This window comes from Streptomyces natalensis ATCC 27448 (genome assembly GCF_000935125.1).
Taxonomy (GTDB): Bacteria; Actinomycetota; Actinomycetes; order Streptomycetales; family Streptomycetaceae; genus Streptomyces; species Streptomyces natalensis.
In genome coordinates this window covers 685852-800156 of record NZ_JRKI01000061.1, presented here as the reverse complement: position 1 = coordinate 800156, position 114305 = coordinate 685852, and the positions used below count along the sequence as shown (strand labels likewise).

Annotated in this window: 103 protein-coding genes and 2 pseudogenes (2 of these 105 only partly in view); 60 read left to right on the top strand and 45 right to left on the bottom strand. The window is 70.7% G+C overall.

Features of this window, described 5'->3' with window-relative positions; translation table 11 throughout:
- Positions 1-464: the 5' portion of a two-component system response regulator AfsQ1 gene (gene afsQ1, locus SNA_RS34260; protein ID WP_030066851.1), read on the bottom strand. It extends 214 nt beyond the left edge of the window; the window shows 464 of its 678 coding nt (coding positions 1-464); its start codon is at positions 462-464; its stop codon lies beyond the left edge, outside the window.
- Positions 465-691: 227 nt separating this feature from the next.
- On the opposite strand from afsQ1, the gene SNA_RS34255 reads away from it, so the two are divergent.
- The gene (locus SNA_RS34255; protein ID WP_030066852.1) at positions 692-1507 is read left to right on the top strand and encodes a SigE family RNA polymerase sigma factor; all 816 of its coding nucleotides are present in this window, start codon (positions 692-694) and stop codon (positions 1505-1507) included.
- Positions 1508-1744: 237 nt separating this feature from the next.
- Here the strand turns inward: SNA_RS34255 and SNA_RS34250 are convergent, their stop codons facing one another.
- Positions 1745-2389 (bottom strand): uridine kinase family protein, encoded by a 645-nt coding sequence (locus SNA_RS34250; protein WP_044368170.1) that lies wholly within the window; start codon positions 2387-2389, stop codon positions 1745-1747.
- A 156-nt stretch (positions 2390-2545) separates the two neighbouring features.
- On the opposite strand from SNA_RS34250, the gene SNA_RS44890 reads away from it, so the two are divergent.
- Positions 2546-3256: a hypothetical protein gene (locus SNA_RS44890; RefSeq protein WP_051877339.1), complete on the top strand. Its 711-nt coding sequence runs from the start codon at positions 2546-2548 to the stop codon at positions 3254-3256.
- A gap of 80 nt (positions 3257-3336) precedes the next feature.
- Here SNA_RS44890 and SNA_RS34240 read toward each other — a convergent pair whose 3' ends face one another.
- The 3 genes from SNA_RS34240 to deoC are packed head-to-tail and all read right to left on the bottom strand — an operon-like array spanning position 3337 to position 6623.
- Complete coding sequence (locus SNA_RS34240) at positions 3337-4197, bottom strand: aldehyde dehydrogenase family protein (protein WP_030066855.1); 861 nt, start codon at positions 4195-4197, stop codon at positions 3337-3339.
- The gene (locus tag SNA_RS34235) at positions 4190-5620 is read right to left on the bottom strand and encodes an aldehyde dehydrogenase family protein (RefSeq protein WP_030066856.1); all 1431 of its coding nucleotides are present in this window, start codon (positions 5618-5620) and stop codon (positions 4190-4192) included. Before SNA_RS34235 ends, SNA_RS34240 begins: the two co-directional genes overlap by 8 nt.
- 7 nt (positions 5621-5627) lie before the next feature.
- On the bottom strand, positions 5628-6623 hold the full coding sequence (deoC, locus tag SNA_RS34230) for a deoxyribose-phosphate aldolase (protein WP_030066857.1): 996 nt from the start codon (positions 6621-6623) through the stop codon (positions 5628-5630).
- 119 nt (positions 6624-6742) lie between these two features.
- Between deoC and SNA_RS34225 the strand changes: the two genes are divergently transcribed.
- A complete protein-coding gene (locus tag SNA_RS34225) occupies positions 6743-7363 on the top strand; it encodes a PH domain-containing protein (RefSeq protein ID WP_030066858.1) in 621 nt (206 codons plus the stop codon).
- A gap of 74 nt (positions 7364-7437) precedes the next feature.
- Here the strand turns inward: SNA_RS34225 and SNA_RS34220 are convergent, their stop codons facing one another.
- Together SNA_RS34220 and SNA_RS34215 are read right to left on the bottom strand one after the other, a co-directional pair.
- Positions 7438-7800 carry a hypothetical protein gene (locus SNA_RS34220; RefSeq protein ID WP_030066859.1) on the bottom strand — a complete coding sequence of 121 codons (363 nt, stop codon included), beginning with the start codon at positions 7798-7800 and terminating at the stop codon, positions 7438-7440.
- A gap of 291 nt (positions 7801-8091) precedes the next feature.
- Complete coding sequence (locus SNA_RS34215) at positions 8092-8499, bottom strand: hypothetical protein (RefSeq protein WP_078970382.1); 408 nt, start codon at positions 8497-8499, stop codon at positions 8092-8094.
- 413 nt (positions 8500-8912) lie between these two features.
- Here SNA_RS34215 and SNA_RS34210 point away from each other — a divergent pair, with 413 nt between their 5' ends.
- Positions 8913-9671, top strand: a complete 759-nt coding sequence (locus SNA_RS34210) for a GntR family transcriptional regulator (RefSeq protein ID WP_030066861.1) — start codon at positions 8913-8915, stop codon at positions 9669-9671.
- A 156-nt stretch (positions 9672-9827) separates the two neighbouring features.
- On the opposite strand, the gene SNA_RS34205 is transcribed toward SNA_RS34210, so the two are convergent.
- From SNA_RS34205 to SNA_RS34195, 3 genes are all read right to left on the bottom strand, one after another.
- A complete protein-coding gene (locus SNA_RS34205) occupies positions 9828-11501 on the bottom strand; it encodes a phospho-sugar mutase (protein ID WP_044368166.1) in 1674 nt (557 codons plus the stop codon).
- Positions 11502-11744: 243 nt separating this feature from the next.
- A complete protein-coding gene (locus tag SNA_RS34200) occupies positions 11745-12566 on the bottom strand; it encodes a purine-nucleoside phosphorylase (RefSeq protein WP_030066864.1) in 822 nt (273 codons plus the stop codon).
- A 156-nt stretch (positions 12567-12722) separates the two neighbouring features.
- Entirely contained in the window at positions 12723-13160 is a 438-nt protein-coding gene (locus SNA_RS34195) for a gamma-glutamylcyclotransferase family protein (RefSeq protein WP_030066865.1), read from the bottom strand.
- A gap of 150 nt (positions 13161-13310) precedes the next feature.
- On the opposite strand from SNA_RS34195, the gene SNA_RS34190 reads away from it, so the two are divergent.
- On the top strand, positions 13311-14756 hold the full coding sequence (locus SNA_RS34190; protein ID WP_030066866.1) for an NAD(P)H-quinone dehydrogenase: 1446 nt from the start codon (positions 13311-13313) through the stop codon (positions 14754-14756).
- Between the two features lie 243 nt (positions 14757-14999).
- Entirely contained in the window at positions 15000-15947 is a 948-nt protein-coding gene (locus SNA_RS34185) for a DeoR/GlpR family DNA-binding transcription regulator (protein WP_030066867.1), read from the top strand.
- Between the two features lie 214 nt (positions 15948-16161).
- Here SNA_RS34185 and SNA_RS34180 read toward each other — a convergent pair whose 3' ends face one another.
- The gene (locus SNA_RS34180) at positions 16162-16743 is read right to left on the bottom strand and encodes a TetR/AcrR family transcriptional regulator (protein WP_030066868.1); all 582 of its coding nucleotides are present in this window, start codon (positions 16741-16743) and stop codon (positions 16162-16164) included.
- Positions 16744-17094: 351 nt separating this feature from the next.
- Here SNA_RS34180 and SNA_RS34175 point away from each other — a divergent pair, with 351 nt between their 5' ends.
- Positions 17095-18279, top strand: a complete 1185-nt coding sequence (locus tag SNA_RS34175; protein ID WP_030066869.1) for an alpha/beta hydrolase — start codon at positions 17095-17097, stop codon at positions 18277-18279.
- A gap of 76 nt (positions 18280-18355) precedes the next feature.
- Here SNA_RS34175 and SNA_RS34170 read toward each other — a convergent pair whose 3' ends face one another.
- The gene (locus SNA_RS34170) at positions 18356-20125 is read right to left on the bottom strand and encodes an acetyl/propionyl/methylcrotonyl-CoA carboxylase subunit alpha (protein ID WP_030066870.1); all 1770 of its coding nucleotides are present in this window, start codon (positions 20123-20125) and stop codon (positions 18356-18358) included.
- A gap of 426 nt (positions 20126-20551) precedes the next feature.
- Between SNA_RS34170 and SNA_RS34165 the strand changes: the two genes are divergently transcribed.
- Positions 20552-21019, top strand: coding sequence for a hypothetical protein (locus tag SNA_RS34165; RefSeq protein WP_241779941.1), 468 nt, complete (start codon positions 20552-20554; stop codon positions 21017-21019).
- Between the two features lie 61 nt (positions 21020-21080).
- Here SNA_RS34165 and SNA_RS34160 read toward each other — a convergent pair whose 3' ends face one another.
- The 6 genes from SNA_RS34160 to SNA_RS34140 form a co-directional block, all read right to left on the bottom strand.
- On the bottom strand, positions 21081-21647 hold the full coding sequence (locus SNA_RS34160) for a DJ-1/PfpI family protein (protein ID WP_030066872.1): 567 nt from the start codon (positions 21645-21647) through the stop codon (positions 21081-21083).
- Positions 21648-21772: 125 nt separating this feature from the next.
- Entirely contained in the window at positions 21773-22414 is a 642-nt protein-coding gene (locus SNA_RS34155; RefSeq protein ID WP_044368400.1) for a Maf family protein, read from the bottom strand.
- Positions 22415-22539: 125 nt separating this feature from the next.
- Entirely contained in the window at positions 22540-24024 is a 1485-nt protein-coding gene (locus SNA_RS34150; RefSeq protein ID WP_030066874.1) for a peptidoglycan D,D-transpeptidase FtsI family protein, read from the bottom strand.
- 147 nt (positions 24025-24171) lie between these two features.
- Positions 24172-24300 carry a morphogenic membrane protein MmpB gene (mmpB, locus tag SNA_RS44885; RefSeq protein ID WP_275042039.1) on the bottom strand — a complete coding sequence of 43 codons (129 nt, stop codon included), beginning with the start codon at positions 24298-24300 and terminating at the stop codon, positions 24172-24174.
- A gap of 172 nt (positions 24301-24472) precedes the next feature.
- Complete coding sequence (locus tag SNA_RS34145; protein ID WP_044368163.1) at positions 24473-24682, bottom strand: acyl-CoA carboxylase subunit epsilon; 210 nt, start codon at positions 24680-24682, stop codon at positions 24473-24475.
- Positions 24683-24711: 29 nt separating this feature from the next.
- On the bottom strand, positions 24712-26319 hold the full coding sequence (locus SNA_RS34140) for an acyl-CoA carboxylase subunit beta (protein ID WP_030066875.1): 1608 nt from the start codon (positions 26317-26319) through the stop codon (positions 24712-24714).
- Between the two features lie 165 nt (positions 26320-26484).
- Between SNA_RS34140 and SNA_RS34135 the strand changes: the two genes are divergently transcribed.
- The 5 genes from SNA_RS34135 (at position 26485) to hutH (ending at position 32589) form a co-directional block, all read left to right on the top strand.
- Positions 26485-27378 carry a biotin--[acetyl-CoA-carboxylase] ligase gene (locus SNA_RS34135; protein ID WP_044368161.1) on the top strand — a complete coding sequence of 298 codons (894 nt, stop codon included), beginning with the start codon at positions 26485-26487 and terminating at the stop codon, positions 27376-27378.
- Positions 27379-27562: 184 nt separating this feature from the next.
- Complete coding sequence (locus SNA_RS34130; RefSeq protein ID WP_044368159.1) at positions 27563-28687, top strand: adenylate/guanylate cyclase domain-containing protein; 1125 nt, start codon at positions 27563-27565, stop codon at positions 28685-28687.
- A gap of 108 nt (positions 28688-28795) precedes the next feature.
- Complete coding sequence (locus tag SNA_RS34125; protein ID WP_030066879.1) at positions 28796-29590, top strand: enoyl-CoA hydratase/isomerase family protein; 795 nt, start codon at positions 28796-28798, stop codon at positions 29588-29590.
- A 213-nt stretch (positions 29591-29803) separates the two neighbouring features.
- Complete coding sequence (locus SNA_RS34120; protein WP_044368398.1) at positions 29804-30931, top strand: GGDEF domain-containing protein; 1128 nt, start codon at positions 29804-29806, stop codon at positions 30929-30931.
- Between the two features lie 113 nt (positions 30932-31044).
- Positions 31045-32589, top strand: a complete 1545-nt coding sequence (gene hutH, locus SNA_RS34115) for a histidine ammonia-lyase (protein WP_037790573.1) — start codon at positions 31045-31047, stop codon at positions 32587-32589.
- Positions 32590-32744: 155 nt separating this feature from the next.
- On the opposite strand, the gene SNA_RS34110 is transcribed toward hutH, so the two are convergent.
- Complete coding sequence (locus SNA_RS34110; RefSeq protein WP_030066883.1) at positions 32745-33062, bottom strand: hypothetical protein; 318 nt, start codon at positions 33060-33062, stop codon at positions 32745-32747.
- 151 nt (positions 33063-33213) lie between these two features.
- Between SNA_RS34110 and SNA_RS34105 the strand changes: the two genes are divergently transcribed.
- From SNA_RS34105 to SNA_RS34090, 4 genes are all read left to right on the top strand, one after another.
- On the top strand, positions 33214-33552 hold the full coding sequence (locus SNA_RS34105) for a hypothetical protein (RefSeq protein WP_030066884.1): 339 nt from the start codon (positions 33214-33216) through the stop codon (positions 33550-33552).
- 278 nt (positions 33553-33830) lie between these two features.
- A complete protein-coding gene (locus tag SNA_RS34100; RefSeq protein WP_037790664.1) occupies positions 33831-35135 on the top strand; it encodes a L,D-transpeptidase in 1305 nt (434 codons plus the stop codon).
- A gap of 145 nt (positions 35136-35280) precedes the next feature.
- Positions 35281-36756: a DUF2786 domain-containing protein gene (locus SNA_RS34095; RefSeq protein WP_078970379.1), complete on the top strand. Its 1476-nt coding sequence runs from the start codon at positions 35281-35283 to the stop codon at positions 36754-36756.
- Between the two features lie 371 nt (positions 36757-37127).
- Positions 37128-37781 (top strand): maleylpyruvate isomerase N-terminal domain-containing protein, encoded by a 654-nt coding sequence (locus tag SNA_RS34090; RefSeq protein WP_030066888.1) that lies wholly within the window; start codon positions 37128-37130, stop codon positions 37779-37781.
- A gap of 16 nt (positions 37782-37797) precedes the next feature.
- On the opposite strand, the pseudogene SNA_RS40790 reads toward SNA_RS34090, so the two are convergent.
- Positions 37798-38081 (bottom strand): annotated as a pseudogene (locus SNA_RS40790) (hypothetical protein); the annotation flags it as partial.
- A 70-nt stretch (positions 38082-38151) separates the two neighbouring features.
- On the bottom strand, positions 38152-38568 hold the full coding sequence (locus SNA_RS34085; RefSeq protein WP_030066890.1) for a hypothetical protein: 417 nt from the start codon (positions 38566-38568) through the stop codon (positions 38152-38154).
- A gap of 1116 nt (positions 38569-39684) precedes the next feature.
- Between SNA_RS34085 and SNA_RS34080 the strand changes: the two genes are divergently transcribed.
- From SNA_RS34080 to SNA_RS42935, 3 genes are read left to right on the top strand one after another with little or no spacing between them, the layout of a single operon-like run.
- Positions 39685-40905: a putative T7SS-secreted protein gene (locus tag SNA_RS34080; RefSeq protein ID WP_157880168.1), complete on the top strand. Its 1221-nt coding sequence runs from the start codon at positions 39685-39687 to the stop codon at positions 40903-40905.
- Between the two features lie 9 nt (positions 40906-40914).
- Positions 40915-41544 (top strand): hypothetical protein, encoded by a 630-nt coding sequence (locus tag SNA_RS42940; protein ID WP_157880167.1) that lies wholly within the window; start codon positions 40915-40917, stop codon positions 41542-41544.
- Between the two features lie 2 nt (positions 41545-41546).
- Complete coding sequence (locus SNA_RS42935; RefSeq protein ID WP_157880166.1) at positions 41547-42266, top strand: hypothetical protein; 720 nt, start codon at positions 41547-41549, stop codon at positions 42264-42266.
- 633 nt (positions 42267-42899) lie between these two features.
- Here the strand turns inward: SNA_RS42935 and mgt are convergent.
- From mgt to SNA_RS34055, 6 genes are all read right to left on the bottom strand, one after another.
- Positions 42900-44111, bottom strand: coding sequence for a macrolide-inactivating glycosyltransferase (gene mgt / locus SNA_RS34075; RefSeq protein ID WP_044368156.1), 1212 nt, complete (start codon positions 44109-44111; stop codon positions 42900-42902).
- 193 nt (positions 44112-44304) lie between these two features.
- The gene (locus tag SNA_RS34070) at positions 44305-44577 is read right to left on the bottom strand and encodes a hypothetical protein (protein WP_030062779.1); all 273 of its coding nucleotides are present in this window, start codon (positions 44575-44577) and stop codon (positions 44305-44307) included.
- Positions 44574-44927 carry a DUF6247 family protein gene (locus SNA_RS34065; RefSeq protein ID WP_030062778.1) on the bottom strand — a complete coding sequence of 118 codons (354 nt, stop codon included), beginning with the start codon at positions 44925-44927 and terminating at the stop codon, positions 44574-44576. Before SNA_RS34065 ends, SNA_RS34070 begins: the two co-directional genes overlap by 4 nt.
- Before the next feature lie 226 nt (positions 44928-45153).
- A complete protein-coding gene (locus SNA_RS42930) occupies positions 45154-45792 on the bottom strand; it encodes a hypothetical protein (protein ID WP_157880165.1) in 639 nt (212 codons plus the stop codon).
- A 35-nt stretch (positions 45793-45827) separates the two neighbouring features.
- The gene (gene msrA / locus SNA_RS34060) at positions 45828-46493 is read right to left on the bottom strand and encodes a peptide-methionine (S)-S-oxide reductase MsrA (protein WP_030062777.1); all 666 of its coding nucleotides are present in this window, start codon (positions 46491-46493) and stop codon (positions 45828-45830) included.
- 231 nt (positions 46494-46724) lie between these two features.
- Positions 46725-47876: a hypothetical protein gene (locus SNA_RS34055; protein WP_044368154.1), complete on the bottom strand. Its 1152-nt coding sequence runs from the start codon at positions 47874-47876 to the stop codon at positions 46725-46727.
- Between the two features lie 189 nt (positions 47877-48065).
- Between SNA_RS34055 and SNA_RS34050 the strand changes: the two genes are divergently transcribed.
- The gene (locus SNA_RS34050) at positions 48066-49226 is read left to right on the top strand and encodes a cystathionine gamma-synthase (protein WP_030073189.1); all 1161 of its coding nucleotides are present in this window, start codon (positions 48066-48068) and stop codon (positions 49224-49226) included.
- A 327-nt stretch (positions 49227-49553) separates the two neighbouring features.
- Here the strand turns inward: SNA_RS34050 and SNA_RS34045 are convergent, their stop codons facing one another.
- On the bottom strand, positions 49554-50054 hold the full coding sequence (locus tag SNA_RS34045) for a MarR family winged helix-turn-helix transcriptional regulator (RefSeq protein WP_030073187.1): 501 nt from the start codon (positions 50052-50054) through the stop codon (positions 49554-49556).
- A 294-nt stretch (positions 50055-50348) separates the two neighbouring features.
- Here SNA_RS34045 and ilvA point away from each other — a divergent pair, with 294 nt between their 5' ends.
- The 3 genes from ilvA to SNA_RS34030 all read left to right on the top strand — a co-directional run bounded on the left by ilvA (position 50349) and on the right by SNA_RS34030 (position 54270).
- A complete protein-coding gene (gene ilvA / locus SNA_RS34040) occupies positions 50349-51686 on the top strand; it encodes a threonine ammonia-lyase (RefSeq protein WP_078970378.1) in 1338 nt (445 codons plus the stop codon).
- A gap of 384 nt (positions 51687-52070) precedes the next feature.
- Positions 52071-53225, top strand: coding sequence for an ATP-binding cassette domain-containing protein (locus SNA_RS34035; RefSeq protein ID WP_078970377.1), 1155 nt, complete (start codon positions 52071-52073; stop codon positions 53223-53225).
- 235 nt (positions 53226-53460) lie between these two features.
- Positions 53461-54270, top strand: coding sequence for an ABC transporter permease (locus SNA_RS34030; RefSeq protein ID WP_044368153.1), 810 nt, complete (start codon positions 53461-53463; stop codon positions 54268-54270).
- A 62-nt stretch (positions 54271-54332) separates the two neighbouring features.
- Here the strand turns inward: SNA_RS34030 and SNA_RS34025 are convergent, their stop codons facing one another.
- Positions 54333-54839 (bottom strand): hypothetical protein, encoded by a 507-nt coding sequence (locus SNA_RS34025; RefSeq protein ID WP_044368151.1) that lies wholly within the window; start codon positions 54837-54839, stop codon positions 54333-54335.
- A gap of 236 nt (positions 54840-55075) precedes the next feature.
- Between SNA_RS34025 and SNA_RS40785 the strand changes: the two genes are divergently transcribed.
- The 3 genes and pseudogenes from SNA_RS40785 to SNA_RS34015 all read left to right on the top strand — a co-directional run bounded on the left by SNA_RS40785 (position 55076) and on the right by SNA_RS34015 (position 58640).
- Positions 55076-55705 (top strand): DNA polymerase, encoded by a 630-nt coding sequence (locus tag SNA_RS40785; RefSeq protein ID WP_078970376.1) that lies wholly within the window; start codon positions 55076-55078, stop codon positions 55703-55705.
- Positions 55706-55813: 108 nt separating this feature from the next.
- The gene (locus SNA_RS34020; RefSeq protein WP_157880164.1) at positions 55814-57904 is read left to right on the top strand and encodes a recombinase family protein; all 2091 of its coding nucleotides are present in this window, start codon (positions 55814-55816) and stop codon (positions 57902-57904) included.
- Positions 57841-58640, top strand: a pseudogene (locus tag SNA_RS34015) (ABC transporter permease). The gene SNA_RS34020 and the pseudogene SNA_RS34015 overlap by 64 nt, the downstream one beginning before the upstream one ends.
- 171 nt (positions 58641-58811) lie before the next feature.
- On the opposite strand, the gene greA reads toward SNA_RS34015, so the two are convergent.
- Entirely contained in the window at positions 58812-59309 is a 498-nt protein-coding gene (greA, locus tag SNA_RS34010; protein ID WP_030073803.1) for a transcription elongation factor GreA, read from the bottom strand.
- Positions 59310-59770: 461 nt separating this feature from the next.
- The gene (locus tag SNA_RS34005) at positions 59771-60181 is read right to left on the bottom strand and encodes a DUF4307 domain-containing protein (protein WP_030073802.1); all 411 of its coding nucleotides are present in this window, start codon (positions 60179-60181) and stop codon (positions 59771-59773) included.
- A 144-nt stretch (positions 60182-60325) separates the two neighbouring features.
- Here SNA_RS34005 and mca point away from each other — a divergent pair, with 144 nt between their 5' ends.
- Together mca and SNA_RS33995 are read left to right on the top strand one after the other, a co-directional pair.
- On the top strand, positions 60326-61198 hold the full coding sequence (gene mca, locus SNA_RS34000; RefSeq protein WP_030073801.1) for a mycothiol conjugate amidase Mca: 873 nt from the start codon (positions 60326-60328) through the stop codon (positions 61196-61198).
- A 4-nt stretch (positions 61199-61202) separates the two neighbouring features.
- A complete protein-coding gene (locus tag SNA_RS33995; RefSeq protein ID WP_044368149.1) occupies positions 61203-61448 on the top strand; it encodes a hypothetical protein in 246 nt (81 codons plus the stop codon).
- Between the two features lie 176 nt (positions 61449-61624).
- On the opposite strand, the gene SNA_RS33990 is transcribed toward SNA_RS33995, so the two are convergent.
- Positions 61625-64897 carry a tetratricopeptide repeat protein gene (locus SNA_RS33990; RefSeq protein WP_044368389.1) on the bottom strand — a complete coding sequence of 1091 codons (3273 nt, stop codon included), beginning with the start codon at positions 64895-64897 and terminating at the stop codon, positions 61625-61627.
- Positions 64898-66441: 1544 nt separating this feature from the next.
- Here SNA_RS33990 and SNA_RS33985 point away from each other — a divergent pair.
- The 16 genes from SNA_RS33985 to SNA_RS33910 all read left to right on the top strand — a co-directional run bounded on the left by SNA_RS33985 (position 66442) and on the right by SNA_RS33910 (position 81328).
- The gene (locus tag SNA_RS33985) at positions 66442-67695 is read left to right on the top strand and encodes an aspartate kinase (protein WP_030073793.1); all 1254 of its coding nucleotides are present in this window, start codon (positions 66442-66444) and stop codon (positions 67693-67695) included.
- A gap of 2 nt (positions 67696-67697) precedes the next feature.
- Positions 67698-69020 carry an APC family permease gene (locus SNA_RS33980; protein ID WP_044368147.1) on the top strand — a complete coding sequence of 441 codons (1323 nt, stop codon included), beginning with the start codon at positions 67698-67700 and terminating at the stop codon, positions 69018-69020.
- Complete coding sequence (locus SNA_RS33975; protein WP_030070725.1) at positions 69017-70333, top strand: homoserine dehydrogenase; 1317 nt, start codon at positions 69017-69019, stop codon at positions 70331-70333. The genes SNA_RS33980 and SNA_RS33975 overlap by 4 nt, the downstream gene beginning before the upstream one ends.
- Before the next feature lie 94 nt (positions 70334-70427).
- Positions 70428-70862, top strand: a complete 435-nt coding sequence (locus SNA_RS33970; RefSeq protein ID WP_157880163.1) for a hypothetical protein — start codon at positions 70428-70430, stop codon at positions 70860-70862.
- 347 nt (positions 70863-71209) lie between these two features.
- Positions 71210-71611, top strand: coding sequence for a hypothetical protein (locus SNA_RS33965; protein WP_338059841.1), 402 nt, complete (start codon positions 71210-71212; stop codon positions 71609-71611).
- Between the two features lie 2 nt (positions 71612-71613).
- Positions 71614-72171 (top strand): thiamine pyrophosphate-dependent enzyme, encoded by a 558-nt coding sequence (locus tag SNA_RS33960; RefSeq protein ID WP_030070730.1) that lies wholly within the window; start codon positions 71614-71616, stop codon positions 72169-72171.
- An 11-nt stretch (positions 72172-72182) separates the two neighbouring features.
- Positions 72183-73190, top strand: a complete 1008-nt coding sequence (locus SNA_RS33955) for a beta/alpha barrel domain-containing protein (RefSeq protein WP_030070732.1) — start codon at positions 72183-72185, stop codon at positions 73188-73190.
- On the top strand, positions 73187-74104 hold the full coding sequence (locus tag SNA_RS33950) for an isocitrate lyase/phosphoenolpyruvate mutase family protein (RefSeq protein WP_044368145.1): 918 nt from the start codon (positions 73187-73189) through the stop codon (positions 74102-74104). The genes SNA_RS33955 and SNA_RS33950 overlap by 4 nt, the downstream gene beginning before the upstream one ends.
- Entirely contained in the window at positions 74101-75216 is a 1116-nt protein-coding gene (locus tag SNA_RS38750) for a hypothetical protein (protein ID WP_051877489.1), read from the top strand. Before SNA_RS33950 ends, SNA_RS38750 begins: the two co-directional genes overlap by 4 nt.
- Positions 75213-75641 (top strand): YjbQ family protein, encoded by a 429-nt coding sequence (locus SNA_RS33940; protein WP_030070738.1) that lies wholly within the window; start codon positions 75213-75215, stop codon positions 75639-75641. Before SNA_RS38750 ends, SNA_RS33940 begins: the two co-directional genes overlap by 4 nt.
- Positions 75638-76789 carry a pyridoxal-phosphate-dependent aminotransferase family protein gene (locus tag SNA_RS33935; RefSeq protein WP_030070740.1) on the top strand — a complete coding sequence of 384 codons (1152 nt, stop codon included), beginning with the start codon at positions 75638-75640 and terminating at the stop codon, positions 76787-76789. The genes SNA_RS33940 and SNA_RS33935 overlap by 4 nt, the downstream gene beginning before the upstream one ends.
- A complete protein-coding gene (locus SNA_RS33930) occupies positions 76789-77079 on the top strand; it encodes a glutaredoxin domain-containing protein (RefSeq protein ID WP_044368143.1) in 291 nt (96 codons plus the stop codon). Before SNA_RS33935 ends, SNA_RS33930 begins: the two co-directional genes overlap by 1 nt.
- Complete coding sequence (locus SNA_RS33925; RefSeq protein ID WP_044368142.1) at positions 77076-78299, top strand: ATP-grasp domain-containing protein; 1224 nt, start codon at positions 77076-77078, stop codon at positions 78297-78299. The genes SNA_RS33930 and SNA_RS33925 overlap by 4 nt, the downstream gene beginning before the upstream one ends.
- 4 nt (positions 78300-78303) lie before the next feature.
- Positions 78304-78957 (top strand): metallophosphoesterase family protein, encoded by a 654-nt coding sequence (locus SNA_RS38745; protein ID WP_030068714.1) that lies wholly within the window; start codon positions 78304-78306, stop codon positions 78955-78957.
- On the top strand, positions 78954-80105 hold the full coding sequence (locus SNA_RS33915) for an ATP-grasp domain-containing protein (RefSeq protein ID WP_052809022.1): 1152 nt from the start codon (positions 78954-78956) through the stop codon (positions 80103-80105). Before SNA_RS38745 ends, SNA_RS33915 begins: the two co-directional genes overlap by 4 nt.
- Positions 80102-81328, top strand: coding sequence for an MFS transporter (locus tag SNA_RS33910; RefSeq protein ID WP_052809021.1), 1227 nt, complete (start codon positions 80102-80104; stop codon positions 81326-81328). The genes SNA_RS33915 and SNA_RS33910 overlap by 4 nt, the downstream gene beginning before the upstream one ends.
- Positions 81329-81362: 34 nt before the next feature.
- Here the strand turns inward: SNA_RS33910 and SNA_RS33905 are convergent, their stop codons facing one another.
- From SNA_RS33905 to SNA_RS40780, 3 genes are all read right to left on the bottom strand, one after another.
- A complete protein-coding gene (locus tag SNA_RS33905; RefSeq protein WP_030068719.1) occupies positions 81363-82382 on the bottom strand; it encodes a hypothetical protein in 1020 nt (339 codons plus the stop codon).
- Positions 82383-82524: 142 nt separating this feature from the next.
- Complete coding sequence (locus SNA_RS33900; RefSeq protein WP_030068720.1) at positions 82525-82875, bottom strand: hypothetical protein; 351 nt, start codon at positions 82873-82875, stop codon at positions 82525-82527.
- Positions 82869-83177 carry a class I tRNA ligase family protein gene (locus tag SNA_RS40780; RefSeq protein ID WP_157880162.1) on the bottom strand — a complete coding sequence of 103 codons (309 nt, stop codon included), beginning with the start codon at positions 83175-83177 and terminating at the stop codon, positions 82869-82871. The genes SNA_RS33900 and SNA_RS40780 overlap by 7 nt, the downstream gene beginning before the upstream one ends.
- A gap of 53 nt (positions 83178-83230) precedes the next feature.
- On the opposite strand from SNA_RS40780, the gene SNA_RS33890 reads away from it, so the two are divergent.
- The 4 genes from SNA_RS33890 (at position 83231) to SNA_RS33875 (ending at position 88334) form a co-directional block, all read left to right on the top strand.
- Entirely contained in the window at positions 83231-85285 is a 2055-nt protein-coding gene (locus tag SNA_RS33890; RefSeq protein ID WP_044368141.1) for a thioredoxin domain-containing protein, read from the top strand.
- A gap of 136 nt (positions 85286-85421) precedes the next feature.
- On the top strand, positions 85422-86426 hold the full coding sequence (locus tag SNA_RS33885; protein WP_030068724.1) for an MDR family NADP-dependent oxidoreductase: 1005 nt from the start codon (positions 85422-85424) through the stop codon (positions 86424-86426).
- A gap of 74 nt (positions 86427-86500) precedes the next feature.
- On the top strand, positions 86501-87841 hold the full coding sequence (locus SNA_RS33880; protein WP_044368139.1) for an amidase: 1341 nt from the start codon (positions 86501-86503) through the stop codon (positions 87839-87841).
- Positions 87828-88334, top strand: a complete 507-nt coding sequence (locus tag SNA_RS33875) for a MerR family transcriptional regulator (protein ID WP_044368137.1) — start codon at positions 87828-87830, stop codon at positions 88332-88334. Before SNA_RS33880 ends, SNA_RS33875 begins: the two co-directional genes overlap by 14 nt.
- A 164-nt stretch (positions 88335-88498) precedes the next feature.
- On the opposite strand, the gene SNA_RS33870 is transcribed toward SNA_RS33875, so the two are convergent.
- The 3 genes from SNA_RS33870 to trhA form a co-directional block, all read right to left on the bottom strand.
- A complete protein-coding gene (locus SNA_RS33870) occupies positions 88499-89131 on the bottom strand; it encodes a TetR/AcrR family transcriptional regulator (protein WP_030068727.1) in 633 nt (210 codons plus the stop codon).
- Between the two features lie 5 nt (positions 89132-89136).
- Positions 89137-90723: a DHA2 family efflux MFS transporter permease subunit gene (locus SNA_RS33865; protein WP_044368136.1), complete on the bottom strand. Its 1587-nt coding sequence runs from the start codon at positions 90721-90723 to the stop codon at positions 89137-89139.
- 190 nt (positions 90724-90913) lie between these two features.
- On the bottom strand, positions 90914-91639 hold the full coding sequence (trhA, locus tag SNA_RS33860) for a PAQR family membrane homeostasis protein TrhA (RefSeq protein WP_030068730.1): 726 nt from the start codon (positions 91637-91639) through the stop codon (positions 90914-90916).
- Positions 91640-91907: 268 nt separating this feature from the next.
- Here trhA and SNA_RS33855 point away from each other — a divergent pair, with 268 nt between their 5' ends.
- Positions 91908-93788, top strand: coding sequence for a phosphoenolpyruvate carboxykinase (GTP) (locus tag SNA_RS33855; RefSeq protein WP_420823534.1), 1881 nt, complete (start codon positions 91908-91910; stop codon positions 93786-93788).
- Between the two features lie 70 nt (positions 93789-93858).
- On the opposite strand, the gene SNA_RS33850 is transcribed toward SNA_RS33855, so the two are convergent.
- Together SNA_RS33850 and SNA_RS33845 are read right to left on the bottom strand one after the other, a co-directional pair.
- A complete protein-coding gene (locus SNA_RS33850; protein ID WP_044368134.1) occupies positions 93859-94296 on the bottom strand; it encodes an SCO4983 family protein in 438 nt (145 codons plus the stop codon).
- A 138-nt stretch (positions 94297-94434) separates the two neighbouring features.
- Entirely contained in the window at positions 94435-95646 is a 1212-nt protein-coding gene (locus tag SNA_RS33845) for a pyridoxal phosphate-dependent aminotransferase (protein ID WP_030068733.1), read from the bottom strand.
- Between the two features lie 159 nt (positions 95647-95805).
- On the opposite strand from SNA_RS33845, the gene SNA_RS40775 reads away from it, so the two are divergent.
- The gene (locus tag SNA_RS40775) at positions 95806-97950 is read left to right on the top strand and encodes a P-loop NTPase fold protein (RefSeq protein ID WP_078970373.1); all 2145 of its coding nucleotides are present in this window, start codon (positions 95806-95808) and stop codon (positions 97948-97950) included.
- Between the two features lie 25 nt (positions 97951-97975).
- On the opposite strand, the gene SNA_RS33835 is transcribed toward SNA_RS40775, so the two are convergent.
- On the bottom strand, positions 97976-99589 hold the full coding sequence (locus SNA_RS33835) for an N-acyl-D-amino-acid deacylase family protein (protein WP_030068736.1): 1614 nt from the start codon (positions 99587-99589) through the stop codon (positions 97976-97978).
- 137 nt (positions 99590-99726) lie between these two features.
- Positions 99727-101016 (bottom strand): amino acid deaminase, encoded by a 1290-nt coding sequence (locus SNA_RS33830; protein WP_044368382.1) that lies wholly within the window; start codon positions 101014-101016, stop codon positions 99727-99729.
- Positions 101017-101292: 276 nt separating this feature from the next.
- Here SNA_RS33830 and SNA_RS33825 point away from each other — a divergent pair, with 276 nt between their 5' ends.
- The 4 genes from SNA_RS33825 to SNA_RS33810 all read left to right on the top strand — a co-directional run bounded on the left by SNA_RS33825 (position 101293) and on the right by SNA_RS33810 (position 105072).
- Entirely contained in the window at positions 101293-102282 is a 990-nt protein-coding gene (locus SNA_RS33825) for a sugar kinase (RefSeq protein ID WP_104532139.1), read from the top strand.
- Between the two features lie 120 nt (positions 102283-102402).
- Entirely contained in the window at positions 102403-103161 is a 759-nt protein-coding gene (locus SNA_RS33820) for an IclR family transcriptional regulator (protein WP_030068740.1), read from the top strand.
- A gap of 2 nt (positions 103162-103163) precedes the next feature.
- On the top strand, positions 103164-103574 hold the full coding sequence (locus SNA_RS33815; RefSeq protein ID WP_030068741.1) for a RidA family protein: 411 nt from the start codon (positions 103164-103166) through the stop codon (positions 103572-103574).
- A gap of 25 nt (positions 103575-103599) precedes the next feature.
- Positions 103600-105072 carry a GntP family permease gene (locus SNA_RS33810; RefSeq protein WP_030068742.1) on the top strand — a complete coding sequence of 491 codons (1473 nt, stop codon included), beginning with the start codon at positions 103600-103602 and terminating at the stop codon, positions 105070-105072.
- 71 nt (positions 105073-105143) lie between these two features.
- On the opposite strand, the gene SNA_RS40770 is transcribed toward SNA_RS33810, so the two are convergent.
- Positions 105144-106442 carry an RNA-guided endonuclease InsQ/TnpB family protein gene (locus SNA_RS40770; protein ID WP_078970372.1) on the bottom strand — a complete coding sequence of 433 codons (1299 nt, stop codon included), beginning with the start codon at positions 106440-106442 and terminating at the stop codon, positions 105144-105146.
- Positions 106443-106556: 114 nt separating this feature from the next.
- Positions 106557-107900 carry a M14 family metallopeptidase gene (locus SNA_RS33805; protein WP_030068743.1) on the bottom strand — a complete coding sequence of 448 codons (1344 nt, stop codon included), beginning with the start codon at positions 107898-107900 and terminating at the stop codon, positions 106557-106559.
- 308 nt (positions 107901-108208) lie between these two features.
- On the opposite strand from SNA_RS33805, the gene SNA_RS33800 reads away from it, so the two are divergent.
- Positions 108209-109093, top strand: a complete 885-nt coding sequence (locus SNA_RS33800; RefSeq protein WP_044368132.1) for a S1 family peptidase — start codon at positions 108209-108211, stop codon at positions 109091-109093.
- Between the two features lie 109 nt (positions 109094-109202).
- Here the strand turns inward: SNA_RS33800 and SNA_RS33795 are convergent, their stop codons facing one another.
- Complete coding sequence (locus SNA_RS33795; protein ID WP_030068745.1) at positions 109203-110243, bottom strand: chitinase; 1041 nt, start codon at positions 110241-110243, stop codon at positions 109203-109205.
- A gap of 313 nt (positions 110244-110556) precedes the next feature.
- Here SNA_RS33795 and SNA_RS33790 point away from each other — a divergent pair, with 313 nt between their 5' ends.
- The 4 genes from SNA_RS33790 to SNA_RS42925 all read left to right on the top strand — a co-directional run.
- Positions 110557-111705, top strand: a complete 1149-nt coding sequence (locus SNA_RS33790; protein WP_338059840.1) for a hypothetical protein — start codon at positions 110557-110559, stop codon at positions 111703-111705.
- Positions 111706-111775: 70 nt separating this feature from the next.
- On the top strand, positions 111776-112495 hold the full coding sequence (gene cpaB / locus SNA_RS33785; protein WP_030072579.1) for a Flp pilus assembly protein CpaB: 720 nt from the start codon (positions 111776-111778) through the stop codon (positions 112493-112495).
- Between the two features lie 13 nt (positions 112496-112508).
- Positions 112509-113993: a CpaE/TadZ family protein gene (locus SNA_RS33780; RefSeq protein WP_044368130.1), complete on the top strand. Its 1485-nt coding sequence runs from the start codon at positions 112509-112511 to the stop codon at positions 113991-113993.
- Between the two features lie 3 nt (positions 113994-113996).
- Positions 113997-114305, top strand: the 5' portion of a protein-coding gene (locus tag SNA_RS42925) for a TadE family protein (RefSeq protein WP_030072574.1). The gene runs 75 nt beyond the window's last position; 309 of the gene's 384 nt are visible here — the first part of the coding sequence; it begins with the start codon at positions 113997-113999; its stop codon lies beyond the right edge, outside the window.

The window sequence follows — 114305 nt, the reverse complement described above, 5'->3', positions numbered from 1 at the left end:
AGCTCGGTCGGCGTCAGTTGCAGATCCTCGCCGTTCTTGGTGACCGTCATCGCCGACCGGTCGATCACCAGCGAACCGAACGTCGCCGAATCGCTCGACTCCCGCTCGCCGCGCCGCAGTACGGCCCGGATCCGGGCGTCCAGCACCCGCCCCTGGACCGGCTTGACGACATAGTCGTCCGCTCCGGACTCCAGCCCCACCACGACGTCGATGTCGTCGTTGCGCGCGGTGAGCAGAATGATGGGCAACTGGTCCGTACGCCTGATCCGCCGGCACACCTCGAAACCGTCGATGCCCGGCAGCATCACATCCAGCACGATCAGGTCCGGCCGCTGCTCGCGCAGCAGCTTCAGGCCGTCCTCGCCCGACGCCGCGGTCACCACACGGTGACCTTGGCGCGACAACGAGAGTTCGAGGGCCGTGCGGATGGCGTCGTCGTCCTCGATCAGCAACAGGAAAGGCACGTCAGACATTCTGGCCCATGGGACGGCGGCACATCGACCGGCGGCCCCCTCTCACAGGCGGGGCGGTCGGGTGGGGCTCCCGCGCCGGGGCGCTCGAACCCCTGTGACAGGGCTGTGACAGTCGGCGGACAACGTCATGAAACTGGGTTGGCAGTCTTTTGGGCACCGGGGAGAGATCAACACCCGGGACACACCGAACGAGCTGGCTCTTTGACGGGGGGCGCACGATGAACACGCTGCACGGCACCACTTCCAGCGCAGTGATCACGCGACTCCACGACGTCGTACGGGCCGGGGAGAAGTCCGGTGCCGTGAGCGGGCGGGGGTGCGCTCGCGGCACCGGGCGTCAGCGGCCGCCGTACATGGTGGCCATTGACGCGACATCGGTGGGACTCCCCGCGGCCAACGGGGGAAACGAGGGCCGCGGGGCAGTCAACGGGGGAACGCACGGGGGAAACCACGGGGGAACGGAGTACAGGGAGGGCACGGGGGAACGGCGCTCCGCGTCGGAGGCGGCCGAGGCCGAAGCGGCCTTCACCGCCTACGTCCAGGAGCGCCGCGCCTCCCTGTACGCCACCGCGTACCACCTGACCGGTGACCGCTACGAGGCCGAGGACCTGCTCCAGAGCGCGCTGTTCTCGACCTACCGGGCCTGGGACCGGATCAGCGACAAGGCCGCGCTCGGCGGCTACCTGCGGCGCACCATGACCAATCTGCACATCAGCGCCTGGCGCCGCCGCAAGCTCAACGAATACCCGACCGAGGAACTGCCCGAGACGGCCGCCGACGCGGACGCGATGCGCGGCACCGAACTGCGCGCCGTCCTGTGGCAGGCGCTGGTCCGGCTGCCCGAGGCGCAGCGCACCATGCTGGTGCTGCGCTACTACGAGGGCCGTACGGACCCGGAGATCGCGGACATCCTCGGCATCAGCGTCGGCACGGTGAAGTCGAGCATCTGGCGCTCCCTGCGCCGGCTGCGCGAGGACGAGGTCCTCAGCTTCGGCCGTGACGAGGAGGAGTCCTTCGGCGAACTGGTCGCCTGAGGACGGGGGAAACCAGGGGGGACACGGGGGAACACGGGGGGACGTGCCCGAGGGGTAACGGGGTACGGGGGAAACCGGCCGAACGCGGCGGAGCGATCCGCCGGGCCGGACGTATCGGGGGATACGGGGGAGACGGGGGAAGGGAAGCGGGTTCGGACGGCCGGGGGGGGCTGTCCGAGCCCGCTTCCCGCGTTTCGCGTTGGGGCCGTGAGCGGTGAGCCGCGGGCCCGTACGGCCTCAGGAACGGACGACGCCCGCCCCGACCGCGTCCCCCACCCGCGCCGCCGCGATACGGGCCAGCGCCTCCGGCTGCGCGCACGGGTGGGCGCCCAGCGCGCAGTGCCGGGCGACGACCGAGCGTTCCCGGCGCAGCAGCCGCAGTCCCCGCCGCACCAGATACACCGGCGGTTTACGGCCCTCGCGCAGATCCCTGGCCAGCCGCCGGCGAAAGGTGGTGGTGGGCCGGCCGCGCAGACACAGTGCATCGGCCAGCAGCCCCGCGTCGCGGCACTGCGCTATGACGTCGGCGGCGAAGATGCCCTCCGCGAGGAACAGCGGCGCACCGCCGAGCTCCAGCCGCGAGGCGCCGACCCGGGCGCTGGCCGCGATGTCGTACACCGGCACGGCCGTCGTCCCCGTACGGCACAGCGCCTCGATCGCGGCGACCGCGGCCGCGGCGTCCCAGGACAGCGGCGAATCCCAGTCGGCGCCGCCGCCGTTGGGCAGCTGCGGCAGCGTCGGGTCCGTCCCCTCCTTGTAGAAGTCGTCGAGATTGAGGACGGGCAGACCGGTCAGCGCGGCGAGCGAGGTCTTGCCGGAGCCGGAGGGACCGGTCAGCAGGACGACGCGGGCGGGTGGCCGGGACGGGGACTGGGAGCTCACGGGCACCCATTGTCCGGCATTGGGCCGTTGGGAGTACCCCGGCATGCGAGACGGATCCTCAGCTGGATCCGTCGGCGCACCCTCGCCTACCCTACGTAGCCGATTGACTACTCCGAGGCGCCATCCGCAGGATCGCGCAGTCAGGTGGCACCGCATATGGCCTCTCACGCACGCCCCACGCCCCGCCGCATCCCCCGCAGCCTGCTGCGTACCGCGCTCGCCGTCTCCGCGGCCGGTGCCGCCCTCGCGGCCGGCAGCTCGGCGGTGGCGAGCGCGGCACCCTCGCCCGAGCGCGGCCCCGGACATCCCGCGACCGGGTCCGAACATCCCGCGACCAGGTCAGAACATCCCGCGACCGGGTCCGGACACCCAGCGACCGGGTCCGAACATCCCGCGACCGCCTCCGAACACCTCGCAACCGGCTCCGGACACCCCGCGACCGGCTCCGGACACCCCGCGACCGGGTCCGAACACCCCGCAACCAGGTCAGAACACCCCGCAACCGGCTCCGAACACGCCGCGGCCCGCGCCGACCGCCCCGTGGGCATGCCCGTCCACAACCCGGACCGCAGCCCCGACCGCCCCGTATCCCGCCCCCACCGCCCCGCGAGCAGTACCGACGCGACCGCCAAGGGCGCGACCTCCGGCGTGCGGAATTCGGTCGTCGGCGCCACCGGCACGCTCAAGAACCTCCAGCTCAACCCCATGGCCAACACCGGGGTCGACCCGCTGGACAACTCGGTCGACACGAAGATCGCCGACTTCAGGCCCGTGAGCACCAAGATCGTGACCGGCCCCCTCTCAAGCGGCGCCGCCCCCAAGGACCTGCCGCTGGTGGGCAGGGCGACGCGGCTCCTGCCGGGCTGAGCACCCGCCGGGCCGAGCAGCGGAAACGGCGCGGGGCCCCGTCCGTGTGGACGAGGCCCCGCGCCGCCAGCTCCCGGTCGTCAGACACCCATCGGGTGCCACACCGTCTTCGTCTCCAGGAAGGCGAGCAGCCGCTCCGTGCCCGGATCGGCGCTCCAGTCGGCCGCCCCCGGGCGCACCACGCGCTTGAGGTTGTCGGCCGCCGCCGTCTCCAGCTCCTTGGCCAGACCGGCGTCCGCGCCCGCGAGATCGAGGGCGTTGACGTCCTGGTGGGCGGCGAGCGGGGCCGCGATCTCCGCCGTACGGCCGGAGAGCAGATTGACCACGCCGCCCGGCAGGTCGGAGGTGGCCAGCACCTCGGCCAGGGACAGCGCGGGCAGCGGGGCGTTCTGGGACGCCACCACGACCACCGTGCTGCCGCAGACGATCACCGGGGCGATCACCGACACCAGGCCCAGGAACGACGACTCCTGGGGCGCCAGGACCGCGACCACGCCCGTCGGCTCGGGGGAGGACAGGTTGAAGTACGGGCCCGCCACCGGGTTGGCGCCGCCGGCGATCTGGGCGATCTTGTCGGACCAGCCCGCGTACCAGACCCAGCGGTCGATCGCCGCGTCCACCTGGGCGGCGGCCTTGGCCTTCGACAGCCCCTCGGCGTCCGCCACCTCGGCGACGAACTGGTCGCGCCGGCCCTCCAGCATCTCCGCGATGCGGTAGAGGACCTGGCCGCGGTTGTAGGCCGTGGCCCCCGACCAGCCGCCGAACGCCTTACGGGCGGCGACCACCGCGTCCCTGGCGTCCTTGCGGGACGCCAGCGGGGCGTTGGCCAGCCAGTTGCCCTTCGAGTCCGTCACCTCGTACACCCGCCCGCTCTCGGACCGGGGGAACTTCCCCCCGACGTACAGCTTGTAGGTCTTCAGGACGCTGAGTCGGTCAGACATTGAGGTACGCCTCCAGACCGTGACGGCCGCCCTCGCGGCCGTAGCCCGACTCCTTGTAGCCGCCGAACGGCGAGGCGGGGTCGAACTTGTTGAACGTGTTGGACCAGATGACGCCCGCACGGAGCTTGTTCGCCATCCACAGGATGCGCGAGCCCTTCTCCGTCCAGATGCCCGCCGACAGCCCGTAGGGCGTGTTGTTGGCCTTGGCGACGGCCTCCTCCGGCGTGCGGAAGGTCAGCACGGACAGCACCGGGCCGAAGATCTCCTCGCGGGCGATGCGGTGCGCCTGGGTGACCCCGGTGAACAGGGTCGGGGCGAACCAGTAGCCGGAGGTGGGCAGTTCGCAGGCCGGGGCCCAGCGCTCGGCGCCCTCGGCCTCGCCCGCATCGACGAGCGCCGTGATCCGGGCCAGCTGCTCGGCGGAGTTGATCGCGCCGATGTCGGTGTTCTTGTCGAGGGGGTCGCCCACCCGCAGGGTCTGCATCCGGCGCTTGAGCGCGTCCAGCAGCTCGTCCTGGACCGACTCCTGGACCAGGAGGCGCGAACCCGCGCAGCACACATGTCCCTGGTTGAAGAAGATCCCGTTGACGATGCCCTCGACGGCCTGGTCGATCGGCGCGTCGTCGAAGACGATGTTCGCCGCCTTGCCGCCCAGCTCCAGGGTGACCTTCTTGTCGGTGCCGGCGACCGTCCGGGCGATGGCCTTGCCGACCCCGGTGGAGCCGGTGAAGGCCACCTTGTTGACGTCGGGGTGGGCCACCAGGGCGGCACCCGTGGAGCCGTCGCCCGTCAGGATGTTGACGACGCCCTTGGGCAGCCCCGCCTGACGGCAGATGTCCGCGAAGAACAGGGCGGAGAGCGGGGTGGTCTCGGCCGGCTTCAGCACGACCGTGTTGCCGGTCGCCAGCGCCGGGGCGATCTTCCAGGCCAGCATCAGCAGGGGGAAGTTCCACGGGATGACCTGGCCGGCGACGCCCAGGGGGCGCGGGTTGGGGCCGTAGCCCGCGTGGTCGAGCTTGTCGGCCCAGCCCGCGTAGTAGAAGAAGTGCGCGGCGACGAGGGGGAGGTCGGCGTCGCGGGACTCGCGGATCGGCTTGCCGTTGTCCAGCGACTCCAGGACGGCCAGCTCGCGCGAGCGCTCCTGGATGATCCGGGCGATCCGGAAGAGGTACTTGGCGCGCTCGGCGCCCGGCAGCGCCGACCACTTCTCGAACGCCTTGCGGGCGGCCTTCACGGCGCGGTCGACGTCGTCCCCGCTCGCCTGGGCGACCTCGGAGAGGACCTCCTCGGACGACGGGGAGACGGTCTTGAAGACCTTGCCGTCGGAGGCGGGGGCGAACTCGCCGTCGACGAACAGCCCGTAGGACGGCGCGATGTCGACGACCGCGCGGGACTCGGGTGCGGGTGCGTAATCGAAGGTCATGACTGCCTCAGTCCACCGTGACGTAGTCGGGGCCGGAGTACCGGCCGGTGCCGAGCTTCTGACGCTGCATCAGCAGGTCGTTGAGCAGGCTGGACGCGCCGAAGCGGAACCAGTCGGCGGTCAGCCAGGGCTCGCCCAGCGTCTCGTTGACCATCACCAGGTACTTGATGGCGTCCTTGGTCGTACGGATCCCGCCGGCGGGCTTGACGCCCACCTGGATGCCGGTGGCGGTGTGGAAGTCCCGTACGGCCTCCAGCATCAGCAGTGTGACCGGCGGGGTGGCGTTGACGGCCACCTTGCCGGTCGAGGTCTTGATGAAGTCGGCACCGGCCAGCATCGCCAGCCAGGAGACCCGGCGGACGTTGTCGTACGTCTCCAGCTCACCGGTCTCGAAGATCACCTTGAGGTGCGCGGCGCTGCCGTCGGGGCGGACGCACGCCTCCTTCACCTGCTTGATCTCCTCGAAGACCGACAGATAACGCCCGGAGAGGAAGGCCCCCCGGTCGATCACCATGTCGATCTCGTCGGCGCCGGCCGCGACCGCGTCACGGGTGTCGGCCAGCTTGACCGGCAGCGCGGCGCGCCCGGCCGGGAAGGCGGTGGCGACGGAGGCGACATGAATGCCGGAGCCGGCCAGCGCCTCCTTGGCGGTGGCCACCATGTCGGGGTAGACGCAGATCGCCGCGACCTTGGGGGCGGTGCGGTCCGTCGGATCGGGATGGACCCCCTTGGCGCACAGCGCCCGGACCTTGCCGGGGGTGTCCGCGCCTTCGAGGGTCGTCAGGTCGATCATGGAGATGGCGAGGTCGATGGCGTACGCCTTCGCCGTGGTCTTGATCGAGCGGGTGCCGAGAGTGGCGGCGCGGGCCTGGAGCCCCACCGCGTCGACGCCCGGGAGGCCGTGCAGAAAGCGGCGCAGCGCTCCGTCGTCGGCGGTGACATCCGCCATTGACGCCAGACGCCCCGCGGCTTCCTTGCCGTATGCGGGAACAGTGATGGGCATGGTCACGAGGGGAGCATATCTACGCGCGTAGCAACATGTCAGCCCCTGGGGCGGGGCCGAGGCGCGAATGATGCCGTAACGCAATGTCCGGCATCCGGACGGTCGGGCAGAATCGGCACATGACGAGCCCGCGCCCCGCCACCACGCCACAGCAGCAGTACGCCGACCGCAGCTATCGCTCCCCCGCGGCCCTGGCGGGCGGCGCCCTGCTCCTCCTGCTCGGCCTCTGGCTCGCCGGCGATGCGCTGCTGCGCGGCACCGGGCACACCCGGCTCACGGCCGCCTTCGCCCTGCTGCTCGGCGTTCCGCTGGTGTACGCCTTCACGCTGCGGCCCGTGGTGCGGGCGGGTGAGGACCGGCTGACGGTGCGCAATCCCTTCCGTACGATCACGCTGCCCTGGGGGGCCGTCGAGGACCTGCGGGCGACCTTCTCCGCCGAGGTGCTCACCGCCTCCGCGAAGTACCAGATGTGGGCCATCCCCGTCTCCCTGCGCCAGCGCAAGAAGTCCGACCGCCAGGCCACCCGCGCCGCCGCCGGCCTCCGCTCCGCCCGCACCGCCGACCCCGGCCCCGTCCCCCGCGCCACGGCCGACCGCACCCTCGCCGAACTCCGCGACCTCAAGGACCGCGCCACCACCCGCGCGACCGCCCAGGGCGAGGTGACGGTGCGGTGGGCGTATGAGGTCATCGGGCCGTGTGTGGTGGGGGTTGTGGGGCTGGGCGTGGTGGTGGGGCTTTAGGGGCGCCCCCGGGGACCGGTACGTCTACGGCCCGCACCTTCGAGGTGCGGGCCGTAGACGTGGGGGCTGGACGGTTACCGCGCCTTCTCGATCGCCTCGAAGATGTCCGTGTCGGTCGCCTTCTGCCAGTCCGAGAGGTCTGGCCAGTCCGCCACATACCCCGGTTTCGGGTCCTCGAAATGCTTGAACATCTGCGCTGTCCAGCACGTAGCGACGAACCGGCCCTTCTGTTCGGGTGTCAGCCGCGACGCGTGACCGGCGCTCAGGGCGAGCAACTGGCGCACCTGCTCGTACACCGCCCCCGCGGCCTCGCGCTCCCACTCCGGGGTGTCCTCCCACGGAGTCACGTAGCCGGGCTTGGGCTCGCCCGGGAAGTGCTGGCGAACGCCGGCAATCCACGCTTCCCTGAACAGCCGCGCGCCTTCCATCTGCGACATGCCACGCCCTCGCGTCACGTCGTGCACAATGCGTCGATCTCCGCGGTCAGCTCAGCCATACCGGCTTCCTTGGCCAGGGGGCCGAACTGGGCCCGTAGCCCGTGGAGTCTACGGGCGACGTACCCAGACGCCGACTCCCGAGCGAGCTGAACGGCCTGGCGGCCGAAGGCGCCGATCGTTGGTCAAGGCCCCTGTTCAGTGACGCCAGTTGGTCACAGACGATTGGTTGGACCGTCCCCTTAGCGGGTCGGTACCTATTCCCCTCGTCGCGCCGCGGTGGCGCGGCATCCCTCAGGGAAGCGCCCCAGAAGCTGGGACGGGCCGAGGGCTGAACCCGTCGGCACAGTCAGGCACTCCGGCCCCAGGCTGCGGCCCGTCACAGTCGTCCCCGCCGTCCATGTCTCGATCGTCGTCAAGCAGGCGCAAGCGGGCGCCCCGGCTCTGCGACACCCGGTGCACTTTGGTCAGGTGGTCGTTCAACTCGACGGCCAGCAGATGGAGTTCGCCCGGTGTCCACGTCCGGCCGGCGAGGATGCGGCAGGCTTCTTCGATGAGTTCGGCGGCCGAGCTCATCTGCTCCGCTTCCATTTCGTCGGCGAGGCGGGCGACGTAGCCGGTGCCGTCGCTCGCGAGGAGGTAGCAGGGTTTTCCGTCCGGGCTTGTCCAAGGCAGCAGTCGTGCATCGTCCAAGGGGCTCATCGAGCGGCCACCGCCGCCCCATGGAGTAGGCGCAGACCCTCGTCGATGCCGTGCACCGCCAGCCACAGCACGCGTCGCTGCCCAGGCTGCTGGGTGGGCACGTGGGGAGGTACGAGCCTCGGTGCCGCCTTGCGCGAGGTGACGGGACGAGGGCCGGCCGCGCGGTGGCGGCCTCGGCCAGGCAGTAACCGGCACAACAGCGCCACGAAGATCATTCCGATGGGGTGAATCAAGTCGTCAACCTCCGTGCGGTTGAGGGGTTCGTCCTGGACGCGGGTGCCGTCCGTGACGTGACCAAGTGAAGCGCGTCCTCTCTAGAGATGTCAATATTTCTCTAGAGATCTCACGGATGGGCAGGCGCTGCACGGGCGAACAAACGGACTAGGGTGTCTAGAGATCAGAGAGGAGGGCGGATGACCGCCAAGGGCAACGGCCGTCAGCCGAAGTACCAGCGCATTGCCGAGGCGCTGAAGGCGGCGATCAAGGCTGGCGAGTACGGCCCTGGTGATCGGCTGCCCGGTGAGAACGACCTCATGGCCACGTACCAGGTCGCCCGGATGACGGCCCGGCAAGCGCTGGGCGTTCTGCAGAACGAAGGGGTCGCTGAGGCACGCAAGGGCGCGGGCGTCTTCGTCCGCGACTTCCAGCCTTTGAGGCGGCGCGGTATTCAGCGACTCGCGCGGGAGCAGTGGGGAGAGGGCCGGTCCATCTGGTCGGCCGACATCGGCGACCGGGAATTGGTCGTCGATCAGGTCACCGTCACCGAAGCGCCGGCGCCCGCGGCCATCGCGGCCGTTCTCGGAATCGAGCCGGACGAGCGGGTGTGCGTGCGCAGCCGCCGTTTTGTCCTCGAAGGCAAGCCGGTGCTGCTGGCCACGAGCTTCCTTCGTGCTGACCTGGCGGCAGGCTCGGCGATCACTCAAGAGGGCACCGGCCCTGGCGGCATTTACGCACGCCTGGCCGAACTGGGCCATACACCCGTGCACTTCCGGGAGGAAATCCGCTGCCGGATGCCATCCCCGGATGAGGTAAACCGGCTCAGCCTCAGCACGGGCACACCCGTGATCATCATCGTCCGCACCGCCTTTGAGGACGGCGGCCGCCCTGTGGAAGTCAACGAGATGATCCTGGACTCGGCCGCGTACGTGCTCGAATACGACGTCGACGCATAGTCGATGCACAGCGGAGGCGGCGAGCGTCCGAGGGAACCGTTCGCCATCTGACTCACCTCCGGCTACAGCGGTACCGCCTCATTCCACTTCCGCAACACCAAGGGCCGGGCTCCGAAGAGCCCGGCCCTGGTGTATGCGGGTGCGTCCGACGTTCCGTCAGATCCCGGCCACCGCCGACAGATCCCGCTTGACGGCGGCCAGCGTCGCCGTGGCCTTGTCGCGGGCCGCCGGGAGGGCGGCGGCGTCGGGGGCCGGTACCACGACCTCCAGATAGCACTTCAGCTTCGGCTCGGTGCCGCTGGGGCGGACCACGATGCGGGCCGCTTCGATGCCGGCCTCCGGGGAGCCCGCCAGGTAGTAGCGCAGCCCGTCGGTCGGCGGGAGGGAGTCGGTTCCCTTGGTCAGGTCTTCCGAGGACGTCACCGTCAGGCCCGCCAGTGTGGTCGGCGGGGTCTCGCGGAGTCGGCGCATGGCGTCGGCGATCAGCGACAGGTCCTCGACGCGGACCGAGAGCTGGTCGGTGGCGTGCAGGCCGAACTCCAGGGCGAGGTCGTCCAGGAGGTCGCTGAGGGTGCGGCCCGCGTGCTTCAGTTCGGCGGCCAGTTCGGCGATCAGCAGGGCGGCGGTGATGCCGTCCTTGTCGCGTACGCCCTCCGGGTCGACGCAGTAGCCCAGCGCCTCCTCGAAGGCGTACCGCAGCCCGTCCACCCGCGCCAGCCACTTGAAGCCGGTCAGTGTCTCCTCGTAGGGGAGGGACGAGGCGGCGGCGATCCGGGACATGAGGGAGGACGAGACGATCGTGGTCGCGAAGGTGCCGGACGCCTGCTTGCTGACCAGGTGGGCGGCGAGCAGCGCGCCGACCTCGTCGCCGCGCAGCATCCGCCAGCCGTCCTGCGTGCCCGGGGCAGGTACGGCGACGGCGCAGCGGTCCGCGTCCGGGTCGTTGGCGATGACGATGTCCGGCCCGACGGACTGCGCGGTGGCGAAGGCGAGGTCCATCGCGCCGGGCTCTTCCGGGTTGGGGAAGGCGACGGTGGGGAAGTCGGGATCCGGCTCGGCCTGCTCGGCGACGACCGTCGGGGCGGGGAATCCGGCCCGCGCGAAGGCGGCGACGAGGGTGTCCCGCCCGACGCCGTGCAGGGGCGTGTAGACGACCTGGAGGTCGCGCGGGGAGCCGGGGGTCAGCACGGCGTCCGTACGCGCCAGATACGCCCGCAGAACCTCGTCGTCGAGGGTCTCCCAGCCGGACTCGGGCCGCGGTACGTCGGCCAGCGAGCGCACCGCGGCGATCTCGGCGGCGATCTCGCCGTCCGCGGGCGGCACGATCTGCGAGCCGTCGCCCAGATAGACCTTGTAGCCGTTGTCGCGCGGCGGGTTGTGGCTGGCGGTGACCTCGACGCCGGCCACCGCACCCAGGTGGCGGATCGCGAAGGCCAGCACGGGGGTGGGCAGCGGACGTGGCAGCAGCGCGGCGCGCAGGCCCGCACCGACCATCACCGCTGCCGTGTCACGGGCGAAGTCGGCGCTCTTGTGGCGCGCGTCGTAGCCGATGACGACCAGCCCCGAGCCCTCGCCCTTCGCCTTCAGGTACGCGGCAAGCCCGGCCGCGGCCCGGATGACCACCGAGCGGTTCATCCGCATCGGGCCCGCGCCCAGCTCACCGCGCAGTCCGGCCGTGCCGAACTGGAGCGTGCCGGCGAACCGGGCGGCCAGCTCGTCGGTGTCCCCGCCGGCGAGGAGCCCGGCCAGCTCGGTGCGCGTCTCGGGGTCGGGGTCCTCGGCCAGCCATGCCTCGGCCCGGGTGATCAGCTCCGTGCGATCGGAAGCCACGTGATGCTCCTGCCTGTGGGTGCGGGGTGGGTGGGTGCGGTGGGTTGCGTACGGGGCGGGCGTACGGGGTCGGCGGGCGCACGCCCCGATGCGTACTTCCGTGCCCCGCGCGCTCCCGGGACGGGCCGAGCCAACCGGCCACCGAACGGCCCTGCCCGCGGCCCGGCCCCCGGGTCGGACGGGACCCGGGGACCGCGCCTCGGGCAGGGCCTCGGCCTCGCCCGGTTCCGGCTTGCGCCGCGGCTAGATCTTGCTGAGGACCTGTCCGAGCAGGGCACCCATCCGGGTCGCCGAGTCGCGGCCCGCCTGGAGCACCTCCTCGTGGTTGAGCGGCTCGCCCGTCATGCCCGCGGCGAGGTTGGTCACCAGGGACAGCCCGAGGACCTCGGCGCCCGCCTCACGGGCGGCGATGGCCTCCAGGACCGTGGACATGCCGACCAGGTCCGCGCCCAGGGTGCGGATCATCCGGATCTCGGCGGGGGTCTCGTAGTGCGGGCCGGGGAACTGGGCGTAGACGCCCTCCTCCAGGCTCGGGTCGATCTCCTTGCACAGCGCGCGCAGCCGCGGCGAGTACAGGTCCGTCAGGTCGACGAAGTTCGCGCCGATGATCGGGGAGGTGGCGGTGAGGTTGAGGTGGTCGTTGATCAGGACCGGCTGGCCGGGGCGCATGCCGTCGCGCAGACCGCCGCACCCGTTGGTGAGCACCACGGTCTTGCAGCCGGCCGCGACGGCGGTACGGACACCGTGCGCGACCGCGGCAACGCCTCGGCCCTCGTAGTAATGGGTACGGCCCAGGAAGACCAGCGCGCGCTTCTCGCCGACGCGGTACGAGCGGACCTTGCCGCCGTGACCGGCCACGGCGGGCGGCGGGAAACCGGGCAGCTCGGTGACCGGGAACTCGTGCTCGGGCGCGCCCAGGGCCTCGGCGGCCGGGGCCCAGCCCGAGCCCATGACCAGGGCGACGTCGTGGGTCTCGGCGCCGGTGAGTTCGCGCAGTCGCGAGGCGGCGGCGTCGGCGGCGGCCTGCGGGTCGCGGGCGATGTCGGGAGTAACAGATGCGTTCACGCGGACGAGGGTAGCCGCAAATCTCCTACGCGCGTAGATGTCGCTGCCCACACGGCTGGGACCGATCGCTTGTGTCTTCCCACGAACCGGCGGGCCGGGCGTGGCGCGCGAGCCGCCCCGGGCCGGGCGAAACCCGCACCTCCCGGGCCGCCGCTCTCAGCAGGGCCGCTTGCGCAGCTCCATCACATAGTCGTGCGGGGCGCCCGCCGATTCCGCCGCGTCGGCGATCTCGCCCAGGTAGCGGGCGGAGGGGAGGCCGCCCTCGTAGCCGTTGAGGACATAGACCCAGGCCGGCTCGTCGCCGTCCAGCGTGTGCACCCGCACCCGCATCCGGCGGTAGATGTCCAGGCCCACGCCCTCCCACCGGTCCATGGACTCCTCGTCCATCGGGGCGATGTCGTAGAGCGCGACGAAGACCTGCGAGCGGGGGGCCTCGACGATCGTCGCCAGCGCGCCTTCCCAGCCCATCTGCTCGCCGCCGAAGGTCAGCCGCCAGCCGTTCAGCCAGCCCGTGCCGCGCAGCGGGGAGTGCGGTGCGCGGCGGGACATCAGCCGCGCGTCGAGGTTGCCGGCGTACGCGGCGTAGAGCGACATGGTTCTGAGGGTACGGGAGGTTGCCGGGTCGGCTCTTGATACCGGATTGCTACCGGAGATTCGTACAAAGCGGCGGGACCGCCCGCGCCGGGCCGGTCGCTACGCGCGCAGACCGCCCCCGAGGAGAGCGTCGGCGAGCCGTGCGGGACAATGGAGGGCGTGACTCGGATCGTGATCATCGGTGGCGGACCCGGCGGATACGAGGCGGCCCTGGTGGGCGCCTCTCTCGGCGCGGAGGTGACCGTCGTCGACTGCGACGGTCTGGGCGGGGCGTCGGTGCTCACCGACTGCGTACCGTCGAAGACTTTGATCGCGACGGCCGAGGTGATGACCACCTTCGACTCCTCCTACGAGGAGCTGGGCATCATCGTCGAGGACGACACGCCGCATATCGACCGCCCGGCGCGCGTCGTGGGCGTCGACCTCGGCAAGGTCAACCGCCGTGTCAAACGCCTCGCGCTCGCCCAGTCGCATGACATCACCGCCTCGGTGACCCGCGCCGGCGGCCGGGTGATGCGCGGCCGCGGCCGCCTGGAGCCGGGCCAGTCGCCCGACGGTGCGCGCCGGGTGACGGTGACCGCCGCCGACGGCACCGAGGAGACCCTGGTCGCCGATGCGGTGCTGGTCGCCACCGGCGCCCACCCCCGCGAGATCCCCGACGCGCTGCCCGACGGCGAGCGGATCCTGAACTGGACGCAGGTCTACGACCTGACCGAGCTCCCCGAGGAGCTCATCGTGGTCGGCTCCGGCGTCACCGGCGCCGAGTTCGCCGGCGCCTACCAGGCACTCGGCTCCCGCGTCACCCTCGTCTCCTCCCGCGACCGCGTCCTGCCCGGCGAGGACCCCGATGCCGCCGCCGTCCTGGAGGACGTCTTCCGCCGCCGCGGGATGAACGTCATGGCCCGCTCGCGCGCCGCCGCCGTCAAGCGTGTCGGCGACCGCGTCGAGGTCACCCTGGCCGACGGCCGGACCATCTCCGGTACGCACTGCCTGGTGGCCGTCGGCTCCATCCCCAACACCGCGGGCATCGGCCTGGAGGAGGCCGGCGTCAAGCTCAAGGACTCCGGCCACATCTGGACCGACAAGGTCTCGCGCACCAGCGCCCCCGGCGTCTATGCGGCCGGCGACTGCACCGGCGTCTTCGCGCTCGCCTCCGTCGCCGCCATGCAGGGCCGGATCGCGATGTACCACTTCCTGGGCGACGCGGTGACGCCGCTCAACCTCAAGACCGTCTCCGCGAACGTCTTCACCGACCCGGAGATCGCCACCGTCGGCTACTCCCAGGCCGATGTCGACAACGGCAGGATCGACGCCCGGGTGGTCAAGCTGCCGCTGCTGCGCAACCCGCGCGCCAAGATGCAGGGCATCCGCGACGGCTTCGTCAAGCTCTTCTGCCGCCCCGGTACGGGCATCGTGGTCGGCGGCGTGGTGGTCTCCCCACGCGCCAGCGAGCTGATCCACCCCATATCGCTCGCGGTCGACAACAATCTGACCGTCGAGCAGATCGCCAGCGCCTTCACGGTCTACCCGTCACTCTCCGGATCCCTCGCCGAGGTCGCGCGCCAGCTGCACACCCGTAAGGCGGCCAACGACTAGGTCGACCCGGCGCGCGCCCGGCGGGCCGTCGAGCGCGCGCCGTGCGCACGGGTTAATTACCTGACCAGCAGTCAAACCGTATTGCGCACCCATGAGTTCGCGCGCGGCGCACGCCGTATATCACGGCGGCGCATGCGCCGTGCGCAACTTCCGGTATTTGGTGCAACCTGCTGAAAACAGACGGTCGTTGGCGTTACTGTCAGTTTCGTGTTCGCTGCAGAACGTCGCCAATTGATCCTTGAAATGGTGCGTGCCAACGGAGCGGTGTCGCTCCGGGAGCTCGCCCGTGTCGTCCAGACCTCCGAAGTGACCGTACGGCGGGATGTGCGGGCGCTGGAGGCGGAAGGGCTGCTCGACCGCCGCCACGGCGGGGCGGTCCTGCCGGGAGGTTTTACCCGGGAGTCCGGATTCCCGCAGAAATCCCATCTAGCGACCGCCGAGAAGACGGCCATCGCCGATCTCGCCGCGGGTTTCGTCGACGAGGGCGAGGCCATCGTCGTCGGCGCCGGGACCACCACCCAGGAGCTGGCCCGCCGGCTGGCCCGGGTGCCCGGCCTGACCGTGGTCACCAACTCGCTGCTGGTCGCCCAGGCCCTGGCCCATGCCAACCGCGTCGAGGTCGTCATGACCGGAGGCACCCTGCGCGGTTCCAACTACGCGCTGGTCGGCAGCGGTGCCGAACAGTCCCTCCAGGGGCTGCGGGTCTCCCGCGCCTTCCTGTCGGGCAGCGGTCTGACCGCCGAGCGGGGCCTGTCCACCTCCAACATGCTCTCCGCCAGCGTCGACCGGGCGCTGGTGCAGGCGGCGGGGGAGGTGGTGGTGCTCGCCGACCACACCAAGCTCGGCTCCGACACGATGTTCCAGACCGTGCCCACGGACGTGATCACCCGGCTGGTCACCGACGAGCCGCCGGCCCACGACGACCGCGCCGCCACCGAACTCCAGGCCCTGGCCGATCAGGGCGTGCAGATCGCGGTCGCGAGCGGGCCGGGCGCCGGGCAGGGACCGGACCGTCCGGGCGCCGCGGACGGCGCGGTGGGGGAGCGCAGGGCCTCCCGGCGGGACGTGCCGCTGCCCGGCCAGCGCCGTAACCTCCCCCCGGGAAACGGCGGTTCCCCCCTGCGCCCGGCGCCGTCGCTGGCGGAGGGGCCGGGCGGCCGGGTGGCGGATCTGGCGCCGAGACGCCGCTGATAATCACGTGCGTCGTGGTGGGCCGGGGCCGGAGCCGTTGGTGGTTGCTGTTCACGTTGTGGTGGCGGTGGTGATCACGTGCGTCGTGGTGGGTCGGGGCCGGGGCCGTTGGTGGTTGCCGTTCACGTTGTGGTGGCGGTGGTTGTTCGGCGGATTTCCGGGGTGCCGGTGGCCGGGTACGGCGTGGTGAACAGCTCCGCCCTGGGACCGCCCCTCAGCGCCCCGCCGAGAGCCCGCTGAGGGTGAGCGTGAGCAGGCGGTCGGCCAGGCCCGGGTCGTCGGGGGACTCCTCGACGGCCAGGGCGATGCCGTTGGTCAGCTGGAGCAGGTCGCCGATGGCCACATCGGGGCGGACGGCGCCGGCCCGCTGCGCGCGGCCGAGCAGGGCCTCGCCGGCCTCGCGCATCGGTACGCTGCACCGCGCCATCGCCGAGCTGTCGTCCGCCGACGCCGCCATCAGGGCGCGGGACAGCCCGCGGTAGGTGCTGGCGTGGGTGATGACCGCGCGCAGCCAGTCGACCAGCGCGCGGCACGGCTGCGGCGCATCGGCCAGCTCCCTGGCGTAGGCCAGCAGGGCATCCACCTCGCCCTGGAAGACGGCGCCCATCAGGGCCGTACGGCTGGGGAAGTGGCGGTAGAGGGTGCCGATGCCGACGCCGGCACGGCGCGCGATGTCCTCCAGCGAGGTGTCCGTGCCATGCTCCGTGAAGGCCGTACGGGCCTGGGTCAGCAGCCGTTCGTAGTTACGGCGCGCATCCGCCCGCATCGGGCGCGCGCCCGCCGTCTCGGTCCCCATCGCCGTCCTCCCTCGCCCCGGCCGGTCCCGGCCCGGTGGGTCCAGGATGCCACTGCGGGTCCGCCGGGCGGTCCGGGCCGGGTGGCCGCGGTGGCTCCGGCCTGCGGAATGACTCCCCGGCAGACATCCGGTGAACCGGCGGCGTCCCCGCGCCGACGTCTGGCCGAACACCTCGCGTGTACGGCAACGCCGGCGGCCCGGTGGTCATCAAACCTGGCGCAATGAGGTTTTCCGGGGCATCCGGGGGCCTGCGGAAAGACGTCGTGCACGCCGGGCGTGCCCCTCATGTGGTGACACGGACACGAGGGCGCGCGACCGGGACACGGCAGGCGAAATCTGGGGACGAACGTCATGGGGCTGACCAGCCGGCCGCTGTTGTACGCCATGGGGGCACTCGCCGTGGCCTGTGTGGGGCTGACTCTGAGGCTGTGGCCCCGGTACGCCGGACGGGGGCCACGGGCGCTCCTGGGACGGTTCGGGGCCATCGCGGTCACCCAGCTGGCGATCGTGGCCACGCTCGGGCTCGCGGTCAACGCCAACTTCGAGTTCTACGCCTCCTGGCACGAGCTGCTCGGCCTCTACGACGGCGCCCCGGCCGCCGTCGGCAAATGGGGCAAGGGCGGGACGACCGGGCCCGTCGGCGACCCGTCCAAGGGCCTCGTCCAGCCCTCCGGGCCCGACGGGCTCGACAAGGTGCACGGCCTGCCGAAGGGGCGCCCGGACCGGGCCGGCCGGGTGGAGTCCGTACGGATCGTGGGGAAGCGGACCCGGGTGGTGGACGGGGCGTACGTGTATCTGCCGCCGCAGTACTTCCAGCGGCAGTACGCGCGCCAGCGCTTCCCCGTCGTCGTCGCGCTCAGCGGCTACCCGGGCGGCACCTTCCTGCTCGGCCAGCATCTGCGGCTGCCGCAGACCGCCGCCGGGCTGATTCGCTCCGGACGGATGCAGCCGACCGTCATCGTCATGATGCGGCCCACCATCGCCCCGCCGCGCGACACCCAGTGCATGGACGTGCCCGGTGGCCCGCAGGCCGAGACCTTCTTCGCCCGGGACGTCCCGGACGCGCTCAGATCCCACTACCGCGTCGGCCACGACCCGGGCGGCTGGGGCGTCCTCGGCTACTCCTCGGGCGGCAGCTGCGCCCTCCAGCTGGTCATGCGGCACGACCGGACCTACACCGCGGCGGCCGCCCTCTCGCCCGACTACAAGGTCAGCAACGACCCGACCACCGGCAATCTCTTCGGCGGCGGCAAGGACCGGATACGGCGCCGTCAGGAGCACGATCTGATGTGGCGGCTGGCTCATCTGCCCGCGCCCGGGGTCAACGTCCTGGTGGGCACGAGCCGTACGGGCGAGAAGAACTACCCGGCGGCCAAGGCGTTCCTGGACGCCGTGCGGCCCCCGATGACGGCGGACTCGATCGTCCTCGGCCACGGCAGCCACAACTTCGCCACCTGGCGCCGCGAACTGCCCGCCGCGCTCCAGTGGATGAGCAAGTCGCTGACGTTCCCGGAGGACCTGGTGGGGAACTCGTAGCGGCGCGCGCCACCGAACGCGAGGGGCTCCCGGTCGGGAAGACCGGGAGCCCCTCGCGTCGTGTGGCTGCGTCGCGTCAGTCCTTGATCTCGCAGATCACCGCGCCGGAGGTGAGGGCGGCGCCGACCTCGGCGGACAGGCCCTTGATGGTGCCGGAGCGGTGGGCGTTGAGGGGCTGTTCCATCTTCATGGCCTCTAGGACGACGACCAGTTCGCCCTCGACGACCTGCTGGCCCTCCTCGACGGCCACCTTGACGATGGTGCCCTGCATCGGGGAGGCCAGGGCGTCGCCCGAGGCGGCGCCGGCGGACTTCTTGGTGGCCTTGCGCTTGGGCTTGGCGCCGCCGGCGACCGCGGCGCGGGCCAGGGGCATGCCCAGCGACGAGGGCAGCGAGACCTCCAGGCGCTTGCCGCCGACCTCGACCACGACCGTCTCACGGCTGTCGGTCTCGGACTCGTCGGCGCCGGGAGCGGCGAACGGGGGGATCTCGTTGACGAACTCGGTCTCGATCCAGCGGGTGTGGACCGTGAACGGTTCGGCCGAACCGCCAAGTTCGGGCGCGAAGGCCGGGTCCTTGACGACCGCGCGGTGGAAGGGGATGGCGGTGGCCATGCCCTCGACGGTGAATTCGTTCAGGGCGCGGGCGGCGCGCTGGAGGGCCTGTTCGCGGGTGGCGCCGGTGATGATCAGCTTGGCCAGGAGGGAGTCCCAGGCCGGGCCGATGACCGAGCCGGACTCCACACCCGCGTCCAGGCGGACGCCGGGGCCGGCGGGCGCGTCGAACTTGGTGACCGTGCCGGGGGCGGGCAGGAAGTTGCGCCCCGGGTCCTCGCCGTTGATGCGGAACTCGAAGGAATGGCCGCGCACGGCGGGGTCGTCGTAGCCGAGCTCCTCGCCGTCGGCGATGCGGAACATCTCGCGGACGAGGTCGAGGCCGGTGACCTCTTCGGTGACCGGGTGCTCGACCTGGAGGCGGGTGTTGACCTCCAGGAAGGAGATGGTGCCGTCCTGGCCGACGAGGAACTCGCAGGTGCCGGCGCCTTCGTAGCCGGCCTCCTTGAGGATGGCCTTGGAGGCGCGGTAGAGCTCGGCGTTCTGCTCCGCGGAGAGGAACGGCGCCGGGGCCTCCTCGACCAGCTTCTGGTGACGGCGCTGGAGCGAGCAGTCACGGGTGGAGACGACCACGACGTTGCCGTGCTTGTCGGCCAGGCACTGGGTCTCGACGTGGCGGGGGCGGTCGAGGTAGCGCTCGACGAAGCATTCGCCGCGGCCGAAGGCGGCGACGGCCTCGCGCACGGCGGAGTCGTAGAGCTCGGGTACCTCTTCGAGGGTGCGGGCGACCTTCAGGCCGCGGCCGCCGCCGCCGAACGCCGCCTTGATGGCGATGGGCAGGCCGTGTTCCTCGGCGAACGCGACGACCTCGTCGGATCCGGAGACCGGGTCGGGGGTGCCGGCGACCAGCGGCGCACCGGCGCGCTGGGCGATGTGCCGGGCCGCGACCTTGTCACCGAGGTCGCGGATGGCGTGCGGGGGCGGGCCGATCCAGGTCAGCCCGGCGTCCAGGACGGCCTGGGCGAATTCGGCGTTCTCGGAGAGAAAGCCGTAGCCGGGGTGGATGGCGTCCGCGCCGGAGTCGGCGGCGGCCTGGAGCACCTTGGTGATGTCGAGGTAGCTGGTGGCCGGGGTGTCACCGCCCAGGGCGTAGGCCTCGTCTGCCGCACGGACATGCAGGGCGTCGCGGTCGGGGTCGGCGTAGACCGCTACGCTCCCGATCCCGGCATCCCGGCAGGCACGGGCAACCCGAACAGCGATCTCGCCACGGTTCGCGATGAGCACCTTGCGCACGATGGGTCCTTCCTTGGCGCTACTCCGCAACTAATTAACGTCGCGAGTTTAGGGACTGGCGACACCGCGTGCCGAGTCGCTCCCAGGGGTGAGCTTGCCCACACGGAGCGTGCCGGGGGCGCCAGTAGGGGTCCGAACTCCCCTGATAGCCCAGGGTAGGACGGGAATCGGCGCTCGGTCATCCACCCTTGGTGTGGTCTAGGTCTCTGGCGGGCTGTGTTCGGCGGGTCGTCAATTCTTTGTGGAGTCCCTACGAATGGGCGAAGGAAACTTTGCGCCCCGCTCGCCCGGCGGGAGGGTGAACGCCCGTCGGCCCGCAGACCACCCGTGCAGACCCCTTGCCCCAGCTATTACCCGGCAGTAGCGTGCGCGATGTCTCGATACTCGCGGTAACGGCGATGACGGCGGAAGTGGGTGGGCGGGGTGGTGGCGCGCAGACCGGTGGCACTGGTGGCGGCGGTGGTGCTGATCCTGGAGGCGCTCGGGTTCGTGCTCCTCAACTGGATCCTGAGCATTGTGGTGGATCATCAGCAGATGTCGCTGGCGGGGCTGAAGCCCGGCGCGATGTCCGTGGGGGCGTGGGCCGGCGGCATCTTCTTCGGGCTCTATCTCGCCTTCTGCGCCGTCCTCCTGGCCCGCACCGCACTGCGCGACCGCGCACCCGGCGGTTTCACCCGGATCGTCCTGATCACCTGCGCGGTGGTGCACGGACTGCTCGGCGCCTTCGCCGTCGGACTGGTGGGCTGGCCCGCGTTCGCCCTGATGATGGTGGTGCTGGCGATGATCGTGCTGACCCTGGTGGCGTACGGGGAGCCGAAGGACGCGGCGGCGGACGGGCCGACGGGCGGCGGGCCCGGCGGCGAGGCGATCGGCACGGCGGCCGGACCGGCCTGACCGCCGGAACGCCCCACCGGGCCATCGGGCCCGGTGCGGCTGTCCCCGGGCCCGTGGGTGCTCAGCCCTTCACCGGCGCATGCTCCCGCAGCACCGCCACGAAGGCCCGCATCCACTCCGGCTGGTCGGGCCAGGCGCGGGCCGAGACCATCTTGCCGTCCACGACCGCGGGGCCGTCGACGAAGTCGGCTCCGGCCAGCTCCACGTCCGGGGCACAGGCGGGATAGGCGGAGGTGCGGCGGCCCTTGAGGACGCCGAGGGGGCCCAGGGCGATGGCGGCGTGGCAGATGTGCGCGACGGGCTTGTCGGCGTCGAAGAAGTGGGTGACGACGCGGCGGAAGTCGGGGTCGCCCCGCAGGTACTCGGGCGCCCGGCCGCCGGGCAGCACCAGGGCGGCGTACCCGGCCGGGTCGACCTCGGACAGTGCGAGGTCGGCGGGCCAGGAGTGGCCCTGGCGCTCGGTGTAGGTGTCGTAGCCCTCGATGAAGTCATGGGTGACGAACGACAGTTTCTTGCGGGACGGCGCCGCGACCCGGACGTCGTAGCCCTCCTCCAGCAGCCGCTGGTAGGGGTAGAAGAACTCGAGGTCCTCGGTGGCGTCGCCGGCGACGAGCAGGATCTTGGGCATGGACGGACTCCTCGGGATCGTGGCGGAACCGGTGTGGTGCTCCGGTTCCGCCACGATGCGCACAGCCGCCCGCCGACGGGGAGTGGCCGGGGCCGGATTCCGGCCATCGGGTGAATCCGGCGGGACTACGTCCACAGGTCGGTGATGGCGATGCCCAGATCGGCGAGCAGGCGGCGCAGCAGCGGGAGGGAGAGGCCGATGACGTTGCCGGGGTCGCCGTCGATGCCGTCGATGAAGGGGGCCGAGCGGCCGTCGAGGGTGAAGGCGCCGGCGACGAAGAGGGGTTCGCCGCTGGCGACGTAGGCGGCGATCTCGGTGTCGGTGGGGTCGCCGAAGCGGACGGTGGTGGCGGCGGTGGCGGAGGTCTCGCGGCCGGTGGCCGTGTCGATGACGCAGTGGCCGGTCTGGAGGATGCCGGAGCGGCCGCGCATGGACTTCCAGCGGGCGGCGGCGTCCTCCGCGTCGGCGGGCTTGCCCAGGGCGCGGCCGTCCAGCTCCAGGACCGAATCGCAGCCGATGACCAGGGCGCCCGCGGCCTCCGGCCGGGCGGCGACCGCGGCGGCCTTCGCCTCGGCCAGCACGCGGGCCAGCTCGCCCGGCGTGGCGGCGGTCAGCGCGTCCTCGTCGACCCCGCTGACGATGACCTCGGGCGCCAGACCCGCCTGCTGGAGCAGCCCCAGACGGGCCGGGGACTGGGAGGCGAGCACGAGGCGGCGGGCGCCGGGGGCGGGCTCGGGGAGGTGGTGGGCACGGTGCGCTGCGGTCATGCCCGTCATCGTACGGAGGCCGCGGCGGGCGGTGCGCGGGGCTCCGCCCGGCACCCGGCACCGGCCCGCGGCCACCCGGCCCGCGGCCACCCGGCCCGCGCCCGCCCCGCCCGCGCCCCTCCCGGCTACTTCCGCAGCACCGCCTCCATCACCGACTTGGCGATCGGGCCGCCCAGCTTGCCGCCGGCGATCTCCGAACGGGGGATGTCCATGTCCTTGGGATCGACGAAGACGGCCACCGCGACCGGGGAGGAGCCGTCGGCCTGCTTGGCGTAGGAGACGAACCAGGCATAGGGCCGCTCGTCGTTGACGTTGGCGCCGTGCTGGGCGGTGCCGGTCTTGCCGCCGACCGTCACCCCGTCGATCGCCGCCTTGTCCGCGGTGCCGTCCGAGACGGTGTACTCCATCATCTCCTGCACCTTCTTGGCGGTGTCCGCGGAGACGGCCTGCGGGTCGTCGGGGTGCAGCGGCGCCGGCTTGGCCTTCTCGATGGTGGTCATCCCCGGGCCCTGGAGCTCGTCGACCAGATACGGCTTCATCACCTTGCCGTTGTTGGCGATCCCGGCGACGACCATGGCCATCTGGAGCGGCGTGCTGGTCACACTGCCCTGACCCATACCGGTCAGCGCGGTCTGCGGCTGGTCGAGCTTGGCGGGATAGCCGCCGGCGTTCGCCCGCACGGGGATGAACTGCTCCTTGTTGAAGCCGAACTTCTCGGCCGTCTCGCGCATCTTGTCCGTCCCCAGCCTGTGGGCCGCGTCCAGGAAGACGTTGTTGCACGACCACTGCATCCCGGTCTTCAGCGACGCCTTGTCGCAGGGCGCGCCGGCCACGTCGTTGCCGACCTGGGTGCGGGTCTGGGGAAGGGTGTACGGGGCGGGGGCGCCGGAGGAGGCGTTGATGTCGGTGACCGTGCCGTGCTCCAGGGCCGCGGCCGCGGTGAGGATCTTGAAGGTGGAGCCGGGCGGGTAGATCTCGCGCAGCGCCCGGTTGTTCATCGGCTTGCTCTTGTCGGCGTCCAGCGCCTGGTACTTGCGGCTCTCGGCCAGGCTCAGCCCGGCGAAGGACGACGGATCGTAGGACGGCGTGCTGGCCAGCGCGAGGATCTTGCCGCTGCGCGGGTCGAGGGCGACCACCGCGCCGCGGGCGTGCAGATCGGTCAGGCCCTTGTAGGCGGCCTTCTGCGCCTTCTCGTCGATGGTGGTGATCACATCGCCGCCGCGCGGCTTCTCCCCGGTCAGCACGGCCTTGGCGCGGTTGAAGAAGAGCCGGTCGTCCTTGCCGCTGAGGATCTTCTTGTAGACGCCCTCCAGCATGCTCTCGCCCTGCGCCTGCGAGGCGTAGCCGGTGATCGGCGCGTACATCGGACCGTTCTTGTAGGTCCGCTTGTACTTGAAGTCGCCGTCGGTGGCCGCCGATCCGGTGACCGGTCTGCCGCCGACGATGATGTTGCCGCGGGGATAGGAGTACGCCTCGATCTTGACCCGGCGGTTGTTCGGGTCATTGGCGAGCTTGTCGCCGGTGACGAACTGGACCCAGGTCACCCGCACCAGCAGCGCGAGGACCAGCACCCCGCAGAAGACGGCTATGTGCCGCAGCGGTCGGTTCATCGCGTCGCACTCCCACTCCCCAGGGGTGCCACGGATCGAAATACCACCCGCCCACCCGAATTGCGCTCTTCGGGAGGTAAAGATGCGACGAGAGGGACAAAGGTTGCGTTTAGCGCCGGAAGGCCGCGTGTGCCGCCGGGCGGCGCCTCACCGCCAGACGAGGAGGAACGTCAGCACCACGGTGGCCGTGGCCAGCACGACGCCCATCCGGCGGAGCTTGTTCTGCGCTTCGCGCAGCTCCTCGGGCGGCTCATCGGGCGGATCGGACCACAGCATGCGACCGATGCTGCGCCCGTCGTGGCGGTGGCGCCTGAGTACGCGTACTCAGGCGCCACCGTCCGAAGGACTAGTCAGTGCACGATGCACCGATCCGTCGGGGGCCGGCGGGGGTGCGAGATGCGTCACACCCCGTGAACGGCAACCGGCAACGGCTCCTGCCCCGGCTCGCCTAGTGCGGCCAGAAACTGGTCCGCCACGCCCGCGGCCCCGGGTGCGGCACCCGGCGGGCCGGGACCGTGGAGGCCGGGTCCGACCATTCGTTGCCGCGTTCCGGTCCTCCCGGCACGACGGCAGCGGCGGCCGCCGCTCGGGCCTGTACCACCGCCAGTGCGGCGGCCAGCTCCTCCGGGGTCGGGTTGCCCCGTACGACCTTGATCATCAGCGAACGACCTCCTCGGGGGCTGTGGGTCAGAGCGGAATGTTGCCGTGCTTCTTCGGCGGCAGCGCCTCGCGCTTGTTGCGCAGCGTGCGCAGCCCGCGGACGATGTGGCGCCGCGTCTCGGACGGCATGATCACCGCGTCGACATAGCCGCGCTCGGCCGCGATGTACGGGTTGAGCAGCGTGTTCTCGTACTCCTGGATCAGCTCCTGGCGCCGGGCCTCCTGCTCCGCCGGGTCCTCGATCGCGGCGAGGGTGCGGCGGTGCAGGATGTTGACCGCACCCTGCGCGCCCATGACGGCGATCTGCGCGGTCGGCCAGGCCAGGTTGAGGTCGGCGCCCAGGTGCTTGGAGCCCATGACGTCGTACGCGCCGCCGAACGCCTTGCGGGTGATGACCGTGATCAGCGGGACGGTCGCCTCGGCGTAGGCGTAGATCAGCTTGGCGCCGCGCCGGATGATGCCGTCGTACTCCTGGTCCGTGCCCGGCAGGAAGCCCGGGACGTCCACGAAGGTGACGACCGGGATGTTGTACGCGTCGCAGGTGCGCACGAAGCGGGCGGCCTTCTCGGACGCCTTGATGTCGAGGATGCCGGCGAACTGCATCGGCTGGTTGGCGACGATGCCCACCGAGTGGCCCTCGACCCGTCCGTAGCCGGTGAGGATGTTCGGCGCGAACAGCGCCTGGGTCTCCAGGAACTCGCCGTCGTCCAGCACATGCTCGATCGCGGTGTGCATGTCGTAGGGCTGGTTCGCGGAGTCCGGGATCAGAACGTCCAGCTCGCGGTCGTGGTCCGAGGTCTCCAGGTCCGCCTCCTCGGGGAAGGACGGCGGCTCGGAGAGATTGTTGGACGGCAGGTAGGACAGCAGCGCCTTGACGTACTCGACGGCGTCCTTCTCGTCGCCCGCCATGTGGTGGGCCACACCGGAGGTGGTGTTGTGCGTCCGCGCGCCGCCCAGCTCCTCGAAGCCGACGTCCTCGCCGGTGACGGTCTTGATGACGTCGGGTCCGGTGATGAACATGTGCGAGGTCTGGTCGACCATGACCGTGAAGTCCGTGATGGCGGGGGAGTAGACCGCGCCGCCCGCACACGGACCGACGATCAGCGAGATCTGCGGGATCACGCCGGAGGCATGGGTGTTACGGCGGAAGATCTCGCCGTACGCGCCGAGCGAGACCACGCCCTCCTGGATACGGGCGCCGCCGGAGTCGTTGATGCCGATCACCGGGCAGCCGTTCTTCAGCGCGAAGTCCATGACCTTGACGATCTTCTCGCCGAAGACACCGCCGAGCGCACCGCCGAAGACCGTGAAGTCCTGGGAGAAGACCGCCACCGGGCGGCCGTCGACCGTGCCGTAGCCCGTGACCACACCGTCGCCGTACGGCCGGTTCTGCTCCATGCCGAAGTCGGTGGAGCGGTGCCGCGCGAACTCGTCGAGCTCGACGAACGAGCCCTCGTCCAGCAGCAGACCGATGCGCTCACGCGCCGTCAGCTTCCCCTTCGCATGCTGCTTTTCCACCGCGCGGGCGGAACCGGCATGCGTGGCCTCTTCGACCCGTCGCTGAAGATCCGCCAGTTTGCCCGCGGTGGTGTTGCTGCCTGAAGTGTTCAAAGCGGTTGCTTCCGGTTCGGACATCGGGATGCGGCTCCTGCTCGTCCTGGACTGGTGCTCGTACTGAGGGGTGGTACGGGTCCCGTACGCATGCGGTCCGCGTGTCGTACGGGTGTGGCTACCGACTCGTAGCGTATCGGCGGGACTGCTCTGCGGCACTGCGTCGTTGACCACACCTAGGCTGGCCCCATGACGCCTCAACCACCGGGAAACCAGGACAAAGACGCAGGCCGCTGGTCCGATCTGGACCGCCCGCCGCTGAGCGGACCGGCGCTGCGCCGGGCCCTGGTGCACCCCGGGTCGCTGTGGACCTCCCTCGACGTCGTCGCCGCCACCGGCTCCACCAACAGCGACCTCGCCGCCCGCGCCGCGAAGGGCGAGGTCACCGAGGGTGCCGTCCTGGTCGCCGAGGAACAGTCGGCCGGCCGCGGCCGCCTCGACCGCCGCTGGTCGGCGCCGCCCCGCTCCGGGCTCTTCTTCTCCGTCTATCTCACCCCCCGCGTCCCGATGGCGCGCTGGGGCTGGCTGCCGCTGCTGACCGGAGTGGCCACCGCCGCCGCCCTGGCCCGCAGCGCCGGCGTCGACACCCTCCTCAAGTGGCCCAACGACCTCCTGGTCACGGTCGACGGCGAGGAACGCAAAACCGGCGGCATCCTCGCCGAACGCGCAGGTGACGGCGTCGTCATCGGCATCGGCCTGAACGTCTCCCTGCGCGCCGACGAACTCCCCGTCCCCACCGCCGGCTCCCTCGCGCTGGCCGGCGCCCGCGGCACCGACCGCGACCCCCTGCTGCGCGCCGTCCTGCGCTCCCTGGAGGACTGGTACGCCAGGTGGCAGGACGCCATCGGTGACCCCGCCGCCAGCCGCCTCCAGGAGACCTATGCGGCCGGCTGCGCCACCCTGGGCCGCACCGTCCGCGCCGAACTCCCCGGCGACGCCGAACTGCTCGGCGAGGCCGTGGCCATCGACGGCGAGGGCCGCCTGATCGTGGCCACCGAGGGCGGCGGCCGGCAGCCGGTGGCGGCCGGCGACATCGTGCATCTGCGGGCGGCGGGAGGGGGGTACTCGGGGAAGACGGGGTGAGGTGCGCCGCCCCCGGAGCACCCCGGCGCGCCGGGGCACCACCACTTCTTCCATGGTCAGCGGTGACATATGAGAGTGAGCCAGAGCACACCTGCCGTATCGTTGGGGCGGTCCGCCGGGGAGCGGGCCTCGGGCGAGAAGTGATCGGAAGGGCAGTGCGCAGGGACCGGACAGGGAGCAGGCGGTGACCGCGGACGACCCGGGCGCCGCCCCGGCGAGGGACGAGGACACCGGCCCGGACGACGAGGCGGCCGCCGCACCGGACGGGCCCCTCGCCATCCGCCTCGAACAACTCATCCTCGGCGCCGACCGCCGCTACACGCCGTTCCAGGCGGCCCGCGCCGCCGGTGTGTCGATGGATCTCGCGGCCCGCTTCTGGCGCGCCATGGGCTTCGCCGACATCGGCCAGGTCAAGGCGCTGACCGAGGCCGACGTCCTGGCGCTGCGGCGGCTGGCGGGTCTGGTCGAGGCGGGTCTGCTGAGCGAGGCGATGGCCGTACAGGTCGCCCGGTCCACCGGCCAGACCACCGCCCGCCTCGCCGACTGGCAGATCGACTCCTTCCTGGAGGGCCTGACCGAACCGGCCGACACCGGCCTGACCCGCACGGAGATCACCTACCCCCTGGTCGAGCTGCTCCTGCCCGAGCTGGAGGAGTTCCTGGTCTACGTCTGGCGGCGCCAGCTGGCCGCGGCCACCGGCCGGGTCGTGCAGGCCCAGGACGACGCGGAGATGGTCGACCGCCGCCTGGCCGTGGGCTTCGCCGACCTGGTGGGCTTCACCCGGCTGACCCGCCGCCTGGAGGAGGAGGAACTGGGCGAGCTGGTGGAGGCGTTCGAGACCACCTGCGCCGACCTGGTGGCGGCCCACGGCGGCCGGCTGATCAAGACGCTCGGCGACGAGGTCCTCTTCTCCGCCGATGACGCGGGTATCGCCGCCGAGATCGGACTGCGGCTGATCGAGACCATGACGCACGACGAGACGATGCCGGAGTTGCGGGTCGGCATCGCCTTCGGCACGGTCACGACCCGGATGGGCGACGTCTTCGGCACCACCGTCAATCTGGCCAGCCGGCTGACCTCGATAGCGCCCAAGGACACCGTTCTGGTGGACGAGGCGTTCGCCGAGGAACTGGGCCGTACCGGCGAGGCGCCGGTCTCCGAGGCCGACGCCGCGGCCGCCCAGAAGGCCGCCGACGAAGGGACCGGCGAGCCGCCGCCCTCCTACCGCTTCGCCCTCCAGCCGATGTGGCAGCGCCCGGTCCGCGGCCTGGGCGTCATCGAACCGTGGCTGCTCAGCCGCCGCGGCTGACGGGGACGCCGGAGAGCCGGCCCTGAGCCCCCTCCTGTTCGCCGCGCCCGGTACCTGAAATGATCCTGCCGGATCACTGAGGTCAACGGTCGTTAACCGGGAGGGCGCATGCAGCGGTTCGGTGAAGAGGGCTGGGTCGGGATCGAGCGGCACGGTTTCGTGGCGGAGCTGGTCATGGACCGCCCCAAGGCCATGAACGCGGTCTCCACGGCGATGGCCGACGCGCTGGCGCAGGCGTGCGCCGAGCTGGCCGGCGACCGCTCCGTACGGGCCGTGGTGCTCACCTCCACCCATGAGCGGGCGTTCTGTGTGGGCGCCGACCTCAAGGAGCGCAACTCCTTCACGGACGCCGACCTCAGGCGCCAGCGGCCGCACACCCGCGCCGCCTACACCGGGGTGCTGGAGCTGCCCGTGCCCACCATCGCCGCCGTCCACGGCTTCGCCCTCGGCGGCGGCTTCGAGCTGGCGCTGGCCTGCGATCTGATCGTGGCGGACGGCAGTGCGGTGGTCGGGCTGCCGGAGGTGTCGGTGGGGGTGATCCCCGGCGGCGGGGGCACCCAGCTGCTGCCGCGCCGGGTGGGTGCGGCGCGGGCCGCGGAGCTGATCTTCACCGCGCGCCGGGTGCCGGCCGCCGAGGCCGTCGGGCTGGGCCTGGTGGACCAGCTGGCCGACGACGGACAGGACCGGGCCCAGGCGCTGGCGCTGGCGGCCCGGATCGCCCGCAATTCGCCGGTCGGACTGCGCGCCGCGAAGCGGGCCCTGCGCCTGGGGCACGGCCTCGACCTGCGCGCGGGGCTGGAGCTGGAGGACGGCGCCTGGCAGCGCGTCGCCTTCTCCGGCGACCGGGCCGAGGGCGTCGCCGCGTTCAACGAGAAGCGGGACCCGGACTGGCCGGGGGAGTGATCCGGGGCCACCGGGCGCAGCCACCGACGGCCCCGGCCCCGGCTCGCCACGATGCAGGTTGCCTGGAATGCCTCCCGAAAGGCGCGAATAGGGTTAAACATTCCTACGCTGGAGTACAAGGGTGTGCTCACGGTTACGGAATGTGAGGATCCGGTGACGCGCGAGGCCGACGGCGATACGAGGCTGCGGGCAGTGGTGGAACTGGCGCAGGCGATGGCGGCCGCGCACACTCCGTGCGAGTCGGCGCGAGCGGCCGCCCTGGGGGCGCAGCGGGCCCTGGGCGGCTCGTTCGCGGCGGTCTCCCAGTGGGAGCGCGAGCTGGGCAAACTGCGGGTGCTGGTCAACGTCGGCGAACTGGCCGAAGGCGAGCAGGAGTTCCCCGTGGACGAGTCCTACCCCGTGCACGAGTTCCCCGAGATCGTCGGATTCCTGCACGAGCGGTGGGCCGGCGGCGGCGAGTGGGGGCACCTCCCGGCGGTAGCTGGGGGAGGGTGGGTGGAGAGCGCCGAAGAGCCCTGTTCATCGGACCGGGCGGGCGGCGGCCGCTACAACCATCAGAGGGTGGCCGCGCTGCGCCGCCGGGGCCGCGGCTGCTGCGTGGTGGCGCCGATCGTCCTGGACGGGCGGGCCTGGGGCGAACTGTATGTCGCACGGCGCCCGGGGGAGCCGGCCTTCGCCCGCCCGGACGCCGATTTCGCCACCGTCCTCGCCGCCGTCGCGGCCGCCGGGATCGCCCAGACCGAGCGCCTCGCCGAGGCCCGCCGGCTCGCGTTCACCGATGCGCTGACGGGGCTGGCCAACCGCCGCGCCGTGGACCGCCGGCTGGACGAGGCGCTGGAGCTGCACCGCCGCGACGGCGCAGTGGTCAGCCTGGTGGTGTGCGACCTCAACGGCCTCAAGGCGGTGAACGACTCGCGCGGCCACGCCGTCGGCGACCGGCTGCTGGAGCGCTTCGGCTCGGTGCTCTCGCTGTGCGGCGCCATACTGCCCGGCACCCTCGCGGCCCGGCTCGGCGGCGACGAGTTCTGCCTGCTGGCGGTCGGCCCGTCGGCCGAGGAAGTGGTCAAGGTGGCGGGCGAACTGTGCGCGCGGGCAGCGGAGTTGGACCTGGGCGACGGGGTCGCGGTCGGGGTCGCCTCGACCGGCGACCCGATCGGCCCGGTGTACTCCGCCCGCCGCCTGTTCCGGCTCGCGGATGCCGCGCAGTACCGCGCCAAGGCCGCCCGCTCCGGCGAACCGGTGGTCGCCGGAGCGCACGGCGGCCCGGACGATCCCGTCGTACGGCTCGCGGATTCCCCCGAACCGCGCCAGGGTCCCGAACGCCGGCGGTTCAGGAGGTGAGGCGGGGTGCGCCGAGGCGACGGGCGAGGCGGCGGGTAAGGGGCGGGCCCGTAATCCAGTAGTGACAGATCCGGTGGTGACATCCGGCGATTCAGTCTCTAGGGTGCCTGAATATGGATATGCACACTGTGGTGCTGGGGACGTCCGGCACGACCGCACAGGACGTCATCGCGGTGGCCCGCGGCGCGGCCCGCATCGAGCTGCCCGAAGAGACGCTCACGGCCGTCGCGGCCTCCCGTGCCTTCATCGACGACCTCGCCGCCAAACCCGAACCCGTCTACGGCGTCTCCACCGGCTTCGGCGCCCTCGCCGTCCGCCACATCAGCCCCGAGCTGCGCGCCCAGCTCCAGCGCAACATCGTGCGCTCGCACGCCGCCGGCATGGGCCCGCGCGTCGAGCGAGAGGTCGTCCGCGCGCTGATGTTCCTGCGCCTGAAGACCCTCGCCTCGGGCCGCACCGGCGTCCGCCCGCTCGTCGTCGAGACCATGGCCGCCATACTCAACGCCGGGATCACGCCCGTCGTCCACGAATACGGCTCCCTCGGCTGCTCCGGCGACCTCGCCCCCCTCTCGCACTGCGCGCTGACCCTGATGGGCGAGGGCGAGGCCGAGGGTCCCGACGGCGTCGTACGGCCCTCCGGCGAGCTGCTGGCCGCCCACGGCATCGCCCCCGTCGTCCTGCGCGAGAAGGAGGGCCTGGCCCTCCTCAACGGCACCGACGGCATGCTCGGCATGCTCGTGATGGCCTGCGCCGACCTCGCCCGCCTGTTCACCTCCGCCGACATCACCGCCGCCCTCTCCCTGGAGGCGCTGCTCGGCACGGACAAGGTCCTCGCCCCCGAGCTGCACACCATCCGCCCGCACCCGGGCCAGGCCGCCTCGGCCGCCAACATGCTCAAGGTGCTGGCCGGTTCCGGCTTCACCGGCCACCACCAGGACGACGCCCCGCGCGTCCAGGACGCCTACTCCATCCGCTGCGCCCCCCAGGTCGCCGGCGCCGGCCGCGACACCCTCGACCACGCCCGTCTGGTCGCCGACCGCGAACTGGCCGCCGCCGTCGACAACCCCGTCGTCCTGCCCGACGGCCGCGTCGAGTCCAACGGCAACTTCCACGGCGCCCCCGTCGCCTACGTCCTGGACTTCCTGGCCATCGCCGCCGCCGACCTCGGCTCCATCGCCGAGCGCCGCACCGACCGCCTCCTGGACAAGAACCGCTCGCACGGCCTGCCCGCCTTCCTGGCCGGCGACCCGGGCGTCGACTCGGGCCTGATGATCGCCCAGTACACCCAGGCAGCCCTGGTCAGCGAGCTCAAGCGACTGGCCGCACCCGCCTCCGTGGACTCCATCCCGTCCTCCGCCATGCAGGAGGACCACGTCTCCATGGGCTGGTCCGCGGCCCGCAAGCTGCGCACCGCCGTCGACAACCTCACCCGCATCGTCGCCGTCGAGCTCTACGCCGCCACCCGCGCCATCGAGATGCGCGACGGCCTGACGGCGGCCCCCGCCACCCTCGCGGTGCTCGACGCGGTGCGCGCCGCGGGCATCGAGGGGCCGGGCGAGGACCGCTTCCTGGCACCCGACCTGGAGGGCGCCTACGCCTTCGTACGGGACGGGAAGCTGGTCGAGGCCGCCGAGTCGGTCACCGGCGAGCTGGCCTGACGCGGGGCCCGTCCGAGGTGGACGCGGGGCCGTCGCCCGGACGGCCTCGCGGTGGCTCGTGCGCCTCGGCGTCGCTCATGCGGGCCGGGCGTGACGCACGGGGCCTCTCCATGCTTCATGCGGCCTCGCCGTGGCCCGGACGGCCCGGCCGTGACTCATGTGGCCTCGCCGTGGCTCCGGCGGACGGAGTGGGCCACCAGCCCGGCGCCGAGGGCGAGCAGCACGCTGCCGCCGAGGGCGTAGGGCGTGACATCGGGGCCGCCGCTGGCGGCGAGCCCGGGGCCGGTGGCGCCCGCGGCGCCGGCCGCCGCGGCGCGGGGGACCGCAGGGGCCGTCCGCGCACTGGTGGCCGGGGGCCCGTCCTCGTCCGCGCTCGCATGCGCGGACGGCACGAACCACAGGGCGCCCAGCACCGAGGCCGCGGCGACGGCGGTCAGCAGCGGCCGCCGCGCGGAGCCCGAACGATCCTCCACGATCCTCCTAGCGGGCCCGGTGCACCCGGCAGTGCGGACGGGCCGTCGAGAGCCGTCGATATCGGCCGCTGTAGGGGCCGTTGACCGCAGATGTTAGTGACCGCCGCGGGTCGCGGGGAAGTCGGGCGCCCGGGTGCTTACCCTCCGTCCCATGAGCAATGGTGAGACATCACGTTTTGTGCGGCTTCATGTGGAGCTGGTCATGGAGGTGACCGACGCCGCCCGGCTGACCGGCGCCGCCCTCGACCACATCGGCGGCGACCCGTCCCTCCCCGACGACCAGCGCCGCCAGGCCCTGGACACCGTCCGGGAGGACCCCGCGGAGGCGCTGGCCCACCTCGTCGACCCGTTCGACCTCGTCACGGCGGTGCCGGGCACCGAGCTCGCCCACGCCTCCTGGAGCAGTGAGGAGATGACCGACTACGACCCGGACGCCGAATGGGACGCGGCGGAATGGGACCTGGCCGACGACGCCCCCGCCGAGGCCTGACCGGCCGACCCCACCCGCCGAGACCCGGCCGGTCTCGCCTCCCCGGCCCCCGCAGGAGAGCTTCCCGTACGGCCTCCCCCCTGCGGGGGCCTCCGATGCGCCGATAAGCACCCTTTACGTCCGTTTTGAGTGGCATCCCCCACAAACCCTTTTCTTTTCCGTGGACGTGCCACACGGTCGATAAAGCACATACGTCCAAAGCTCGACCCATCGGATCGGGAGTTCTGTCGCAAGCGCTGTCGGGAGTTCTGGGTTCGGTAGCAATGGAGAAACGCGTGATAACGCACAGCAATCGCCGCACCGGCCTCATCGCCGGCGCCGTCCTCCTGGGCGGCGTACTGACCGTCACGGCGTGCGGCGGCGCCCACGGTGACAGCGGCCCCGCTGCGTCCGGCGCCCACGGTGGCAACGGACCCACCGCGTCCAGCGCCCCCACGCCGCGCCACGAGAACGCGCAGCAGGTCGATGCGGCGGCCGCCCAGGACGCTTCGCAGGCACAGATCCAGATCGCCCCCGCCGACGGCTCGACCGGCGTCGGCGTCAACAGCGATGCCCGGGTCACGGTCAGCGGCGGCAAGCTCACCGACGTCACCATGACCTCCGTGAACGCCCGCACCACCGTCGCCGGCACCCTCTCCGCCGACGGCACCTCCTGGAAGCCGGACACCGCGCTGGCCCGCTCCACGACCTACAAGGTCACCGCACACGCCGTCGACGACCAGGGCCGCAAGGCGGTGGAGAACTCCACCTTCACCACCGTCTCCCCGGACCCCCACACCTTCGTCGGCAACTTCACCCCGGAGGACGGCTCCACGGTCGGCGTCGGCATGCCGGTGTCGATCAACTTCGACAAGCCGGTGGTCAACAAGACCCGCGTGGAATCCGCGATCGAGGTCGCCTCCAGCAGCAACCAGCAGGTCGTCGGCCACTGGTTCGGCAACAAGCGGCTGGACTTCCGCCCCCGTACGTACTGGAAGCCCAATTCCGAGGTCTCCGTCAAGCTCGGCCTGACCGGCGTCGAGGCGTCCCCCGGCGTCTGGGGCGTCCAGAACAAGACCGTCCACTTCGCCGTCGGCCACTCCCAGATCAGCACCGTCGACGCCAAGACCCACACCATGACCGTGGTCCGCGACGGCCGCACCCTCCGCACCATCCCGATCTCCTCGGGCGCCAAGGACCACCCGACCTACAACGGCCAGATGGTCATCTCCGAGCGCTTCAAGCAGACCCGGATGAACGGCTCCACGGTCGGCTTCGCCAAGAAGAACGGCAAGGGCGAGTACGACATCCCCGACGTCCCGCACGCCATGCGCCTGTCGGCGTCCGGCACCTTCATCCACGGCAACTACTGGGGCAAGGGCATCTTCGGCCACGCCAACACCAGCCACGGCTGCATCGGCCTCCAGGACGTCCGCGGCGCCGGCGACCCCACCACCGACGGCGCCTGGTTCTTCCAGCACTCCCGCATCGGTGACGTCGTCAAGGTCATCAACTCCGGCGACCGCACCATCCAGCCCGACAACGGCCTCAACGGCTGGAACATGGCCTGGTCCCAGTGGGTCGCGGGCAGCGCGGTGAGCTGACGCACCCGCGCACCGCACACGGAGACCGACCGCGACCGACGCCCGGCGCACCGCACAGACGGCGCGCCGGGCGTCGGCGCGTGCGCACGGCCGCCGCCCCGCCTCCGGGGAGCGGCGCCGGGACCACCGTCCGTACCCTGGCCAGGTGAGCAGGCACGGCGAGAACGGCAGCAGCGGACGCGAGGAACGCGATGGACGTGGCGGACGTCGCGAGCGCGGCGGACGCACCGAACGAACCCGGAGCACCGAATACCCCGATTCCGGTCCCGCGGCCGACCAACCGCTTGCCGACGAGCTGGTCGCCGACGTCCTCGGCCAGGTCCGTTACGCGGCGGACGGGGCCGCGGCCGAGGACGCCGTCGAGGCGGGGGCCTCCCTGCTGGCCGCGGCCCCCGCAGGCTGGGAGGCGGTGAGCGCCGCCGTGATCGCGGCCGCCGCGGCGGGCGTGGCGCAGTGCTGGACGGGCGGCTGGCAGCCCGCCGACCTGGAGCGCTTCCTACGGCGCGAGGCGGACGGGGCGACGCGCGCCGAACTGGCCGTGGACGCCATGGCCGCCGACGCGGCCCGCAACCCGGCCACCCGCACCCCGCGCGGCCCCCGCTGGGCCGACCAGCTGCAACGACTCGGCGCCGACGTCTGGTGGGAGGCCGACCGCGGCTACCTCGACGCCCTGGCCCGGCGCCGCCGCACCACCCGCTTCGAAACCGCCTACGACGTCCTGGCGGCCCTGCGCGCCCTCGCCCGGGTCCCGCGCATCACCCCGCTGCCCTCCCCCAAGCCCTCAAGGAGCACGGCGGTACCCCCATCGTCCGCACCCCCCGCCGCGAACGCCCGCAGCGCCGCCGCCTCCCGCGCCCTCGGACGCATCCGCGGCCTGCTCGCCAAGGCCGAGGCGACGACCTTCGCCGAGGAGGCGGAGGCCCTGTCCGCCAAGGCCCAGGAGCTGATGGCCCGGCACAGCATCGACGAGGCCCTCCTGGACAGCGCGGCCGGCTCCCCGCAGGGCGCGGCGGGCGGCCCGTCGGCGATCCGTATCGGCATCGAGGGCCCCTACGAACAGGCCAAGGCCCTCCTCCTGGACGCCGTCGCCACCGCCAACCGCTGCCAAGCCGTATGGGCCGCCGACATCGGCTTCTCCACCCTCATCGGCTTCGCACCCGACCTGGAGGCCACCGAGCTCCTCTACACCTCGCTCCTCCTCCAGTCCACCACCGCCATGCACCGCGCCGGCGACGCCCACGCCCGCACGAAGGGCGACGCCCACGCCCGCACGAAGGGCGAGTCCCCCGCCCGCAAGAGGCAGGACAACGCACCCCTCACCCGCGGCCGCTCCCGCCGCACCCGCGACTTCCGCCAGACCTTCCTCGTCGCCTACGCCGACCGCATCCGCACCCGCCTCACCACAGCCACCGAAGCCGCCACCACCGCAGCCACCACCGACTCCCCGGCCCCCGACCTGCTCCCCGTCCTCGCCGCCCGCGAACTGGCCGTGGAAGAAACCACCGAATCCCTCTTCCCCAACACCGCCCCCGTCCGCCTCCGCGGCCTCCACGACCCCGCCGGCTGGCACGCGGGCAACCAAGCAGCCGACCGCGCCCACCTGGGAGACGCCACCTCCTGAACCCGGCCTGCCGGGCCTCCTGAACCCGGCCTGCCGGGCCCCCGAACCCTGCCTACCCAGCCCCCCGAACCACCAACTGACCAGCCGTCACCGCCGCCTGACCGCCACCCGTCCCGCTGCCTGGTCAGCCGTCACCGCGACCTGATCACCCGTCGGCAGGTGCCACACCGACGGGGCATGAGACCCCGGTCCGCCGAGTCCGCAGCAGCCGTTTGTGTTGCGCGAAAGGCACTGCTGGTATCAGCCCTCGATCGGTGAGGAGTGGCAGTGCCGAACCGGTCAACGAGCTGTCCGCGCCCACGACCTGCGCGGGTCGCAGTCGGGAGCCGGGGCCCTGGGGTGTTGTCGGCCTGGCCTTGTAGGCTTCCCGCATGTCACAGTCCGTCGAACCGCACATGCTGGTGAGCGGGAGCCATGTGCGCCAGGCCGTCGCCTACTGTGCGGATACCCTCACCGGCGTCCCCGCGGCCCAATGGCGGGGGAGGGCCGGCAGCCTGCAGTGGACATGCTGGGAGACCCTGGAACACCTCGCGGACGATCTGCTCACCTACGCACTGCGGTTCGGTCTCGCGCAGCCGATGAACGTGCCACGCGTGCCACTGCGCGTCTCCCGTGACCGCCCGCACGGGCCGGCCAATGTCATCTTCGGCGACGAGGACGCAGGACCTGAGGGACTCCTGACCGTCGTGGCGGCTTGCGGCGGACTGCTTGCAACCGCCGTCGACACCGCACCTCCTGCCTGCTTGGCCCCGCACGTCTTCGGTGCCTCCGACCCGGAGGGATTCGCGGCGATGGGCGTCGTCGAGACACTCGTCCACACCCACGACATTGCTCAGGGCGTGCACCGCGTGTGCGAGCCCCCGCAGGACTTGAGCGAGCGAGCTCTTGCACGGCTCTTCCCCGACGTACCCGTCACCGGTACTCCGTGGTCAACCCTGCTGTGGGCCACCGGCCGCCTGGAAACGCCCGATCGCCCCCGCCGGACGGACTGGCGTTGGTACGGCGCACCGCGTGGCAGCAGCTGACCGCGTCACGCAGATGCATGTCCGCGTTGCCGAACTCGTCGACGGCCTGCGGGACGGCCACCATGGGTGTGGCGGTGGCCAGGCCCTCCTGGCTGCCTCCTGCGCCGTGCGGTCGCCCTGGCAGGCGCCGGCAAAGGAGTGGACGTTTTCGTCGACCCGGTCGGCGTGCGGTTGCAGCGCCTTGGGGAGGAGTACGACCGACCGGCCGGGGCGGCCGACGAACGGGTCGGGGTGCTGGGTGATCCCGTTCTCCGCAAGCCAGTTGGTGAACTTCTCGTAGTACGCCCTGCCGCGCTCGGTCGCCCCCGTCGGCCGCGTTCATCAGGCGCTGCCGACCATGGTGTCTGTGTCGCGCGCCTTTCCGCGTTGGTCAGTGGATGACCAGACCGGGGACCAGTGCGACCAACCCTGATGCAAAGCTGCCGATTCCCGCGAGGGTGACGATGGTGGCTTTGCCGTCCGAGAACAGTCCTGAGCAGAAGGCCCGGACTTGGCGGCGGACGATCAGCATCTTGAGCTTCTGCCAGCGGTGCTGCCGGATATGGCAGCCCAGGAGGAGGCCCGATGCGTTGTTACGGCAGCCGCCCTCGCGCCCTCGTACCGGAGCGCCACATGTGACCGGTGCTTGGAAGGCGCACCAGAGCAGGACGACGGCTGAGAGTGCGATCACCACTGCTGGCCCGGCTGCCTTGTTGATCCAGGCCGCGATCAGCAGGGCCCCAGCCAGAACTCCCCACCACTGCCCCAAGCCGCCAAGATTCCTGCTTCTTGCCCCCGAAGTCGCCATGCCTTGAATCGTGGCGACTTGCGGGCCAGGGCATGCTTCGAGGCGGTCCATTGACCGAAATGGATCTCAGGGCGGCTGAGAGTCGACGGCGCCGGGTCCGGCCGTGTGTCTGCCTCGGCCTCGTCCGAGCCGCTCGTGGGACAGCCGATGGCGTGGGCCACGCGCACGATCACAGGCGCCAGCCGAAACAGGCCGTTCTCCCCGAAGCGGATCAGCTCCGCCCCTCTTTCGTCGAGCCCCGCAGCCTGGACGCGGCAGCCATCACCCGTGCCGTCCCCGCCGACGTGAACCCCTCTTCCGAACCCTGAGCAGCGTCACCCGCCATGTCCGAACCAGCGCCCTAGTTGCGCGCGATCAACCGGCGCACGCCATGGCGATCGACCCACATGCGCCGGACACCACCACGACCGTACCGAGGGAAGCCCGCTTGGAACGAGGGGGCTCAGTGGATCTGGGATGTGGTCGCTCATCACCACCGGCAGGTCCACAGCACGGCCCCGGCGAGGCCGCAGCCACTCCTGAACGAATGCGCACCCGGTGTCTCGGCTGAAATTAGCGCATCATTAACGCCTCAATGCTGGCATCAAATACCGACTTGGCCTACCACCTGACGCCAAAAGGTCTGAACGGGAGTTTCCAGTTCCGTGCACCGCCGGAGCCAGGGTTAGGCGTCTCCGCTCCTCCATGCCCGGCAACTGTTAGGCTCCCCCCTATGTCTCATTTCGCCACCGAGGCAGGAGGGGATAGTTCGTGTCTATGCCGGGAACATTTCAAGTTGACGTGCACGAGCTGAGTGGAATTTCGCAGAAGCTTGACGAAAGCGTCTCCGGGATGCGCACCGTAACAGGAAGAATGGATGAGGCAACAGCTGGTCAGCTCGGCCATGAATCCTTGGATTCTGCTTGCGCGGACTTCCAGTCCAAGTGGAAGTACGGTATCGGTCAGGTCTCCGAGCTTGCGAATGCAGTCCGAGGTTCAATCGACGCAACTGCCGAGTCATATCGGACTTGCGAGGCAGGTATTCAGCAAGCCTTCGCACGCGGGCAGCATTCAGATGCCTCAACTGTCTCTTCATCCAGTTCACAGGCTTCCGTTTTCGGCTAGGGGTGCATGTTCGTGAGCGGCGGAAAGATACCCGCGGAGGCTGCAGGTTTTCCCGGTCTGGGATTTGATCCGACACCGGGGAATCTGGCGGCAGTACGCACTCTGGTAGATGAAACATTTACTGCACACAGAAATCTAGAGTCCGTCTGGGAGACTCTGAATTCCATTACGCGCCACGGAAAAGAGTGGCGCGGCTTAGCGGCTGACGCCTTTTCCATGAGGGTCAAGAAATTACCTGAACTTGTTGACGCTGCAACACAAAGCTTCTATGACTGTGGATTTCAGCTCAACGAGTGGTCCGCGAAGTTGGACACCATGAAGTCTCGGTCACGGGACCTGGAAGGCCGGGCGGTCACTGCACGTTCACGAATGCGTGACGCCGAAGAGAACCCGGACCTTGGCCTGGCCGGCAAGACCTTCGAGACAGACGAAGAACTGCACAACGCCGAGCAGCGATTGAACAACGCGGTCACGGAACTGGACTCGGCCCGAAACGCACTCAACACTCTCATCGAAGACGCCCAGCGCCTTAAGCATCAGCACGACGAGGCTGCAGAGACAGTGGCAGAGGCCATCCGCCGTGCCTCGGAAGAAGCGCCGGACGAGCCTGGACTGCTCGACAAGCTCGGCGATGCCATCAAGTCACTGGCGGAAGCACAGTCCCTCATTGCTCACCAGATGTGGGACTGGGTGAAGAACCACGCCAACGCCATCGCAGCGGTCGGCGACGTGCTGTCAACCGTCAGCGCAGTAGTGGGCGCCGCAGGAGTCGGACTGGCCGCGATCGGCATGGCTTTCCCCCCGGCTGAAGTGGTACTGGCGCCCACCGCGGGTGTCTTGGAAATCGCCTCGTCGGGATTCGCGGCCGGTGCGCTTGTCCTGCACGGCACCGCACGGATGGCCGGAGGCGAAGATGTCGTCTCCAACCGGACGCTCGCACAGGATGTGCTGGGAACGATTCCCTTTGGAGCAGCGACGCGTGTCGGAGGCAAGCTCGGCACGGCTTTGCTCAAGAGCCGTGCGGCCGAAGGAGCCTCGAACTTCGGCCTCGTGGACTCCTGGGCAAGCCTGTTCGGGGACTCTTCGGTGTTCGAGAACTTCAAGCCGAAGGACAGGCGCCAGATGATGGAGATGGGGGGCATACCAGGCGGGGGCGGTGCTTTGGTGGTTGCGATAGAAAACGCGTGGAACAAGGGAAGTGCCAAGGACCGCGCCGCCACCGACGGAGGGTGACAGCACACCATGCGTGACGCGGCCATTGTGGCTCACTTCGACGGGCGGCCCACGGCCGAGCTGGTCTTCACCGGTTGGGGTTCAGCTCAAGTCGACTACGCCATTTGGATCGGCGCTGAATTCGGTTACAAGTTCAGCTCGTCCGAACCTTATGGGCGTGGTCAGTACCGGTTGATCCTCACCCGCGACGACAGTCCGGCGGCCCGGCTCCGGGCAGCGGCAACACTGGCTCGCATGCAGTCCACCGGCAGCTGGAAGCCGATGGCGCAACCTGGTTCCTCAGCGCCGCATGACCCTTCGGCGATCCATCCAGAGCGTGCTGCGCAGGCACGCAGGAACATCGTTACGTACGAGCGATGGCACCCGGCTCAACTGGTCATTCCGTGCTGCGTCGTCAGCGCCGGACTCTTTTCGCTGGCGTGGGCGGCCCGCGGGTCGGCGATAGCCGCTGTGGCTGCGGGGCTCGGCGGCATTCTGTGCATGACGGCGGCCATCATGGGGCCCCGCTACACAAGGAAATGGCATCAAAGAAACCTGGAGCTCCTGGAACGGTTTCGCCGCCAGCAGGCTGCACGGTTTCCTGTTTCCCCGCCTACGCCCCCGCCTGCCTGGCCGCACCGTGATCAGATGGGACACTAGCCATGGAATTTACGGTACCCGCCGGTTACACCGCCATCCCGATAGGGATCACCCCAGAAGAAGCGGAACGGGACATCACCTCACGTATCTCCGTAGAGGTTCTGAAATCGAAGCCTGCCATGTTCCGGCACATGGTGGGAAAACTCCATCAGGCATCACAAGCCCTCGAAAGAACTGGCGCTCTCTATGCCGGAACCTGCATGCGTGCACATGAGGGAGAACTGTCCCTGGGGACACTGCTGGTGACGGTTCACCCCTTCTCGTACGGAGATGCTGAAGTGGCAGCCAAGGGAATGGTCCACGCACTCATTACCGCACGCGGAAATTCATGGTCCGGCACCGTACTCGAAACGTCCAGTGGCCCCGTCGCGGTAGTGTCAGGGACACGAGAAGTTGCCGTTCCCGCCAAGGAATCTCCCTCCGGAGAGGAGGCGATGATTCCCATGGCAGAAATGCAGGCGTTCATGCCCGTGCCGCCGGGTATAGAAACTCAGGAACAGTGCCTTGTGTCGATTGATTTCTCAACTCCTTGCGAAGAACACTGGGATGATTACTGTGCCGACATCGTGGAGCTCTTGCACAGCGTAAGTTTTGACCAGGATGACGGTCCCGCTTCACCCGAGGTGGCAGCCCATACGAATGCGCCTACTTCTCCCAAGGCCGTACCGGGCCCAGCCGCAGGCCCGACGGGCAGCGGAATACCGACAACTCCGTTCGGCTGAAACAGGGAGTTCGAGGAGCCTTCAGGCAGCGGCGAGCTCAGACCCACCCCACCTCGGATACGATTTGCGAGGCGCCCTCCAGGGCCTGGCAACGGCGTCGGGGAAGGTACCGGCGGTGCTGGCTGACGAGAAGCCCCGACGGCCTCAGACCCACTTCGCGCCTCGGGCTGGACGTCCGAGAGGCCGCCCTGTGCCGGCGGAAGCGTCCGGGGTGCCTCTGCCGCGACGGATCGCCGACGCTCCGAGACGACGACGCCGAACGCCTTCAGCACGTCACCCAACTCGTCTTCTGTCACATCCGTCACGGCGTCGGCGATGTGCCGTAAGGCATCGCTCACGTCACATGCCCTTCGCTGGTCACAGAGTTGGTGACGGTCGAGGGCAGGAGCTTCTTACCGGTCGGACCTGCTTGTACCCGCGTATCTGTCTGCGGACACACGCCGCAGTCGAAGCGAGATCAGCCGCTCGCTCTGTTCGCCCCAGCCGCCTAATCTTCGCTCGGGGCAGGGGTGATGCCCGTCGGACAGGAGACGCCCGGTTCGTTTCGAAGGGGTCACATAGCTTGCCCCCCGTCCCGGCGATGCCGCAGTACCCGTTCGAGTTTTTGGTGTCCGAAAGGTACTGCTGGTGCCCTTACTCGGCGGGCAATTCGGCCTCGATGAGGTCAGCCGCTTGCCGGGTGCCGCCCTCGGTGGCCATCTCCCGCTGGATGGCTGTGAGGCGGCGTCCCACTTCCGGGTCGGTGACGAGCGCGAGCACCGCCGCACGGAGGGTGGCGGCGTCCGCCTGGTCCATCGGGAGGTGGCGGGCCACGCCGAGTGCCTGGAGCATGTCCGCGTTGCCGAACTGGTCGACGGCCTGCGGGACGGCCACCATGGGTGTGGCGGTGGCCAGGCCCTCCTGGCTGCCTCCTGCGCCGGCGTGCGTGATGAAGGCGTCGGCCTTCTTCAGGATCGCCAACTGCGGTACCCAGTGGTGTACTTCGACGTTCCCGGGGATCTCCCCGAGGTCTTCGGTGGTGACGTGCTTACCTACCTGGAGCACGACGTGCCAGTCCGGCAGGCCGCCGAACGCCTTGATGCACTCGCGGTAGAAACCGGGCTGCTTGGTGAAGGACGAGCCGAGCGAGACGAGTAGCACGCGCTCGGCGTCCGCGGGCCGCTCCCAGCCGCCCTGCGCCGTGCGGTCGCCCTGGCAGGCGCCGACGAAGGAGTGGACGTTCTCGTCGACCCGGTCGGCGTGCGGTTGCAGCGCCTTGGGGATGAGCACGACCGACCGGCCGGGGCGGCCGACGAACGGGTCGGGGTGCTGCGTGATCCCGTTCTCCGCAAGCCAGTTGGCGAACTTCTCGTAGTACGCCCTGCCGCGCTCGGTCGCCCTGGCCTCCGCCCACATCGGCTCGGCGACCTCCTCCTCGTACCCCTCCCATGCGACGAGGTTCGGCGAGAGGGAGATCGCGGGCACGCCCCAGCGGTGAGCGAGGACGCGCGCCGGATACGAGGTGATGTCATGCAGCACGAGGTCCGGCTCGTCCCCTTGATACGCCTCGATGAGTTGCGGCAGCGCCTGGATCGCGTCGTCCAGGAACGGCTCGACGTTGTCGAGGAGCGTGGTCCCCCATGCCGACGGGTCGCTGTCGGGCGACGGCAGTGTCGTGCCGTACAGGACCGGCTCGGCACCGGTCTCGGTGACCTCCTCCTCTAAGCGGGGAGGAATTGCGTAGGTGACGCGGTGCCCTCGGGCGACGAGCTCCCGGATCACTTCGAGGCTCGGGTTCACATGCCCGTAGGCGGCGATGGAGAACATGGCGATATGGGCGCGCTTGCCGTGCTTGTGGGTCGTCATGCCCTCACACTAAACGAGACGAGACGTCTCGTTCAATTTCTTTTCGGGCCGCCGCTTCGTGGAACGCCAGTCGCCTTCGGCCGGAGCCACGCCCACCGGGCAACTCACACCCCTCCCTACGAGGGCGCGCCGGCAGGTGACCGTCCTCGTAGTGGGCGGTGGATGGGGCCGCTTGGGCGGTGGACGGGTCCGCCTACAAGTCCTGGAACGGCGGCACAATGCGGACGATCACGATCAGGCTGTCTCTTGGCGCCACCAAGAAGGAGAACCAGCCGTCTGCCGCGTCCATGCGACGCAGGCCGCCCGGTCGGGGGCCGTTGCCGAAGTCGCTGACGTCGACCCCCATCCCGGCCAGCTCGATCAGCTGCCCTGCCAGACGCTCCACTTCGGTCACCACGTGAGCGGGGATGCCGCCTGCCACATGAGCATGATCCGGGTCGTACTCCCAGCGCCAGTCGGTGCTCACCGCGGCGGGAGGGCGAGCGCGGCGTGTGCGTCGTCAAGGATCTTGCCGATCGCGGACGCGGCGTGCCGAGCCTGCGTCGCGTCACCTGTCTCGGCGGTGTCCTCCCAGTGACGGAGTTCTTTCGCGAGGTTCGGCTGCCGCTGAATGTGCACGTATACGGCCCACTGGGCGATGAACCGCTGGAGCGGGGCCAGGTCGGAAGCCTGGCGGGAGTGATCGGCGGCCTGGTCCAGTTCTTGGGTGAAGGCAGGCAGGGCGGCGGGTGCGATCTGCACGACGGCCTGGCGGAGGGCCGTGACGGTGGCAGGCGGCTGAGGGATGAGTGGCTGCCCGGCGGCGGAGGTGGTCATTGCTGCTCCCATGGGCGAGATTCTGATCCCTGGGAGCAGCGTATCGAGTGCGGGTCCGACCACATCGCCCGAACGTGTGAGGACCAAGCGATTCAGGTTCCAGCGGGGGCGATGTCGAGGGGTGGGAACGTCACCCGACGGGTCACCGAACTTGACCCCCGTCCCGCTCAGCCCGCAGTACCCGTTCGGGTTTTCGGCGCCCGAAAGGTACTGCCGGTGCCCTTGCTCAATCGTCAAGAGGGGCCGCTGCGGCGTACGCGACGAGGTCCGCGAAGCGCAGCCATGGGAGCACGTGCATGTTCAGAGGCGCGTAGCCCGGACGAGTAAGGCCGCGGATGCCGTGGATGGTGTCGACCAGTTCCTCTTTTGCCGGGACGTCGAGGCGGCCGAGGGCTCTGAGGTACGAAGAGGCGCAGGCGTCGAGCCGGGCATGCAGGTCGGCGAGCGCTCGCGCCTGGGCGTCAGAGGAGAGTGACTCGTCGGGGTACGGGAAGCGTTGGAACGCCGAGTGACGGTCTGCGACGGCGGCGATCAGCCCCAGTCTGGAAGGTGCCGTTTCACTCGGCCAGCGAGGTCCACGCAGGTTGGCTGTGCCGGAGGCTCGCGGAGTTCGTCGGCCGGCCGACTTCTCCGTATGACGGCGAGCAGCGAAGTTCGCCACGTCATTGAGCTGGACTGCTCGGCTCTCCTCCAACGTCTCCAGTGCGCGCAGCAGAGCCGCAGGGTCCCTGCGGAGATCGGGGGAGGGGCGTGCCGTCGCAGCCAGGTAGGCCCAGGTCGCGTTGAAGCCGAGCGGGCAGTAGTGCCCGACGGCACACCTCAGCGCAGTGTGTCGTCGGGCGAGTGGCAACTGCTCGTTGCGCACCCTGCGCGCGTAAGTCCTGAAGCCCACGGGTGATGTCAGTCGTCAGTCTTGGCCACGCCGATCGGGCAAGAGACCCCCGTCCCCCCGATCCCGCAGTAACCAGCCGGGTTCTTGTCCAAGTACTGCTGGTGGTACCCCTCCGCCGGATAGAACGGCCGCCCCTCCGCGGGAAGGATTTCGGTGGTGATGTCGCCGTAGCCGGACTTCTGGAGGATGGTGCGGTAGGCGTCGCGGGAGGTCTCGGCGGTCTGTTGTTGGGCGGGGGAGTGGGTGTAGATGGCGGAGCGGTACTGGGTGCCCACGTCGTTGCCCTGGCGGAAGCCCTGGGTGGGGTCGTGGGATTCCCAGAACAGCTTCAGCAGGGACGTGTACGGGACGATCGCGGGGTCGTAGACGACGCGGACGGCCTCGGTGTGGCCGGTGTGGCCGGTGCAGACCTCTTCGTAGGTGGGGTGGGGGGTATGGCCGCCCTGGTAGCCGACGAGGGTGGTCCACACGCCGTCGGTCTGCCAGAACTTGCGCTCGGCGCCCCAGAAGCAGCCCAGGCCGAAGTCGGCGGTCTCCAGGCCCTCGGGGTACGGGCCGAGCAGCGGGTTGCCCAGGACCGTGTGCCGGTCGGGGACGGTGAAGTCCCGCTCGGGGCGGCCCTTCAGCGCTTCCTCGGGGGTGGGGAGGTGGGTCTTGAAGCGGGAGAACAGCATCGGGATCAGGCTCCAGGGGCGGGGATGTGGACCGGGGAGGGAGGGGACCTTGGGTGCTGGGTGCTGGGGACGTGGACGGGAGTGGGGAGGTGGAAGGGCAGTGAGGGCGTGGCTATCGGGGCAACGCCCCGGCGCCGGGGCGCATTCCGTCCATGCGCATTCCGTCCGTGCGTGGTCCGTCCGTGCGGGTCTGTCCGTGCGGGGCCCCGTAGCGCCCCGCACACGGGCCACTCAGTGCCCCTCCGGCGGGAGGTCCGCCGGCGTGCCGCCCATCTGTTCCCAGCCCGCGATGGCCAGCGCCCGATAGGCCGCGTACTCGGCGGCGGGGCTGCGCCCGTAGGACCACGGGACGGCGCCCACATGGCCGTCGACCAGGCGCAGCTGCTCCATGGCCTCCGCGTAGCGTTCCGCGCGGACCAGGAACCAGACCAGGAGATGGCGGACATGCGGGGCCATCGGGTGGTCGGCGGGAGCCTCCCGCAGCGCGTAGTGGGCGCCCTCGACGGCCCGCTCGATCACCGCGCTCTGATACAGGCCACGGACCAGATTCGCCTCGGGAAGATGCTCGTACACCGCGAACAGCGGCAGCGCGGGCAGCAGACTCCCGGCCGGCGCACCCGCCGCCGCCCGCTCCGCGAACGCCTCCGCCTCCTTGCGGGACCCGTGCCACTTCTCCGACCAGTACGGCAGCGCCGCCAGATGCGCCCCCATGTGGTGCGGCGCGCGCTGGACGACCTCGGACCACAGCTCCTCGTAGTCGGCACGGCGCTCGCCCAGGCCACGCGCGACCGCCAGCTCGGTGAGGTACGGAATCGGGCTGCCGGGCGCCAGCAGCGCCGCCTCCCGGCAGACCGTACGGGCCTCCTCCAGGATCATGCGGAAGTCCTGCGAGCCGGGATCGCGCAGCGCCTGGAGGACGAGGAACTGGGCGTGCGTCTGGGCACCACCGGGATCCTTGGGGGACTCCAGCCGCCACGTACGCAGCCAGATGCCGCCGGTCCGCGGCCCCGCGCCGGGCGAGGCGTCCGGCGCCCCCTCCCGTACGCCCTCATGCGCCAGCTCGAACGCCGCCGACCCCGCCAGCGTCTGCACCCGCTGCCAGCGCAGCTCCCAGTTGTCGCCGGTGGCCTTCAGCAGCTCGGCCGCCGGCCGCCAGTCGCGGGTACGCCGTACCTCGGCCAGCGCCTCGTCCAGCTCCTGGTCGGGGCCCGGCAGGCGTACGTCGAGCTCGTCCAGCGGCACGAAGCCGTAGCCGGCCATGGGGTCGGTGGCCACTACCAGCCCCTGCCGGGACTGTGCCACGGACCGCCGACGTCGCATCCAGGGCAGAAAGACGAAACCGCCGAGCGTGATCGCGGCGAGGAGCACGAGCAGAGCGTCCATGTGGGGTGTCCTGGTCGGAGGGAGGAGGGAGGAGGGGGGAGGGAGGAGGGAGGGGGAAGTGGGGATCGAGGGGATCGGAGGGATCGGAGGGATCGGGGGGATCGGAGGCAGACGGTCGTATGTATCACTCTCCAGCCAACCAGAAAGTTCCGGAAACACGGACCGTGGAGCCGACTACCCTCGGCAGACATGAGCGATCTGCGCGACCAGCGCCCCCAACATTTCGAAACCCTTGCCATCCACGCAGGTCAGGAGCCCGACCAGGCGACCGGCGCGGTGGTACCGCCCATCTACCAGGTGTCCACTTACAAGCAGGACGGCGTAGGCGGGCTCCGCGGCGGCTACGAGTACAGCCGCAGCGCGAACCCCACCCGTACCGCCCTGGAGGAGAACCTCGCCGCCCTCGACGGCGGCCGCCGCGGCCTCGCCTTCGCCTCCGGCCTGGCCGCCGAGGACTGCCTGCTGCGCACCCTGCTGTCCCCCGGCGACCACGTCGTCATCCCCAATGACGCCTACGGCGGAACGTTCCGCCTCTTCGCCAAGGTCGTCGAGCGGTGGGGCGTCGAGTGGTCGGTGGCCGACACCTCCGACCCGCAGGCCGTCCGCGCGGCGCTGCGGCCCCGTACGAAGCTGATCTGGGTGGAGACGCCCAGCAACCCGCTGCTCGGCATCAGCGACATCGCGGCCCTGGCCGGCGTCGCCCACGACGCCGGCGTCCGGCTCGTCGTCGACAACACCTTCGCCAGCCCCTACCTCCAGCAGCCGCTCGCCCTCGGCGCCGACGTGGTCGTCTACTCCACGACCAAGTACATGGGCGGACACTCGGACGTCGTCGGCGGCGCCCTGGTCGTCAACGACGACACCCTCGGCGAGGAACTCGCCTACCACCAGAACGCCATGGGCGCCGTCGCCGGCCCCTTCGACGCTTGGCTGGTGATGCGCGGCATCAAGACCCTCGCCGTACGGATGGACCGGCACAGCGCCAACGCGGCGCGCATCGCGGAACTGCTGACCTCCCACAAGAAGGTCACGCGCGTCTACTACCCGGGCCTGTCCGAGCACGCCGGCCACGAGGTCGCCGCCAAGCAGATGCGGTCCTTCGGCGGCATGGTGTCCTTCCAGGTGGCCGGCGGTGAGCAGGCGGCCGTCGAGGTCTGCAACCGGGCCAAGCTGTTCACCCTGGGCGAGTCCCTGGGCGGCGTGGAATCCCTGATCGAGCACCCGGGCCGGATGACCCACGCCTCCACGGCCGGGTCCGCCCTGGAGGTCCCGGGCGACCTGGTGCGTCTGTCGGTCGGCATCGAGTCGGTCGAGGACCTGCTGGCGGACCTTACGGAGGCGCTCGGGTAGGGCCCTCGGGTACCGCCCTCTCGGGGCGGGGAGGGTACGGCTCGGGGCCGTGCTCACCCCGCCCCTGCCGCCCTGCTCCTCAAGAGCTCGGGGGAGGGGGAGGGCGGTGAGCTCCTCGGCCGGCCCGCTCGTACGGGTCCCCGCCGCGCGACCGGTTCCAGGCCGCGTACGTCCGCGGCAGCGCGCCGATGAGCAACTGCCCGGCGGAGCAACTCCCCGGCGGCCGGGGCCGGTTGGCCGTCGGGCTCGCCGGTCAGCAGGACGGCGGCACGCAGCAGCGGCCCCGCCGCGCCGGCCTTCGGCGCCCGACGCAGGCCCGCACGCGCGTCAGGAAGTCGGACCCGCCGGTGTGAGGGACGAGGTGAGCGTGGCGAGGGAGGCGTTGAAGCGGGTCAGGAGCGCGCAGAAGGCATCGCGGTCGCCCTCGGACCAGTCCTCCGTCACCAGGGCCATCAGCGCGCGGCGCGAGGCCCGTACCTCCTCCAGGCGGGTGTGGCCGCGCTCGGACAGTTCGAGCACCACGGCCCGCCCGTCCTCGGGGTGCGTCGCCCGGCTGACCAGCCCGGAGTCCACCAGGGGCGCCACCTGCCGGGTGACCGTCGAGGAGTCGATGCCCATCCCGGCGGCCAGGGCCTTGACCCCCATCGGGCCCTCCTGGTCGAGACGGTTGAGCAGCAGATAGGCGGCGCGGTCCATGGAGTTGCGCGCCTGCCCGACGCCACCCAGCCGGCTCTGCTCGGCGCGGCGGGCGAAGACGGCCACTTGGTGCTGGAGCGCGTCCAGGAGAGCGGTGTCGGGGTGGGTCGTCATGTCCGGAGGGGTGGGCATGGCCGGGAGCTCGCTTCATGGAGGTGCGTACGGATGGGAGGACAGCGTACGCGGACCCGGCCGGGACGGTACCGGCCCTGCCGTACCGATAGCAGGCCGTGAGACGGCCGAGACCGTTCCGCGCCGTACGGGGCGAGGTACGGCGCCCTGGCGAAGCATCACCCGGGCTGCACCCTGCACCTCACCCGCACCTCACCCGCACCTCACCCGCACCTCACCGGCGCAGCGCCCCAACGGCGGTCTCGCCATCCGGTCGAAAAGGCCCGGAGCAGGCCGAACTGCAAGACTGACGACATGGCCGATCACCCGCCTCGTGAGCCTCGTACGACTCGTACGCCTCGTGCGCGACGTACGCCGCAGGACGCCCCCGCCGCCGAAGCCCCCGCCGACGCCGCGGCCACCGGCGGACCGGACGCCGAGGACCCGATTGCCGCGATTACGGTCGATGACGTACGCGCGGCGCACAAGCTGCTCTCCGGCGTCTCCCGCGCCACCCCCCTGGAAGGCAGCCGCTACCTCTCCGGCCTGGTCGGCTCCCCCGTCCACCTCAAGTGCGAAAACCTCCAGCGCACCGGCTCCTTCAAGATCCGCGGCGCCTACGTACGCATCTCCGGCCTCTCCCCGCAGGAACGCGAGGCCGGCGTGGTGGCGGCCAGCGCGGGCAACCACGCGCAGGGCGTGGCGCTGGCGGCGTCCCTGCTGGGGGTGCGTTCGACCGTCTACATGCCGGTGGGCGCGCCGCTGCCGAAGGTCGCCGCGACCCGCGAGTACGGCGCCGAGGTGCGGCTGCACGGCCAGGTGGTGGACGAGACGCTGGCCGCCGCCCAGGAGTACGCACGCGAGACCGGGGCGGTGTTCATCCACCCCTTCGACCACCCGGACATCATCGCCGGCCAGGGCACCCTCGGCCTGGAGATCCTCGAACAGTGCCCGGAGGTGCGCTCCATCGTCCTGGGCATCGGCGGCGGCGGGCTGGCCGCCGGGGTCGCGCTGGCGGTCAAGACGCTGCGGCCGGACGTGAAGGTGATCGGGGTGCAGGCGGCGGGCGCGGCCTGCTACCCGCCGTCGCTGGAGGCCGGGCACCCGGTGGCCATCGAGAGCCTCACCACGATGGCCGACGGGATCAAGGTCGGACGGCCCGGCGATGTGCCGTTCCGGATCGTCCACGAGCTGGTGGACGAGGTCCGTACGGTCACCGAGGACGAACTCTCCAGTGCGCTGCTGCTGTGCCTGGAACGGGCGAAGCAGGTCGTGGAACCGGCCGGTGCGAGCCCGGTGGCGGCGCTGCTGTCGCACCCGGAGACGTTCGAGGGGCCGGTCGTCGCGGTGCTCTCCGGCGGCAACGTCGACCCGCTGCTGATGCAGCGCGTCCTGCGCCACGGCATGGCCGCCGCCGGTCGCTACCTCTCGCTCCGGCTCCGCCTGACGGACCGCCCCGGCGCACTGGCGACCCTCCTGGGCGTGCTCTCGGAGGCCGACGCCAACGTCCTTGACGTGGGCCACGTACGGCTCGACCCGCGCCTCGGCCTGACCGAGGTCGAGGTCGAGATCCAGGTGGAGGCCAAGGGCCCCGAACACTGCGCCGAGGTCAGCGCGGCCCTGCGGGCGGCGGGGTATTACGTGATCGCGTAACGGGACGTGATTTCCCGATTTCCCGGTAGCCCTATCGCGATGTATCGCGTTCGGAGTACAGTCCAGCCTTGCAGTCCAGCCTTGCCTCGTGCCACGCATCGTCGGTTCGGATTGGCTCGGCTCGGGGTCGGCTCGGGTCGGTTCGGTCGGTTCGAGTCGGTTCGAGTCGGTTCAAGTCGGTTCGGTTCGAGGTCGGCTTGGGGTCCGCTTGGGTCGACTCGGGGTGGCGTAAATGCCCATAGGGCGCACAAAGGATCAAAACCATAACATTCGACGCATTCGCTAGGTTCGACGCGTCCAGCACCTGCACGATATTCAGCAGATTCGATCCGAAACATACGCAATACGGAAACTGGAACGCACCCAAACCATGGGGGTACCCACATGCCAGGCGCCATTTACGCCGAAGGTCTGGTGAAAACATTCGGTGACGTACGGGCTCTGGACGGCGTCGACCTCGATGTACCCGAAGGCACCGTGCTGGGGATGCTCGGTCCGAACGGTGCAGGCAAAACCACCGCCGTACGGGTCCTGACGACCCTGATCCGCCCCGACCGCGGCAGGGCCGAGGTCGCCGGGATCGACGTGCTCGCACACCCCGACCGCGTGCGCCGGTCCATCGGGCTGTCCGGTCAATTCGCCGCCGTGGACGAGTACTTGACCGGCCGAGAGAACCTCACGATGGTCGGCCGACTCTACCAGATGAGCGCCCGGGACGCGAAGCGGCGGGCCGCCGAACTGCTGGAGCGCTTCCACCTCGCCGACGCCGCCGACCGCACGGCCAAGACCTATTCCGGCGGGATGCGCCGCCGCCTCGACCTCGCGGCCGCGCTGGTCGTCAGCCCGCCCGTGATGTTCATGGACGAGCCGACCACCGGCCTGGACCCGCGCAACCGCCAGCAGCTGTGGGACGTGATCCAGGAGCTGGTCGCGGGCGGTACGACCCTGCTGCTGACCACGCAGTACCTGGAGGAGGCCGACCGCCTCGCCCACGACATCTGCGTCGTCGACCACGGGCGGGTCATCGCCCGCGGCACTTCCGACCAGCTCAAGGCGCGTACGGGCGGCGAACGGGTCGAGATCGTGGTGCACGCCGCCGAGCACATCACCGTCACCGAGCAGGTCCTGCGCGGCTTCGGCAAGGGCGAGAGCGCGGTCGATCCGCACACCCGCAAGATCACCGTCCCGGTCGCCGGCGGCGCCAAACTGCTCGCCGAGATCATCCGCGAACTCGACAGCCGCGGCGTGGAGATCGACGACATCGGCCTGCGCCGCCCCACCCTGGACGACGTCTTCATCTCGCTGACCGGCCATGTCGCCGAGGCCACGGACGGGAGCCGCGAGGCCGGAGGGGACGGGGAAGGCGGGACAGGCGATAAAGGCGGGAAGGCGGCCGGTGCGGGCGCATCGGCCGCCGCTCAGGAAAGGGCCGGAGGGGAAACGGCCGCCCTACGGGAAACGGCCGCGCGGGAGACGACCGTGGCCCGAGAGGCGGCCGACGGGGATTCGGCCGACGCCGGCAAGGAGGGTGTGAAGTGACGACAACGACCTCGACGGCCCACCCCGAGCCCCGGGCGCCGCGACCGGCCCCCGGCCCGCGGCCGCGCGGCGGAATCGGCCGGTCCGTACGCGACTCCCTGGTCGTGGGCAAGCGCAACCTCATCCGGATGAGGCGCATCCCGAATCGTATTCGCCCAAGTGGGCTAGGTTTCAGCTCGCCGCACAGCCGAGGCATGCAGGTCAGTGGGCTGAGAGCCCAGAAGGGGCAGGCGACATGAGCGGCATGAGCGATTCCCTGGTCATCGCCCGACGGAACGTGACTCGCATGGTCCGGATCCCCGAGGTGCTCGTTTTTGGGCTCATCCAGCCGATCATGTTCGTGGTGTTGTTCAGCTATGTGTTCGGTGGCTCCATCAACATCCCAGGTGGGGGCCACGGCCCCTCCGGATACCGCGAGTTCCTGATGGCGGGCATCTTCGCGCAGACCGTCACGTTTGCCACGGCCGGAGCGGGCGCGGGCATCGCCGACGACATGCACAAGGGGCTGATCGACCGGTTCCGGTCGCTGCCCATGTCCCGGGGCGCCGTGCTCACCGGCCGGACCCTGGCCGACCTCGTACAGACCGCTCTGACGCTGGTGGTGCTGGCCGTGGTCGCCGTGCTGGTCGGCTGGCGTACCCACGAAAACGTCGCCAGCGTACTGGCAGGATTCGCACTGCTGCTCCTGCTCGGCTACGCCTTCTCCTGGATCGGCGCGCTGATCGGCCTCACGGTCCGTACACCCGAGGCCGCCACCTCCGGCGGGCTGATCTGGCTCTTCCCGCTCACCTTCATCTCCAACGCCTTCGTGGCGGTCAAGGGCATGCCGACGTTCCTTCAGCACATCGCCGAGTGGAACCCGTTCAGCGCAACTGTGGCCGCGTCCCGGGAGCTGTTCGGCAACACCAACGGACAGGCCGTGAAGTCGGTGACCGGCGCCTGGCCCATGGAGCACCCGGTGATCGCCTCGATCCTCTGGTCGGTACTGATCATCGTGGTCTTCCACACCCTCGCGGTGCGCAAGTATCGGTCGGCCACCGCCTGATGACGAAGAGGGCCGCTGTCCGACCGGACAGCGGCCCTCTTCTCAGCTGCGATCCATACGACCTATTCGGGGCAGTAGGGACCCTTCGTGGAGGAGCGATACAGACTGTCGATCGCCTTGTTGTTCTTGTCGTAGGCCCAGACCGTCGCGTAGTACAGGGCGTAACCGCACTTGACCGACCCCGTCATGACCCCACCGCTTCCGATGGTGTCGGTACAGGCGCCCCCCATCGGCTTGGTGCCGGTCATGGTGCTCAGCCATATGTTGACGCAGATCTTCTTCATCGCCGCCCCGGAGAGGGCTTTGTAGTCCGCTGTTGCGTAGAGGTAGTACTGGCCGTTCTTCTTTTGCTGCGTGAGCTTCGGCGTGTACGTGAAGCTCTTCTGACCGGCAGCCCCTGCCTCGGCCTGTATGGCCGATATCGCGGAAGCCGTAACGGTCCTGGCGTCCTGCGCGGCGCTTGCGGGAGAGGTACTGACTCCCAGCGTACCGAGGGCGAGACAGGCGGCCGCGGCCGCCGAGGTGCCCAGGCGGCGGGAGCGGCGAGGTCGGTTGATGGTGCCAGACATCTTGTGTCCTCCTGTCGTGGTCAGCGACGGGGATGAGTGATGGGCACAAGGGATCTTTCTGGGTACTCCGGGCCGTGTCAACGCATTTTTAACCGCTACCTTGGCCCCTTGCCCGACTCTCTTCGGGCAGGAGCAGCAGGAAGGATCAGTACGGAGGCCAGCAGTTCAGGCCGTGCCGCCCACCGACAGCCGGGGGCACCAATTTCACCGTCTGCTTCGGTGGCGGCTGGAAGGCCATTGTCGAGCAGTACGGCGTCTCAGAGGTCGAAGCCAAGAAGGCCGTCAAGGCGTTCTGGGAGACCTACCCCGGCGTCAAGCGCCTCGCCGAGCGCCTTCAGCGTGAGGCCCGCCGCACCGGTTACATCTACACCGGCACGGGCCGGCGTCTCCCAGTGGATCGCGACCGGATCTACGCCGCCCTGAACTACTTCATCCAAAGCACATCGAGAGACATCACGGCCCGAGCCCTGATCGAACTCGATCGGGCTGGATACACCGAGTACATCCGCCTCCCGATCCACGACGAGCTGGTTTTCAGCTTCCCCAGGGAGCAGGCAGCGGAGTTGGCCGAAAAGACAGCCCGAATCATGGAGATGACGGTCAAGGGCCTCCTCGTCCCGGTTGATGCCGAGGTCGGCGAACGGAGCTGGGGAGGCGATAGCGGCCGGTGTCCCCCACACCCTCGCTCAGGAGATGGCCACGGACTACTGGGTCAAGGAAATGCATCCAGAGGTCGCTGCCGTTGGCGACGACTCGGACGACGAGTGACCCCGGGGGAGGCGCAAGAAGGCTGCGAGCCCGCTCCCGGCGATGTGGTGGCTCGTTGGCGGGCAACTGAGGGACGGAAGCTCAGGAGATGTGCCTAGCCCGCCTGTTGTTTGGACGCCTTACCGATGATGCGCCCTGAGAAGTCGAGTTGACATCTGGCCACTCGACCAGCAATCCGTTACCTGTACGCTTCAGGCATCACATGGGTGACCCCGGCGGTGCTACCAACACCCCGGGGTCTGGCCAGTCACGAGAGGACTGACATGGGCAAGGGTACCCTTGCGCGCCGTCGCACGGTGCGTGGACTGATTCGTGTAGCTGTATACCTTCGCGTCTCCACCGCGAAGCAGGTCGACGGGTTCGGCCTGGACACCCAGGACAACATGTGCAACGCCTGGCTGAACTACAAGATCGGTCCGGGCAAGTACAAGATCGTCAAGGTCTACTCCGACGGTGGCGTCTCCGGAAAGAAGTCCTCCCGCCCTGCTCTGGACGAGATGACCTCCGACATGGAGAAGGGCCTTATCGACCTGGTCGTATTCGGCAAGCTCGACCGAATCGGCCGGACCATGGAGGACATCCACCTGTGGGTGTTCAACGCGACCAAGCACCTGAACGTGCGTGTCGCCACCGCTGACGGACGTATCGACAGCGACGACGAGCTGTTCGGCATCATGCTGAGTCTCCTCTCGTACATGGCCGAGCTGGAGCACACGCTGATCCTGGAGCGAACGGCCGGCGGCCGGGACCAGAAGCTCGCCGCAGGCGGCTGGCCGCTGGGCCAGCCTCCGTACGGCGTGCGCCTGGTCGGTAAGGGCAGGAAGGCTGTCCCTGCACTCTCCGAGGACGAGTGCACTGTCATCGCCATCGTTGAACACCTCATGGTGGATCTCGGGTACAGCCGCGATGAGGCTGCCGAGCACCTGAACGGCCTGGGCAAGCTCAGCCGGAACGGAAAGGAGTGGACCGGCAGCAACCTCGCCCAGCGCGTTGACTCCACCGCTCTGGACGGCTACGTCGAGTTCAAGATTTCCCGCACCTCCGAGGACGATGAGGAAGAGCAGTTTGAGATCTTCCGCATCGAGGTCCCGCGCCCGATCAGCGACCCGAAGCGGGTCGCCGCCCTGCGTAAGGCGCTCAACCGGCGGACGTTCAAGAAGAAGAACCAGAACCAGTACCTCTTCACGGGCCGGATGCACTCGGTGTGCGGGGGTTACTACACCGGGGGCAAGTCCGCGGAGTCACCCATCGGCTACTACCGGTGCATGGGCAAGCCTCTGGGACTGGACTGCCAGTGCCACGAGCTTCCCGCCCCTGACGTGGAGAAGCGGATCTGGACCGAGGTCGAAGCGCTGCTGTCCGACACTGCGAAGTTCCGCGACCTGGCCGCCAAGTGGCTCGGCTCCATCCCGGCCCGCGCTGAGTCCTACCGCAAGCGCCTCGCGGAGCTGGACGCAGAGATTGCGAAGAAGAAGGCCAGCCGCAAGAGCCAGCTCCTCGCGAAGATCACGGCCCTCTTCGAGGAGGAGCTTGGCGAGGGGGCCGGAGACGCCCTTGATGAGGACACCATCGCGGAGGTGAAGCAGGCACTCCAGCAGAAGGAGGACGAGCTGCACCAGGAGCGCGAGCGGGTTGCCCGCTGGCTGGAGGAAGCAGAGCAGCAGCAGAAGCGGGCCGACGAGATCATTCAGATCGTTGAGACCCAGGCTCCGTCGATGGAGTCCTTCACCGTCGAGCAGCGCCGTGAGCTGCTGGACCTGCTGGATATCCGGATCAAGGTGACCGGCAAGGGCCAGCCTCGCCGGAAGGGCATCGCTGATCCGTTGGCCGAGTGGCACCGCGAGACCGGGACGTTGATCCCTCTTGACATTACCGACGAGGACTGGGCGCGGGTGGATGACCTGCTTCCCGGATCCCGGCAGCAGCGGGCCCCGAAGCGCGAGATGTTCGCGGCGATCTTGTGGAAGCTGCGGACGGCCTCTCGGTGGAACGAGGTCGAGGTCTCTGGGAACTCGTGGAGCGCCGTGAGGCGGCGTGCTGAAGCGTGGCGGACTGAAGGTCACTGGGAAGCCGCCATGGAGGCTCTGAAGAGCTGCGAGGGCGTTCCTGCGCCTCCGTTGCTGGTACTCCCGCCGATGGAGGTGACCGGCAGCATCGACCCGAGGTTCGCGGCCATGGAGATGGAGGCCGAAGGCATGGGCTGCGGCCACGATCACTACGGGGAGGCGAGGAGCTGCGAGCACGGAACGGAGCGCAATCAGAACCAGATCCTCGAACACTCTTCCCCGAGGTGGTGATCTTTGGGCTCATCCAGCCGATCATGTTCGTGGTGCTGTTCACCTACGTGTTCGGCGGCTCCATCGTCATCTCGGGTGCCCCCTCGGGCGACGCCCAGGCGTACCGCGAATTCCTCATGGCGGGCATCTTCGCGCAGACCGTACCTTCGCCACGGCGGGCGCCGGCGCGGGCATCGCCGACGACATGCACAAGGGGCTGATCGACCGGTTCCGGTCGCTGCCGATGTCCCGCGGCGCCGTGCTCACCGGGCGCACCCTCGCCGACCTCGTCCAGACCGCGCTGACCCTGGTGGTGCTGGCCGTCGTGGCGCTGCTGATCGGCTGGCAGACGCACGAGAGCATCCTCTCGGTGCTGGCCGGTTTCGGCCTCCTGCTGCTGCTCGGCTACGCCTTCTCCTGGATCGGCGCGCTGATCGGCCTCACGGTCCGTACACCCGAGGCGGCCACCTCCGGCGGGCTGATCTGGCTCTTCCCGCTCACTTTCATCTCCAACGCCTTCGTGCCGGTCAACGGCATGCCGACGGTGCTCCAGCACATCGCGGAGTGGAACCCGTTCAGCGCGACGGTGGCCGCGGCCCGGGACCTGTTCGGCAACACCATCGCGGGCGTCCCGAAGTCGGTGACCGGCGCCTGGCCGATGGAGCATCCGGTGCTGGCGTCGGTGATCTGGTCGCTGCTGATCATCGCTGTCTTCCGAACGCTGGCGGTCCGCAGGTACCGGTCGGCGACTGCTTGAGCCAGGTACCGGCGGAGCCGGTCGCCGGCCGGCGGGGCCGGGTATCGGCCCGCGGGGCCAGGTATCGGTCGGCGACCGCGCCCCTGTTCTTCTCACAGCGAAGCGGCCCGGAGCGCTCCTCAGGCTCCGGGCCGCTTCATGCCCTGCGGGCGGCGGGGTGTGCCGCGGGCGTCAGCCGTTGTACGGCTTGGCCTCCATGATCTTCACGGTGGCCCTCTTGCCGTTGGGGAGTTCGTACTCCGCGGTTTCGCCGATCTTCTTGCCGTTCACGCCCGAGCCCAGCGGGGACTGCGGGGAGTAGGTCTCGATCTCCGAGCTTGCGTACTCGCGCGAGGCAAGAAGGAACTCAAGGGTGTCGTCCGGGTCTCCGTCGAACGCGATGGTGACGACCATGCCGGGAGCAACGACGCCGTTGGCGGCAGGGGCCTCGCCGACCTTCGCGGTCTGCAGCAGCTGAGTGAGCTGGCGTACGCGAAGCTCCTGCTTGCCCTGCTCTTCCTTGGCCGCGTGGTACCCGGCGTTCTCCTTCAGGTCACCTTCCTCGCGGGCCGCCTGGATCTTCTCGGTGATCTCGGCGCGGGCGGGACCAGACAGGTACTCCAGCTCGGCCTTGAGCTGGTCATACGCCTCCTGGGTAAGCCAGGTGACGTTCTCGCTGGTCTGGGTCACAGGTGCTCCTCGTCGGTACTGGGGATAAATCAAACGCCCTACCAGGAAGGTTTGCGCCTTCACAGGTGGGCGAAACCACGAGCCTAACAATTCCGGCACAAAACGGGGAGGGGGAATTCCACAGCGCACTCACAGCGACGCATCGTCGCTGCTCAGCGGCGGTCCGCCCGCGCGGCGCCCGCCCCCGTCGCCGGGCATGCCGGATGCGCGGCGTGAGTGACGTAGGGGGTGGGGTGGGAGGGGAGGGGGGAAGAGTCAGGTCCCGGGGCGGGGGGCGGCGGTCGGCAGGTGGTCGTGGAGGTCAGAGGTCGGTGGGTGTGGCCGGGGCGACCGGGGTAGCCGTGACGGTCAGCAGGTGGACGGGTCGGTCGGCGCGTGGCCTGCTCGGTCGGCGGGTGGCCTGGTCGGTCGGTCGGCGGGTGGGTGCCAGGAGGCCGTCCGGCGGGTGGGGCAGGCGCCCGTCAGTGGGTGCTCGATGCCTGGCAGCCGACCAGGAGGGCGTTGGTGGCCCGCTTGGTGGTGCGGATGGTGATGTCGGTGTTCACCTGGTCCGTGCGCTGGGCGATGGTGACGTCCTTGCGGCCCACCTCGGAGCCGTCCGCCGCCTGTGACCGCAGGGTGCACACGCCCCGGGCGTCCTTGTCCTTGATCACTTCGAGGTGGACCTTGACGGCGCTGTCGGACACCGCGTCCCAGGTGATGATGCGGCCGCTGAGGTCCTGCCCGGCGATGTACGAGGCGCCGGCCCAGCCGACGACACCGAGCAGGGCGACGCCCAGCACCCCGCCGATGATCTTGAGTTTGCGGTCCGTGTGCCGGTCCGCGGAGCGGCCGTAGCGTCCGTCCGGGAGCCCGTCGCGCACCGCCGTCATGGTCATTCCTCCTGGTACGGGGAGCGGGGCCGCCGGCGCCTCGACGGCTCTGGGCCCCATGGGAATACAGCGCCCCCTCGCTTCGGTCACTATAGGAGGCAACTTTCTGAGCCTGTCACCCAGCCTTTCACTGAGGATCGAGTCTTGACTGAGCAGCTGCGTTTGATGGCGGTCCACGCCCACCCCGACGACGAGTCGAGCAAGGGTGCGGCCACCATGGCCAAGTACGTGTCCGAGGGGGTGGACGTGCTGGTCGCCACCTGCACGGGAGGCGAGCGAGGTTCCATCCTCAACCCCAAGCTCCAGGGCGACCCGTACATCGAGGAGCACATCCACGAGGTGCGCAGGAAGGAGATGGACGAGGCCCGGGAGATCCTCGGGGTCACGCAGGAGTGGCTGGGCTTCGTCGACTCGGGGCTGCCCGAGGGCGACCCGCTGCCGCCGCTGCCCGAGGGCTGCTTCGCGCTCCAGGACGTCGAGGAGGCGGCGGGGCGGCTGGTCAAGCTGATCCGCGCGTTCAAGCCGCAGGTCATCACGACCTACGACGAGAACGGCGGCTATCCGCACCCGGACCACATCATGACCCACAAGATCACGATGGTGGCCTTCGAGGCGGCCGGCGACCCGGAGCGCTACCCGGAGGCCGGTGAGCCCTGGCAGCCGCTGAAGCTCTACTACAACCAGGGCTTCAACAAGCCGCGGACGATCGCGCTGCACGAGGCGCTGCTGGAGCGGGGCATGGACTCGCCCTACGGCGAGTGGCTGGAGCGCTGGAAGCAGTTCGAGCAGCGTGAGCGCACTCTGACCACCTACATTCCGTGTGCCGACTTCTTCGAGATCCGGGACAAGGCGCTGATCGCGCACGCCACCCAGATCGACCCCGACGGCGGATGGTTCCGGGTCCCGATGGACATCCAGCGCGAGGTCTGGCCGACGGAGGAGTACGAGCTGGCGAAGTCGCTCGTGGACACTTCCCTCCCCGAGGAAGACCTCTTCGCGGGCATCCGCAACAATTGACACCATGATGAGCGCGACCAGCACCCTCGCCCTGACGCACTTCGTCACCCTTGCCGACAGCTTCGACAAGGACAAGGTGACCCCCGGCGTCCTCGGCTTCATCGTCTTCGCACTCATCGGCGGCGCCGTGTGGCTGCTGATGAAGTCCATGAACAAGCAGATGAAGAAGGTGGACTTCGAGGAGGCTCCGGAGGCGGGCGAGGCGGCCGCCTCCGCCGCCCCGACGGTGCCCGCACCGAAGGCCGGCTGAGCCGAACCGGCTGACCGGCTTCCGGGCGCGCCCGGACGGGCGCGGCCGATGACCGGGTGGCGGTCGACGGCCGGCCGATGGGTTACGGCCGGCTGACCGGCCCGGCGGCTCGCTGACCCGAGCGGTCAGCGAGCCGTACCGGCGCGCTCGCACGGCGCCGCCCGCCGCCCGCGGTGTCATTCGGTGGCGGCCGGCGCGACGGCTATGCCCATGACCTCGCGGGCATGCCGGCTGGGCAGGACGCCGAGCCGCCATGCCTGCCATCCCGTTTCCGGCTCCACCCCGCGCTCCAGCAGCAGCGCGTACGCCTCGGCGCACTCCGTCAGCTTGGCGTCGCGCCAGTCATGCGTCTGCTGTACGAGCTGCGCCAGCTCCTCCTGTGCCACGGCCGTGCCCACCACCGAGCCGCCCGGCGAGGCGAAGGGCAGCAGTGTGCAGCGCAGGAAACGGGCCCAGTCCTCGCCGCGCCGGTCGCCGTATCCGGCGAAGATCCCCGCCGCCTCGTCGGCCAGCTCCAGCGCCTGCGCAACCCGCCCGTTGCCCGCGTCGATGATCACCAGCTCCAGGCACGACCACGCCTCGCCGTGCGGCACCGCGATCTGCTGGAAGTCCTTGCGGGCGTCGTGCAGCAGCTGCCGGGCGAAGCCGCTGTTGCGCAGCGAACCGGTCTGCGCGGCCCGCAGGTCCCGCGTCACCCGGCCCGAGTGGTGCCGGGCGCAGGCCAGGCCGTAGGCGTCGTGCATCCGGCTGAACATCGTCCGCGAACGCTCCAGCTGGCGCAGCGCCGCGTCCTGTTCGCCGAGTTCTTCCAGGGCCTGGCCCAGGTAGTACATCGTCCATGCCTCGCCGCGGGCGTCCTCGTGCCGTTGGTGCAGGGTGAGCGCCTGGCGCAGCCGGTCCGCGGCCGGGCCCGGGTCGCCGGCGACCAGCCGGGCGCGCGCCAGCTGCGTCATCGCCCACGCCTCACCGCGCTCGTCCTGCGTCCGCCCGTACAGCGTCATCGCGGCGCCCAGGGCCTCCTCCGCCTGCGGTACCTCGCCCCTGCGCAGATACACCTGGCCCAGCTGGAAGTGCGCCCATGCCTGGCCGTGCACGCTCTCGCTCGCCTCGTGCAGCTCCAGTGCCTCGCGGAGCATCGTCAGCGCCTCGGCGAGGTGCGCCCGGTCCCGCTCGACCGCCGCCAGGGCATGCAGCGTCCAGGCCCGGTCACCGTCCAGGTCCGGGCCGGACTGCATGGCGAGGGCCTCGCGCAGCTTGGCCGCGGCCTCGGTCAGATTGCCCTGCTGCTGGAGGGTGATGCCCAGATCGCGCAGCGCGCGGGCGGCGCCCGCCGGATGCTGGGCCTCGAAGTACAGGTCGACCACGGACGACAGCGTGGTGCGGGCCTTGTCCAGCTCGCCCAGCTGGCGGGCGGCGATTCCCGTACGCCACTGCACCGAGCGCATCAGCAGGCCCTGGCCGACCGCCCGGGTCAGCTCGTTCAGCTCGCCGAGGCGGTAGAGGTCGCCGCGCAGCAGGCAGTAGTCGGCGAGTGCGCCCAGCAGATGCGAGACCGTCGCCTGGTCGACGTCCTGGTCGGCGTGTGCCAGCGCGGAGGTGATGAAGCTGGACTCGTCGTCCAGCCATTGCAGGGCCGCGTCCAGCGAGGTGAAGCCGTGTGAGCCGAAGCGGTCGGCGCGGGTGGAGGTGCGGCCGTCGACCAGCCGGATGACGGAGTCGGCCAGCTCCGCATAGCCGCGGATCAGCCGCTCCTGGGCCGCGGTGCGCTCCTGTGGGGCCTCCTCCGCCGACAGCCGGGCGGAGGCGAAGCGGTGCACCAGGGTGTGCAGGCGGTAGCGCTTGCCCCGTACGTGCTCGATCAGGCCGGTCTCGGCCAGCGCCGTCAACTGCCGTTCGGCTTCGGTGTTCTCCACGCCGAGCAGGGCGGCCGCGGCGGCGGCGCCCAGGGACGCCCGCCCCACCAGCGCCAGGCGGCGCAGCAGCCGCCGGGACTGTTCGGGCTGGTCGGCGTAGCGCAGCGACAGGGCCCGCTCCACCGGGGTCGCCGAGGCGTACGAGGACAGCTCCGCCGCCAGCTCGGAGGGGGTGCGCGAGCCGAGCGAGGAGCCCGCCACCCGCAGTGCCAGCGGCAGGCCGGCGCACTGCTCGACGATCCGCTCGATCGCCTGCGCGTCGTACGGCTCCGCCTCCTTCGCCGGTTCGTCGGTCGCGGCCGACGCCCGCAGCAGCTCCTCCGTGGCCGCCGCGTCCAGCGCTTCCACCGGCAGCTGATGCAGCCGCGCGTCGAGGTCGTCGGGCAGCTCCATCGGCGCGCGGGAGGTGACCAGCACCAGGCTGTCGGAACGGTCCGGCACCAGGGTGCGCACCTGCTCCGGGTCCGAGGCGTCGTCCAGCAGGACCGTCACCGGCAGGCCCGCCACATGCTGGTGATACAGCTCGGTGAGCCGTTTGACGTGCTGGTCGGGGGAGGTCCGCTCGCGGAACAGCAGCTGTTCGCGGGGCGCGCCGAGCCGGTTGAGCAGATGCAGCAGGGCGTTACGGGTCGGCAGCGGCGTCTCGTCGGGGGTGTCCCCGCGCAGGTCGACCACGCACGCGCCGCGGAACTGATCGCGCAGCTGGTGGGCCGCCCGCACCGCCAGCGCGGTACGTCCCGAGCCCGGTTCACCGTGCAGGACCACCACCGTCGGCCTGGTCTCCGTGCTCGCCCGGCCCGCGTGCACCCACTGCGCGATCTGCGCCAGCTCCGTCCGGCGTCCCGCGAACGGGCCGTCAGGTCGGGGGAGTTGGGAGAAGGAGTGCTCCAGTACGGACCGCTGCCGGGCCGCCGCGCTCCGGTCCCCGCCCCGCAGCTGCGGTCCCCGGGAGCCCTTCGTCCCGCCCTTCTTGGACGTGGCGTCGCTCCGGGCCGCCGCCAGCATCCGCTGCTGGTCCAGGAACGGCCGGATGCCGCCGACCTCCAGCGCCGTGAGCCACTGGAGGCGCAGTTCCTCCGGGGCGGCGGACCGGCCCCGTTCGCCGGCCTGCTCGTGTGCCGCCGGCCGATGGCCCGCGGTCAGCTTCACCACCGTGGCCACGGCCCCCGCCACCGCCGCGGCGGCCCCGGCACCCAGCGCCGCGCCGGTGTCCGTGCCGTACGCCAGATCCGCCCCGAAGGCCGCCAGCGCCGCCACGGCCGTCACCGTCGCCGGAGTGCCCAGGCGGTTGCGCGACAGCCGCTCGGCCAGCGGTCGTTGGGCGGCCCCCGCCGCGTCCAGCGCCCGCAGATACGCGGTGTACTCCTCCGCCGCAGCGGCGGCGATCTCGTCCAGCGCGGCGCGCGCCCTGCCGAGCAGCGCGCCGCCGTCGAGCCGCCCGCCCGAACGCCGTACCTCTTCCTCCACGGTCCGTGTCAACAGCTCGTCCGCCTCCGCACGGTGTCCGTCCCGCAGCACGGTCCGTGAGCCCGTCATGGAGCCCGTCATGCGAATCCCCCTCCAGCAGGTGCAGCAGTTGCAGCAGTAGTTGTCGCTTTGCCGGTTGCGCCAGGTGTAGTCGTTGCAGCGATGGTTCGGATGGGCCGGATGTGGCCCTGGCGGTGATCGTCGCCGTACGCACAGTGTTCCGCGTCCGCGCGAATTCCGGCAGGGCTGTGGATAACCGTCCTGTGGACAGCGTCCGGACAGCTGCCTGCGCTCCCGGCGCACGGTGCCGCGGCGGGAGGGGGGATCCATGTCAACGGGGCGCGGGTTTCCTGGAGTTCACCGGAAATCCAGGCGCCCGACAGGTCGGCAACCCGCGACCGGCGTCATGTCGCACGCATTTCTCGCCATGTGAGACGACCTCCAAGTGGCCTGTTGGATACGGCAGTTGAGGGGTGGACGAAAGGGGAGCAAGCGGAGGGTTTGCGTCCGGAGCCGGGCGTGATGCGGTCGGTGTGTGCGCGGCAGTGGCCTCAGCAGCGCGTTTGCGGGCCACGGGGAGGCGGGCCGGTGGAGAAGCGTGACCGCCGGCAGCTCGGATACGGGCTGTCAGGCGCTCAACCTCGCTACGGTCGTGACGTGTCCTGAAGTCGACTGCGCATATGTGCGATTGGTTTTAAGATCGGTGACGTACCGGCGGGCTGCGGCGCAAGGCGGGCCACAGCGCGACTGCGTTGCCCGGCCCGGCCGGTTCGTAGACCACTTGGCTGACGGAAATGATCACTTGCCGTTCAGTGCACACATTCTTGGTTCAGATCAGATCGATAGTCGTTACTCAGACGTCCAGTTGACGATTTCGCGGATCGGCGCCACCCGTGCCGGGCGAACGTCGACTTCTGGTTGACAGGAAAAAAATCCATGCCCGCAGTGTTAGCTCGATGCACGATTCGTTCATTGGTCGACGGGGGAGCGTCGAACCTGCACAGCCCGGCGGGAGTTCCCGTTGACCCACCCACTCCTTCCGCACCTTCCGTGCTGAGCATGCCCGGCACCCGTCTGCGACCTGCTCGCATACGCCCTGAGCGAGGCGCTCTGCCGGCCCGCGGCCGCCCCACCGGGGAGGCGGATTCCCGGCAGTGGCCGATGTAGCACAGCGCCCCGGTCTTCGGGGCGCTGCCTTCCGCTGACACCTGCCGGATCCGTCCCGGACGCCTCCGCCTCACGTGAGCGCGCCGTCTGAATTCCTCCGGATCCTCATCTCCGCCATTCCTCCAGGTCTCGCGCCGTCATCACCTTTCGCGTGGTGCTGCCCTCGCGGCAACACGCTGTGCCGGCGCACCGGACCGGCCTGCTTCCGAAAACGCGCACTCTTTCTCCGTGCCCTTATCCGTGCGCGCCGGTCGGCATTCCGTCGAGGTTTGTGCATGACTCCCGAGCAAAAGTGCCCTGCCCTCCTGACTTCCGTGCATTCGGTTCGGTGACGAAGATCCGTACGGTAAAGATCCGTACGCCAACATGCCTATGGCAAACATGCCAACGGCAAAGATCCGTACGACGCCGATATGCACGGCAAAGCTGCCGAACGGAGCAAGTGAGTGCTGATCGTCCAGAAGTACGGTGGGTCCTCCCTGCAAGATGCGGACCGCATAAAACGTATTGCCGAGCGCATTCTGAAGACCCATGGAAGCGGTCATGAAGTCGTGGTCGTCTGTTCCGCGATGGGTGACACCAGTGATGATCTGATCGACCTGGCGAACAAGGTGAGCACCGCTCCGCCGGTGCGTGAAATGGATATGCTGCTCACCTCCGGGGAGCGTGTTTCCAACGCCCTGATGGCCATGGCCATCCATGAACGGGGAGGCAGCGCCCACTCGTTGTCCGGGGCGCAGGCGGGGGTGTTCACGGACTCCGATCACGGCCGGGCCCGTATCGTCGACGTGGTGCCGAGCCGGGTCCGCCAGGTGCTCGATCAGGGATCGATCGCCCTGGTCGCGGGGTTCCAAGGGGTCAGCAGGGACACCGGTGACACGACGACCCTGGGGCGCGGCGGGTCGGATGTGACGGCGGTTGCGCTGGCCGCGGCGCTCAAGGCGGACGTCTGCGAGATCTACACGGACGTCGACGGCGTTTTCTCCGCCGACCCTCGCATCGTCGACAGTGCACGACTCATCGAGACCATCAGTTACGCGGAAATGCTGGAAATGTCGGCCACCGGGGCGAAGGTACTCATGTCGCGCTGCGTGGAATACGGCCGCCGGCACGACGTGGACATCTGCGTTCGCTCTTCGTTTACCGACCGTCCCGGGACACTCGTTTCACATTCGGTGGAGGATACTGCTGTGGAGGGCTTCTGCGTCACGGGTGTGACCCACACCCGGTCGATTTCCAAGATTGTGGTGGAGGACATCCCCGCCGAACTGTCGGCGGTGGCGCACATCTTCGAAGCGATGGCCTCGGCCGGCATATCCATCGATATGCTCCAGAACCTGGGCGCCCCGCAGCGGACCGAATTGACGTTCACCGTCGCGGGCGAGGACGGCCCGCGGGCCCAGGAACTCCTGGAGCAGCACCGCACCCGCATCGGTTACGGGTCGGTGCGGTGCGACGCGGGAATGGGCCAGGTCTCCCTGGTCGGAGCCGGAATCCGCAGCGAACCCGGCATCGTGGCGACGCTGTGCCGGACGCTGGCCGGTATCGGCATCGGTGTTCCGCTGATCTCGGTCTCGGAGATCCGCGTCTCGGCCCTGTGCCGCGCCGATCAACTCGATGAAGCCGTCCGCGCGTTGCACCGCAGCTTCGGCCTCGACAGCGCCGTTCCGGCCGTCGTCTACGCAGGAACGGGGCGCTGACCATGACACCTGGTGGTACGGGTTCCGACACGCTCATCCGCCCGACTCCCTCACCGCCCGTTCCCTTACGGCAGGGCATCGGTATCGGCGAGGGAACGGCGCTCTACGTCGGCGCCGTCCTCGGGGGCGGGTTGCTGGCCCTTCCGGCGCTCGCCGCACGCGTCGCCGGGCCCGCTTCGCTGATCGCCTGGGCGGCGATCGTCCTGCTCTGCATCCCGGTGGCGAGTGCCTTCACGGCGCTGGGAACGAGATATCCGGACGGGGGCGGCATCGCCACCTTCGTCACCAAGGCCTTCGGCAGGCGGGCCGCCACACCGGTCGGCTGGAGTTTCTATTTCACGGTGCCGGTGGCGAACTGCTGCGCCTCCATCATCGGCGGCGAGTACGTGGCCGGTGCGCTGGGCGGCGGCCGTGCCACGGCCATGGTGTCGGCGGCCGTGATCCTCGTCGTGGCCTATGGCGGCAACTGGTTCGGGCTGCGGATGTCCGGGCGGATGCAGCTGGCGATGGTCGGGCTGCTCATGCTGGTGCTGCTGACAGCGGTGTTCACCACACTGCCGCAGGCCCGCACCGAGAACCTGGAGCCGTTCGCGCCGCACGGCTGGCTCGCGGTGGGCGGCGCCGTGACCCTGCTCTTCTACTCGTTCGCGGGGTGGGAGGCCGTCACCCACCTGTCCCACGAGTTCTCCGACCCCAGGCGTCAACTGCCCAGGATCGCGGCACTGTCGGTGGCCGTGGTCGCGGTGGTCTACCTCGGTCTCGCCGTCGCCTGCGTCGCTGTGCTGGGGCCGGCCATGAACGGTTCCGCGGTCCCGTTGACGATGCTCATGGAGCGCAGCATCGGAGGCGCGGCACAGGCCCTCACCGTCACCGTGGCGATCTTCCTCTCCTTCGGCACGGTGAACGCCTACGCCGCGAGCGGAGCCCGGCTGGGCGCCGCGCTGGGGCGGGACGGGGCGCTCCCCAAGTGGTTCGCCAAGGGCAGCGCCGCCGACGAGGTGCCCCGCCGCAGCCTCGCCGTACTGGCCGCGATCGCCACGCTGGTCATGCTGGTGCTCTCGTTCGCGCCGGTCGGCGTCGATGCGCTGATGACGGCGGCATCCGTCCTGTTCGTCACGGTGTATGTGGCCGGTCTGGCCGCGGCGGTGCGGCTGCTGCGACGGATGTCCGCGGCCTGGTGCGGCGCCGTGATCGGGCTGATCGCCCTGGTCGGCTCGCTCGTCTTCTTCCGCTACTTCCTCCTCCTGCCGGTGCTGTTGGTCGCTCTCGCCGAAGTGTTCCGGTTGTTTCAGCGGCGCCGTGCCCCCGAAAGGTCTGTGCGATGAACAACCAACCCCTGAAAGTGGCCGTGCTCGGTTGCGGAGTCGTGGGCACGGAAGTCGTACGGCGGCTGCGCGCGTCACATGCGGCGCTGGCCGACCGCATCGGTGCGCCCGTCGAGATCGCCGGCATCGCGGTGCGCGACCCCAGGCGGCCGAGGGGTCTGGACATCGATCCGGCGCTGTTCACCAATGACCCGCTGGAGCTGGTCAAACGGGACGACGTCGACATCGTCGTCGAGCTGCTCGGCGGCATCGAGCCCACCCACTCGCTGGTGGCCGCGGCGATGGAGCACGGCGCTTCGGTGGTGAGCGCCAACAAGGCGCTGGTGGCCGCGTACGGGCCGGAGCTCCACGGGGCCGCCGCACGCGCGGGTGTCGACCTGCTCTACGAGGCGGCCGTGGCCGGTGCGGTACCCCTGCTGAGACCACTGCGCGATTCGCTCGGTGGTGACGAGGTCACGCGGATCGTCGGCATCGTCAACGGAACCACCAACTACATCCTGGACCGCATGACGCAGAAGGGCAGCGCCTTCGACGCGGAACTGCGCCAGGCCATCGAGCGCGGGTACGCCGAGGCCGACCCCACCGCCGATGTCGAGGGGGCGGACGCGGCGGCCAAGGCCGTGATCCTGGCCTCGCTCGCCTTCCACACCTGGGTGCCCCCGGCGGAGGTGTACCGCGAGGGCATCACCGGCGTGACGGTGCAGGACGTGGCCGACGCCCGCGCCCACGACTGCGTGGTCAAGTTGCTCGCCGTGCTGGAGCGGACGGCCGGGGAGGACGACGTCATGGTCCGGGTCCACCCGGCGATGGTGCCGCGTACGCACCCGCTGGCCGATGTGGGGGGCGCGGACAACGCCGTGGTCGTCGAGGCGGCCGGCGCGGGCCGGTTGCTGTTCCGCGGTGCCGGCGCCGGGGGTACCCCCACCGCCAGCGCGGTGGTGGGCGATCTGGTCACAGCGGCGCGCAGGAGGCTGCTCGGGCATCGCGAGACCGCCTCACCGGCCACCGTCACGGGCCGGGTCCGTGCCATGAGCGATGTACGCAGCCGCTATCACCTCAGCGTGCCCGTCACCGATTCCGTCGTGGCGCTCGACGACATCGCCGCCGTGCTGCGTGCGCACGACGTGCGGGTCGACTCCGTACAGCGGCGGCGAACGGCGGGGCCGGACGCGTGGGTTCTGGTCACCGAGGTCTCCGGGGAGTCGGCCCTGCGCGCGGCCGTGCAGGCCATCGCCGGCCTTCCCTCGGTGGGTGCCGCGCCGCGGTTCCTGCGCATGCTGGAGCCTGTTGAAGAAGAGGCGGCCGTCGGGTAGATATCGATGGCTCGCGGGAACCATCGGGACGCACACGGGAGACTCATTGAGTACTTCGGGCAATTCTGCGTTGGGACTGACAGAGAGTGCGGTGGTGGACTCTTTCGCCCTCTATCGCATCGTCGATGCGCATACTCCGGCCGCCGCCGCCATTCGGGAGGCCGCATTAGGAGGCACCCTCAGACTTTCCGCTCCGGCGGTGGCGGTAGCGGTATCTGCAAGCATGCGTTCATGCTGGGACGACGAATGCATCGAGCGGCACGAGTTTCTGGGAAGTAAGCTGTCCGGATTCTGTGACCGGATCGGTCTGGAAATAGGCGCGACGGGGCCCGATGCGGCTGTCACGGCCGGGCGTCTGTATGCGGCGTCGACCGCCCTGCATATCGAGGGACCGGAGGTCCTGGCGGCGTGTCACGCCGCCCAGATGGCCTCGGAAAGGAATGACGAGCTGCTGACCGTGAGCCGCGCGGCCTACTGCTATCGGGCAGTCCATTCCGCCGGAATTCGGGTTCCCGTGCGCTCGATCTGACCGGCCACCACGGCTTCACCGAGCACGCGAGAGGGGACTGAGAACCCAAGGAAGGCAATCTCGCACACCGCGGGATTGCCGCTTTGGCCTGCCCGGAAATATCCGGGAAAAGCGATCCTCTTGTTTAACGGAAGATCCCCTTGTGGTTGCCTCGCATTCAGGTCATGATTGTGTCACTCAAGGAATCAGGGACGGTCCGTGTGCGGCCCCTGAAAAGCGCATAAAAGACGGGGGTCTCTGCTGTGAGTTCCATTGCACCGGGCAACTCCGCCGAAGTCGTGATGCAGTCGTTCCTTGACCGTGGATTCACGCACTTCACCGGCGTTCCGTGCTCTTTGCTCAAAGGGTTGTTCCGGATACTCGAGTCCCCGCAGTGTCCGGCCCGCTATCTGCCGGCGCCCAGGGAGGACACCGCGGTCGGCGTCGCCTCGGGGCTGACGCTGGCCGGCTCCAAAGCAGTTGTGCTCATGCAGAACTCCGGCCTGGGCTATTCGCTCAACGTCCTCACCTCGTTCACGCTCATCTACGACGTGCACCTGCCCCTGGTGGTGAGCTGGCGGGGACACGACGGCAACGACGCGGTCGAACACGACGTCATCGGACGTGAACTGACGCACCTTCTGGACGTGTTCGACCTGCCGTGGACGGTCCTGGACCCGCAGGCGCCGCAGCAGTCCGTCGACGCCTTCCTGAAGCAGCACGACGGCGGTCGGCGCACCGCGGTTCTCATCGTCAAGGAAGGCGTGTGACCATGCTCGACATCCGTGACGCGATCAAGGCCGTACAGGCCCGTGAGCCGTCCGCACTGTACGTCACGACCTGCGGATACATCACCCGCGACGTGTACAACATCGCCGACCGGGAGAACAACTTCTACCTCGTCGGCTCCATGGGCATGGCCGGGCCGATCGGCCTCGGTGTCGCCCTGGCGGACGTCGCCCGACGGGTGGTGGTGCTCGACGGGGACGGCTCCTTCGCCATGAACCTCGGCTGCCTCCCGATGATCGCCGAACACCGGCCGGATCTGGTGCACGTGGTGCTGGACAACGGGGCCCACGAGAGCACCGGCGGCCAGCGGACCGCGGCGCTCGGCGACCCGGCGGCCCTGGCCCTCGCCGCCGGCTACGCCGCCGCCTGCACGGTGGACAGCCTCGAAGAGCTGGCCGCCCTCGATCTCACCCACACCCCGGCACTGGTGCACATCCGGTGCCTGCCGCGCACCCACAAGGCGGGAGACCGGGTCGCTCTGACGCCGCAGGAACTCGTCTCCCGCTTCCGAGCGGGTCTCGGTGCCCCGGCGCATGCCTGAAGGAGGATGGCGTGAAACCCGTATTACTCGACTGCACCCTGCGTGACGGGGGCAATCAGAACGACTGGCAGTTCACCCCCACCGACGTACGGACCATCGTCAGCACGCTCGACGCGGCCCGCGTCGACGTCATCGAGGTGGGCTACCGCGGAGGCTCGGGAAGCGCCAACAGCGCGACCGCCGGGCCCACCGCGCACTGCACCCCCGAGTTCCTCGCGGCGCTGCCGCCCACCCGCCACGCCGAACTGGCCGTCATGGTCGTCCCCACGGTCTGCCCCGTCGGAGCCATGGACGACCTGCCCGACAGCCCGGTCTCCCTGGTCCGTATCGCCGCCTATCCGTGGAACATCGACGGCGTGCCCGAGTACGTCCGGGCGGCGCGCTCCCTGGGGCTGCGCACCACCGTCAACCTGATGGCCGTGAGCTATGCCGGCCTTCCGGAACTGGCCGGCATCGCGGAAACGGTCCGCTCGGAGCTTCCCGACGTGATGTACGTGGCCGACTCCTTCGGCTCGCTCACACCGGACGGCGTGCGCGAGCGCATCGAGCTCCTCGCCGGGCGGCTGGACTGCCCGATCGGCATCCACGCGCACAACAACCTGGGACTGGCCGCCGCCAACGCGCTGGCCGCCATGGACGCCGGCGCGGGCTGGCTGGACGCGTCGCTGTGCGCCATGGCCCGAGGGGCCGGCAACCTCGCCACGGAGCAGGCCGCCGCCTTCCTGACGGCATGGCCCGCGTACGAGACGCACACCGATCTGCCCGCGGTCTGCGAGGCCGCCGAGTACGTCGCCGAGCAGGTGCTGCCCCGCCCGATGACCGTGCGCCGCGCGGAGATCGCGGCCGGTATCAACGATCACCACTACTACTACCAGGACCGTCTTGAGAAGGCCGCGGCCCGTTACGGCCTGGACCCGTGGGAGGTGGGCCGCCGGATCGGCGCCGCCCGCCCGCGCAAGGTGCTCGACGAGGTGCTGGAGAACGTGTGCCGCGAAATGAGTGGAGGACTCCCCGCATGACCGCCAGACAACCGGCCGCACAGACCGGTGCCGCGCACGCGCTGCGCGCCGCCCTTGAGTCCCCGGGCCTGGCCCGCGCCATGGGAGCCCACAGCCCGTTGAGCGCGCGCCTGGCCGAAGAAGCCGGATTCGATGTCATCTGGTCCAGCGGCCTGGAGATCTCCGCCGCCGCAGGCGTGCCCGACGCCAACATCCTCGCGATGCCCGAGTGCCTCGAAGCGGCGGCCGGCCTGGCGGACGCCGTCGAACTACCGGTGCTGGCGGACTGCGACTCCGGATTCGGCAACGTCAACAACGTCATCCACATGGTGCGGACCTACGAGAGGCGCGGGCTCGCCGGAGTCTGCATCGAGGACAAGCAGTTCCCCAAGCTCAACAGCTTCATCGAGGGAAACCAGGACCTCGCTCCGCTGGACGACTTCGCGGGCAAGATCCGGGCCGCGACGGAGGTGCGCGAGGACCTCGTCGTCGTCGCCCGCCTGGAGGCGCTGATCTCCGGCAAGGGGATGGACGAGGCGCTGCGCCGGGCCGAGGTCTACGAACGCGCGGGCGCCGACGCGCTGTTGATCCACTCGAAGCTGACCGAACCGGACGAGGTCTTCGCCTTCCGCGCGGCGTACACCGGTGACCTCCCGGTGATCGTCGTCCCGACCACCTACAACCAGGTCACCGTCGCCGAGCTTCAGGAGCGCGGCTTCGCCATGGCCATCTACGCCAACCACGCGCTGCGCAGCTCCCTGCGTGCCATGCGCGAGACGCTGGTGAAGATCATGCAGGACGGCACCACCCTGCACGTGGAGGAGGATCTGGCCTCGCTCAAGGAGATCTTCGACCTCCAGCGGGTGCCGCAGATGCTGGAACGGCAGGCCCACTACGAAGCGCTGGGCCGCGATCTGGCGGAGGCCGCACGATGAGCGCGATCGCCGGGGCCGAGGTGCGCAGCCTGACCTTCGACCACACCCGCCTGGACCTGGAGACGGCGCCCGGCGCCGACATCGGCGAGGCGCTGGACTTCCTCGGGACCCATCTGGCCGCCGCTCCGCACGATGCCGCAGCGCGGCCGGCCGAGGCCCTCGCCACGCTGCGCATCGCGGCCGCGGCGTCGGACCGGCATGTGCCGCCGTCCGGCACGCCCTGGGAGGACATCTACGTCCGCAAGAGCGCCAGCGACTTCTTCACCATCCCCGCCCGGCGCGCCCAAGCACTCGGACGCGAGTACCTGGAGTGCACCAAAACCGGTACCCGGTTCGCCTTCGACCGCGCCGCACGGACCATCGACGTGCTGATCGGACCGGGCGGCGCCATGGACCTGGTCGAGCTGATCCGCGACCTCGTCCTCAAGGACCAGGAGAACGCCGGGGCGGCCGTGCTGCACGCGACGGCCGCGTACCGCGACGGATCCGCCGTCCTGATCACCGGGGCGAAGGGCGCGGGCAAGAGCACGATCCTGCTGGAGCTGGTGGAGAAGTTCGGCTACCAGATCATGAGTGGCGACAAGACCGTGCTGCACGAGCAGGCGGACGGCTCGGTGCTCGCCTCGGGCTGGCCCGACTACCCCCATCTCGGCTACGGCACCATCGCCAAGTACGCCGGTCTGAAGGAGATCGCCGGGATCGCGGACGGCTACGAGCCCGCCCCCGGCCACGCGTTCTCGCCGGTGGGCAAGTTCGCGGTGGACCCCGTCCGGTTCCGGGAACGCTTCCCCAGCGCGCCCCGCGGCACCCGCGTCCCCGTCTCCGCGATCATCCACCCGGCGATCGGGCCCGGCGACCGTACCGTCCTGGAACCCTGCCCGCCCGCACCGGACGCGCTCGCGGCCTCCCTCGACGCCAATGTGGAATCGGCGTTCGACGGCGCCAACGCCGGATGGCACCACTATCTGACGGACGGCCGCGCCGCTCAGGCGGACCGGCGGAGCCGGATCACGGCCGCCTTGGCGACGGTCCCGGCGTGGCTGCTGACCGGCCCCGGCGACCTGGCGGACGACAACTTCCCGCTGTCCGTGGCGGAGGCGACCGTCGCATGATCGAGCTGACGATTCCCAGCTCCGGCCTCAACTCCCACTACGACCTCACCGATGAGCTCACCGAGCGGCTGCGCGAGCACGGCGCGGGCGACGGGCTGGCGGGGGTCTTCGCCCACGGCAGCACGGTGGGCCTGACCATCATGCGCTACGAACCGGGCGCCATTGCGGACCTGCTGCGGCTCCTGGAGCGGCTGGCGCCCGATGACGGCAACCGCTATCTGCACGAGCTGACCACCGAGGACCCCAACGGCTTCTCGCACCTGAAGTCGTCCCTGCTCGGCACCAGTGTGCTGGTGCCCTTCCGGGACGGCGGACTGGGCATGTCGCCTTCCCACCGTGTGGTGCTCATCGACTTCGACCTGAAGCCGGCCACCCGACGCGTTCTGATCGACCCGCCCCGTGCGGCCAAGGAGGAAACCCAGTGAAGCTGCGTCTGGCCACCCCCGGCCCGACCGAGGTACCCCAGCGGCTCCTGCTGGCCGGTGCCCGGGAGATCATCCATCACCGCTCGGCGGAGATGGAAGAGCTGATCCACGAGATCAACGAGGGGCTCCCGCCGCTCTTCGGCACCTCCCGTCCCGTCTACACCATCGCGACGTCCGGCACCGGTGCCATGGAGGCGGCCGTTGCCAACTGCTTCTCCGCCGAGGACGAGGTCCTCGTCGTCTCGAACGGCTATTTCGGTGAGCGCTTCCAGGCGATCTGCCGCAACTACGGGCTCACCGTGCACGTGGTGGAGAGCGACTGGGGCACCAGCGTCGACCCGCAGCGGGTGGCCGAGGCATACGCTCAGCACCCGCAGATCCGGGGCGCCTTCGTCGTCTACAGCGAGACCTCCACCGGCGCCCTGAACGACGTCGAAGCCATCGGGCGGATCTTCCGCGACACCGATGTGGTCGTCGTGGTGGACGCCATCAGCGGACTGCTGGTGCACCCGCTCGACATGGACGACTGGGGCCTGGACGTCGTGCTCGCGGCCTCGCACAAGGGCTTCATGCTGCCGCCGGGCCTCGCCTTCATCGCCCTGTCGGACAAGGCGTGGACGGCCGTGGAGAGTTCCTCCGGCCCGGCCTACTACTGGTCGTTCGAGCGGCTGCGCCACTTCTACCCCATGTCCTCCTCGTCCCCCGCGGTCTCGCTGCTGCTCGGCCTGCACGAATCCTTGAAGATGCTGGGCGAGGAAGGGCTGCCGGACTTCCGGAAACGGCACGCCACCCTGGGCCGCGCGGCCGAACGAGCGCTGCGGGAACTGGGCTTTTGCACGTTCATCCAGGAACCCCACCGCCGCAGCCATGTCATCACCTCGGCGCTCGCGCCCGAAGGCATCGACACGTCCCAGCTGCTGAAGACCCTGTCCACCCAGTACGGTCTGACCATGACGGGGGGACAGGCCCATCTCAAGGGCAAGTTGATCCGGGTGGGACATGTGGGCGCGGCCGATGCGCTCGACCTGTGTGCGGTCTTCGGGGCCCTGGAGATGTCCCTGCTCACCCTCGGGCACCGTTTCACGCCGGGCTCCGGCGTCGGCGAAGTCGTCCGTACCTTCCACACCTTCCATGAAGAGGTGAAGTGATGCTCGTCCTGTTCCAGCGGGAGACCTGCCCGGACTGCAAGCCCGTACGGGAGCTGCTGACCAAGCTCCAGATCTCGTACATCAACATCAACGTCCCCAAGCCGCGTGAGGAGCGGCACGAGCTGATCAGAGCGACCGGCAGCAAGTTCATCCCCGCCCTGGTCGACGGGGCGACCGTGATCCCGGGCAAGTTACGGGAGAACGCCGACCTCGTCGCCTATCTCAAGGAGCGGTTCGGCGAGCCGCGTGCCGACGCGGCCGGGGAGCCGCAGCCGGAGTCCGTGGCATGACGAACGGCTCCGGACCGGTCCTCGCGATTGTCGCCGGAACCCCTCAACTGGTCGATGCGGCACGCGTCTTGGGCGTGCGGACGGTCTTCGTGCACGCCGCGGACGCACCGCGTCCGAAGGCGGCGGAGGCGGCCGACCATGCGGTCGCCGCGGATCTCGACGACGCCGGAGCGGTCCTCGCGGCGCTGGCCCCGTTCCACGAGCGGCAGCCGCTGGCACGCGTGCTGTCCCTGACCGAACGAGGGCTGCTGCCCGCCGCCGCGGCGGCGGGCGGGCTCGGCCTCCCCGGCAACTCCCTGCACACCGTGCGCCTGCTCCAGGACAAGCGGCGGATGCGGGGGCTGCTCGCCGACCGGGGGCTCAGCCCCGTCCGGAGCCGTTCACTGTCGTCACCCGCCGGCCTCGCCGACTTCTGCCGGGAGGTCGGCGGGCCGGTGATCCTCAAACCGGCCGGCGGATCGTCCAGCCGGGCCGTGGGCCGGGTGGACGGGCCCCGGGACGCGGACGCCGCCTGGCGGCGGTTCACCGCGGCCGGCGGCACGGACCCCGTCGCGGAGGAGTTCCTCGACGGCCCGGAGATCAGCGTGGAGGGGTTCTCCCACCAGGGGCGGCACACCATCGTCGCGATCACCGACAAGCAGGTGCTGCCGTCCTTCGTGGAGGTCGGGCACACCATGCCCAGCGCCCTGCCGCCGGCGGTGCTGGAGGAGGCCGCGGCGCTGACCGTGGCGTTCCTGGACGCCGTGGGCCTGCACGAAGGGCCCTCCCACACCGAGGTGAAGGTGACCGGGCACGGGCCCCGGATCATCGAGTCCCACAACCGCATCGGCGGCGACAAGATCCGTGAACTGGTGCGCCGCACCTACGGCGTCGACCTGGTCGCTCTCACGGTGGCCTGCCCGCTCGGGCTGCGTCCCGCGCCGACGCGCCGGCCGGTGGCCCGCGGCGGCGCCGCCATCCGGTTCCTGACCCCGCCCCCCGGCACCGTCCGGCACATCCGCACCCCGGACACCGCGGGCGGAGGGGCCGTCATCACGCTCGATGTCGGCGTCGGCGACACGATCGGCCCGGTGCGCCGCTCCCAGGACCGCGCGGGGTACGTACTGACCGACGGCATCGACGCGACGGACGCCGCCCGGCGCTGCGAACTCCTCGCGGAACAGGTGCAGATCGAGGTGGCGGCGGCCGCGGCGCCGACGGACCGACCGGTGAAGGACTGAAACGATGCGCTACGCCGTCGTCACCGACATCCACGGCAACACCGCGGGCCTGCGCGCGGTGCTCGCCCGCGTCCGCGGCCAGCAGGTGCGCCAGGTCATCTGTCTGGGCGATGTCTTCGAGTGCCACATCAGCAAACGGGACGTCGCCGGCCACGCCTTCACGCGCGTCGACGAGATCTTCGACCAGGACCCCGAGCTGGTCGGGCTGCTGGACGGTGCGCGGGTGGTACGAGGCAACCAGGAAGAGCGCATCGCCGCACTGGTCCCCGGCAGGGCCCGCCCGGCCTGGGCGACGCCGGTGCTCGACGCGCCGCTCACGCTGCACACGGACTTCGCCACGTACTGCCACGGCCACGCGCTGCCGCCCTGGCAGGAGGTGGAACCGGACCTGTGGTGCCCGCTGGACGCCGAGTTCAGCGGGCGGGCCCTCTTCCACGGCCACCACCACCGCAGCGCCGTGCACCGGCTGCCGGACGCCGGACGCAGCTGGGCGGACGTGGAGAGCGTTCCGCTGCGCTTCGGCGAAGCCGTGCACCTCACCCCGGGCAGCCGGTACCTCGTCAACGTCGGCCCCGTCCGGGGGCCGAGCCCGGCCTGGGCCGTCGTCGACGAAGCGGAGGCGACCGTCACGTACCACCGAATCGAGGAGTCCGGATGACCCGGCAGGTCCTGCTGCTCAACTCCGACAAACCCGAGGTCCTGCGCGCCCTGGCGGACCGCACCGACCTGCGGATCCGGGTGATCACCCGCAAGGCGTACGCCGGGCTCTACACCGGCTGGGAGACCGCCTTCGTCGACAGCTTCGAAGACCTCTCACAGGTCGAGCACGCCGCGTACGAACTCCTCCGCGGCGGACCGTTCGACCATGTCGTCGCCACCACGGAGAAGAGCATCGTCCCGGCCGGGCTCATCCGGTCCCTGCTGGGCCTGCCCGGGGCGACCTTCGACCAGTCCCTGTGGGCGGCCCACAAACGCGCCATGAAGGCGCGGCTGCGCTCCGCCGGTCTGCCGGTCGCGGACTTCGAGCAGGCCGCGACCGTGGACGGGATCCCGCACGCCGCGCGGCGGATCGGCTGGCCGGTGATGGTCAAGCCGGTGTTCGGCTCCGGGTCGAAGTGCACCTACCGTCTGGACACCGAGGCGGAGTTCACCGACCGGCAACGCTCGGGCGGCTTCGACGACCTCGCAGCGCGCCGCGTGCCCATCCAGGTCGAGCGCCTCGTGGACTTCCTCGGTGAGTACCACTGCGACGGCGTCGTGCGCGGCGGCCGGGTGGAACTGGCCGCGGTTTCCCGCTACTTCATCCCCCCGCTGCACACCCCCGCGGCGTACAACAGCGGCTACGTCATCGCCCAGGACAGCCCGTTCGCCGAAAAGGTCCTGGCCCTGCACGCCGAAGCGGCCCGCGCCCTCGAACTCGCCGACGGCGTGACCCACTTGGAGGTCTTCGAGACCGCTGACGGGCCCGTGATCGGAGAGGTGGCCATCAGGCCCGGAGGGCTGGGCATCTCCGGTATGTGGCGGCACGCGTTCGGCGTCGACCTGTGGGAGCAGTTCGTGCGGGCCGCCCTCGACGAGCCGTCCGGGCTGGCCGCCCGCCCCCACCGGCAAGGGACCGTCGGCCGCACCCAGTTGCCGGCCCGGGAGGGGGTACGGGAGCGGGCCCTCGCGATGCCCGGCGTCATCGAGGCACTGTCTGCGGAGCAGAGCGGAACCGGCAACGTCGAGGTGTACTTCGCCGCCCCCGGCCCCGAGGAGGCCCACCGGATGATCGACCGGCTGCACACGCTCGGGGAGCCGCAGTGAGCCGCCCGTCCGCCAGGCGTCTGCTGCCCGGCCCGGGAGCGCCGCGGCTGCTCACCGCCTCATGGCTGATCAAGACGGTGGGAAGCGGCCTCTACCTGCCGACCAGCGTCCTCTTCTTCACCCGTGTCGCGGGCCTGTCCACCGGCCGGGTCGCCTTCGGCCTCAGCCTCGCCGGTCTGATATCCCTCGCCGGAGCGGTGCCGCTCGGCGGCCTGGCGGACCGCTACGGCCCGCGCCGTACCTATGCCGTACTGCTCACCGTGCAGTTCGTGACAATGACGGCGCTCGCGCTCGTCCACGCATACCCGCTGTTCCTGGGGCTCATCACCGTCTTCACCCTGGCCGAACAGGGCAGCAGCGCGGCCCGCGGGGCGCTGATCGCCGCGGTCGGCGAGGGGGCCGAGCGGGTACGGCTGCGGGCGTATCTGCGGGTCGTGACCAATGTGGGGGTGGCCATCGGCGCGGGACTGGCGGCCATCGCCATCGACGTGGGCACCACCACCGCCTACACCGCGCTGCTGCTGGGCACGGCGCTGACGTTCCCGGCCGCCGCCGTGCCCTTGTACCGGCTGGCCACGGACTCGGTCATGACCGGCGGCAAGACGCCCGCGCAGACGTCGCGCTGGCAGGTCTTCCGCGATGTCCGCTACGTATGGGTCACCGTCATCTGCGGTGTGCTCAGCCTCCAGGCGCAGGTGCTCTCCTTCGCCGTGCCGCTCTGGGTCGTCGACCATACGTCCGCCCCCAAGCTGACCGTCTCGGCCATCGTCGTGATCAACGCGGGCCTGGTCATCCTGTTGCAGATGCGCGCGAGCCGCGGCGCGGAGGACGACGCGCGGGCGGCCCGGCTGTGCCGGCGCGCCGGGCTGGCCCTGCTGGCCGCGTGTGCGGTCGTCGTCTTCACGAGTTCGACGCCGCCATGGCTGGCCGTGCTGCTGCTCATCGCCTTTGCGGCGCTGCTGACGGCGGGCGAACTCTGGACCTCCGCAGGGTCGTTCGGGCTGAGCTTCTCCCTCGCACCGGACGGCGCCCACGGCCAGTACCAGGGCTTCTTCTCGCTCGGCCGCGGACTGGCGACGGCCGTCGCGCCCTGGCTGCTCTCCGCCCTGTGCCTGTCCGACGACGGCGGGCGCGGCTGGCTGGCGCTCGGCGCGCTGTTCGCCGTCGTCGGGCTGCTGATGCCCACCGCCGTACGGCGCTCTCCCGAGCGGGTCGCGGCCTAGGGCGGCGACAGCACCAGCACCGCCCGCACCGAGCTCAGCGGGCCCTGTAGCGGGTGGCGAGTGCGTGGAACGCCTGCTTCGGTTCCCAGGGCATGTCGGGGTAGGCGCGCTTGCCGGCGGGACAGCCGCTGTGCTCGTCCAGGACTTTGACGATGCCGTAGGAGGCGAGGTCCTCGTCCGGTCCGGATGTCCGGTGGGGTGTGCTGAAACCGGCGAAGCTGAACCAGAAGACGGAATCGACGCCCTCCTCCTCGAAGACGGTCATGAGATCTTCGAGGTAGCGGACCTGCTCGCCCTCGTCGCGCACCAGGCCGGGTTTGAGGGTGACGCCGTCGGCCTCCCTCGCCAGGTACCAGCCGGCGCCGCCGTGCTCTCCCGCTCCCCGGTAGGTGCAGCAGCCGGCCTCCATGATGGCGACGGGCTTGCCGTGGCCGCATTCCTCGCGCAGGTCGGTGCGGTAGGTGGCCGCGTTGCGCAGGCTACGGAAGGCGTCCAGGCCGACGACGTCGAACGGGGCCCAGTCCACGCCGTCCAGAGGGCAGGAGGCGTAGCTCACGCGGCCGCCGAAGAGGGGCCGCACGGCGTCGACGACCTCCCCCAGAAAGGCGTTGACCTTGTCAGGGATGCCCTGGAGCGCGGCTTCGCGGCCGGGGCCCGCCAGGACCGGAATGCGCTCGTTCAGTGTGTCCCCGGGCAGGTAGCCGCGGGCGAACACGCTGAGCTCGCAGCCGGTGACGAGGACGACCTCGGCGCCGTCGCGCCGCAGCCGCTCCGCCCGCTCGGCGCAGTCGGTGAACAGCGGCAGCATCTCGGCGTTCGACAGCTCGCAGGGAAACGGCGAGAACCAGACCTCCAGGCCCGCCTCCGCCGCGTACCGCGCCGTGGTCTCGATACGGTCCGGATCGCCCCCGGTGATACGGACAGCGGTGCAGTGCAGGTCCTCCGCGATGACACGCATGTCCCGTTCGGCGTCCCGGACGTCGAAGACGGGGCGCGATGTGTCGCCGTTGGGAAAGGTGCCGGTGTCGTAGTGGATGCCCTTGCCGCGCAACATGACGAATGCCTCCGGTGGGGTGATCGTGTCTGCCGTACGGAGTCATCGTCCAAGCTGCCGCTGCGTCAGCTTCAAGGCCGCACCGCGGCCGGCCCGTAGTCGAGTTGAGGAGCCGACTGTGCCCGGGACCGCGGGGCGGCCGTCATACGAGCTGCCAGGCACGGTTGAGCTGCGTGTCGGTACGGCGGCCGGGCAGGCCCGCGAGGACGTGGGTGAGCACCTCGTAGACGGTGCGGGCACCGCTGAGCGGCGCCTCGCTCTTCGCCAGGGACTTCTGCATGCGGTACAGGTGGGTGAACGCCTGCTCGATGTGGCGTTGCCGCAGCGCCGACTTGATCTGGGCGGCGGCCTTCAGCGTCGCCCTGTCGGCCTCGCCCGGCGTCTCCTGGGCCGATTCGACGAGTTCGGTGTGGGTGTGCAGGAATCGCTGCGCGGGCTCGGTCTGCTGAGCCTTGAGGGGCAGCGGCTCCCGGGGGTCGGCGCCGGTCAGCACGGCCAGTGCTCCGGGGCCTCCTCCCGGCCGGCCGGGAGGAGGGCGAAGCGTACGGGCAGTCCGACCTCGCGGGCGAACGCCAGGTCGGTCGCGTCATGGCCGGGGTTGACCAGGACGGCCCCGGTCCCGAACTCCGGCGCGACCCAGCTCGCGGTCCACACCGGCAGCAGGTCCCCGGTCAGCGGATGGCGGCAGTAGCGGCCCGTGAAGGCGGATGTGTGCCCGGCAGGCAGCCCGAGCGGCAACCCCGTCCGGCGACGGCGAGCAAGACAGCCGGGCGGGGCCTTCGCCGCCCCGTCCATGCGCCCCCCCGTGGCGCATGGGCGGGCGTCCGCGGGTGCGCAAGGATGGGGGTATGCCCAATCGACTTGCCCAGGCCACGTCCCCGTACCTCCTCCAGCACGCGGACAATCCCGTTGACTGGTGGCCATGGGAGACAGACGCGTTCGAAGAAGCTCGGCGGCGCGATGTCCCCGTGTTCTTGAGCGTCGGCTACAGCGCTTGCCACTGGTGCCACGTCATGGCGCACGAGTCCTTCGAGGACAACGACACCGCGGCATACATGAACGAGCACTTCGTGTCCGTCAAGGTGGACCGTGAGGAGCGGCCCGACGTGGACGCCGTCTACATGGAGGCTGTGCAAGCCGCCACCGGGCAGGGCGGCTGGCCCATGTCCGTGTTCATGACGCCGGACGGGGAGCCCTTCTACTTCGGCACCTACTTCCCGCCCGAGCCCCGCCACGGCATGCCGTCCTTCCGGCAGGTACTCGAAGGAGTGCACAACGCCTGGACGAGCCGACGGGACGAGGTGGGAGAAGTCGCAGGGAAGATCACTCGGGACCTTGCCGAGCGGGAGCTGAGCACTGGGGATGCCGGGACGCCCACCGAGGAGACCCAGGCTCTGGCCCTCCTCCAACTGACCCGGGACATCGACCCCGCGAGCGGTTGGTTCAAGGGAGACACCAAGTTCCCGCCGTCGATGGTGATCGAGTTCCTGTTGCGCCACCACGCGCGGGCCGGTTCCGTGGCGGCGCTGGAGATGGCCGAAGGGCTGAGTGGCGCGATGGCTCGTTCGAGCCTGTACGACCAGGTGGGAGGCGGGTTCCACCGGTACGTTCTCACACCTCGGCCAGGTGGGCCTTTGGTACCCCACTTCGAGAAGATGCTCTACGACAACGCGCTGCTGTGCCGGGTGTACGCCCACCTGTGGCGCACCACCGGCTCGGATCCGGCCCGTCGGGTGGCCCTGGAGACCGCCGACTTCATGGTCCGCGAACTGCGCACCGAACAGGGCGGATTCGCCTCCGCGCTGGACGCGGACAGCGACGACGGCAGCGGCTCGGGCCGGCACGTCGAGGGCGCCTACTACGTATGGACGCCGGATCAGCTGCGCGACGTCCTGGGCGAGAAGGACGCGGAATTCGCCGCCGCCCACTTCGGGGTGACCGAGGAGGGCACCTTCGAGGAGGGCGCCTCGGTGCTCCAGCTGCCGGATGCGGCCGACGGCTCGGACGACGCCGAGCGGGTGGCGTCCGTCCGGCAGCGGCTGCTGGCGGCGCGGGCGCAGCGGCCCCGGCCCGGCCGGGACGACAAGGTCGTCGCCTCCTGGAACGGCCTGGCGATCGCCGCGCTCGCCGAGACCGGCGCCTATTTCGACCGCCCCGATCTGGTCCAGGCCGCCACCGACGCCGCCGACCTCCTGGTCCGTGTCCACATGGACTGGCAGGCCCGGCTGCACCGCACCTCCCGCGACGGCGTCGCCGGAGCCAACTCCGGCGTCCTGGAGGACTACGCCAATGTCGCCGAGGGCTTCCTGGCGCTGGCCTCGGTCACCGGGGAGGGCGTCTGGGGCGAGTTCGCCGGCTTCTTCCTGGACACCGTCCTGGTCCAGTTCACCGCCGAGGACGGCGCGCTCTACGACACCGCCGCCGACGCCGAAACGCTGATCCGCCGCCCCCAGGACCCCACCGACAACGCCACCCCCTCCGGCTGGACCGCCGCCGCCGGGGCCCTGCTCTCGTATGCGGCGCTGACCGGCAGCGACCTCCACCGGGACGCCGCCGGGGCGGCCCTGGGCATCGTCACCGCGCTCGGGGGCCGCGCGCCGCGGTTCATCGGCTGGGGCCTGGCGGTCGGCGAGGCGGCCCTGGCCGGGCCCCGCGAGGTCGCGGTCGTCGGCCCCGCGGACGATCCCGCCACCGCCGCGCTGCACCGTGCCGCCCTGCTCGGCACGGCCCCCGGCACGGTGGTCGCGCTGGGCGCCCCCGGGTCGGACGATGCGGAGGAGGTCCCGCTGCTGAAGGACCGGCCCCTGGTCGACGGCCGCCCGGCGGCGTATGTCTGCCGCCACTTCACCTGCGAGCGGCCGACGACGGACCCGCAGGAGCTGGCGGAGCGGCTACGGGGGTGAGGGCCGGCCGCCCCGGGGCGCGCCCGCCTGGGCCTCCGGCCGCCCCGGGGCGCGCCCGGCCCCGGCCCCTCCCCAAGTCCCGGCCCCGGCACCCCGGTTTGACCTTGACGTGCGCGTCACGTTCTAGCCTCCGGCCATGACGAACCGCACCTACCGTGAAGTCCACCTGGCCGCCCGCCCCAAGGGGCCGGTCACCGACGACCTCTTCGAGATCGTGGAGGTACCGCTGCCCGAACCGGGGCCCGGCCAGGTGCTGGTACGCACCACCCATATGGGCGTCGCCGCCGTCATGCGCACCCTGATGGACGAGACCAGCGTCGTGCCCATGCCGTCCTACGAGATCGGGGCGCCGCTGCACGGGGCCGCGGTCGGCGAGGTGGTGGCCGCCCCCGGCAGCGATCTGCGCCCCGGTGACCTGGTGGAACACCGCCTGGGCTGGCGCGAGTACGCCCTGCTCGATGCGGCGCAGGTCCAGCGCCTGGACCCGGACCTGCTGCCCGATCCGGCCGCCTACCTCTCCCAGGGGCCCACCGCCCTGATGGGCATCGCCCGGGGCGCCGAAGTGCGCCCCGGGGACACGGTGTTCGTCACCGGGGCGGCGGGCGGGGTGGGCTCCCTGGCCGGGCAGATCGCCCGGCAGTTCGGCGCCGCCCGGGTCATCGGCAGCACCGGCTCGCAGCAGAAGGCCGACCGGCTGGTCGAGGAGTTCGGCTACGACGCCGCGGTGATCCGTGGCGCGGGCCCGATCGAGGAACAGCTGCGCCGGGCCGCCCCGGAGGGCATCGACGCGGTCTTCGACAACGTGGGCGGCGAACAGCTCCAGGCCGCTCTCGCGCTGGCCAACAAGGGCGCCCGGGTGGCGATCGTGGGCGCGCTGGCCAGCCAGCTCTCCGAGGGCGGCCCGGCCCTGACGTCCTTCGACACGCTCTCGCTGCTCGCCCACGGCATCACGCTGCGCGGCGTTGCCCTCTACGACAACCTGGACCTGATCCCCGAGTGGAACCGCCGGTTCGCCGAGGGGCTGCGCGACGGCTCCCTGACCTTCCCGCACTCCCGGCTGCACGGCATCGAGCAGGCGCCGCGGGCGCTGCGCGAGCTGACCGAAGGACGCCATCTCGGCGCCGTGATCGTGGAGTTGTGAGCCGTTGCGGGTGAGCGGGGCGGCGGCGGGCGCCCGCCGCGGGAGTGTCAGTGGGCGGTTGTAGCCTGCAAAGCGTGGAGACCTTGCTGAGGTACCGACCCCTCGTGGCGGAAGCCGCGGCGCTGCGGTCCGGCGCGGACGACCCCGTCGCCGCGGCGGCGCGCACCTGCGACCGTATCGACGCGGTCGACGGGCGGCTGCGGGCCTTCGTGCCCGAACCGCGACGGCGTACGCGGCTGTTGGCGGCGGCGCGGCAGCTGGCGGACGGCGGCTCGCCACGGCCCGCCGACCGGCCGCCGCTGTACGGCATAACGGTCGGTGTGAAGGACATCGTGCACGTCGACGGCCTGCCGACGCGGGCGGGGTCGGCGCTGCCGCCCGAGGCGCTGGCCGGCCCGCAGGCCACCGTCGTGGACCAGCTGCTCGCCGCCGGGGCCCTGATGGCAGGCAAGACCGTCACGGCCGAGTTCGCCGTCACGGCGCCCGGTCCGACCCGTAACCCGCACAACTCGGCGCATACGCCCGGGGGTTCGAGCAGCGGGTCGGCCGCCGCGGTGGCTGCCGGGATGGTGCCGCTGGCCATCGGGACGCAGACCGTCGGCTCGATGATCCGCCCCGCCGCGTACTGCGGGATCGTCGGCTTCAAACCGACCTACGGACGGATCCCGGCCGGCGGGGTGATCCCCAACGCCGCCGGTTTCGACACCCTCGGGTGCTATGCGGCCGATGTGGCGGGCGTGACGCTTGCCGCCTCGGTGCTCTGCGACGGATGGCGCGATGACGCGGGGGGCGAGGAGGCCGCGGCCCGGCGCCCGGTGCTCGGCACACCGGTGGGGCCGTATCTGGAGCGCGCCGACGCCGAGGCCCTGCGCGCCTTCCGGGAGCAGACGGAGCGGTTACGGACGGCCGGTTACGTCGTCCGCGAGGTGCCGGTGATGGACGACTTCGAGGAGGTCGTCGAGCAGCTCTTCACCATGAACCGCTACGAGGTCGCCCGCGCCCACGCCGAGTGGTTCCCCCGGTTCGGGGACCGGTACCGGGAACAGACCGTGGCGGCCATCCGCCAGGGTCACACGATCGGGGACGCCGCGTACGAGGAGGCCCGCGACCGTCGGGCCGCCTTTTGCGAACGGCTCGCGCGGGCCGCCGCCGCGGCCGGAATCGACCTGTGGACGGCTCCCTCGGCCACCGGCCCCGCGCCCGCGGGGCTCGGCAGTACCGGATCGTCGGTCATGTGCCTGCCGTGGAGCAACGCCGGGCTGCCCTCGCTCAGCCTGCCGGCGGGCCGCGCCGCGGACGGGCTGCCGCTGGGTCTCCAGGTCGTCGGCGCACGGGGCGCGGACGAGGACCTGCTGCGGGCGGCCGTGGGGCTGGAGCGGGCGCTGGCCGGGGAGGACGCCCATGCGGATAGGTGAGGCCGCGGCCGCCGCCGGGCTGACGCCGCGGACGGTGCGCTACTACGAGCAGCAGGGGCTGCTGACGGCCCGCAGGACGACGTCGGGGCACCGGGAGTACGACGCGGAGGACATCCGCAGGCTGAAGGCCGTCCGCGAGCTGCGTGACGCGGGCCTGACGGTCGGCGACGTCCGGGCGTTCGCGCACCTCCTGGCCACGCTGCCGGCCGACGGGATGCCGGAGGTGATACCCAAGCACCCCGGTGCGGCCCGCTGCGCGGTCGCTGAGGCGGTCGCCCGGCGCCGGCTCGCCGACCTCGACGCCCGTATAGCGCGGCTGTCGCAGCTGCGGGGGCGGCTCGCGGCCCGGCTGGGGGAGCCCGGGGCGGCGCCGGAGGACACCGCACCGGCCGCCGCGGCGCGGGCCGGCGCGGACAGCGGGCCGATCTTCTGGCTGGACGCCGCACCGGCCCCGGAGCCCGGAGACGCGGCCCCGGACGGCACCCCGCCGTAACCGGACGCGGACGGCACCCCGCCGTAACCGGCCCACGACGGCACCCCGCAGTAACCGGACGACGTGCTCTCCGGGCTCTCTGGACCCGGCGTTCAGAGGGCCAGAGGGATTTAGGGTCGGCCAGAGGGCCAGAGGGCCAGAGGGCCAGAGGGTCAGAGAGTTGTTCAGAGGGTGAGGCCGCGAGCCAGGACATCCATCGTGCGGTTCACCAGCGCCGCCAGATCGGCCTGCGGCCCCGCCTCCACCCAGTGCAGCATGGCCTCCTGAAGAGCCGCCAGAACGGCCGCGCTGATGACCCGTACCTCCAGGTCGTCGGCCGGACGGCCGCAGCGTTCGGCGAGCACGGCGGCGATCATCTCGGCGTCCCGGGCGATGTTCTCCGCCGTACGGCCCCGGATGGCGGGCACCTCGCGCACCAGCCGCATGCGCTGGACGAGTTCGGCGCGCTCGGCCTCCGCGATGGCCCCGAGAGCCTCCACGGTGACCTGCCGCAGCGATTCGACGAGGGGCTCGTCCGCCGGGCGGGCCCGCAGGCCGTCCTCCAGGACGGCGTCGTACTCGTCGGTCAGCACGATGTCTTCCTTGGTGGGGAAGTAGCGGAACACCGTGCTGGGCGAGACCTCCGCGGCCTCGGCGATCTGGTCGATGGGCGTCGCGTCGTACCCCTGCTCCTGGAACAGCCGGTAGGCGGCCCGGCGGATCGCCTGCCGGGTCTGCATCTTCTTGCGTTCCCGAAGGCCGGGCCTGGGCGTCCCCGGGGATGTCGCGGCTGAAGCGGAGCTACGTGCGGTGACCATGGCCCTCATTCTCGGGCATGCGATGTTCCGGTGGCCATGGCCGTGCCGGTACGGGGGTGGCCCGTGGTGCCAGGGTGGCTCCCACCCCGGGGATTGGGCAGAAACACCGCCGTCAGCACCCCCGCCACCAGGGCCGCGACCCCGCACACCACCAGGGCCAGCCCCATCCCGTGCAGATAGGCGCGGTCCGCGGAGGCGGCCAGCCGGTGGACGCCCAGCCGTTCGGCCACCAGGTGGGCGGCGACCACCGAGTCCCCGGCGGCGTCGGCGGCGCGGGCGGGCAGCCCGGCGGTGTCGATCCGGTCGCCGTACGCCCCCGCGAGCACGCTGCCGAGCACCGCCACCCCGAGTGCCCCGCCGATCTGCCGCACCGTCATCAGCAGCCCGGACCCGTTCCCCGCCCGCTCGGCGGGCAGCGCTCCCAGCGCCGCATCCATCGCCGGGACCATGGCGAACCCGAAGCCGACGCCGGCGAGGGACAGCCACCGGGCGGTGGCGCCGTAGCCGTCGTGCACCTCGGTGGTGGCGCCGAGGAAGGCGGCGCAGGCCAGGACGGCCAGGCCGCCGGTGACGACCGGGCGCGGCCCGAACCGCGCGGCGAGCGCCCCGCTGCCCTTGGCGGCGAGCAGCAGCCCGCCCATCATCGGCAGCATCCGCAGCCCGGTGCCGAAGGCGTCGTACCCCAGGACGGCCTGGAGGTACTGCGGCAGCAGGAACATCAGGCCCGACAGCACGAGCGTGCCGAGCGCCGCGGCGACCGTGTTCCACAAGAACCCGCGCGAGCGCAGCAGCCGCAGATCGAGCATCGGCCGCTCCTGGCCGCGGCCGCGCAGCACCAGAGCGGCGATCAGGACGACGGACGCCGTAAGTGAGGTCAGGACCAGCGGATCGCGCCAGCCACGCGCCGGACCCTCGATGATGGCGAGGATCAGGGCGCCCAGGCCCGTGACGGTGAGCAGCGCCGAGCGGGTGTCGACCGGTGGCGCGGCCGGATCGGAGGTTTCCGGCAGCAGGAAGACGCAGGCGGCGATGCCGATCAGCACCAGCGGAACGTTGACGAGAAACACCGAGCCCCACCAGAAGTGGTCCAGCAGCCAGCCGCCGACCAGGGGGCCGAGCGGCAGCCCCAGCGCCGAGGCGGCGGAGATCGCGCCGACGGCGGTGGAGCGTTCGCCGGGCCCGAAGAGCGAGGGCAGGACGGACATCGCCAGCGGCATGATCAGCGCGGCGCCGGTCCCCATCACCGCGCGGGCGCCGATGACGAGCGGGGCGCTGTCGGCGAGGGTGCCGAACAGGGAGCCGGCGAGGAAGATGCCGAGGCCGCAGAGGAGCATCCGGCGGCGGCCGAACCTGTCGCCGAGGAGCCCGGCCGGGAGCATCAGACCGGCGAAGACGACGGCGTAGGCATCGGCGATCCACTGCTGCTGGCCGGTTCCGGCGCCCAGTTGGGCGGCCAGGGTCGGCAGCGCGACGTTCAGGATCGTGGTGTCGAAACCGAGGACGAGCAGCGCGGCGACGAGCGCGCCCAGCGCCCACCAGCGGCGGGGGTCGGGCGGCGGCGCGGAGGTCGAGGGACCGGTCGGCGAGGTCATGGCACACCCCTTGACGTAGGGAACGCGAGAGTCGGCGTCGCGCAGGCGAAAGCGAGACACATAGATGTGAGAGTTGGCAGCAAAAGAAAGTAACTCTCAAAAGATGCGCACTGTCAATCTCCGTGCCCGATGACGGCATCGAAAAGGCCGCGACCCCAGGGGTCGCGGCCGGCCGTTCTGGCTGCCCGGCTCAGGCGTGCGTATACGCCACCAGGGAAATCCCGACGTAGTGCACGACGAACGCCGCCAGCGTGAACGAGTGGAAGACCTCGTGGAAGCCGAACCAGCGCGGTGAGGGATTGGGGCGCTTGATCCCGTAGATCACGCCGCCCGCGCTGTAGAGGAGGCCGCCGACGATGACGAGTACCAGCACCGCGATCCCGCCCGTGCGCAGGAAGTCCGGGAGGAAGAAGACCGCGGCCCAGCCCATGGCGATATAGCAGGGGGTGTAGAGCCAGCGGGGGGCGCCGACCCAGAAGACGCGGAAGGCGATACCGGCCAGCGCGGCCGCCCAGACCGCCCACAGGAGCACCTGTCCGCGGGTGCCCGGTACGAGCAGCATGGTGAGCGGCGTATAGGTGCCGGCGATGATCAGGAAGATGTTGGCGTGATCGAGGCGGCGCAGGATGCCGTCGGTGCGGGCGCTCCAGTTGCCGCGGTGGTACAGCGCGCTGATGCCGAACAGCAGGCATGCGGTCAGCGTGTAGATGGCGCAGGCCAGGCGGCCGCGGGGGCTGTCGGCGAGCGCGGTGAGCAGCACGCCGGAGAGCAGCACGGCGGGAAACATTCCGGCGTGCAGCCAGCCGCGGAGTCGGGGCTTGAGCGGGGCGGCGACGGAGGTGACGGCGGAGACCGCGCCGGCCGCGGAGGGCGCGGGGGGAGTGGGGCTCTCGGCTGCGTCGGACGCGGAAGTCATGGCCGTCATGCTACCTACGCGACCGTAGGTTACCCCTCTGTCGAGAAGTGGCGACGGTCACGAAAATGCCCTCTGGACAGATCTGTGCGAGGGTCGGATGATCAAATGAGTGCGGTCGGCACCGGATGAGCGGTCACGAAGCATCCGGGTCGCGGCCCCCAAGGGGCAGACAACAGCAGAGAACCCCAACACGGCGGATTCTCCCGGCATACCGGCGCAACCCGGCAGACGGGGCGGGATCCGACCCCACCCTCATCTAGGAGCGATCGTGGCGCGCGACAACGCGGCTCCCTCCCCCCAGCACTCCGACCTGCCCAGCGGAGGAGGGGACCCCCTCCCGACCCGTCACCAGGACCTGATCTCCTGGGTCGACGAGATCGCAGCGCTCACCCAGCCCGACCGGGTCGTCTGGTGTGACGGCTCGGAGGCGGAGTACGAGCGGCTGTGCGAAGAGCTCGTCGACAAGGGCACGTTCAAGAAGCTCGACCCGATCAAGCGCCCCAACTCGTACTACGCCGCCTCCGACCTCTCGGACGTGGCCCGGGTCGAGGACCGCACCTTCATCTGCTCCCGGAGGGAGGAGGACGCCGGGCCGACCAACCACTGGAAGGCCCCGGCGGAGATGCGGAAGATCTTCACCGGCGCGAACGGGGAGGGCGGCATCTTCCGCGGCGCGATGAAGGGCCGGACGATGTACGTCGTCCCGTTCTGCATGGGCCCGCTGGGCTCCGACCTCTCCGCCATCGGCGTGGAGATCACCGACTCCGCCTATGTCGCGGTCTCGATGCGCACCATGACCCGCATGGGGCAGCCCGTGCTGGACGAGCTCGGCGAGGACGGCTTCTTCGTCAAGGCCGTCCACACCCTCGGCGCCCCGCTGGCCCCGGGCGAGGCCGACGTCCCGTGGCCCTGCAACTCCACGAAGTACATCTCGCACTTCCCCGAGGACCGCGAGATCTGGTCCTACGGCTCCGGCTACGGCGGCAACGCCCTGCTCGGCAAGAAGTGTTACGCGCTGCGCATCGCCTCCGTCATGGCGCGGGACGAGGGCTGGCTCGCCGAGCACATGCTGATCCTCAAGCTGACGCCGCCCAGCGGTGAGTCCAAGTACGTCGCTGCCGCGTTCCCGTCCGCCTGCGGCAAGACCAACCTGGCCATGCTGGAACCGACCGTCCCGGGCTGGACCGTCGAGACCATCGGCGACGACATCGCCTGGATGCGCTTCGGCGAGGACGGCCGGCTCTACGCGATCAACCCCGAGGCGGGCTTCTTCGGGGTTGCGCCCGGCACCGGTGAGCACACCAACGCCAACGCCATGAAGACCCTGTGGGGCAACTCCGTCTTCACCAATGTCGCGCTGACCGACGACGGCGATGTGTGGTGGGAGGGCATGACGGAGGAGACTCCGGCCCACCTCACGGACTGGAAGGGCAACGACTGGACCCCCGAGACGGGCGTCCCGGCCGCGCACCCCAACGCCCGCTTCACCGTCCCGGCCGCCCAGTGCCCCACCATCGCGCCCGAGTGGGAGGACCCCAGGGGCGTGCCGATCTCGGCGATCCTCTTCGGCGGCCGCCGCGCCAGCGCCGTACCGCTGGTGACCGAGTCCTTCGACTGGAACCACGGTGTCTTCCTCGGCGCGAACGTGGCGTCCGAGAAGACCGCCGCGGCCGAGGGCAAGGTCGGCGAACTGCGCCGCGACCCCTTCGCCATGCTGCCGTTCTGCGGCTACAACATGGGCGACTACATGGGGCACTGGATCAAGGTCGGTGCGGCCGCGGAAGCCAAGGGGGACCGGTCCAAGCTGCCGAAGATCTACTACGTCAACTGGTTCCGCAAGGACGCCAAGGGCCGCTTCGTCTGGCCGGGCTTCGGCGAGAACAGCCGGGTGCTCAAGTGGATCGTGGAGCGGTTGGAGGGCAAGGCCGAGGGTGTCGAGACGCCCATCGGCGTGCTGCCCGCCAAGGGCGCCCTGCACACCGAGGGTCTCGGTCTCGACGACGCGGACCTGGACTTCCTGCTCACCGTCGACAAGGACGTCTGGCGCGAGGAGGCGGCGCTGATCCCCGAGCACCTCAACACCTTCGGTGACCACACGCCGAAGGAACTGTGGGACCAGTACCGGGCGCTGGTGCAGCGGCTGGGCTAGCGGCCGTTACGCCCGAAGGACCGTCCGGGGCCCCGCATCCAGCGCATCGGGGTGCGGGGCCCCGCACCGATTACGCCGTGGCCAGATCCCCCACGCCCGCGGCTGCTTCGTGCGCCGTCATCCGCTCGGCCGCCAGCGCCATCACCGCGGTGTCGTGCCGACTGGTGGCCACCGCCAGGGCGTTTGCGGCGAGGGTGTGCGCCCGCTGCCGCAGGGCCGGTATCCGGGACGGGTCGCCGCCGTCGCTGGGCTCGGCGCGCAGCGGGTAGTGCCCGCTCAGCCGCGCCACCTGGGCGGCGATGCGGTCGGCGGCGTCGGCCAGCGCGGGGCCGCTGCGGCCGTGGCGGTCGTCGGGGGCCGCCAGTGCGCGGAGCTCATCGGTGACGGTGAGCAGCGCGGTGAGCTGTCCGGCGAGCCGGTTGTCCAGCTCCTCCTCGCGGGTGCGGTGCGGAAGCTCCGGGGCGGCGGCCATGGTGTGGACCGACTTGGTGCGGATCGGTTCGTACATGGGATGGCCTCCTGGCAACGTCAGGAGACCATCCTACATTGGACTCTGTCTAAAGTTGAGTGCCGTACAGAAGGCGTTGTCCTCGGTGCTGTCCGTAGCCGTCGGCGCAGTCCGTGGCCGCCGGGCTGTCCGTGGCCGTCAGTGCTGGCCGTAGCCGTCGAGGAAGGTGCCGATCCGGGTGACGGCGTCCGTCAGATCGTCCGCGCTGGGCAGGGTGACCAGGCGGAAGTGGTCCGGCTCCGGCCAGTTGAAGCCGGTGCCGTGCACGATCATGATCTTCTCGGCACGTAGCAGGTCCAGCACCATCTGACGGTCGTCCTTGATCTTGTAGACCTTGGGGTCGAGCCGCGGGAAGGCGTAGAGCGCGCCCCTCGGCTTGACGCAGCTGACGCCCGGGATCTGCGTGAGCAGCTCGTAGGCGGTGTCGCGCTGCTCGCGCAGCCGGCCGCCGGGCAGCACCAGATCGTTGATCGACTGCCGTCCGCCGAGCGCGGTGGCGACCGCGTGCTGGGCCGGCATATTGGCGCACAGCCGCATATTGGCCAGGATCGTCAGGCCCTCGATGTACGAGGAGGCGTGCGCCTTGGGGCCGCAGACCGCCATCCAGCCGCTGCGGTAGCCCGCGACGCGGTACGACTTGGACAGCCCGTTGAAGGTCAGCGTCAGCAGGTCAGGGGCGAGCGAGGCGAACGGGGTGTGGGTGGCGTCCTCGTAGAGGATCTTGTCGTAGATCTCGTCGGCGCAGACGATCAGGTTGTGGCGGCGGGCGATCTCGGCGATTCCGCGCAGCAGTTCGTCGTCGTACACCGCGCCCGTGGGGTTGTTGGGGTTGATGACGACGATGGCCTTGGTGCGGTCGGTGACCTTGCGCTCGATATCGGCCAGGTCGGGCATCCAGTCGGCCTGCTCGTCGCAGCGGTAGTGCACGGCCGTACCGCCGGAGAGGGAGACCGAGGCCGTCCACAGCGGGTAGTCCGGGGCCGGTACGAGGACCTCGTCGCCGTCGTCCAGCAGCGCCTGCATCGACATCTGGATCAGCTCGGAGACACCGTTGCCCAGATAGATGTCGTCGACCGACAGCTCGATGCCCTTGGTCTGGTAGTGCTGCATCACCGCGCGGCGGGCGGAGAGCAGCCCCTTGGCGTCGCCGTAGCCGTGCGCCGTGCCGACCGAACGGAGGATGTCCTCGAGGATCTCGGGCGGGCACTCGAAGCCGAACGCCGCCGGATTGCCCGTATTGAGCTTGAGGATGCGGTGACCCGCCGCCTCCAGCCGCATGGCCTCCTCCAGCACCGGGCCACGGATTTCGTAGCAGACGCCTGCGAGCTTGGTTGACTGGATCACCTGCATGTCCGCCACTTTACGGGCGCATTTCGGCGGCCGCCCGGTGTTTTTCCCCACGTCGATCAGCGGACGGTGTGGGGTTCCTCACGCGTGGTGACGCTCCCCGGCCGCTGATTTCGCGGAAGGCCCCCGGGCGGGCACCCCTCGCCGGTACGCTCCGGGCGCATGCCCACCTCGGCGCCGCTGCCCCCGCCCGCCACGCCCGGCTTAACCTCGCCCGCGTCCGCGCGGTCCGCACCGCACGGCCTCTTCGCGCTGCTCAACGACGAACCGGTCGCCGAGCCCGGCGCGGACCTCCTCGGTGCCGGCCGGGCCGCCCGCCAGCTGGCCGGACTGCTGGTCGCCTCCCGCGTCTCCACCCCCTTCACCCTCGCCGTCGACGCCGGCTGGGGCATGGGCAAGAGCAGCCTGATGCGGCTGGTCGACGCGGAGCTGGCGCACGCCCCCGAGGTGCAGACGGTCTGGTACAACGCCTGGACCTCGACCGGCGCCGACGCCCTGGAAGGGCTGATCAAATCCGTCCTGATGCGCTTCGACCGGCGGGTGCTGCGCCGCGGACTGCGGCGGGTCACCGAGCAGCGGGCACTGCTGCGGGCGGTACGCGCCCTGACCACGGTGGTGGCAGGACCGCTCGGCCTGGCCGGTCTGGTCGACGAGCTGTGGAAGAGCCTCTCGGTCAACTCCCAGGCCCGCAACGAGATGCGCGCCGCCATCGGCGACCTCGTCAAGGAGTGGTCCGAGACCGCCGAACTCCGGCCCGGCCGGCTCCTGGTGGTCTTCATCGACGACCTGGACCGCTGCTCGGAGGAGACCGTGCTCGCGGTCTGTGAGGCGGTGAAGGTCTATCTGGACGTGCCCGGGCTGGCGTTCATGATCGGCTGCGACCGCTCGGCGCTGGGGCCGAACGGGCTGCTGCGCGATCTGTCGCCGGCCGGCTCGGCGTTCATGGAAAAGATCTTCCAGACCAGCTACCGGATTCCGGCCGCCGACAACCATGGCGTCAAGGAGTACATCCGCTGGTGCGCCCGCACCGCCGGTATCGAGCCGCTGCTCGACGACGCCCTGGTGGACCTGCTGGTGCAGCGCTCGGACCGCAACCCGCGCCGTATCAAGCGCCTGGTGAACGGCTTCGTCCTGGAGGCCACCCTCAACCCCGTCTGGCGCGACTTCGGTCCCGGCGCGGTGATCAGGACGCTGCTGCTCCAGTACTTCTACCCCGACTTCTACCGGATGATGACCGGCCCGTCCGGCACCGTGGACGGCGATGTGGTGGCGGAGTTCCGGACGTACCGCGCGGTGCGGCGGATGCTGCTGGCGGCCGGGGGCGGGCTGACCGAGGCGCAGCTCGTGTCCGTACGGGAGTTCCTCGCGCCGTACGACCTGCTGCCGCCGGACGCGCGCATCGGTTCCGGCGAGGCGGTGCTGACCGCGCTGGAACGCCAACTGCCCAGCGACTTCCCGGGCCTGGTGGCCAACCCTGCCTTCACCTCGCTGGTCGACGAGCTGACCGCCCTTCCGGACGCCGAGCGGCTGTTGCTGCGGCTGCGCGAGGGCCCGCTGGGCGCCGGTGGTGAGCCGACCCGGATGTCCCAGGAGTGGGCCCCGGTCTGGCGGGAGCTGCCGGGGGCACGCAGGGACGGCTACGCCACCGGGTTCGGGCCGCCGCTGGCCTGGCAGGGGAACGAACCGCCCCTGGGGACCGGCGGGTACGGCGCTGCGCCTGCGCCGCAGCCCATGCCGCAGCAGTCCGCCCCCCAGCCGCAGGGTTCGTACCCCGTCCCGGGTTCGTACCCCGTCCCGTCCCCCGCCCCGCAGCCACCGGCCCCGTACCGGCCCGTCCCGGCCCACGTGCTCTGGGTCGACGACCAGCCGGAGCGCAAGGCCGTGGTGCGCGAGGTCCTGGAGGGCCTTGGGGTGAGAGTGACGCATGTGTCCGGGACCCCCGAGGCCGTCCAGGAGCTCCGCCGCAGCACTCCCGACCTGCTGATCTCCGATATCAGCCGGGGGTCGCGGCACGCCGAGGGCTTCCGGATGCTGGAACAGCTCAAGGAGGACGGGAGCTACACCGGTCCGGCCGTGTTCTTCACCATCCGCCGCACCACCGAACGCGAGGAGCGGGCCGCCGCCCTCGGCGCCTCGCTCACCAACAACGAGCAGGAACTGGGGGAACTGGTGCTGGCCGCCGTGCGGGACGTGGTCCGGGGGCGCCTCTCGGCGGCACCCCAGGCCCCGCCCGCGCAGCGCGCCGACCCCGAGCCGCCCGATGACTACGGGGGGTCTGTCACCTGGGACGGGACGTTCCCCCACTAATAGGGGCTCGTACTACGCGCTCGTACTAGGCGCCCGTCCGCCGCACCGCCCGCCCCGCCAGGACGTCCGTCCGTCGCCCGTCCTCGATCACGAAGCGGCCGTCGATCAGGACATGCGGAATGCCGGTGGGCAGGGTGCGCGGCGCCTGGAACGTGGCGCCGGCCGCGACCGTGGCCGGGTCGAAGAGGACCAGGTCGGCGCGGTGGCCTTCGCGGACCAGGCCGCGGTCGGGGAGGCGGAGGCGGGCGGCGGGGCGGGAGGTCAGGTGCGCGATGCACTCCTCCAGGGACAGCACGCCCAGATCGCGGACGTAGGTGCCGAGATACTCGGGAAAGGTGCCGTACGCGCGCGGGTGCGGCTTGGCGCCCTGGAGGATGCCGTCGCTGCCGCCGGTGTGGACCCGGTGGCGCATGATCCGGCGGACGTTCTCCTCGTGGCCGACGTGGTGGAGGATCGTCGAGCCGAGGCGGTCGTCGATCAGGAGGCGGCGGGCGGTGGCCCAGGGCTCCTCGCCGTGTTCGGCGGCGCTGCGGGCGAGGGTCCTACCCACGTGGCCGGCGAGTCGGGGGTCGCTCACCCCCGAGATCTCGACGGTGTCCCAGGCGATCGGCACGCCGTGGCAGCCGTCGGCGCCCTCGACCTCCATGACGTGCCGGATGCGGTCGGCCGTCGCATCGTTGCGGAGGCGGGCCAGGGTCGCCTCCGGGCCGCCCTCGCTCGCCCAACTGGGCAGCATCGCCACCAGGGTGGTGCATCCCGGGGTGTACGGATACGTGTCGAGCGAGATGTCGGCGCCGTCGTCGAGGGCCCGGTCCAGGAGGGCCAGCAGCTCGGGGGCGCGGCCCTTGTTGACGCCGAAGTTCATGGTGGCGTGGGCGAGATGGAGGGCGCAGCCGGCCGCGCGGGTGAGCGTGATCATCTCCTCGTACGCCGTCAGGGCGCCCGCCCCGTAGGAGCGGTGGTGCGGACAGTAGTAGCCGTCGTAGCGGGCCACCACCCGGCACAGTTCGGTCAGTTCGGCATCGGACGCGTACATGCCGGGGGTGTAGGTCAGGCCGGAGGAGAGGCCGACGGCGCCCTGTTCCATGCCCTCGGCGACGAGCCGCCGCATCCGGGCCAGCTCGTCGGGGGTGGCCTCGCGGTCGTCCCAGCCCATGGCGAGCATCCGGACGGTGCCCTGGGGAATCAGACAGGCCGCGTTGACGGCGATGCCGTGGCCGTCGAAGCCGTGGTCGAGGCGGTCGAGGTACGCGCCGACCGTGCGCCAGCCGACGCCGCTGTCCGCAGGTCCGTTCCAGCCGGCGATCTGGGTGCGGACCTCGGCCAGGGTGCGGTCGTCGACCGGCGCGTACGACAGGCCGTCCTGGCCGAGGACTTCGAGGGTGACGCCCTGGGCGGCCTTCGCCTCGTGCGCCGGGTCGCGCAGCAGGGCGAGGTCGCTGTGGGCGTGCATATCGATGAAGCCGGGGGAGAGGGCCAGCCCGTCCGCGTCCAGCATGCGCGCGGCGGACGGGCGCCGGGTGCCGTCCGCCTCCCGCACGATCCCGGCGATCCGGCCGCCGGCCAGGGCGACATCCGCGCGGTAGGACGGCCCGCCGGACCCGTCGATGACGCGGACGTCGCGGAACACGGTGTCCATGGGGGGCCTTTCTCGCGGCTACGGAAGGCGGCTGGAGGAACGTGCGGCCGGCCGAGGCCGCGGCGGGAACACGGTGCGGCCAGGGCCTGTCCGGTGGGTCAGGGTCGGAAAGGCACTGAAGGCCCTAACTGAAGGCCCTAGAAGAAGGTGCGGATGTAGTCGGTGACCGTGCCGTCCGCCTCGACCAGCGGGATCAGCTGCCACTTGTCGAAGGAGGTGCACGGGTGGGACAGGCCCAGGCCGACCCAGTCGCCGACCTCCACATCGCCGGCGTGCTCGGTCGCCAGCCAGGCGTGCTGGTCGGACAGGCCCGTGACCGTCACCCCGTCCGCGCGCCGCTCGCTGCCGTCCCGGCCGGACCGTACGACCTGGGCCTGCGGCAGATCGAGGTCGTAGGCCGCATCCCGCTTGCCCGCGTTGAGGAACGCCTGCTGCGGGGTGGGCCGCGAGACCACCTGCGCCCAGAGGCGGAAGGCGGGGTGCAGGGCGCCCTCTTCCGGGACGCGGTTGAAGGGGGTCAGGCGGCGGTAGTGGCCGTTGTCGTGCGAGACGTACGCGCCCGAGCGCAGCAGCTTGAGGACCGGCGCGGACAGCTCCGGGATCTCCGCGAAGACCTCGGCGACGGTGTCGAACCAGGCGCTGCCGCCCGCGCTGACGATGATCTGGTCGAGGTCGGCGAACCGTCCCGCCTTGTCGAACTCCACGGCCAGCGCGACCAGCCGGCGCAGCCAGGCGGCCACCCGCTCGTAGCTCGCCTCGGGCACCTCGCCCTCGTAACCGGCCACGCCGACCAGGCGCAGGGTGTCCACGCCCGCGATGGCATCGGCCAGTTCGAGGCATTCGGTCTCGCTGCGCACGCCGGTACGGGCCCCTTCACCGGCGCCCAGCTCGATGACCACGTCCACCGGGCGGGTGGCCCCGGCCTGCCGCAGCGCGGCGTCCATCAGCTCGATGCCGCGCAGCGAGTCGACGTAACAGACGAAGCGGAAGCCGGGGTCGGCGGCCAGTTCGGCGGCGAGCCAGCGCAGCGCGGCCGCGTCCACCAGCTGATTGGCCAGGAAGATCCGCTGGATTCCGTAACGGCGGTAGACGCGCGCCTGATGGGGGACGGCTGCGGTGATGCCCCAGGCGCCGTACTCCAGTTGGCGGGCGAAGAGCTGCGGGGCCATGCAGGTCTTGCCGTGCGGGGCGAAGGCGAGGTGGTGCCGGTCGGCGTAGGTCTCCATCAGCGCGAGGTTGTGCTCGACCGACTCGGCGGACAGCGCCAGGACCGGGGTGGTGAAGCCGCCGCTGAACAGATTGCGGCGCTCGGCGGCCAGTTCGCCGATGGTGCGGCCCTCGGCGTCCGGGGGGAGCGCCTTGAAACGGTGGTCGACGCGTTCGGCGGCGAGTTCCCGGAGTGCCTGCGTGAGCCGCTCGTCGGCCATCTCGTCGGCCATGGGGTTCTCCTCAAGATCGGGTAGCAGTGGCCGTTGCATTCTGACCGGTGCGGGCGGGGCGGGGCCCGGTGCGGGCGGGGCAGGGCGTTGTCTTCTCCGCGCGGCATTCTTTGCGTTGCGTAGTCTGCAACGTCCGTTGCGCAGAGCGCTCATGGCTGTCTAGCATCCGGGCCAACACCGGGTCAATGGCGGCCCGGACGCCGCACGGAAGGAGCGCCACCGCTCGTGACCAGGCCCCCGGACGTCGTCTGCCTCGGCGAGTCCATGGTCACGTTCCTGCCCGCCGCACCGGGGCGGCTCGCCGACGTCCCCGCCTTCGCGCGCGCCATCGGCGGCGCCGAGTCCAACGTGGCCTGCGGGCTGGCCGCCGCCGGGCACCGCACGGCATGGGTCAGCCGGGTGGGCGCCGACGGATTCGGCGAGCATCTCGTGGCCGCCATCGGCGCCTACGGGGTCGACACCACGGGTGTACGCCGCGACCCCGTCCGCCCCACCGGCATCTACTTCCGTACGGCCGGTGACCGCGCCACCACCACCCATGAAGTCGCCTACTACCGGGCCGGGTCCGCCGCCTCCGCGATGACCACGACCACCATGGACCTGGCGGCGATCCGGTCGGGCCGGATCCTGCATCTGTCCGGGATCACCGCCGCGCTCTCCGCCGGCTGCCGCGGCCTGATGCGAGCCCTGACCGCGCCGTCGCCGGGCCGCCCCCTGGTCTCCTTCGACGTCAACCACCGGCCCGGCCTGTGGCGCGGCTCCGCCGGGGGCCGGGTGCTGCTCGACCTCGCCCGCGGCGCCGACCTCGTCTTCGTCGGCGAGGACGAGGCGGCCCACGCCTGGGGCCTGACCGGCGGCCCGGACGCCGTCCGCGCGGCCCTGCCCGAACCCGGTCTGCTCGTCGTCAAACGGGGAGCCGGCGGGGCCGTTGCCTACGACGCACACGGCGGCCGGTACGCCGAAGCCGCCCCGCGCGTCGAGGTCGCCGCCGCCGTCGGCGCGGGCGATGCCTTCGCCGCCGGGTTCCTCTCCGCCACCCTCCGCAGCCTGCCGCTGCCCGCCCGGCTCCGGCACGGCCATCTGTGGGCCGCCGCCGCCCTCACCGTCCCCGGCGACCTCGCACCCCCTCCGGGCCGCGCCCTCGCCGACCGCCTTGCGGGCCTCGGCGCCGCGGACTGGGGGAGACTGCACCTCGGCCCCGGCTGGACGGAAGACACCACGGCGGCCGCGGACCAGGAGGTACGGACACCGTGAACGAGCGTACGGACACAGCGAACGAGCGCAGCGAGGTACCGGCGTGAACGAGCGTAGTGAGAGAGCCATTGAGAGGTGCGCGCCTGGCGAAGGCAGGGCCGAGCGTAGCGAGGTACCGGCATGAGCCAGACCGTCGACCGCGCGCTGAGCATCCTGCCGCTGCTCGCCGAGGGGCCCGCCGACCTCGGGCGGGTCGCCGACCGCCTCGGCGTCCACAAGTCCACCGCGCTGCGGCTGCTGCGCACCCTCCACGAACACGGCCTCGTCCACCGCCAGTCCGACCAGCGCTACCGCCTCGGCGCCCGGCTCTTCGCGCTCGCCCAACAGGCCGTCGAGAGCCTCGACATCCGCGAGATCGCCCACCCCCACCTCGTCGCGCTCAACGAACAGTGCGGCCACACCGTCCATCTCGCGGTCCACGAGGAGCACGAGGTCGTCTACATCGACAAGGTCGACAGCCGCTACCCGGTGCGGATGTACTCCCGGATCGGCAAGCCCGTCGCCCTCACCGTCGCCGCCGTCGCCAAACTGCTCCTCGCCGACCTGCCCGAACCCGAGCGCCGCGGCCTGGCGGAAAAGCTCGACTACCCCCCGTACACGGCCCGTTCGACCCCCCACGCCACGGCCTTCCTCGCCGAACTGGCCACGGTCCGCGAACAGGGCTGGGCCACCGACCTCGGTGGCCACGAGGAGTCCATCAACTGCGTCGCCGCCCCCATCCGCGGCACGGACGGGCGGGTCGTCGCCGCCATGTCGGTCTCCGCGCCGAATGTCGTCGTCACCGCCGATGAACTCCTCACCCTCCTCCCGCTGGTACGCCGCACCGCCGACGCCATCAGCCGGGAGTACTCCGGAAAACCTCCGACGAAAGAAGCCTGAGCATGAGCGAGAAGACCGCCCTCACCCCGGCCACCCACACCACCCCGCCCGCCGCGTTCTCCCACGGCGTCAAGAAGGGCAACCTCCTTCAGGTCGCCGGGCAGGTCGGTTTCCTGCCAGCCGTCGAGGGCCAGGCTCCCACCCCGGCCGGCCCCACCCTGCGCGAGCAGACGCTCCAGACCCTCGCCAACGTGAAAGCGGTCCTCGACGAGGGTGGCGCGACCTGGGACGACGCGATGATGATCCGCGTCTACCTCACCGACGTCGGCCACTTCGCCGAGATGAACGAGATCTACAACGCCTACTTCGCCGAGCAGGGCCTGAAGGAGGCCCCCGCCGCCCGCACGACCGTCTACGTCGGCCTGCCCAAGGGCCTGCTCATCGAGATCGACGCCCTCGCGGTGCTGGGCTGACCGCGCCCGACGACGGAGCCGTCGCATGGCCCCCGCCGCGCCCCCGCCGCCCCACAGTGGCGGGCTGCTCGCCCTCATACCGGGCACTCCGGGCCTGCTGACGGTCGCCGCCCTCGGCATCGCCCTGCTCCTCGTCCTGATCACCAAGGCCCGGTTGCAGCCGTTCGTGGCGCTGCTCGTCGTCTCCCTCGCCGTCGGCCTGGCAGCGGGACTCTCCGTCACCGAACTCTTGGGTACGGTCCAGAAATCCGACGCCGTATCGCTGGTCGAGACCGGCATGGGCGGCATCCTCGGCCATATCGCCCTCATCATCGGCCTGGGCACCCTGCTCGGCGCGATCCTCGAAGCCTCCGGCGGCGCCGAGGTCCTGAGCTCCCGTCTGCTGCGCCGCTTCGGCGAGCGGCGGGCGCCGCTGGCCATGGGCCTGACCGGCCTGCTCTTCGGCATCCCGGTCTTCTTCGACGTGGGCATCTTCGTCCTGGCCCCGCTGGTCCACGCGGCCGCCAAGCGCAGTGGCGCATCCCTCCTGCTGTACTGCATGCCGCTCCTCGCGGGGCTGTCCATGACCCACGCCTTCCTGCCGCCGCACCCCGGACCCGTCGCCGCCGCCGGGCTGTTCAAGGTCGATCTCGGCTGGGTCATCCTCATGGGCGCCGTCTGCGGTCTGCCTGCCGTCCTGGCGGCCTGGGGCTATGCCGCCTGGATCGGCAGGCGGCTCTTCGTCCCCGTACCGCAGGACATGCTGGCGGCCGCCGAGGAGGCCAGGGCCGCGGTCGCCGCCGAGAAGGCTGCGGACGGCGGCGCGGATGGCGGTGCGCCCCGTGAGGAGCCGGTTTCCCTCGCCACCGTCCTCACCGTCATCGGCACCCCTCTTCTCCTCATCCTCCTGGCGACGTTCTCCTCCATAGCCCTGGCCCCTTCCGCAGGCCGCTCGGTCATCGAGTTCGCCGGCCACCCCTTCGTCGCCCTGACGATCGCGCTGCTCCTGGCGTACTACCTGCTGGGCGTCCGCCGCGGCTGGTCGCGTACGTCCCTGGAGGCCGTCTCCACCGCGTCGTTGAAGCCGGTGGGCAACATCCTGCTGGTGGTCGGCGCCGGCGGCGTCTTCGGCGCCGTGCTCAAGGGCAGTGGGGTGGCCACCGCCCTGTCCGGCGTCTTCCAGGGCCTCGGCCTGCCGGTCATCGTGCTGGCCTATCTGCTGGCGCTGGTGCTGCGGGTGGCCCAGGGATCGGCGACGGTCGCGATCGTGACGACGGCCGGGATCGTGCTGCCGCTGGTGGAGGGGCGGGGGATGCCCCAGGCGAGCCTGGCGCTGGTCATCACGGCGATCTCGGCCGGGTCGGTCTTCGCCTCGCACGTGAACGACGGCGGGTTCTGGATGGTGGCGAAATACTTCGGGATCTCCGAGCGGGACACCCTCGCGTCCTGGACGGTGCTGGAATCGGTGCTCTCGCTGGCAGGGTTCGCGGTTGCGGCGCTGGTGAGCCTGGTGGTCTAGGGCTCCGCGAGCTGCGTACACCTTCGAAATTTGATGTGCTCCTTGCCTGGAATGGCGAGGATTCCGGCCACTCACGCGACGTGGGTGGCCGGTGCTGCACGCAACCGAGTGACGGTTTCCCGACCCCTCGCCCCGCGAGCGGGACTACGCGTGCTTTTGGTGACCGTGTCGCCCATCCGGCGTGCACGGGCCTCGATTTCGATCGAGGCGGTTTTATCGGCATGGTCGGTGTGTCCGCAGTGTACGCACGCGAACTCCCGCCCACATCCGACGCGACTTCTCGGATCTCGTTTCCCGCACTCAGGGCAGGTCTGTGATGTGCCATGCGGTGCCACGGGCCGCAGCTGCGAGCCGTACATAGGTGCCTTGTAGGCCAGTTGACGCCTGCGTTCGCCGGGGATGTGGTCGTAGATAGCCCGATTGAGGCCAGACTTGCGCCCCACTCCTCTGCCGGGTGCAGCCACTGTTCCTTTGGCGCTCTTCGTCATGTTCAACACGCGCAGATCCTCGATTCCGACGAAGCCGTGGTTCTTGGCGAGATCGGTGGTGAGTTTGTGCGTGAAATCGAGACGGCGCCTGGCTTGCCGTGCCTTCAGCGCGGCGATCTGAGCAATGGTCTTGCGCAGGCGGTTGCTGTACGTCCCTCCGTTCTGCTTTTTCGCGTACGTGAGCTGGCGGGCCTTGCGACGCTCCAGCGTCCTCAGTCGCTGTTGTTCGCCGTCGGTCAGAGACGACGGCATCAGGCGTGGAGCCGTCTCGGTGGATACCCATGCCGAGACGTGAACGCCGAAGTCAACGCCACAGCCAGGCTTTCCATTCGGAGGAGCGGACTTGGCTCCCGTGTGCACTCCGAACGCCACATGCCAACCCAGGCCATTGCGGGACAGGGTGCATGACCGAACGGTGCCGCCGAGGGCGCGCGACAGTCGGAATCGGAGCCAGCCGAGCTTGGGAATCCGCACCGATGCCCAGTGGCGATTGAGCTTGCGAACTTTCAGCCTCTGGGCTGGGAAGGTGAGGTGTGCGCCACAGTTCCGACGCTTGAACTTCGGGTTCCTTGCCCGAAGTTTCGGGTTGGCTATGCGCTTGAAAGCTTCGTCCATCTGCCTCAGTACCTGCTGCGCAGCGGAGGCTGGCAGGTCCCGGATCCAATTAATAGATTCATCAGGGTCGTTGCGGATCTCGGTGAGCAGCACACATTGTTCCGCGGACCAGACCCACGACCTCCCGTCGTGCTTGCGCCTCACCATCATCCGGTGTTCCAGCGCAAGGTTCCACAACGCCCGCGCATGGTGCCCCCACCTCGTCAGGATCTCGTCCTGTTCCGGTGTGGGATACGCGCGGTACTTCCGCCCCATGTCCGCCTTCATGCTTCCCCCTCGACATCCCCTTGCTCGAACTAACGAGCCGAAGTCGAATGGGTTACGCAGGGAAATCGGCAGGGCGCCCCGCCAGTGCGGGGCGCCCTGGCTGTGTCGGAAGCGTCAATGCTTGTTCTTGCAGTACTGCTGCTCCTTCCCGATCGCCCGATACGGGCAGTCCGCCGTCTCCAGCAGCTGGAGCACCGGGTCCTTGTTGCGCGCCGTCTCCTTCGGGATCACCGAGTCCTTCGGGTAGAAACCGCCGGCGCCGTTTGACGACGGAAACAGCTCAAAGGTGTACGCGAAGACCTTCTGGTCCCCCCACAGCCAGTCGTCGATCGCCCCGTCGGTGATGTAGAGCTGGCTGGACTGCTCGGGGGTGTAGCCGTTGCCGGCGGCCATCTTCTTGCCGATGGCGGCGAAGGTGTCGTGGTCGTCCTGGGTCATGCCGGGGCCGGTTTGGTCGTTGGTGAAGCCGAAGGGCCACAGGACGAGTTCGCTGTAGGTGTGGAAGTCGATGGCGGCCTTGATCTGCTGCTTTCCGCCGACGATACGGCTGCGGACGAATGTGGAGACGACCTGGACCTCGGGGGCCGAGGCGGCGGAGGGGCCGCGGTAGGTCTCGTCGCCCGGGTCGTCGGAGGAGCCGCCGCAGCAGCCCCATTTGAAGTCCCAGTTGCGGTTGAGGTCGGTGCCGACCTCCTTGGTCCCGGCGTTGGGCTGACGGTTCTTGCGCCAGCTCTGGAACTTTCCGGTGGCGATGTCGTAGACGCCGCCGTCCGGGTTCAGATCCGGGATGATCCAGATCTCGCGGGAGTCGAGCATCTTGGTGATGCGGTCGTCCGAGCCGTACTTCGAGGTGAACTCGTTGAGGAGGTAGAGGGCCATCTCGACGGTGAGGTGTTCCCGGGCGTGCTGGTGTGCGGTGAAGAGCACCTCGGGCTCGTTCTCGTCCTTGGAGACGTTCTTGCTGAGCTTGAGGGCCAGGATGTCGCGGCCTTCCTGCGACTTGCCGATGACCTGCTTCGAGAGGATCTGCGGGTACTTGGCGACGAGGGCGTCGATCTCCTTCGTCATCTCCTCGTAGGTGTGGTAGCCGGTGTACCCGGGCGGGAAGTCCTTGATCCGGCCGGACGTCCTCGCGGGGGCGGGCGGATCGGGCAACTGCCGCAGCGCATAGCCGAGATGGCGTACCCGGGCGGCCTGGGTGCGGTCGGCGGTGATGACGACGGCGCGGGCGTGGACCTCGTCGACGGAGGCACCGGTTGCCGTGAGGGCGGTGCGTTCGGCGGGGGTGGCGGGACCGGTCACCTCGTACTGGTGGGCGCGGTCGGCGTCCGGTGCGCCATGGGGTGCGGGGGTGGTGGCGGGGGCGTCCTGGGCCGCGGCGATCGGTGCGGCAAGGGCGAGGGAGAGGACGGCGGCGAGGACGGTGGCCCGTCCGCCGCGTATACGTCGGGGTCGCATGCGGTCTCCTGTGGGGGGTGGTGAGGCGAGCGACGGCGTCAGTGTCGAGGCTTGGCATGGGCGGGTCAAGGCGTGGAACGGCCAGATGTGGACGCGCGGCGAACCGGGCGGGAGCCGTGGCCGGAACCGTGGCGCGAACCGGGGTACGAACCGGGCCGAGGGGCGCGGGCGAAGGGCTGATATTGCGGCAACTTGCCATCGGTTTCCGGAAATTCATTGCCCGGGAGCCGTCCGCGGCCAACAATGCGCACGACAAAACCGGAGGGCCACGACGGACCTCCGGTGACACAGCTGAGAGGACCCCCACAATGAACCGACCTCTCGTCGGCGCCCTGGCCACGGCCGTTCTGGGAGCCGCAGCCCTGGTGGGCAGTGCCGGCAGCGCCGGTGCCGCGACCCAGGACCACCCCACCCACGCCCGGCACCACGGCAAGCACAAGACCCGGACCGTCGACTTCGCCGGCACCGTCGCGCTGGACGACTGCTCCGGCTCGCTGGTCAAGATGCCGACCTCGCAGGAGAACGACAAGGCCCTGGTGATGTCCAACGGGCACTGTCTGGAGAGCGGGATGCCGGGCGCGGGCCAGGTCATCGTCGACCAGCCGTCCAGCCGCAGCTTCACCCTGCTGGACAAGTCCGCCGGCGACCTGGGCACGATCCACGCCACCAAGATCACGTACGCGACGATGACCAACACCGACGTCTCGCTGTACGAGACGAGCTCGACCTACGCCGAGATCGAGCAGAAGTACGGCATCAAGCCGCTGGAACTGGCCACCGACCACCCGGCCAAGGGCGCGGGCATCAGCGTCGTCTCCGGCTACTGGAAGAAGATCTACAGCTGCAACATCGACGGGTTCGTGCCCCAGCTCAAGGAGGGCGACTGGACCTGGAAGGACTCGGTCCGCTACACGCCGGAGTGCAAGACCATCGGCGGGACCTCGGGATCGCCGGTGCTGGACACCTCGACCGGCAAGATCGCCGCGATCAACAACACGGGTAACGAGAACGGCGAGAAGTGCACCGTCAACAACCCGTGCGAGGTCGACGAGAACGGCAAGGTGACGGTGCACAAGGGCACCAACTACGCCGAGGAGACCTACGGGATACCGAAGTGCTTCGCGGCCGGCAACAAGCTGGACCTCGAAGCGGCGGGCTGCGAGCTGCCCAAGCCGTCGGGCGCCCGCCGGTGAGCCGGACCCCCGGGGCGTAAGCGGCGTCAGTACAGGACGCCAGGTCCCGTGCATGCCGTGCACGGGACCTGGCGGTGGGGGGTGGCGCAGGAGGAGCTGCCGCGGCGCGTCAACCGAGCCCGTGGACGTGCCCGCCCACCGACTTCGCGAAGGCGTTGCCGCCCGCGGCATCCCAGTTGGTGGACCAGGTCATCGCGCCGCGCAGCCCGGGGTAGGTCCTGGACGGTTTGAACGAGCCGCAGTTGCTGCCCTTGGTGAGGCAGTCCAGGGCGGCGTTGACGACGTCCGGGGAGACATAGCCGCTGCCGGCCGCGCGGGAGGAGGCCGGTACGCCGATGCCGACCTGGGACGGATCGAGCCCGCCCTCCAGCTGGATACAGGCGAGCGACGTCAGGAAGTCCACCGAGCCCTGGGCGTGGACCTTGCCGTCGCAGCCGTTCATCGAACCGCTGTTGTAGTACTGCATGTTGACGACGGTCAGGAAGTCCTTGATGCCCAGGGCCGTCTTGAAGTACTCGTTCTGCGGTGACTGCATGTCGACGGTCTGCGGGGCCATGGTCACCACGACGTCGCTGTGCGCGGCGTGCAGGGCCTTGAGGGCCTGCGTCATATACGTCGAGTTGAGGCCGTTTTCCAGGTCGATGTCGACACCGTTGAAGCCGTAGGCGTCCATCAGCTTGCCGACCGAGTCGGCGAAGTTCTTGGCGGAGGCGTCGTCGCTGACCGAGACCGCGCCCTTCTCGCCGCCGATGGACAGCACGACCGACTTCCCGGCCGCCTGCTTGGCCTTGATGTCCGCCGTGAAGTCGTCGACGGAGCCGTAGCCGACGGCCGGGTCGAGGTGGAAGTCGACGGCGCCCGGCCGGCCGGTGGCGTCGGCGAAGGAGACCGCGATGATGTCGTAGGCGTCGTCGACGTCCTTGAGCTTTTGCACCGTGGCGCCGTTGTCGAAGTTCTGCCAGTAGCCGGTGACGGCGTGCTTCGGTACGGCTTTCGGTACGGCGGCGGTGTGCGCGGCGGGTGCGGCCGCGGGCCGGTGGACCTCGGATGCTCCGGCGGTGCCGGTGGCGAGGACGCCGGCGGACAGTGCCGCCGCGGCGCCGAGCGCGGCCAGTCGTCCGCGGGCTTTTCCTGAACGTGCGCGTACCACGACTGCCTCCGTGTGGGGGGGGGAGTTGAGGGGGTGGTGCCACAACGCGCTCAGGGGCCCCTGGGCTTGCCCCCAACGTGGTCCAGACCATTGAGCCTGTCAAGAGTTCGTGCGGAAGCGGAAGTTCCCGCATCGGTTGCCCGGCCGGTATGTACCGTTTCCCTGCCGGACCGTCGCGACGACGAGTAGCCCGGAACATGTTCTCTGGGGCGTATCTCGTGGATAAAGTGCTGAGCGTATGGCGCCGATGGCGCAGAGCTGTGCCGATCCGCGGTCCCGGACCCCCGGCGGCCGCTGGGAGTGGGGGAGCGACGTGCCGACCGCGATTGCAGTCACCAGCCCTGACCTCGCGCTGCCCGCCGATCCGCAGACCCCCGCCGCGGTCGTCCTGCGGGCCCCGCAACTCCAGCCGCTGGACGAGGCCCTGACGGAGACCGCCGCCGTCCTCGAACACCACGGCCATCTCGTCGTGCTCTACTCCTCGGCCTGTCCGCCCGACCACATCCGCCGGCTGCACACCCTGCGCTCCGTCCTGGAAAGCGACCGGATCGCGATCGTGCCGCTGTCCCTGCCGCCCCTGGGGGTGGCGGTGCTCGCCCACCAGCTGCGGCAGCTGACGCTGGGCGGCTTCGGCCCGGGGGTGCTCGCCTGCGCGGCGCGGCTGCTGGCGCACTACGTCCACGCGGGCGCCCTGCTGGGCAGCGTCAGCGGGCTGGACCGCGTCGAGGTCGATCTGCGCTCCCATATGAAGTCCTGGCTGCCCGGTGCGCATTTCGCGGTACTGGCCAGCCCGCAGCCGCATCTGGAGCATCTCGACCGGCACAGCCAACGGGCCGGGCTGCCCGCCCCCGGGTTCGCCACCCAGCTCGCGGTCGCCCGCGGAGCGCTGGCCGCGGAGTGGGTGGACGGCGTGCTGGCCCCGGCCTGGCAGGTGCAGGGCGCCTACGAGGCCCGGCTGCCGGCCGAGTCCGCCCGGTGGTGGGGCACCCAGAAGCTGATCGAATTCGCCGCAGCTATCCCCGATCCCTCCGTGCTGCACCGGCTGGTGTCGTCCGTACGGCGCGAGGAGTGCCGCTGGTGCGGCCTGGAACTGATCGGCGAGCGCTGCGCGTTCTGCGCCACGCCGGTGGCGCGCGAACGGTCGGCGGGCGGCGCGGGGGCGTCACCCGCAGCCATAGCCGGGCCGGACGCCGCTGGGGCCACCGGGGCACCCGGCACCGCGGCGACCGGCCCCACCCCGCCCATGCCCCCGCCGCCCGCCGCCCCGCCGTCACCCCCCTCCCCGCTGCGCCGCCGCGGCCTGTCCCCCGTGGCACCGTCGGGCGTACCGGGCGCAGGCGGCGGCGCCCCCGGACAGCCCGACGTCCGCGGACCCGGTGCCGCCGCGGAACCGTCCGCCCCCGGCCGATGGGACCCGCCCGGCCTCCCCGGCACCGCACGGACGGTGGCCCACGTGCGCTGACCCACCTGTCGCCGGCCCCGACCGTGCCCCGTCCGCCCGTCTCCCCGTCCCCGAACGAGGTCCAACCCCCATGAACTCTCGCCAGCGCCGCGGAGTGATCCTGCTGCTCCTGTCGGCCCTCTGTGCGGTCGGCGCGTTCCTCGGCGTCCTGTCGGTGATCAAGAACGTCGAGTCCAAGGTCGGGCCGGAGAGGGCGGCCTACCGGCTGAAGGCGGATGTCGCGGCCTACAAGCCGCTGGATCCCGGGCAGTTCGAAAAGGTGGCGATGCCGAAGCGGTGGCTGCCGACCACCGCGGTGACCAACCTGGACCAGGTGCGCGGAAAGATCGCGGTGACGCCCCTGAAGAAGGGCTCGCTGCTCCAGGAGGACATGGTCGTCGAGCGGCCCGCGCTGAAGCCGGGGCAGCAGGAGATCGCCATCATGATCGACGCCTCCACCGGTGTGGCCGGCAAGATCAACCCCGGGGCCCGGGTGAACATCTACGCCACCTTCGAGGGCAAACGCCCCGAGGACAAGCCGGTCTCCAAGGTCATCGTCGCCGGCGCCCAGGTCATCGACGTCGGCAAGCTGACGCCCCTGGAGACCAGGGACCCGGGCGACACCACCGGCACCAACCGCCAGGCCGGCGAGGCCGTCCCGATCACCTTCGCCCTGGACACCCAGGACGCCCAGCGGGTCGCCTACGCCGAGTCCTTCGCCTCCCACGTCCGGCTCGCCCTCCTCGCCCCGGGCGGCCCGGCCACCATCCCGCCCGGCGAGCGCACCTACACCCTCGACGGCGACAAGTGACCCGGAGGCCCAGGTGACCATCCGCATCCTGCCCGCAGTGGGCGACCCGGACGCCGCCCGCGTGCTGTCCTCGCTGCTCAGCCAGCTGCCGGACGCCGAGCCCGCACCGGCGGTCGCCGACTCCGGTGCGCTGCTGGCAGCCCTGGCCCAGGCCGCCGCGCCGTCCGCCCGGCCGCCCGCCGATCCCACCGGCGGCCGCGGCCCGGCGCCCGCCGTCGACGCGCTGCCCGAGGTCGTCCTCGTCCACGAACGGATCGGCCCGCTGCCCGCCCTTGAGCTGATCCGCGAGGTGGCGCTGCGCTTCCCTGCCGTGGGCGTCGTCCTGATCACCCAGGACGCGGGGCCCGCGCTGTTCTCCGCGGCGATGGACGCCGGCGCCCGCGGCATCGTCGGACTGCCCCTGGGCTACGAGGAACTGGCCGCGCGGGTGCAGGCGGCCGCCCAGTGGTCGGCGGGTGTACGGGTCCACCTGGGCGGCGGCCCGGACGCGGCCCCCGGGCCCGCCGGGACGCTGGTGACGGTGACCGGCGCCAAGGGCGGTGTCGGCACCACGGTCACCGCCGTCCAGCTGGCGCTCGCCGCCCGCGCCGCGGGCCGCAGCGTCGCGCTGGTGGACATGGACCTCCAGTCCGGCGATGTCGCCTCCTATTTGGACGTCCAGTTCCGCCGCTCGCTGGTGGACCTCGCCGGCATCGAGGACCTGTCCGTACGGGTCCTCCAGGACGCGGTGCACGACCACCCCACCGGCCTGGGGCTGCTGCTGGCCCCGGAGGAGGGCGAGCGTGGCGAGGAGGTGGACGACCGGGCCGCCCGGCACATCGTGGCCGCGCTGCGCTCCCGTTACGAGGTGGTGGTCGTCGACTGCGGCGCCCAGATGCAGTCCGCGAACGCCGCGGCCGTCGAACTCGCCGATGTGGCGCTGCTGGTGACCACCCCGGACGTGGTGGCCGTACGCGCCGCCAAACGCCAGGTGCGGCTGTGGGACCGCCTCCAGATCCGCAAGGCCGCGGACACCACGACCCTGGTCAACCGCCTCAGCCGCAGCACCGAGATCCAGCCGCCGCTGGTGGCGAAGGCCACCGGCACCCTGATGGCCAGGACCTCGATCCCGGCCGCCTTCAAGGAACTTCAGCCCTGTGTCGACGCGGGCCGGATGCAGGACCTGGACGCCCGCTCGACGGTCAAGCAGGCGCTGTGGGCGCTGGCGGGCGAGCTGGGTCTGGTCGAGGCGCCCGCCGCCCGCCAGGGTCGCGGCGGCCCCCGGGCGCGTACGGCGCTGACCGTGCGCATGCGCAAGGCGATAACCGCCGGGGCGGCTCCCGGACCGGGGACGGCTCAGGGTCCGGCCCCGGGGGCATCCGGGTTCGGCCCGGCCCCGAGGTTCGGCGCCCGGCGCGGTGCCCCGGCGGCGACCGGCCCGGCGGGACCGATGGGACCGACCGGATCGACCGGCACGACGGGTCCGTTCGGCGCGCCCGGTCCGTACGAGGAGCGCTGAGCCGTGCGGCGCCCGCTGGGCGGCAGCGACCGCGGCCAGGTCTCCGTCGAATTCCTCGGTCTGCTCCCGCTGATCGCGCTGGTGCTGATCCTGCTGTGGCAGTTCGTCCTGACCGGCTACACGTACGCGCTCGCGGCCAACTCCGCCGACCGCGGCGCACGGGCCGCCACCGCCCTGGACACCGGCGGCCCGGGCGCCTGCCACGCCGCCGCCCTGCGCGATCTGCCCGGCGCCTGGCGCCGCGGCACCACCACCGACTGCCACACCGAGGCCGGGCTGTGGAAGGCGACGGTCCGCATCAAGGTCCCGGTG

Bases quoted from the DNA above. Each gene is read 5' to 3' on its own strand.
- SNA_RS33815 (WP_030068741.1), top strand. From the start codon at position 103,164: ATGAGCGAGAAGACCGCCCTCACCCCGGCCACCCACACCACCCCGCCC.
- SNA_RS33870 (WP_030068727.1), bottom strand. From the start codon at position 89,131: ATGGTCACCGCACGTAGCTCCGCTTCAGCCGCGACATCCCCGGGGACG.
- SNA_RS34120 (WP_044368398.1), top strand. From the start codon at position 29,804: ATGGCGGCCGCGCACACTCCGTGCGAGTCGGCGCGAGCGGCCGCCCTG.
- SNA_RS34240 (WP_030066855.1), bottom strand. From the start codon at position 4,197: ATGTCTGACCGACTCAGCGTCCTGAAGACCTACAAGCTGTACGTCGGG.
- SNA_RS40770 (WP_078970372.1), bottom strand. From the start codon at position 106,442: ATGAAGGCGGACATGGGGCGGAAGTACCGCGCGTATCCCACACCGGAA.
- SNA_RS33960 (WP_030070730.1), top strand. From the start codon at position 71,614: ATGCTCGACATCCGTGACGCGATCAAGGCCGTACAGGCCCGTGAGCCG.
- SNA_RS33925 (WP_044368142.1), top strand. From the start codon at position 77,076: ATGACGAACGGCTCCGGACCGGTCCTCGCGATTGTCGCCGGAACCCCT.
- SNA_RS34195 (WP_030066865.1), bottom strand. From the start codon at position 13,160: ATGTCGCTCTACGCCGCGTACGCCGGCAACCTCGACGCGCGGCTGATG.
- SNA_RS34215 (WP_078970382.1), bottom strand. From the start codon at position 8,499: ATGAGCCCCTTGGACGATGCACGACTGCTGCCTTGGACAAGCCCGGAC.
- SNA_RS34085 (WP_030066890.1), bottom strand. From the start codon at position 38,568: ATGGCGACTTCGGGGGCAAGAAGCAGGAATCTTGGCGGCTTGGGGCAG.
- SNA_RS40775 (WP_078970373.1), top strand. From the start codon at position 95,806: ATGCCCACCTCGGCGCCGCTGCCCCCGCCCGCCACGCCCGGCTTAACC.
- SNA_RS33940 (WP_030070738.1), top strand. From the start codon at position 75,213: ATGATCGAGCTGACGATTCCCAGCTCCGGCCTCAACTCCCACTACGAC.
- SNA_RS33915 (WP_052809022.1), top strand. From the start codon at position 78,954: ATGACCCGGCAGGTCCTGCTGCTCAACTCCGACAAACCCGAGGTCCTG.
- hutH (WP_037790573.1), top strand. From the start codon at position 31,045: ATGGATATGCACACTGTGGTGCTGGGGACGTCCGGCACGACCGCACAG.
- SNA_RS34255 (WP_030066852.1), top strand. From the start codon at position 692: ATGAACACGCTGCACGGCACCACTTCCAGCGCAGTGATCACGCGACTC.
- SNA_RS34140 (WP_030066875.1), bottom strand. From the start codon at position 26,319: ATGTCCGAACCGGAAGCAACCGCTTTGAACACTTCAGGCAGCAACACC.
- SNA_RS33865 (WP_044368136.1), bottom strand. From the start codon at position 90,723: ATGACCTCGCCGACCGGTCCCTCGACCTCCGCGCCGCCGCCCGACCCC.
- SNA_RS33990 (WP_044368389.1), bottom strand. From the start codon at position 64,897: ATGACGGGCTCACGGACCGTGCTGCGGGACGGACACCGTGCGGAGGCG.
- SNA_RS34065 (WP_030062778.1), bottom strand. From the start codon at position 44,927: ATGACCACCTCCGCCGCCGGGCAGCCACTCATCCCTCAGCCGCCTGCC.
- SNA_RS42935 (WP_157880166.1), top strand. From the start codon at position 41,547: ATGGAATTTACGGTACCCGCCGGTTACACCGCCATCCCGATAGGGATC.
- SNA_RS33825 (WP_104532139.1), top strand. From the start codon at position 101,293: ATGGTCACGTTCCTGCCCGCCGCACCGGGGCGGCTCGCCGACGTCCCC.
- SNA_RS44890 (WP_051877339.1), top strand. From the start codon at position 2,546: ATGGCCTCTCACGCACGCCCCACGCCCCGCCGCATCCCCCGCAGCCTG.
- ilvA (WP_078970378.1), top strand. From the start codon at position 50,349: ATGGCCGATCACCCGCCTCGTGAGCCTCGTACGACTCGTACGCCTCGT.
- SNA_RS34145 (WP_044368163.1), bottom strand. From the start codon at position 24,682: ATGATCAAGGTCGTACGGGGCAACCCGACCCCGGAGGAGCTGGCCGCC.
- msrA (WP_030062777.1), bottom strand. From the start codon at position 46,493: ATGCTGTTCTCCCGCTTCAAGACCCACCTCCCCACCCCCGAGGAAGCG.
- SNA_RS33905 (WP_030068719.1), bottom strand. From the start codon at position 82,382: ATGTTGCGCGGCAAGGGCATCCACTACGACACCGGCACCTTTCCCAAC.
- SNA_RS34210 (WP_030066861.1), top strand. From the start codon at position 8,913: ATGACCGCCAAGGGCAACGGCCGTCAGCCGAAGTACCAGCGCATTGCC.
- SNA_RS33950 (WP_044368145.1), top strand. From the start codon at position 73,187: ATGACCGCCAGACAACCGGCCGCACAGACCGGTGCCGCGCACGCGCTG.
- SNA_RS42940 (WP_157880167.1), top strand. From the start codon at position 40,915: ATGCGTGACGCGGCCATTGTGGCTCACTTCGACGGGCGGCCCACGGCC.
- mgt (WP_044368156.1), bottom strand. From the start codon at position 44,111: ATGACGACCCACAAGCACGGCAAGCGCGCCCATATCGCCATGTTCTCC.
- SNA_RS33975 (WP_030070725.1), top strand. From the start codon at position 69,017: ATGAACAACCAACCCCTGAAAGTGGCCGTGCTCGGTTGCGGAGTCGTG.
- SNA_RS33995 (WP_044368149.1), top strand. From the start codon at position 61,203: ATGATGAGCGCGACCAGCACCCTCGCCCTGACGCACTTCGTCACCCTT.
- SNA_RS34225 (WP_030066858.1), top strand. From the start codon at position 6,743: ATGACGAGCCCGCGCCCCGCCACCACGCCACAGCAGCAGTACGCCGAC.
- SNA_RS33875 (WP_044368137.1), top strand. From the start codon at position 87,828: ATGCGGATAGGTGAGGCCGCGGCCGCCGCCGGGCTGACGCCGCGGACG.
- SNA_RS33830 (WP_044368382.1), bottom strand. From the start codon at position 101,016: ATGGCCGACGAGCGGCTCACGCAGGCACTCCGGGAACTCGCCGCCGAA.
- SNA_RS34135 (WP_044368161.1), top strand. From the start codon at position 26,485: ATGACGCCTCAACCACCGGGAAACCAGGACAAAGACGCAGGCCGCTGG.
- SNA_RS38750 (WP_051877489.1), top strand. From the start codon at position 74,101: ATGAGCGCGATCGCCGGGGCCGAGGTGCGCAGCCTGACCTTCGACCAC.
- SNA_RS34105 (WP_030066884.1), top strand. From the start codon at position 33,214: ATGAGCAATGGTGAGACATCACGTTTTGTGCGGCTTCATGTGGAGCTG.
- SNA_RS40780 (WP_157880162.1), bottom strand. From the start codon at position 83,177: ATGGACGGGGCGGCGAAGGCCCCGCCCGGCTGTCTTGCTCGCCGTCGC.
- SNA_RS33820 (WP_030068740.1), top strand. From the start codon at position 102,403: ATGAGCCAGACCGTCGACCGCGCGCTGAGCATCCTGCCGCTGCTCGCC.
- SNA_RS33835 (WP_030068736.1), bottom strand. From the start codon at position 99,589: ATGGACACCGTGTTCCGCGACGTCCGCGTCATCGACGGGTCCGGCGGG.
- SNA_RS34220 (WP_030066859.1), bottom strand. From the start codon at position 7,800: ATGTCGCAGATGGAAGGCGCGCGGCTGTTCAGGGAAGCGTGGATTGCC.
- cpaB (WP_030072579.1), top strand. From the start codon at position 111,776: ATGAACTCTCGCCAGCGCCGCGGAGTGATCCTGCTGCTCCTGTCGGCC.
- trhA (WP_030068730.1), bottom strand. From the start codon at position 91,639: ATGACTTCCGCGTCCGACGCAGCCGAGAGCCCCACTCCCCCCGCGCCC.
- SNA_RS34050 (WP_030073189.1), top strand. From the start codon at position 48,066: ATGAGCGATCTGCGCGACCAGCGCCCCCAACATTTCGAAACCCTTGCC.
- SNA_RS34150 (WP_030066874.1), bottom strand. From the start codon at position 24,024: ATGAACCGACCGCTGCGGCACATAGCCGTCTTCTGCGGGGTGCTGGTC.
- SNA_RS34090 (WP_030066888.1), top strand. From the start codon at position 37,128: ATGTCACAGTCCGTCGAACCGCACATGCTGGTGAGCGGGAGCCATGTG.
- SNA_RS34055 (WP_044368154.1), bottom strand. From the start codon at position 47,876: ATGGACGCTCTGCTCGTGCTCCTCGCCGCGATCACGCTCGGCGGTTTC.
- SNA_RS33930 (WP_044368143.1), top strand. From the start codon at position 76,789: ATGCTCGTCCTGTTCCAGCGGGAGACCTGCCCGGACTGCAAGCCCGTA.
- SNA_RS34045 (WP_030073187.1), bottom strand. From the start codon at position 50,054: ATGCCCACCCCTCCGGACATGACGACCCACCCCGACACCGCTCTCCTG.
- SNA_RS33890 (WP_044368141.1), top strand. From the start codon at position 83,231: ATGCCCAATCGACTTGCCCAGGCCACGTCCCCGTACCTCCTCCAGCAC.
- SNA_RS34185 (WP_030066867.1), top strand. From the start codon at position 15,000: ATGGTGCGTGCCAACGGAGCGGTGTCGCTCCGGGAGCTCGCCCGTGTC.
- SNA_RS34180 (WP_030066868.1), bottom strand. From the start codon at position 16,743: ATGGGGACCGAGACGGCGGGCGCGCGCCCGATGCGGGCGGATGCGCGC.
- SNA_RS34125 (WP_030066879.1), top strand. From the start codon at position 28,796: ATGCAGCGGTTCGGTGAAGAGGGCTGGGTCGGGATCGAGCGGCACGGT.
- SNA_RS34160 (WP_030066872.1), bottom strand. From the start codon at position 21,647: ATGCCCAAGATCCTGCTCGTCGCCGGCGACGCCACCGAGGACCTCGAG.
- SNA_RS34005 (WP_030073802.1), bottom strand. From the start codon at position 60,181: ATGACGGCGGTGCGCGACGGGCTCCCGGACGGACGCTACGGCCGCTCC.
- SNA_RS33805 (WP_030068743.1), bottom strand. From the start codon at position 107,900: ATGCGACCCCGACGTATACGCGGCGGACGGGCCACCGTCCTCGCCGCC.
- SNA_RS34035 (WP_078970377.1), top strand. From the start codon at position 52,071: ATGCCAGGCGCCATTTACGCCGAAGGTCTGGTGAAAACATTCGGTGAC.
- SNA_RS34175 (WP_030066869.1), top strand. From the start codon at position 17,095: ATGGGGCTGACCAGCCGGCCGCTGTTGTACGCCATGGGGGCACTCGCC.
- SNA_RS33850 (WP_044368134.1), bottom strand. From the start codon at position 94,296: ATGTACGAACCGATCCGCACCAAGTCGGTCCACACCATGGCCGCCGCC.
- SNA_RS34155 (WP_044368400.1), bottom strand. From the start codon at position 22,414: ATGACCGCAGCGCACCGTGCCCACCACCTCCCCGAGCCCGCCCCCGGC.
- SNA_RS33800 (WP_044368132.1), top strand. From the start codon at position 108,209: ATGAACCGACCTCTCGTCGGCGCCCTGGCCACGGCCGTTCTGGGAGCC.
- SNA_RS34235 (WP_030066856.1), bottom strand. From the start codon at position 5,620: ATGACCTTCGATTACGCACCCGCACCCGAGTCCCGCGCGGTCGTCGAC.
- SNA_RS34030 (WP_044368153.1), top strand. From the start codon at position 53,461: ATGAGCGGCATGAGCGATTCCCTGGTCATCGCCCGACGGAACGTGACT.
- SNA_RS33885 (WP_030068724.1), top strand. From the start codon at position 85,422: ATGACGAACCGCACCTACCGTGAAGTCCACCTGGCCGCCCGCCCCAAG.
- SNA_RS33845 (WP_030068733.1), bottom strand. From the start codon at position 95,646: ATGCAGGTGATCCAGTCAACCAAGCTCGCAGGCGTCTGCTACGAAATC.
- deoC (WP_030066857.1), bottom strand. From the start codon at position 6,623: ATGCCCATCACTGTTCCCGCATACGGCAAGGAAGCCGCGGGGCGTCTG.
- SNA_RS34190 (WP_030066866.1), top strand. From the start codon at position 13,311: ATGGAGGGCGTGACTCGGATCGTGATCATCGGTGGCGGACCCGGCGGA.
- SNA_RS33810 (WP_030068742.1), top strand. From the start codon at position 103,600: ATGGCCCCCGCCGCGCCCCCGCCGCCCCACAGTGGCGGGCTGCTCGCC.
- SNA_RS38745 (WP_030068714.1), top strand. From the start codon at position 78,304: ATGCGCTACGCCGTCGTCACCGACATCCACGGCAACACCGCGGGCCTG.
- mmpB (WP_275042039.1), bottom strand. From the start codon at position 24,300: ATGCTGTGGTCCGATCCGCCCGATGAGCCGCCCGAGGAGCTGCGCGAA.
- SNA_RS34025 (WP_044368151.1), bottom strand. From the start codon at position 54,839: ATGTCTGGCACCATCAACCGACCTCGCCGCTCCCGCCGCCTGGGCACC.
- SNA_RS33980 (WP_044368147.1), top strand. From the start codon at position 67,698: ATGACACCTGGTGGTACGGGTTCCGACACGCTCATCCGCCCGACTCCC.